The 81,897-nt window shown below is 64.4% G+C and carries 64 protein-coding genes, 4 pseudogenes and 1 riboswitch (1 of these 69 cut by a window edge); of the genes and pseudogenes, 33 read left to right on the top strand and 35 right to left on the bottom strand.

Annotation, left to right across the window (positions count from 1 at the left end; all coding sequences use genetic code 11):
- Positions 1–34: 34 nt before the first annotated feature.
- The 15 genes and pseudogenes from L6D64_RS28585 to L6D64_RS18670 all read left to right on the top strand — a co-directional run.
- Positions 35–5,314 (top strand): annotated as a pseudogene (locus L6D64_RS28585) (Ig-like domain-containing protein); the annotation flags it as partial.
- A 187-nt stretch (positions 5,315–5,501) separates the two neighbouring features.
- Complete coding sequence (locus L6D64_RS28580) at positions 5,502–11,066, top strand: BapA/Bap/LapF family large adhesin (RefSeq protein WP_373874249.1); 5,565 nt, start codon at positions 5,502–5,504, stop codon at positions 11,064–11,066.
- A gap of 63 nt (positions 11,067–11,129) precedes the next feature.
- Positions 11,130–12,563: a TolC family outer membrane protein gene (locus L6D64_RS18730; RefSeq protein WP_176509543.1), complete on the top strand. Its 1,434-nt coding sequence runs from the start codon at positions 11,130–11,132 to the stop codon at positions 12,561–12,563.
- Positions 12,560–14,728 carry a type I secretion system permease/ATPase gene (locus tag L6D64_RS18725; protein ID WP_176509542.1) on the top strand — a complete coding sequence of 723 codons (2,169 nt, stop codon included), beginning with the start codon at positions 12,560–12,562 and terminating at the stop codon, positions 14,726–14,728. The genes L6D64_RS18730 and L6D64_RS18725 overlap by 4 nt, the downstream gene beginning before the upstream one ends.
- On the top strand, positions 14,725–15,909 hold the full coding sequence (locus L6D64_RS18720) for an HlyD family type I secretion periplasmic adaptor subunit (protein ID WP_176509541.1): 1,185 nt from the start codon (positions 14,725–14,727) through the stop codon (positions 15,907–15,909). The genes L6D64_RS18725 and L6D64_RS18720 overlap by 4 nt, the downstream gene beginning before the upstream one ends.
- A 164-nt stretch (positions 15,910–16,073) precedes the next feature.
- Positions 16,074–16,973 (top strand): chemotaxis protein, encoded by a 900-nt coding sequence (locus L6D64_RS18715; RefSeq protein ID WP_176509540.1) that lies wholly within the window; start codon positions 16,074–16,076, stop codon positions 16,971–16,973.
- Between the two features lie 99 nt (positions 16,974–17,072).
- Positions 17,073–17,384 carry a hypothetical protein gene (locus tag L6D64_RS18710; RefSeq protein WP_176509539.1) on the top strand — a complete coding sequence of 104 codons (312 nt, stop codon included), beginning with the start codon at positions 17,073–17,075 and terminating at the stop codon, positions 17,382–17,384.
- Positions 17,381–18,115 (top strand): YkgJ family cysteine cluster protein, encoded by a 735-nt coding sequence (locus L6D64_RS18705; RefSeq protein WP_176509538.1) that lies wholly within the window; start codon positions 17,381–17,383, stop codon positions 18,113–18,115. The genes L6D64_RS18710 and L6D64_RS18705 overlap by 4 nt, the downstream gene beginning before the upstream one ends.
- Positions 18,116–18,631: 516 nt before the next feature.
- Positions 18,632–19,795, top strand: a complete 1,164-nt coding sequence (locus L6D64_RS18700; protein ID WP_176506820.1) for an efflux RND transporter periplasmic adaptor subunit — start codon at positions 18,632–18,634, stop codon at positions 19,793–19,795.
- On the top strand, positions 19,792–22,884 hold the full coding sequence (locus L6D64_RS18695; RefSeq protein ID WP_176506821.1) for a multidrug efflux RND transporter permease subunit: 3,093 nt from the start codon (positions 19,792–19,794) through the stop codon (positions 22,882–22,884). Before L6D64_RS18700 ends, L6D64_RS18695 begins: the two co-directional genes overlap by 4 nt.
- A 9-nt stretch (positions 22,885–22,893) precedes the next feature.
- Complete coding sequence (locus tag L6D64_RS18690) at positions 22,894–23,568, top strand: heavy metal response regulator transcription factor (RefSeq protein ID WP_099814267.1); 675 nt, start codon at positions 22,894–22,896, stop codon at positions 23,566–23,568.
- A complete protein-coding gene (locus tag L6D64_RS18685; protein WP_176506822.1) occupies positions 23,543–24,955 on the top strand; it encodes a heavy metal sensor histidine kinase in 1,413 nt (470 codons plus the stop codon). The genes L6D64_RS18690 and L6D64_RS18685 overlap by 26 nt, the downstream gene beginning before the upstream one ends.
- Positions 24,956–25,087: 132 nt before the next feature.
- Positions 25,088–25,309 carry a hypothetical protein gene (locus L6D64_RS18680; protein WP_176506823.1) on the top strand — a complete coding sequence of 74 codons (222 nt, stop codon included), beginning with the start codon at positions 25,088–25,090 and terminating at the stop codon, positions 25,307–25,309.
- Between the two features lie 204 nt (positions 25,310–25,513).
- Positions 25,514–26,848, top strand: coding sequence for an OprD family porin (locus L6D64_RS18675; protein ID WP_176506824.1), 1,335 nt, complete (start codon positions 25,514–25,516; stop codon positions 26,846–26,848).
- 211 nt (positions 26,849–27,059) lie between these two features.
- The gene (locus L6D64_RS18670; RefSeq protein ID WP_176506825.1) at positions 27,060–28,556 is read left to right on the top strand and encodes a GGDEF domain-containing protein; all 1,497 of its coding nucleotides are present in this window, start codon (positions 27,060–27,062) and stop codon (positions 28,554–28,556) included.
- Here the strand turns inward: L6D64_RS18670 and L6D64_RS18665 are convergent.
- A complete protein-coding gene (locus tag L6D64_RS18665) occupies positions 28,553–29,029 on the bottom strand; it encodes a ferritin-like domain-containing protein (protein ID WP_176506826.1) in 477 nt (158 codons plus the stop codon). The two genes, L6D64_RS18670 and L6D64_RS18665, sit on opposite strands and share 4 nt — an antisense overlap.
- A 201-nt stretch (positions 29,030–29,230) precedes the next feature.
- Between L6D64_RS18665 and L6D64_RS18660 the strand changes: the two genes are divergently transcribed.
- Positions 29,231–29,452: a DUF3820 family protein gene (locus tag L6D64_RS18660; RefSeq protein ID WP_176506945.1), complete on the top strand. Its 222-nt coding sequence runs from the start codon at positions 29,231–29,233 to the stop codon at positions 29,450–29,452.
- Between the two features lie 122 nt (positions 29,453–29,574).
- Here the strand turns inward: L6D64_RS18660 and L6D64_RS18655 are convergent, their stop codons facing one another.
- Genes L6D64_RS18655 through ptsP form a run of 3 tightly spaced genes read right to left on the bottom strand, consistent with a single transcriptional unit; the run spans position 29,575 to position 35,101 of the window.
- Entirely contained in the window at positions 29,575–31,302 is a 1,728-nt protein-coding gene (locus L6D64_RS18655) for a PTS fructose-like transporter subunit IIB (protein WP_176506827.1), read from the bottom strand.
- Entirely contained in the window at positions 31,299–32,246 is a 948-nt protein-coding gene (pfkB, locus tag L6D64_RS18650) for a 1-phosphofructokinase (RefSeq protein ID WP_176506828.1), read from the bottom strand. Before pfkB ends, L6D64_RS18655 begins: the two co-directional genes overlap by 4 nt.
- A complete protein-coding gene (gene ptsP, locus L6D64_RS18645; RefSeq protein WP_176506829.1) occupies positions 32,246–35,101 on the bottom strand; it encodes a phosphoenolpyruvate--protein phosphotransferase in 2,856 nt (951 codons plus the stop codon). The genes pfkB and ptsP overlap by 1 nt, the downstream gene beginning before the upstream one ends.
- Before the next feature lie 297 nt (positions 35,102–35,398).
- Here ptsP and cra point away from each other — a divergent pair, with 297 nt between their 5' ends.
- Positions 35,399–36,394, top strand: coding sequence for a catabolite repressor/activator (gene cra, locus L6D64_RS18640; RefSeq protein ID WP_176506830.1), 996 nt, complete (start codon positions 35,399–35,401; stop codon positions 36,392–36,394).
- Between the two features lie 2 nt (positions 36,395–36,396).
- Complete coding sequence (locus L6D64_RS18635; RefSeq protein ID WP_176506831.1) at positions 36,397–37,173, top strand: TatD family hydrolase; 777 nt, start codon at positions 36,397–36,399, stop codon at positions 37,171–37,173.
- A 60-nt stretch (positions 37,174–37,233) separates the two neighbouring features.
- Here the strand turns inward: L6D64_RS18635 and L6D64_RS28575 are convergent, their stop codons facing one another.
- The 5 genes and pseudogenes from L6D64_RS28575 to L6D64_RS18615 form a co-directional block, all read right to left on the bottom strand.
- Positions 37,234–37,938: a methyl-accepting chemotaxis protein gene (locus L6D64_RS28575; RefSeq protein WP_373874250.1), complete on the bottom strand. Its 705-nt coding sequence runs from the start codon at positions 37,936–37,938 to the stop codon at positions 37,234–37,236.
- Between the two features lie 153 nt (positions 37,939–38,091).
- A pseudogene (locus L6D64_RS28570) lies at positions 38,092–38,295 on the bottom strand (HAMP domain-containing protein); the annotation flags it as partial.
- Between the two features lie 1,063 nt (positions 38,296–39,358).
- Positions 39,359–40,201, bottom strand: a complete 843-nt coding sequence (gene ampE, locus L6D64_RS18625) for a regulatory signaling modulator protein AmpE (protein ID WP_176506833.1) — start codon at positions 40,199–40,201, stop codon at positions 39,359–39,361.
- The gene (gene ampD / locus L6D64_RS18620; RefSeq protein WP_176506834.1) at positions 40,198–40,770 is read right to left on the bottom strand and encodes a 1,6-anhydro-N-acetylmuramyl-L-alanine amidase AmpD; all 573 of its coding nucleotides are present in this window, start codon (positions 40,768–40,770) and stop codon (positions 40,198–40,200) included. Before ampD ends, ampE begins: the two co-directional genes overlap by 4 nt.
- Before the next feature lie 89 nt (positions 40,771–40,859).
- Positions 40,860–43,004: a DUF1631 domain-containing protein gene (locus tag L6D64_RS18615; protein ID WP_176506835.1), complete on the bottom strand. Its 2,145-nt coding sequence runs from the start codon at positions 43,002–43,004 to the stop codon at positions 40,860–40,862.
- 244 nt (positions 43,005–43,248) lie between these two features.
- On the opposite strand from L6D64_RS18615, the gene nadC reads away from it, so the two are divergent.
- Positions 43,249–44,097 (top strand): carboxylating nicotinate-nucleotide diphosphorylase, encoded by an 849-nt coding sequence (gene nadC / locus L6D64_RS18610; RefSeq protein ID WP_054887508.1) that lies wholly within the window; start codon positions 43,249–43,251, stop codon positions 44,095–44,097.
- A gap of 54 nt (positions 44,098–44,151) precedes the next feature.
- On the opposite strand, the gene trxB is transcribed toward nadC, so the two are convergent.
- Positions 44,152–45,114: a thioredoxin-disulfide reductase gene (gene trxB / locus L6D64_RS18605; protein ID WP_176506836.1), complete on the bottom strand. Its 963-nt coding sequence runs from the start codon at positions 45,112–45,114 to the stop codon at positions 44,152–44,154.
- A gap of 311 nt (positions 45,115–45,425) precedes the next feature.
- Between trxB and cysZ the strand changes: the two genes are divergently transcribed.
- Positions 45,426–46,154 (top strand): sulfate transporter CysZ, encoded by a 729-nt coding sequence (cysZ, locus tag L6D64_RS18600; RefSeq protein ID WP_176506837.1) that lies wholly within the window; start codon positions 45,426–45,428, stop codon positions 46,152–46,154.
- Positions 46,155–46,204: 50 nt separating this feature from the next.
- Here cysZ and L6D64_RS18595 read toward each other — a convergent pair whose 3' ends face one another.
- Together L6D64_RS18595 and L6D64_RS18590 are read right to left on the bottom strand one after the other, a co-directional pair.
- A complete protein-coding gene (locus L6D64_RS18595; RefSeq protein ID WP_176506838.1) occupies positions 46,205–46,822 on the bottom strand; it encodes a GAD-like domain-containing protein in 618 nt (205 codons plus the stop codon).
- A gap of 10 nt (positions 46,823–46,832) precedes the next feature.
- Positions 46,833–48,179, bottom strand: coding sequence for a DUF6861 domain-containing protein (locus L6D64_RS18590; protein WP_176506839.1), 1,347 nt, complete (start codon positions 48,177–48,179; stop codon positions 46,833–46,835).
- A 221-nt stretch (positions 48,180–48,400) separates the two neighbouring features.
- On the opposite strand from L6D64_RS18590, the gene L6D64_RS18585 reads away from it, so the two are divergent.
- Together L6D64_RS18585 and L6D64_RS18580 are read left to right on the top strand one after the other, a co-directional pair.
- Entirely contained in the window at positions 48,401–48,904 is a 504-nt protein-coding gene (locus L6D64_RS18585; RefSeq protein WP_176506840.1) for a hypothetical protein, read from the top strand.
- Positions 48,905–49,027: 123 nt separating this feature from the next.
- Positions 49,028–49,417 carry a hypothetical protein gene (locus tag L6D64_RS18580; protein WP_176506841.1) on the top strand — a complete coding sequence of 130 codons (390 nt, stop codon included), beginning with the start codon at positions 49,028–49,030 and terminating at the stop codon, positions 49,415–49,417.
- Between the two features lie 46 nt (positions 49,418–49,463).
- Here L6D64_RS18580 and L6D64_RS28565 read toward each other — a convergent pair.
- Positions 49,464–49,892 (bottom strand): annotated as a pseudogene (locus L6D64_RS28565) (methyl-accepting chemotaxis protein); the annotation flags it as partial.
- 165 nt (positions 49,893–50,057) lie between these two features.
- Positions 50,058–50,690: pseudogene (locus L6D64_RS28560) on the bottom strand (PAS domain-containing protein); the annotation flags it as partial.
- A 269-nt stretch (positions 50,691–50,959) separates the two neighbouring features.
- On the opposite strand from L6D64_RS28560, the gene L6D64_RS18570 reads away from it, so the two are divergent.
- Entirely contained in the window at positions 50,960–52,174 is a 1,215-nt protein-coding gene (locus L6D64_RS18570) for a glycosyltransferase family 4 protein (protein WP_176506843.1), read from the top strand.
- Here L6D64_RS18570 and L6D64_RS18565 read toward each other — a convergent pair.
- From L6D64_RS18565 to L6D64_RS18555, 3 genes are all read right to left on the bottom strand, one after another.
- The gene (locus L6D64_RS18565) at positions 52,143–53,246 is read right to left on the bottom strand and encodes an NADH:flavin oxidoreductase (RefSeq protein ID WP_176506844.1); all 1,104 of its coding nucleotides are present in this window, start codon (positions 53,244–53,246) and stop codon (positions 52,143–52,145) included. The two genes, L6D64_RS18570 and L6D64_RS18565, sit on opposite strands and share 32 nt — an antisense overlap.
- Before the next feature lie 126 nt (positions 53,247–53,372).
- Positions 53,373–53,855, bottom strand: coding sequence for a glutathione peroxidase (locus tag L6D64_RS18560; RefSeq protein ID WP_176506845.1), 483 nt, complete (start codon positions 53,853–53,855; stop codon positions 53,373–53,375).
- Positions 53,856–53,998: 143 nt separating this feature from the next.
- Positions 53,999–54,484, bottom strand: coding sequence for an FKBP-type peptidyl-prolyl cis-trans isomerase (locus L6D64_RS18555; RefSeq protein WP_054887500.1), 486 nt, complete (start codon positions 54,482–54,484; stop codon positions 53,999–54,001).
- On the opposite strand from L6D64_RS18555, the gene L6D64_RS18550 reads away from it, so the two are divergent.
- On the top strand, positions 54,483–54,785 hold the full coding sequence (locus L6D64_RS18550) for a DUF3565 domain-containing protein (RefSeq protein ID WP_176506846.1): 303 nt from the start codon (positions 54,483–54,485) through the stop codon (positions 54,783–54,785). The genes L6D64_RS18555 and L6D64_RS18550 overlap by 2 nt on opposite strands.
- A gap of 31 nt (positions 54,786–54,816) precedes the next feature.
- Positions 54,817–56,904 (top strand): phosphate acetyltransferase, encoded by a 2,088-nt coding sequence (gene pta / locus L6D64_RS18545; protein ID WP_176506847.1) that lies wholly within the window; start codon positions 54,817–54,819, stop codon positions 56,902–56,904.
- A gap of 59 nt (positions 56,905–56,963) precedes the next feature.
- Here the strand turns inward: pta and L6D64_RS18540 are convergent, their stop codons facing one another.
- The 8 genes from L6D64_RS18540 to L6D64_RS18505 all read right to left on the bottom strand — a co-directional run bounded on the left by L6D64_RS18540 (position 56,964) and on the right by L6D64_RS18505 (position 69,517).
- Positions 56,964–57,689, bottom strand: a complete 726-nt coding sequence (locus L6D64_RS18540; protein ID WP_027918343.1) for a YiaD family glycine zipper/OmpA-like lipoprotein — start codon at positions 57,687–57,689, stop codon at positions 56,964–56,966.
- A 109-nt stretch (positions 57,690–57,798) separates the two neighbouring features.
- Positions 57,799–58,443 (bottom strand): MBL fold metallo-hydrolase, encoded by a 645-nt coding sequence (locus L6D64_RS18535; protein ID WP_176506848.1) that lies wholly within the window; start codon positions 58,441–58,443, stop codon positions 57,799–57,801.
- Between the two features lie 329 nt (positions 58,444–58,772).
- A complete protein-coding gene (locus tag L6D64_RS18530; protein WP_054887496.1) occupies positions 58,773–59,465 on the bottom strand; it encodes a sensor histidine kinase in 693 nt (230 codons plus the stop codon).
- Entirely contained in the window at positions 59,462–61,069 is a 1,608-nt protein-coding gene (locus tag L6D64_RS18525) for a tetratricopeptide repeat-containing response regulator (RefSeq protein ID WP_054887495.1), read from the bottom strand. The genes L6D64_RS18530 and L6D64_RS18525 overlap by 4 nt, the downstream gene beginning before the upstream one ends.
- Positions 61,070–61,233: 164 nt before the next feature.
- Positions 61,234–63,951, bottom strand: coding sequence for a winged helix-turn-helix domain-containing protein (locus L6D64_RS18520; protein WP_176506849.1), 2,718 nt, complete (start codon positions 63,949–63,951; stop codon positions 61,234–61,236).
- Positions 63,952–64,195: 244 nt separating this feature from the next.
- Positions 64,196–65,560, bottom strand: coding sequence for a DUF1329 domain-containing protein (locus L6D64_RS18515; protein WP_176506850.1), 1,365 nt, complete (start codon positions 65,558–65,560; stop codon positions 64,196–64,198).
- Between the two features lie 25 nt (positions 65,561–65,585).
- Positions 65,586–67,505, bottom strand: coding sequence for a DUF1302 domain-containing protein (locus L6D64_RS18510; protein ID WP_176506851.1), 1,920 nt, complete (start codon positions 67,503–67,505; stop codon positions 65,586–65,588).
- A 329-nt stretch (positions 67,506–67,834) separates the two neighbouring features.
- Positions 67,835–69,517 (bottom strand): fatty acid--CoA ligase, encoded by a 1,683-nt coding sequence (locus L6D64_RS18505; protein ID WP_176506852.1) that lies wholly within the window; start codon positions 69,515–69,517, stop codon positions 67,835–67,837.
- Positions 69,518–69,679: 162 nt separating this feature from the next.
- On the opposite strand from L6D64_RS18505, the gene L6D64_RS18500 reads away from it, so the two are divergent.
- From L6D64_RS18500 to L6D64_RS18490, 3 genes are all read left to right on the top strand, one after another.
- Positions 69,680–70,645: a 2-hydroxyacid dehydrogenase gene (locus L6D64_RS18500; RefSeq protein WP_054887490.1), complete on the top strand. Its 966-nt coding sequence runs from the start codon at positions 69,680–69,682 to the stop codon at positions 70,643–70,645.
- A gap of 63 nt (positions 70,646–70,708) precedes the next feature.
- Positions 70,709–71,707, top strand: a complete 999-nt coding sequence (locus L6D64_RS18495) for a class I SAM-dependent methyltransferase (protein ID WP_176506853.1) — start codon at positions 70,709–70,711, stop codon at positions 71,705–71,707.
- A gap of 39 nt (positions 71,708–71,746) precedes the next feature.
- Positions 71,747–71,936, top strand: a riboswitch (yybP-ykoY riboswitch).
- Between the two features lie 22 nt (positions 71,937–71,958).
- Positions 71,959–72,540: a TMEM165/GDT1 family protein gene (locus L6D64_RS18490; protein ID WP_176506946.1), complete on the top strand. Its 582-nt coding sequence runs from the start codon at positions 71,959–71,961 to the stop codon at positions 72,538–72,540.
- A gap of 38 nt (positions 72,541–72,578) precedes the next feature.
- Here L6D64_RS18490 and L6D64_RS18485 read toward each other — a convergent pair whose 3' ends face one another.
- From L6D64_RS18485 to L6D64_RS18470, 4 genes are all read right to left on the bottom strand, one after another.
- The gene (locus L6D64_RS18485) at positions 72,579–73,394 is read right to left on the bottom strand and encodes a M48 family metallopeptidase (protein WP_054887487.1); all 816 of its coding nucleotides are present in this window, start codon (positions 73,392–73,394) and stop codon (positions 72,579–72,581) included.
- A gap of 78 nt (positions 73,395–73,472) precedes the next feature.
- Positions 73,473–74,093 (bottom strand): SOS response-associated peptidase, encoded by a 621-nt coding sequence (locus tag L6D64_RS18480; protein WP_176506854.1) that lies wholly within the window; start codon positions 74,091–74,093, stop codon positions 73,473–73,475.
- A gap of 15 nt (positions 74,094–74,108) precedes the next feature.
- Positions 74,109–74,369, bottom strand: coding sequence for a putative signal transducing protein (locus L6D64_RS18475; RefSeq protein WP_054887485.1), 261 nt, complete (start codon positions 74,367–74,369; stop codon positions 74,109–74,111).
- Positions 74,369–74,551, bottom strand: coding sequence for a CPXCG motif-containing cysteine-rich protein (locus tag L6D64_RS18470; protein ID WP_008096588.1), 183 nt, complete (start codon positions 74,549–74,551; stop codon positions 74,369–74,371). Before L6D64_RS18470 ends, L6D64_RS18475 begins: the two co-directional genes overlap by 1 nt.
- 124 nt (positions 74,552–74,675) lie before the next feature.
- Between L6D64_RS18470 and L6D64_RS18465 the strand changes: the two genes are divergently transcribed.
- Positions 74,676–75,845, top strand: a complete 1,170-nt coding sequence (locus tag L6D64_RS18465) for a 1-acyl-sn-glycerol-3-phosphate acyltransferase (protein ID WP_082433693.1) — start codon at positions 74,676–74,678, stop codon at positions 75,843–75,845.
- A gap of 33 nt (positions 75,846–75,878) precedes the next feature.
- Here the strand turns inward: L6D64_RS18465 and L6D64_RS18460 are convergent, their stop codons facing one another.
- Positions 75,879–76,139 carry a hypothetical protein gene (locus tag L6D64_RS18460; RefSeq protein ID WP_099814241.1) on the bottom strand — a complete coding sequence of 87 codons (261 nt, stop codon included), beginning with the start codon at positions 76,137–76,139 and terminating at the stop codon, positions 75,879–75,881.
- Between the two features lie 161 nt (positions 76,140–76,300).
- Between L6D64_RS18460 and L6D64_RS18455 the strand changes: the two genes are divergently transcribed.
- Positions 76,301–76,507, top strand: a complete 207-nt coding sequence (locus L6D64_RS18455) for a hypothetical protein (RefSeq protein ID WP_176506855.1) — start codon at positions 76,301–76,303, stop codon at positions 76,505–76,507.
- A 70-nt stretch (positions 76,508–76,577) separates the two neighbouring features.
- Here the strand turns inward: L6D64_RS18455 and L6D64_RS18450 are convergent, their stop codons facing one another.
- Complete coding sequence (locus L6D64_RS18450) at positions 76,578–77,162, bottom strand: YajG family lipoprotein (protein WP_176506856.1); 585 nt, start codon at positions 77,160–77,162, stop codon at positions 76,578–76,580.
- Between the two features lie 145 nt (positions 77,163–77,307).
- Here L6D64_RS18450 and L6D64_RS18445 point away from each other — a divergent pair, with 145 nt between their 5' ends.
- Together L6D64_RS18445 and mqo are read left to right on the top strand one after the other, a co-directional pair.
- Positions 77,308–77,541: a hypothetical protein gene (locus L6D64_RS18445; protein WP_176506857.1), complete on the top strand. Its 234-nt coding sequence runs from the start codon at positions 77,308–77,310 to the stop codon at positions 77,539–77,541.
- Positions 77,542–78,146: 605 nt separating this feature from the next.
- Entirely contained in the window at positions 78,147–79,652 is a 1,506-nt protein-coding gene (mqo, locus tag L6D64_RS18440; protein ID WP_176506858.1) for a malate dehydrogenase (quinone), read from the top strand.
- 55 nt (positions 79,653–79,707) lie between these two features.
- Here mqo and L6D64_RS18435 read toward each other — a convergent pair whose 3' ends face one another.
- The 4 genes from L6D64_RS18435 to L6D64_RS18420 form a co-directional block, all read right to left on the bottom strand.
- Positions 79,708–79,998, bottom strand: coding sequence for a PA4642 family protein (locus L6D64_RS18435; protein ID WP_176506859.1), 291 nt, complete (start codon positions 79,996–79,998; stop codon positions 79,708–79,710).
- 67 nt (positions 79,999–80,065) lie between these two features.
- Positions 80,066–80,536 (bottom strand): hypothetical protein, encoded by a 471-nt coding sequence (locus L6D64_RS18430; protein ID WP_176506860.1) that lies wholly within the window; start codon positions 80,534–80,536, stop codon positions 80,066–80,068.
- A 52-nt stretch (positions 80,537–80,588) separates the two neighbouring features.
- Positions 80,589–81,062 carry a WbuC family cupin fold metalloprotein gene (locus L6D64_RS18425; protein ID WP_054887477.1) on the bottom strand — a complete coding sequence of 158 codons (474 nt, stop codon included), beginning with the start codon at positions 81,060–81,062 and terminating at the stop codon, positions 80,589–80,591.
- A gap of 2 nt (positions 81,063–81,064) precedes the next feature.
- On the bottom strand, positions 81,065–81,622 hold the full coding sequence (locus tag L6D64_RS18420) for a hypoxanthine-guanine phosphoribosyltransferase (RefSeq protein WP_176506861.1): 558 nt from the start codon (positions 81,620–81,622) through the stop codon (positions 81,065–81,067).
- A 160-nt stretch (positions 81,623–81,782) separates the two neighbouring features.
- On the opposite strand from L6D64_RS18420, the gene upp reads away from it, so the two are divergent.
- Positions 81,783–81,897 carry the start of a uracil phosphoribosyltransferase gene (gene upp / locus L6D64_RS18415; protein ID WP_176506862.1) on the top strand. The gene runs 524 nt beyond the window's last position, so 115 of the gene's 639 nt are visible here — the first part of the coding sequence; it begins with the start codon at positions 81,783–81,785; the stop codon falls past the right edge of the window.

The following is an 81,897-nucleotide window of genomic DNA, read 5'->3' as shown; positions in this document are numbered from 1 at the left end:
CACGCCGGGCGACACCACGGCACCGGCAACCCCCATCGACCTGCTGGTTTCGCCCGATGGCCTGCGCCTGAGCGGGCGTGGTGAAGCGGGCGCCACGGTGAATGTATTCGATGCTGCCGGCAATCTGATTGGCAGCGGCACGGTGAATGCCGATGGCAGCTTCGATATCGCCCTGAACACCCCGCAGGCCAACGGCGAAAACCTGGCTGTCTCGCAGACCGATGCCGCAGGCAACACCTCGCAGGCGGGTACGGTGACAGCCCCGGACATCACCCCGCCTACCGCACCGGCGCAACTGGCGATAGACCCGCAAGGCAATACCGTCACCGGCCGCGCCGAGCCAGGTTCGACCGTTCAGGTGCGCGGTGCCGACGGCACCGTGCTGGGAACTGCCGTGGCCGGCGCCGACGGGCAATTCAGCGTCACCCTGCAACCGCCGCAGACCGATGGTCAGCCTTTGCAAGTCACGGTCACCGACCCTGCCGGCAATGTCTCCAGCGCCACCGCAATCACCGCACCGAACGACGGCGTTGGCAGCGGCGGCGACACCACACCACCCGCGCCGGCCAGCAATGTGATCATCAGCGCCGACGGGCGCACCGTGTCGGGCCGTGGCGAAGTCGGTGCGACCGTCAACGTGCTGAACGACCAAGGTCAACTGATCGGCACCGGTACCGTGCAACCCGATGGCAGCTTCACCCTGCAACTGACCTCGCCCGTGGTCGATGGCTCATCGCTGCAGGTCACCCTTACCGATGCCGCCGGCAACGTTTCGACGCCAAGCCCCCTGACTGCCCCGGACCTGGTGGCGCCAACGCAACCCAGCGGGCTCAGCCTGGCCAACGGCGTAACCCTGACCGGCAGCGCCGAAGCGGGCGCACGGGTAGAGGTTCGCGATGCCAATGGCAACCTGATCGGCAGCGCCATCGTCCAGCCAGACGGCAGCTTCAGCCTCACCCTCGACCCTGCCCAGGCCAATGGCGAACACCTGGCCATCACCGTCACCGATGCCGCGGGCAACAGCTCGACGCCGCTTGATTACACCGCACCTGATATCACCCCACCGGCAATCATCAGCAACGTCATAGTCGGTGCTGGCAGCCTGGTCATCAGTGGCCGCGGCGAGCCGGGTGCAACGGTGCAAGTGCGTGATGCCAACGGCGCGGTGATCGGCACCGGTGTCGTCGCGGCCAACGGCACCTTCCTGGTCGACCTCAACGCCCCGGTCAGTGCCGCTGACCGCATCGTGCTGGTGCAGACCGACGCCGCCGGCAACGCTTCGCTCGAGCTCACCGTGATCGTCCCTGCCACTGCAGTGCCAGAGAGCCCTGCCGGGCTGGTACTGGCCGCCGACGGCACGTCCATCAGCGGCACCGCCCCGGTGGGCAGCCTGGTGGAAGTACGCGATGCCAATGGCGCGGTGATCGGCAGCGTACAGGTGGGTAACGATGGCACCTTCACCATCACCCTCACACCGGCCCAGGCCAATGGCGAACTGCTCGACGTGGTGGCCATCGACGCCGACGGCAACAGTTCGTTGCCGAGCCAGATCAACGCCCCGGACATCACCCCGCCAAACCAGGCCAGTGACCTGAACCTGGCGGCCGACGGCATTACCCTCACCGGCCGCGGCGAGGTCGGCGCCACCGTGCAGGTCACCAATGCGCAGGGTACGGTGCTGGGCACCGCTACAGTCGGAGCCAACGGTTACTTCGCCGTCACCCTGTCGCCCGCCCAGGTCAACGGCCAGGAGCTTGACGTGGTGCTGCGCGACGCCGCTGGCAACAGCTCCACCGCCACCCTCACCGCGCCCGACCTGGATGGCCCGCTGCAACCTTCGGCGCTGGCCGTCGACGCCACCGGCCTGCATCTCACCGGTGCCGGCCAAGCGGGCTCGATCGTCACCGTGCGCGCCGCCGACGGTAGCGTTCTGGGCACGGCCATCGTAGCCGCCAACGGGCAATTCGACGTCACCCTCAACGTGCCCCAGCGCAACGGTGAACAACTGAGCGTCGAAGCCACCGACACGCTGGGCAATAGCGCCGGCCCGGTCAGCTTCACCGCCCCCGACACCACGCCGCCGCAAGCTGTGAGCAACCCCAGCATCGACGGCACCGGCAGCAGCGTCTCCGGCACTGGCGAGCCCGGCGCCACCGTTACCGTACGCGGCCCGAACGGCACTGTATTGGGCACTGCCCTGGTCAACGGCGACGGCAGTTTCCAGGTTACCCTGAGCCCCACCCAGACCAATGGCCAGGCCCTGACCGTCGAGCAACGCGACCCGACCGGCAACGTCTCGGCCGCCGTCGACCTGACGGCGCCGGACAGCCAGGCGCCGGCGATCACCACAGGCCTTGCGCTGTCGACCGACGGCACGGTGCTCACCGGCAGCGGCGAACCCGGCGCTCAGGTACGGGTGACCGGCGCTGGTGGCGCAGTGCTGGGCACCGCTACGGTCGAAGCCGACGGCAGCTTCCGTGTGACCATCGACCCACCCCAACTCAATGGCCAGGTGCTGACGGTGGTCCAGACCGATGGCGCCGGCAACCCCTCCCCTGCCGAGACCTTGACCGCCAGTGACCGCGAAGCGCCTCTCCCCGCCCAAGGCCTCGGCCTCAGCGCCGATGGCATCACCCTCACGGGTCAGGGCGAAGCGGGCGCCACCGTGGAAGTCCGCGGTGCCGGCGGGCAGCTGCTCGGTAGCGGCGTGGTCGACAACGACGGTACCTTCAGCGTTACCCTGACACCTGCGCAAACCAGCGGTGAAACCGTCTCGGTGGTGCTCATCGACGCCGCTGGCAACGCCTCGCCGTCGGCGCCGTTCACCGCCGACGACAGCAGCGCCCCCGCAGCCCCGGGCGGGCTGCTGGTCAGCGCCGACGGCAGCCTTGTTCAAGGCACCGGTGAGCCCGGTGCCACCGTTGAAGTGCGCAACAGCGCCGGGCAGCTATTGGGCAGCGTGGTGGTCCCCGCCAGTGGCAGCTTCAGTGTCGCACTGAGCCCGTTGCAGCTGGACGGCCAGACCCTCAACGTTACCCAGACCGACCCACAAGGCCATACCTCCGGCGCCGCACAAGCGACCGCGCCAGACCTCACCCCGCCCGCACAACCCACGGACCTGGCGATCAGCGCGGATGGCCTGGCCCTGACCGGCAATGCGCCCGGCGCGGCTTCGGTCACCGTGATCAGCCCGACAGGCGTCGAAACCACAGTCCTGGTCAACGCCGACGGCAGCTTCAGCGTGCCGCTGTCCCCTGCCCTGATCAACGGCGAGACGGTGACCGTGGTGGTCGCCGATGTCGCCGGCAACAGCACCGAGCCGACCAGCGTCACGGCCGCCGACACCTCACCACCGGCTCCAGCCACCGACATCGCGGTCAGCCCGGATGGCAGCCTCATCAGCGGTACTGCCGAACCCGGTACCACGGTCATCGTGCGCGACGGCAGCACCGAACTGGGCACCGCCACGGTCAACCCGGATGGCACCTTCCAGGTTCAGGTCAATCCACCGCTGGTTGCCGGCGACAGCGTGCAACTCGTGGTCCACGACACCGGCAACAACGAAACCGCGGTCACCGTCAACGGACCGGACGGCAGCGAAGTCGCAGCGCCCACCAACCTGGCCATCAGCGCCGATGGCTTCCTGCTCACCGGCCAAGGCACGGTCGGCTCGCTGATCACCGTCACCTCCGCCGGCACCACCCTGGGCACCGGCACGGTGGGCAGCGACGGCATCTTCCGCATCTTCTTCGCCAATGCCCAGCTCAACGCCCAGACCCTGCACGTCAGCGCCCGCGCATCGGCCAGCGGCGCCCCTTCGCTGCCGGCGACCATCGTCGCAGCCGACACCACCCCGCCCGATGCGCCGACCCAGGTTGCCATCAACCGCAGCGGCACCACCTTGACCGGCCATGGTGAAGTCGGCGCGAGCGTGAGCGTGACCGACGCCAACGGCACCGTGGTCGGCACCGGCACCGTCGGCAGCAACGGCCTGTTCTATATCAACCTGGTGCCGGCGCAGGTGAATGCGCAATACCTCACCATCACCCAGGCCGACGCTGCGGGCAACGTGTCGCTCGCTGCCACACAGCAGGCACCTGACCTGCAAGCCCCGAATGTCGCCACCGGCCTCAGCCTGAACAGCGCCGCCACCGTGGTCAGCGGCCAGGGCGAAGCCGGTGCACTGGTGACCGTGCGCGACGCCAGCGGCGCCGTGCTGGCCACCGGTACGGTGAACCAGAGCGGGCAGTTCCAGATCACCCTGCCCAGCGCACAGACCACCGGCGGCGCACTGCAGGTCACCCTCAGCGATGCCGCTGGCAACGTGTCCGGCCCGGCCAGCCTGGCGACCCCAGACCGCACGCCACCGGCGGCCGTTACCAACGCAACGCTCAGCAACGATGGCCGGCAGCTGTCCGGCAGCGGTGAAGTAGGCGCCACGGTGCAGGTCCGCGATGCCAGCGGAGCCGTGCTGGGCACTACCACCGTGGGCGCCGACGGGCGCTTCACCGTCACCTTCGCCACCTCGCAAGCCACTGGCCAGGCCCTCGGCGTGACCCAGCTGGATGCTGCGGGCAACACTTCGCCAGCGGTCACTGTCGTCACTAACGACCTGAGTGCCCCGGCGGCGTTGACCAACGTGGTGCTCAACAACAACGGCCTGACCCTCACTGGCCTGGGTGAAGCCGGCGCCTCGGTGACTGTGCGTGGCCCGGACGGCACCATCATCGGCACCGGTGTGGTGGCCGCCAACGGCAGCTTCACCCTCACCCTCACCAGCGCGCAGCTCAATGCCGAGCGCCTGAGCGTGACCCAGACCGACGCTGGCAACAACACCTCTGCCGCCGTGACGGTGACGGCCCCCGACCATACTCCGCCTGCGGCGCCCACCGCCCTGGCCTTGGCTGGCAGCGGCCTGCAACTGAGCGGCAGTGCCGAATCCGGCAGCACGGTCACCGTGCGCGATGCGGCGGGCAATGTGCTGGGCACCACGGTGGCTGCCGCCAACGGTACCTTCCAGGTCACCCTGAGCAGCCCGCAGACCAACGGCCAGGCCTTGCAGGTGACCGCCACCGATGCCGCCGGCAACGTCTCGCCCGTGGCCGCCTACACCGCAGCCGACACAACGCCTCCAGCCGCTGTCGCCCATTTGGCCGTCTCGGCCGATGGTGCCACCCTGACTGGCACCGGCGAGGCTGGCGCCACGGTCACCGTGCGCGCACCGGACGGCACCGCGCTGGGCACGGCCCTGGTCGGCAGCGACGGCCGCTTCTCGGTCACCCTCGCCCCGGCTGCAACGGTGGGTGAGAACCTCGCGGTGGTGCAGGTTGACGCCGCCAACAACACCTCGCCGGTACAAAACGTCACCGCGCCGGGCAATACCGCACCCGATGTTCCCGGCAGCCTGGTGCTCTCCGCGGACGGCCTGGTGGTCACCGGTATCGCCACACCGGGCAGCACGGTCAGCGTGGTGGGCCCCAACGGGCAGCACGGTCAGCGTGGTGGGCCCCAACGGGGTGCTGCTGGGCAGCGCCCCGGTCAACAACGACGGCACCTTCAGCGTCACCCTCGGCAGCGCCCAGGCCAACGGCGAGATCCTCCAGGTCAGTGCCACCGGCACGGCCGGCAGCACGTCGCTGCCGGCCGAGCTGCAGGCGCCGGACACCACTGCGCCGCAACCGCTGAGCAACCTGGCGCTGTCCAACGACGGCCTGGTGCTCACTGGCCACGGTGAGCCAGGGGCCACCGTGACCGTGCTCGGTATCGGCGGGGTCGCCCTGGGCACTGCCGTAGTGGGCGCCGACGGCAACTTCAGCGTCAACCTCTCCGCCGCCCAGCTCAACGGCGAACAACTCAGCGCCGCGCAGACTGACGTCGCCGGCAACGAGTCCAACAGCGTCAGCCTCACCGCACCGGACATCACTGCGCCGGCTGCGCCGGCCAATCTGGCATTCGCCGGTGGCGGCAGCCTGCTCAACGGTACCGGTGAAGCCAATACCGCGGTGAAAGTCATCGCCGCCGACGGCACCGTGCTGGGCACCGCCACGGTGATGAGCAACGGCAGCTTCCAGGTCACCCTCAACCCACCACAGGCCAACGGCCAGGCCGTGCAGGTGGTGCTGACCGATGCCGCCGGCAACCAGTCCAGCGCCAGCCCGATCACCGCACCCGATACCACACCGCCGACTGCGCCCAGCGAACTGGCCATCTCCAGCGATGGTGTGACCATCACCGGGCGTGGCGAAGCCGGGGCCACGGTGATCGTGACCAACCCGGCCGGCCAGCAGATCGGCACGGCGCTGGTCGACGCCAGCGGCCACTTCACCCTGACCCTCAACCCGGCCCTGGGCAACGCCGAGGTGCTGAGCTTCACCCAGACCGACGGCGCCGGTAACCTGTCGCCGGTCGCTACCCTGCAGACCCCGGACTTCACGCCGCCAGACGTGCTGACCAACGTAGTCATCAATGCCGACGGCAGTGTGGTCATTGGCCGCGGTGAGCCTGGCGCGACGGTCACCGTGAACAACGCAGCCGGCGTGCTGCTGGGCACTACCACGGTGCTCGCCGACGGCAGCTTCCGGGTCGAACTCAGCCCTGCACAGATCAACCAGCAGGTGCTGTCGGTGCAGCAGGCCGACCCACCCGGCAACATCAGCGAGCCAGTCACGATCAACGCCCCGGACCTGACGCCGCCAGCCGCGGCGCTCGACCTGCGGCTCAACGCCGCTGGCGACCAGCTCGGCGGTACCGGTGAAGCGGGCAGCACCGTGCGTGTCTATGCCGGGACCACCGAAATCGGCACTGCCACGGTCGGGCCCAACGGTACCTTCGTGGTCAACCTCAGCGCGCCCCAGCTCAACGGCCAGACCCTGCAGGTCACCCTCGCAGACGCCAGCGGCAACGTCTCACCGATCAGCACCGTGATTGCGCTCGATAGCACGCCGCCGGCCACCGTGGTGGCGAGCCTCAACGGCAGCGGCACCCAGCTGGTCGGTACCGGTGAAGCCGGGGCACGGGTCAGCGTGATGGACAGCCAGGGCAATTTGCTCGGTCAGGGTACCATCGACCCCGATGGCACCTTCGTGCTCAACCTGACCTCAGCGCAAATCAACGGCCAGGTGCTCAGCGTGATTGCCCAGGATGCCACCGGCAATCCTTCTGCAGCGCTGCAACTGACCGCACCTGACCTGACCCCACCTGCTCAGCCGGCCAACCTCACCCTGACCGGCAACGGTACCTTGCTCAGCGGCACCGGTGAGGTGGGCAGCGTCATCAGCGTGCGTGATCCGTCCGGCACGGTGGTCGGTACCGTCACCGTGCCAGTGGGCGGCAACTTCACCGTGACCCTGAGTTCGGCGCAGAACAACGGCCAGTTGCTGACGGTGATCGCCACCGACAGCGCCGGCAACACGTCGACCCCCGCCCAGTACCAGACCGCCGACACCTCACCGCCTGCGGTCGTGACCAACCTCGCCATCAGCAACAACTACGACATCCTCACCGGGCGTGGCGAAGCCGGCGCCCGCGTCAGCGTCAGCTTTGGTGGCGTGGTCATTGGTACCGGCCTGGTCGACGCCGGCGGCAACTTCTCGATCAACCTGCAACCGGCCCCGGGTTCAGTAGCTTCCCTGGCCGTCACCCAGACCGACGCAGCCAACAACACCTCCGCCGTGGCGACCTTTGTGACACCGCTGGTGCCGCCACCGGAGCCACCCGTCAGCGCGACACTGGCCGCCGACGGCCTGACTCTCACGGGGACGGCCGCCACCGGCACCTCCATCCGTGTCTACGACGCCGCCGGCAACCTGATCGGCAGCGGTCTGGCCAACATCGGCAACGGTGGCTTCTCCATCACCCTGAGCGCCGCCCAGCTCAACGGGCAGCATTTGTCGGTGACGTCGGTATCGCTGCTGGGGGGTGAGTCGCAACCGGTGTTCGTCACCGCAGCCGACATCACCGCGCCGGCCAACCCGGTGGTCAGCGCGCTGTCGGCCAACGGCCTGGTGCTGACCGGTACCGGTGAAGCCGGCGCCACGGTGACGGTGCGCGATGCTGCCGGCAACGTGCTCGGCAGTGGCCTGGTCAACGGCGCGGGAGCGTTCAGCATCAACCTCAGCAGCGCCCAGCTCAACGGCCAGGTACTGAGCCTGACCCAGGCTGACGCCGCGCTGAACGTCTCCGGCGCTACCAGCTACACCGCGCCGGATACACAGGCGCCGCTGGCACCCACCAACCTGGCGATCAATGGCGCAGGCACCGTGCTCACCGGTAACGGCGAGCCGGGCGCGACCGTCACCGTGCAAGGCCCCAGTGGCACGGTCGGTACCGCCATCGTGCAGGGCGATGGCACCTTCAGCGTCACCCTGACCAGCACCCAGAACAACGGCCAGGCCCTGGTCGTGCGCCAGACGGACGCCGGCAACAACGTATCCGGCAGCGCCGCCATCACCGCGCCCGACACCACTGCGCCGACCGCTCCAGTGGCGGCCATCAACGCCAACGGCACCTCGGTCAGCGGCTCCGGCGAAATCGGCAGCACAGTGACGGTTCGCAACAGCGCCGGTACCGTGCTCGGCACCGCCACGGTGGGCAGCAACGGCCTGTACGTGGTCAGCCTGAACACGGCGCAGGTCAACTTCCAGGCGCTCACCGTCACCCTCACCGATGCCGCGGGCAACACCTCGACCGCCACAGCGCTGACCGCCCCGGACCTGACCCCACCGGCCAACGCCAGCAATCTGGTGATCAGCGCCGATGGCACCACCCTCACCGGTACCGGCGAGGTCGGCGCCACGGTGACCGTGCGCAGCGCCAGCGGGACCGTGCTGCAAACCGCCGTGGTGCAGGCCAACGGCACCTTCACCGTGACCCTGAGCCCAGCCCAGGACAACGGCCAGGTGCTGTCGGTGACCTTGACCGACCCCCGCAGCAACGTCTCCGGCAACGTCAACATCACCGCACCGGACGTCGATGCCAACGCCCCGGTCATCGCCAGCAACAACCTGGCCACCGCCACCGTCAACCTGGCGCCGGTCACCGCCACCACCACCTACACCGACAGCTTCACTACCTTGCTGTCGGGCTTCAGCAAGACCTACACCTGGACAGTGGCGGCTGGCACCACGGCCGATCCGACCCTGACGCTGACCACCAACAGCGTGCTGGCGCTGCTCAACAACTCCACCTTCACCCTGCAGGTGAAGAACGCCAGCGGCGCCTGGGTGACCATCGCCACCGGCAACACCCAGGGGCTGCTCGACCTGATCGTGCTGCCGCTGGGGCTGCAGGTGGACATCGGCAAGCTGCAGGCCGGCGACTACCGCCTGACCGTGGCCAGCGGCGGCATCGGCCTGGTGACCCAGGTCACCACCAGCCTGGACATCGACGCCACCAGCCTGACCCAGTTCACCGGCACCGGCACCGCCGCCTCGGGCAACGTCATCACCGACCCGGGCACCAATGGCGCGGTCGACTCGCTCGGCCCGGACAGCGGCGCCGTGCTGAAGATCCTGGTCAACGGCAGCTACGTGAACGCCGCCAGTGGCGCGGGCACCACGGTGCAGGGCCAGTACGGCACCCTGGTGATCCACGCCGACGGCAGCTACACCTACACCCCCAACGGCAGCCCGGCGAGCGTCGGCAAGGTGGACGTGTTCAGCTACGAGCTGGTGCACCCGAACGGGCTGACCTCCGCGGCCAACCTCTACGTGCGCATCGACAGCCCGCAGGCCACGGAAACCTGGAACGACAGCAACCTCAGCGCGCCGGCCACGGTGGTGGATGCGGTCAATGACGTCGACAGCAGCAGCATCACGCTGGCCAACCGGGTTGACAGCAGCAGCGCCACCCTTGGCTCGCTGACCCTGCCGCTGGTCGGCTCGCGCTCGGCCACCTACACCACCACGGTGGCCGCCGACACCACGGCCAACCTGCAAGTGGTGGTCAACTCCGCCAACCTGTTGAGCCTGCTCAACGGCACCACCATCCAACTGCTCAAGCTCAACACCACCACCGGCCAGTATGTGGTGGTGCAGACGGTCGGCGGCAGTTCGCTGGTCAGCCTGCTTGGCGGGGGCGCAGGTTATACCTTCCAGAACCAGGGCGCCGGTACCTACCATATCGTGGTCAGTGCCGGTGGCATCGGCCTGGCCAGTTCGATCACCACCAGCCTCAATACCACCACCACGCACCTCACCGAGTTCGTGGTCAGCAGCGCCACGGTGGCCAGCGGCAACCTGATCACCGACCCGACCGGTACCGACAACCTGGGTTCGGCATTGACCGTGCTGAGTGTACTGACGGCCGCCGGCACCTATGCCATCCCCGGCTACAACGGGGTCAGCGTGGCCGGTACCTACGGCACGCTGCTGGTGCATGCAGACGGCAGCTACACCTACACCCTCAACAGCGGGCTGACCTCGGCAGTGATCGGCCAGCACGACACCTTCACCTATGAACTGACCCACCCTAACGGCACCACCGATACCGCCACGCTGACCGTCAACCTGGACAACGCCGCCAGCGTCACCACCTTCTCGGCACTGGTGGCCGACACCAGCGACGGCAGCGGCGCGGTGGCCAGCGTTGCGGCCGCTGCATCCAGTGAAGTGCTCGCCGGCACCGATGGCAACGACCACCTGGTCGGCAGCCAGGGCGGGCACATCAGCCTGGAAGGCGGCGCAGGCAACGACACCCTCGAAGTGGTCGACCAGAACTTCGCCAGCGTCGATGGCGGCAGCGGTACCGACACGCTGCTGTGGGGCGGCGGCGATGCCAGCATCGACCTCGGCAACCTGGCCAGCCGTATCCACAACATCGAGGTGATCGACCTCAACGACACCAGTGCAGTGGCGCTGACCCTCAACCTGGCGGACGTGGTGGCAATCACCGAAGCCGGTAACGACACGCTGATCATCAAGGGGGATGACAAGGATTCGGTGCACCTGACGGACAACTGGACCCTGGTCGGGAACCAGACCGCCGACGGCATCGACTATAACCAATACACGGCCCAGGAAGATCCGAGCCATCACCTGTGGGTGCAGAACGGCATCCATGTCGTTTGAGGCCGCTGCAATCCGCCGGGCACATCGCCCGGCGGCAAGGATGAACAGCAGTAAGGGAATTTCGTGAAGCGACGCAGTCCGCTGTCACCGCTGTGGCTGGGGGCCTTCGGGCTCCTGGCGTTGAACCTGAACCCGGTTGCCCTGGCAGCCGACGACATAGACCCCAGACTGCGCACCATCGGGCCGTCATTGATGCGCGACGCGCCCGATGCCATCCCCGCTCGCCCGCCTTCCGGCCAGGCCGCCAGCAATGGCGACCGCCTCGGGCTGGCCGAGGCCGTGCTGACTGCGGCGCAGTGGCACCCGAGCATCGCCGAAGCGGTCGGTAACCTCTACAAGCAGGGCGAAGGCATCAACGTCGCCCGTGCCGGTTACTACCCGCAAATCTCCGGTGGTCTGCGCACCGGCTATGACACCGGCTACGGCGGCGACCGCAACAGCCAGGCATTGAACCTGTCGTTGAAGCAGATGCTTTACGACTTCGGCAAGGTCGACAATGCCGTCAGCGCCGCCCAGGCCGCCGCCACGCGGGCCCAGGCCAATATCCTGCTGGTGGTCGACGACCTCGCCCGCGACACCGCCTACGCCTGGATCGAAACCCGCCGCTACGAACAATTGATGGCCATCGCCCGTGACCAGATCCGCGGCGTCGGCGACATCGCCGGCATGGCCCGCCAGCGCAGCGACATGGGCGCCAGCACCCGCTCCGATGTGGTCCAGGCCGAGTCGCGGGTCGAGGGCGCCCGCGCCACCCTCGAGGAATACCAGTCGCAGTACGAACGCTGGCGTTCGACCCTGGCCGAACTGCTCGGCCGCGTAGCACCACCGGCCTTGGCCGAGCAAACGCCACCGGAGCTGAATCAGGCGTGCAAGCGTTCTTCAGGCAGTAGTGACCGGCTGCCAGCCGTACTGATGGCCCTGGCCTTGCGCGCCCAGTCCCAGGCCGAACTGGCCCAGGCCAAGGCCGAAGCCTACCCCACGCTATCGTTGCAACCGCAGGTCAACCACTACCTGGACAATGACTACAACCGCGACAACCGAAGCCTCGACCGCACCCAGGCGGGCATCTACCTGAACGTCGAGGTACCCATCTACCAGGGGGGCGCGATCAGCGCCCGCAGCCGCGCCGCCGGCCATGCCCTGAGCGCCGCCGACTCCGCCGAAGACGCGGCGCGCCTGCAGGCCCGCCGCGGCCTGGCCGAGGCCATGGCGCAGACCTCCGGCCTGAGCCGGCGCCTGACTTCGCTGGAGGCGCGCCAGGCCAGCATCCAGGAAGCTCGCGAACTGTATGGCAGGCAGTACCTGGACCTGGGCACCCGCCCCTTGCTCGACCTGCTCAACGCCGAGCAGGAGATCTACCAGTCACGCTTCGAACTCGCCGGCACCCGCTCCGACCTGCTGCGCCTGGATGTCGACTGCCTGTACAACTCCGGCGCCCTGCGTACCGCCTTCGGGCTGGAAGGGCGCAACCTGCAAGGGGTGGAAATCGAGCCATGAACGACACCGTCAAGCTGACCCAGGCCGGTCAGGCGCAGAATCCGCAACCGGCTGCGCCGCATCGCCCTGATCTCGGCCCCTGGCTGGAAGTGATGCTGCAGGTGGCTCATCACTATCGCCTGGACGTCTCGCCCCAGCGCATCCGCCTGGCGGCGGCCGAGGATGCGCGCCCGCTGGATGAAATCCTCCGGCACATGGCGCGCCAGGCCGGGCTGACCTTGCGCTTCGTGCGCTACGACGCCAAGGCCCTGCGCCAGTGGCGCACGCCGCTGGTGCTGGAGCTGGACGATGGCCAGCTGGCCACGGTCGAGGCAGTGACCGAGGAAAACGAGCTGGCGGTGGTGTTCGCCGGCGACCAGCGCCTGACTTCGCGCCTGCCCCGCGAAGCGCTCGACGGGCGCATCAACCGCGTGGCCTTGATGCGCCCGGCACGGCCGCTGCGCGATGTGCGCACCGACGACTACACCGCACCCTACGATCGCCACTGGTTCACCCGCATCGTGCTGCGCGACCTGCGCCCGTACGGCCAGGTGATGGTCGCCTCGTTGGTGGCCAACGTGCTGGCCCTGGCCGGCGTGCTGTTTTCGATGCAAGTGTACGACCGGGTGATCCCCGCCGAGTCCCTGCCAACCCTGTACGTGCTGTTCGGCGGCGTGGTGCTGGCGCTGGTGTTCGACTTCAGCATGCGCCTGCTGCGGCTGAAGGTCACCGACCTGCTGGGCAAGCGTGCCGACCTGCGGGTGTCAGACCTGGTCTACGGCCATGCGCTGCGCCTGCGCAATTCGGCACGGCCGAAATCCACCGGCTCGTTCATCTCGCAGCTGCGCGAGCTGGAGTCGATCCGTGACCTGATCACTTCGAGCACCGCCACCGCGTTGGCCGACCTGCCGTTCTTCCTGCTGTTCCTGCTGGTGTTCTGGCTGATCGGCGGGGTACTGGTCTTCATCCCGCTGGTGGCACTGCTGGCCATGGTCATCCCGGGCCTGCTGGCGCAGCGGCGTCTGGCCGCCCTGGCCAATGCCTCGATGCGCGAGTCGTCGCTGCGCAACGCGATGCTGGTGGAAAGCATCCAGGGCCTGGACGAAATCAAGGCGCTACAGGCCGAGGCGCGCTTCGAGCGCCAGTGGAACCAGTACAACGCCGCCTGCGCGCACACCAGCCTGCACCTGCGCACCCTGACCAACGGCCTGGTCACCTGGACCCAGAACGTCCAGGGCGCGGTGTTTGCCGTGGTCATCGTGATCGGTGCGCCGATGGTGATCGCCGGCGACCTCACCACCGGTAGCCTGGTGGCCGCCTCGATGCTGTCGTCACGGATGATGGCGCCGCTGGCGCAGCTGACCCATGTGCTGACCCGCTGGCAACAGGCCAAGGTGGCCCTGCAGGGCCTGGACAAGCTGATGCAGTCGCCGGTCGACCATCCGGAAGGCGAGGCCCGCGTACACCTGCCAGCGATCCGTGGCGAATATGTGCTGCGCCAGGCCACCTTCCGCTACAGCCCGGAAGCACCACCGGTGCTGAGCATCGGCCAGCTCGACATCCAGCCTGGCGAACGCATCGCCGTGCTCGGGCGCAACGGCGCCGGCAAATCGACCCTGTTGCAGGCGCTGGGCGGCGCCATGGACCTGAGCCAGGGCGAAGTCAGCCTCGATGGCATCGCCATGGCGCACCTCGACCCGGCCGACCTGCGCCGTGACGTCGGCCTGCTGGCCCAGTATGCCCGGCTGTTCCACGGCACCCTGCGGGAAAACCTCACCCTCGGCGCCGGCCAGGCCAGCGACCAGGAACTGGTCGCCGCGCTGGCGGCCACCGGTGCGCTGGAGTTCGTCCGCCACCTGCCCAAGGGCCTCGACCACCTGATCCTCGAAGGCGGCCAAGGCCTGTCCGGAGGGCAGCGCCAAGCCCTGGTGCTGGCGCGCTTGCTGGTTCGCCAACCGCAGGTACTGCTGCTCGACGAACCCACCGCTTCGCTCGACGACGTCACCGAACGCAAGTTGCTGGATAACCTCGACCGCTTCTGCCAGGGGCGCACCCTGGTGATCGCCACCCATCGCCTCAGCGTGCTGCAGCGTGTGGAGCGCATCATCGTGCTCGACGCCGGGCGCATCGTCATCGACGACAAACGCGACGCCGCCCTGGCCAAGCTACAAGGAGCGCAGGCATGAGCAACCACCCACTCCCCGCCTCGTACCTGGACGGCCAGGACGACCAGGCGGTGCTGCGCGCCGGGCGCATCATCACAATTTGCGCACTTATGCTCGCTGCGTTCCTGGCCTGGGCGGCCTGGTTCGAGGTGACCGAAGTGTCCACCGGCACCGGCAAGGTGATCCCCAGTTCACGCGAACAGGTGATCCAGTCGTTCGAAGGCGGCATCGTCGCCGAGATGAACGTGGCCGAAGGCGACCTGGTGGAACGCGGCCAGGTGCTCGCCCAGCTCGACCCGACCAAGACCGCCTCCAGTGTTGGCGAGAGCGAAGCCAAGTACCGTGCCGCCAAGGCCAGCGTGGCGCGCTTGCGTGCCGAGGTCACCGGCAAGCCACTGAGCTTCCCGGAAAGCCTGCGCGATTCGCCCGAGCTGATCGACGCCGAGACGGCGCTGTACGAAACCCGCCGCCGTGGCCTGGAGCAGACCCTGGCCGGCATCGAGGATTCGCTGCGGCTGGTGCGCGCGGAGCTGAAGATCACCGAGAACCTGGCCAAGATGGGCGCCTCCAGCCGGGTCGAGGTGATCCGCCTGAACCGCCAGCGCTCGGAACTGGAGCTCAAGGCCAACGAGGCCCGCTCCGAGTACCTGGTGCGCGCGCGCGAGGAGCTGGCAAAGGCCAGTGCCGAGGCCGACAGCCTGTCGGAAGTGATCCGCGGGCGCAGCGATTCGCTGACGCGCCTGACCTTGCGTTCGCCGGTGCGCGGCATCGTCAAGGATATCGAGGTCAACACCTTGGGCGGCGTGGTGCAACCTGGCGGGCAGGTGATGAAGATCGTGCCGATGGATGAGCGACTGCTGATCGAAACCCGCATCGCCCCACGGGACATCGCCTTCATCCACCCCGACCAGGCGGCCAAGGTCAAGATCAGTGCCTACGACTACTCGGTGTATGGCGGGCTGGACGGCAAGGTCGTGGGGATATCGCCGGATACCCTGCAGGACGAGGTGAAACCGGAAATCTATTACTACCGGGTATTCATCCGCACCGAACAGGACAGCCTGACCAACAAGGCCGGCAAGCACTTCGCGATCGTGCCGGGGATGATCGCCACGGTGGATATCCGCACTGGCGAGAAAACCATCCTCGATTACCTGATCAAACCGCTGAACCGCGCCCGCGAAGCCCTGCGCGAACGCTGACCGGAGCCTTCACGCGCCTCCCTGTGGGAGCGGGTTCGACGCCTCGATGAACCCGCTCCCACTGGGGCTGCATCGACCTGCTGATCGGTGCACTGACCAAAGGGCTAAAGAGCCGCCAAATCAGGCCGATAACCCGGCATTCCCCGTTTCCCACGAAGGTCACCATGGCCACGCAAAATGCCCGCGCGGACTCGCTGTCGCTGCTGCTGTTCACCCTGCGCAGCGGCAAGCTGATGGCAATCAACCTGCTCAAGGTCAGCGAGATCATTCCCTGCCCGCCACTGACCAAACTGCCCGAGTCGCACCCGCACGTGAAGGGCGTGGCGACCCTGCGCGGCAACCCGTTGTCGGTGATCGACCTGTCCCGGGCCATCGGCGAACGCCCGCTGGCCGACCCGGACGGCGGCTGCCTGATCGTCACCGAGATCAGCCGCTCGCGCCAAGGGCTGCACGTGCAAGCGGTAAGCCGCATCGTCCATTGCCTGAGCACCGACATCAAGCCCCCACCGTTTGGCTCGGGCAACCGGTCATTCATCACTGGCGTGACCCGGGTCGACAACACCCTGGTGCAGGTGCTGGACATCGAGAAGGTCATCCACGGCATCGCCCCGCCCGAGCCGGAGCCACAGCCGGGCGAGCTGAGCGAGGAAGACGCCAGCCTGTTGGCCGCCGCCAACATCCTGGTGGTCGACGACAGCCAGGTGGCGCTGCAACAGTCGCTGCACACCTTGCGCAACCTCGGCATCGACTGCCACACCGCGCGCAGTGCCAAGGATGCGATGAACGTGCTGCTGGAGCTGCAGGGCACTGCGCAAGAGATCAACATCATCGTCTCGGACATCGAAATGTCCGAGATGGACGGCTACGCCTTCACCCGTACCCTTCGCGAGACCCCGGACTTCCAGCACCTCTACATCCTGCTGCACACCTCGCTGGACAGCGCCATGAGCAGCGAGAAAGCCAAGCTGGCCGGGGCCAATGCCATCCTCACCAAGTTCTCCTCGCCCGACCTGACCGACTGCCTGGTGACGGCGGCGCGGACCGTGGTGTTTGCCGAGCGCTGAAGCCCGTGCTGTCATATTCAGCGACAAACTCCCTGGCTTGCCGCCAGGGATGACTCGGGCATAATTCGCCCCCATCGGACCCATTGCCGGAACCGCGTAATGAAGTTTTTCTACTCTCTTCTGATCGCCTGCGCCCTGTTCAGCGGTGTCGCCCAGGCCTCCAGCAGCCAGGCCTGGAACGAGCAGCGCCAGCAGATGCTCAAGGCCTGCCTCAAGGCCAGCCAGTTCAAGGATCCCCACGCCCGCGGCAAACCGGCCGAGTTCGATGACCAGGTCGGTTTCAGCGCCCTGCTGATCGAAGGGGTTTATCCACAGAAGCACATGCAGCAACGCACCGGCACCGAGCTGTGCCTGTACGACCGCAAGCAGCAGCAGGCCTTCATCAGCGAATGGAACCCGGACGCCAAGTGAACCACAGCCTGCGTTTTGCCTGTACCGGTTGTGGCAAGTGCTGCACTGGCCACCATGTGCCATTGACCTTGGCCGAAGCCCGCCAGTGGGCTGCAGCGGGTGGCCAGGTGATCGTCTTGATCGAGGGCTTCGTCACCGATGGGCCGGGTATGCCGGCGGACCAGCGCGAGCATGTGCTGCGTCGCTCGTATCCGGTGCCTTGCGGCCGCAGCGAAGTGCGCGTTTCGGTAACTTTTGCTGCATTCAACCCGGGGCGCTGTCGCAACCTCGACGACAACGACCTGTGCACCATCTATGAAAGCCGACCGCTGGTCTGCCGCATCTACCCGGTGGAGATCAATCCGCATATTCCGCTGCGCCCAGAGAACAAGGACTGCCCGCCCGAAGCCTGGGAACAAGGGCCTGAGCTGATTCATGGTTCGCTGCCGGTGGACCCGGCGCTGCTGGCGCTGGTGCAGGCTTCGCGGCAGGCGGATCGGGATGATATTGCGTCCAAGGTGGCCATTTGTGAGGCGCTGGGGATGACCACGAGCGCGCTCAAGGGCAATGGGTTTACCGCTTATTTGCCTGAGATGACGGCGTTTGCCGGGGCGCTGGCTCAGGCGTCATCCGTGACCGGAGCTGAGTGGATGCTGCATGTGGAGCAGCCTGAGCTGGTGAATGAGTTGCGGGCTCGGGGGTTGCGGACCACTGCTGAAGCGCCGGTCTACTATGCCTTAATTGGATTCTAGGCCACGAGGTGCTTGCCATAACACATCTTCAGCGCCTATGAGATCAAGCGCCGCCCGCGCGGCGCATCGCGGGCAAGCCCGCTCCCACATCTGTTTCGGGCCAATCTCTCCTGTGAAGCCAACAGGGACCGCCTTGGTGCATGACTGGAGACAGGTGGAGCAGCATCTATGCCCGCCGAGATGCATCGCCGGACCCTGTCGGCTTCCACCGAGATGCATCGCCATACAAACAAGGCGGTCCCTGTTGGCGGCACAGGAATAACTGGCCCGAAACAGATGTGGCAGCGGGCTTGCCCGCGATGCGCCGCGCGGGCGGCGCTCGATTTCAGCGTCACCATAAAACTCAACGCAGGCACCCCAAAGCCCATAACAACCTCCAGCCAGGCGCCAGAACCCTCACCTAAACCCAACCTGTCACCGCTGTCAGCCAGCGGTCACGCTGCCGACCCGGTCACAGCGCTATAAGCTTCAATACACACCTCCCTTTCCCACCCCTTGGCCAAGGTGCCCGCGCCGATGCGACGTCCTTCCCGTTCCATCCTTCTCGCCGCGTTGGCACTGCTCGCCGTGGTGGCCGTGGGTACCTGGTATGGCCAGCGCCAGCAAAGCACCACCCCCCATGCGCCAGCGGCGATCCCGGTGCGCGTGGTCAGCGTCGCCCAGCAAGACGTGCCGCGCTACGCCAGCGCCATCGGCTCGGTGCTGTCGCTGCACAGCGTCGAAGTACGACCACAGGTCGAAGGCGTGCTGACCCAGGTACTGGTCAAGGAAGGTCAATGGGTGAAGGAAGGCGACCTGCTCGCCACCCTCGATGACCGGGCAATCCGCGCCAGCCTCGACCAGGCCCGCGCCCAGCTCGGGCAGAGCCAGGCGCAGCTCCAGGTGGCCGGCGTCGACCTCAAGCGCTACCGCCTGCTCAGCACCGACGACGGCGTGTCCAAGCAGACCCTCGACCAGCAACAGGCCCTGGTCAACCAACTGCAGGCCACGGTCAAGGGCAACCAGGCGGCCATCGCCAATGCCGAGGTGCAGCTTTCGTACACGCAGATCCGCTCGCCCGTGACCGGACGAGTCGGCATCCGCAATGTCGACCCCGGCAACCTGGTGCGCAGCACGGATACCCAGGGCCTGTTCAGCGTCACTCAGATCGACCCGATCGCCGTCGAATTTGCCTTGCCACAACAGATGCTGCCAACCCTGCAGGCTTTGCTCAAGGCGCCAAGCCCGGCGCTGGTGCAGGCCTACATGGACGCCGATGGCGAACGCAACCTGCTGGGCGAAGGCCACCTGGCGTTGATCGACAACCAGATCTCGGCCAACACCGGCACGGTGCGGGTCAAGGCTGAGTTCGACAACAAGGACGGCCACCTGTGGCCAGGGCAACTGGTCACCATCCGCCTGCGCACCGCGGTCGATGAAAACGCCCTGGTGGTGCCGCCGCCAGTGGTGCAGCGCGGCGTCGACGGGCACTTCGTCTACCGCCTGGACGGTGACAAGGTCACCAGCGTGCCGGTCAAGGTGCTGTATCAGGACAGCAGCCTGACGATCATCGCCGGGGTCAACCAGGGCGAGCGGCTGGTGCTCGACGGCCAGTCCCGGCTCAAGCCCGGTTCGCGGGTCGAGGTTACTCCGGACGCCCCGCCACCGGTGGAAATGGCTGAGCGCGGGAGCCAGCCGTGAATACCCGCAACGGTCTATCCGCCTGGTGCATCGACCACCCGATCGCCACCCTGCTGCTGACCTTCGCCCTGGTGCTGCTGGGCGCCATCGCCTTCCCGAGGCTGCCGGTGGCACCGCTGCCCGAAGCGGATTTCCCGACCATTCAGGTCACCACCCAGCTGCCCGGAGCCAGCCCGGAAACCATGGCATCGTCGGTGGCCACGCCACTGGAGGTGCAGTTCAGTGCCATCCCCGGCATGACCCAGATGACCAGCAGCAGTGCGCTGGGCTCGACCACGCTGATCCTGCAATTCACCCTCGACAAGAACATCGACACCGCCGCCCAGGAAGTCCAGGCGGCGATCAACACCGCCACCGCACGCCTGCCCCGGGACCTGCCCAACCCGCCGACCTGGCGCAAGGTCAACCCAGCCGATAGCCCGGTCCTGGTGCTCACCGTCAGCTCCGCGCAGATGCCCGGCAATGAGCTCAGCGACTACGCCGAAACCCTGCTGGCGCGCCAGCTCAGCCAGATCGAAGGGGTAGGCCTGATCAACATCACCGGCCAGCTGCGCCCGGCCATCCGCGTGCAAGCCCAGCCGGAAAAACTCGCCGCCATCGGCCTGACCCTGGCCGATGTGCGCCTGGCCATCCAGCAAACCAGCCTGAACCTGGCCAAGGGCGCGTTGTACGGCGAGCACAGCGTCTCGACCCTCGCCGCCAACGACCAGCTGTTCCAACCCGAGGACTACGCGCAACTCATCGTTTCGTACCGCGACGGCGCACCGGTGCACCTCAAGGACGTGGCCAAGGTCATCAAAGGCGCCGAGAACGCTTACGTCAAAGCCTGGTCCGGTGACCAGCCGGGGCTCAACCTGGTGGTGTTCCGCCAGCCCGGGGCGAATATCGTCGACACCGTCGACCGGGTGCTGGCGGCGCTGCCCAAGCTGCAGGAAATGCTCCCGGCCTCCATCGAAGTGTCGGTGCTGCAGGACCGCACCCAGACCATCCGCGCCTCGTTGCACGAGGTGGAGCTGACCCTGATGATCGCCGTGGCCCTGGTGATCGGGGTGATGGCGCTGTTCCTGCGCCAGTGGTCGGCGACCCTGGTGGTGTCCAGCGTGCTCGGCGTGTCGCTGATCGCCAGTTGCGCACTGATGTATGTGCTGGGCTTCAGCCTCAACAACCTCACCTTGGTAGCCATCGTCATCTCGGTGGGCTTCGTGGTGGACGACGCCATCGTCGTGGTGGAGAACATCCACCGCCACCTGGAGGCCGGTGACGACAGCCGCACGGCGGCGCTCAAGGGCGCGGGGGAAATCGGCTTCACCGTGGTGTCGATCAGCTTCTCACTGATCGCCGCGTTCATCCCGCTGCTGTTCATGGGCGGCGTGGTCGGCCGGCTGTTCAAGGAGTTCGCCCTGACCGCCACCTCGACCATCCTGATCTCGGTGATGGTGTCGCTGACCCTGGCGCCCACCTTGTGCGCGCTGTTCATGCGCCGCCCGCCCGGCGAGCACCACGGTGGCTTCGGCGAGCGCCTGGTGAAGTGGTACGAAAAAGGCCTGGACCGTGCCCTTGCCCACCAGCGCCTGACCCTTGCCGTGTTCGGCGTGACCCTGGCCCTGGCGGTAGTCGGTTACGTCGGCATCCCCAAGGGCTTCTTCCCGCTGCAGGACACCGGTTTCATCCTTGGCACCACCGAGGCGGCGGCGGATGTGTCGTACCCGTCGATGGTCGAGAAGCACCTGGCGCTGGCGAAGATCATCGGTGACGACCCGGCAGTGCAGGCGTACTCGCATTCGGTGGGGGTCACCGGCAGCAACCAGACCATCGCCAATGGCCGTTTCTGGATCGCTCTCAAGCCACGCGGTGAGCGCGACGTGTCGGCCAGCGAGCTGATCGACCGCCTGCGGCCGAAACTGGCGCAGGTACCGGGCATCGTCCTGTACATGCGTGCCGGCCAGGACATCAACCTCAGTTCCGGCCCGTCGCGCACCCAATACCAGTACGTGCTCAAGAGCAACGACGGCGTGGCCCTGAATCTGTGGACCCAGCGCCTGACCGACCGCCTGCGGGAAAACCCGGTGTTCCGCGACCTGTCCAATGACTTGCAACTGGGCGCCAGCGTCACCCGCATCGACATCGACCGCCAGGCTGCGGCGCGTTTCGGCCTGACCACCACGGATGTCGACCAGGCGCTGTACGATGCCTTCGGTCAGCGGCAGATCAGCGAATTCCAGACCGAGACCAACCAGTACAAGGTGATCCTCGAGCTGGACGCCAGGCAGCGCGGCAAGGCCGAGAGCCTGAACTTCTTCTACCTGCGCTCGCCGCTGACCAACCAGATGGTGCCGCTTTCTGCCCTGGCGCATGTCGCGTCACCCAGTACCGGCCCGCTGTCGATCAGCCACGACGGCCTGTTCCCGGCCGCCAACCTGTCGTTCAACCTGGCCCCCGGCGTGGCCTTGGGCGATGCGGTGACGATCCTCGAACGCACCCAGCGCGAACTGGGCATGCCCGACTCGATCAGTGGCAATTTCCAGGGCGCGGCCCAGGCCTTCCAGAGTTCCCTGGCAAGCCAACCCTGGCTGATTCTCGCCGCGCTGGTGGCGGTGTACATCATCCTCGGCGTGCTCTACGAGAGCTTCGTCCATCCCCTGACCATCATCTCCACCCTGCCCTCGGCCGGGCTCGGGGCGTTGATACTGCTCTGGGGCATGGGCCAGGACTTCAGCATCATGGGCCTGATCGGCGTGGTGCTGCTGATCGGTATCGTCAAGAAGAACGGCATCCTGCTCATCGACTTCGCCCTCGAAGCCCAGCGCCACCAGGGCATGACACCCGAACAGGCGATACACCAGGCGTGCCTGACGCGCTTCCGGCCGATCATCATGACCACCCTCGCCGCCTTGCTCGGCGCGGTGCCGCTGATGCTCGGCTTTGGCGCCGGCGCCGAGCTGCGCCAACCACTGGGCATCGCCGTGGTCGGCGGTTTGCTGGTGAGCCAGGCGCTGACACTGTTTACCACCCCGGTCATATACTTGGCCCTGGAGCGCCTGTTCCATCGCCGCCAGGCCGCCCGTGCGGCGGCGCCAAGTGCCAGCTAGGACAAGACCATGCGTGTGCTGATCATCGAAGACGAAGAAAAAACCGCCGACTACTTGCACCGCGGCCTGACCGAGCAGGGCTTTACCGTCGACCTTGCGCGCGATGGCATCGATGGCTTGCACCTGGCTCTTGAAGGCGACTACGCAGTGATCGTGCTCGACGTGATGCTGCCGGGCCTGGACGGCTACGGCGTACTGCGCGCACTACGGGCGCGCAAGCAGACGCCGGTGATCATGCTCACCGCCCGCGAGCGCGTCGAAGACCGCATCCATGGCCTGCGCGAAGGCGCCGACGATTACCTGGGCAAGCCGTTCTCCTTCCTTGAACTGGTTGCCCGGCTGCAGGCCCTGACGCGCCGCAGCAGCACCCACGAACCGTTGCAGATCCAGGTCGGCGACCTGTGGATCGACCTGATGGCGCGCAAGGCCAGCCGCGCCGGCCAGCGCCTGGAACTCACCGCCAAGGAATTCTCGCTGCTCAGCGTGCTGGCCCGGCGCCAGGGCGAAATCCTTTCCAAGACCGCTATTGCCGAGCTGGTCTGGGACATCAACTTCGACAGCGACGCCAATGTCGTCGAGGTGGCGATCAAGCGCCTGCGCGCCAAGCTCGACGGGCCGTTCGACAACAAACTGCTGCACACCATCCGAGGCATGGGTTATGTCCTGGAAAACCGCGCCGCTTAACTCCATCGCCCTGCGCCTGTCGGCGCTGTTCATCCTGGTGGCGCTGGGGGTGTTCGTGCTGATCGGCTCGGCGCTGTACCGCCAGGTCGACCGCAGCCTCGACCTGCTGCCGGCGGCCGAACTGGATGCGCGTTTCAGCGTGCTGGAGTCCACCCTCAACCGCTTCGGCACGCCCGAGCACTGGGCCAAGATCAACAACAAGCTCAACCTGCTCAGCGAGGAAGACAAGCGCATCCGCTTCTGGGTGGTCAGCAGCAACCCGGCCTACGAGTACGGCCAGCCCAGCGAGTTGGTCCGCGCCTTTGCCGAAGGCCCGCAGGGCATGCGCGACCTGCACCTGCCCGACCACCTCTACCCGTACAAGGTGCTGGTCAGCGAACTGCCGGCCCTGGGCGAGCGCCCGCCGCTGCGCTTTCTGATCGGCATCGACACCGAGACCTTCTGGCAGGCCCAGCACAGCCTGCTGGTGGCCATTGTCGGCCTGGCCGTGCTCGGTGTGCTGCTGGCTTCGGCGCTGGGTTACTGGGTGGCGCGCATCGGCCTGCGGCCGCTGCTGGCGCTGTCCAATGAAGCCCAGGCACTGGCACCGCCGCGCCTGGATGGCCGCTTGCAGACGCACAACTTGGCACCGGAGCTGGCGCAGTTTGCCGGTGCCTTCAATGCCGCCCTGGACCGGGTCAGCCAGGCCTATTCGCGGCTGGAAGCCTTCAACGCCGACGTTGCCCACGAACTGCGCTCGCCGCTGACCAACCTGATCGGCCAGACCCAGGTCGCCCTCACCCGCGGGCGCAGCGCCGAGCATTACTTCGAAGTGCTGCAATCGAACCTGGAAGAGCTGGAGCGCCTGCGCAGCATCATCAACGACATGCTGTTCCTCGCCAGCGCCGACCAGGGCAGCAAGGCCACCGCCCTGACCCAGGCCTCGCTGGCCGAGGAAGTGGCCACCACCCTCGATTACCTCGACTACATCCTCGAAGATGCTCAGGTCAGCGTCACCGTCAGCGGCGACGCCTATGCGCCCATCGAAAAGGCCCAGCTGCGCCGGGCGTTGATCAACCTGTTGAACAACGCCGTGCAGCACACGGCGCCGCACCAGGCCATTCATGTTCATATCGAGGCAGGCCCTGAACAGGTCAGCATCGCCGTGAGCAACCCCGGGCCGGCCATTGATGACGCGCACCTGCCGCTGCTGTTCGAGCGGTTCTATCGGGTGGATGCGGCGCGCAGCAACAGTGGCGGCGGCAACCACGGGTTGGGGTTGGCAATCGTCAAGGCGATCGCGTTGATGCATGGCGGGGAGGTTTTCGTGCGTAGCGCTGCCGGTGCCAACACCTTTGGCATTCGCTTGCCAAGTGCTCAAGGACGCGGGTTTCCGGCCAAAGTCTAATTGCTTTTCGCAGCGATCATTACTTTTTGCGCAACAGTGCTTATCGCCAAACACGCTGTTTCCTGGGCATTAAACGGACTAACTTTATCCCCGTCCTCATAGCACTTGCCCCGCAAGAAGGTAGTTTTAAACATGTCCAACAGTATGGGTATTGCCAGCGTTTTCGTTCTGTCGTCCCTGTTGTTGTCGCCCCTGGCCATGGCCGAAGAATCCCCGGCTTTCGTTGCTCGCACTGCAGAACTTGCCGCTGTTCATCAAGACGCCCGCGAAGCCGTGGCACACAAGGCTGACGCCGGCAAAGACGCAGAACAGACCGCTTCGAAAGTTTCCAGCGACGCCAATGTCGACAGCTGATCGCGCGTCGCAATCGCTCCCGTTTTCCCTTGGCTACGCCATGGGCACCGTTGGTGCCGATATGTTAGCCTTTTAAAGCCGCTGCCGATCAGCGGCTTTTTTTATGTGCGCTAACTCTCAGCCCCGCTGTAACGTACCCCTATAAAAAGATGCACATTCAAAAATAACAATCGCCCCACCGCCAGACCAAAGGAGCTAGTACCGGTGCCTTCCGCGTTTCGTTTGACCCCGCTGTTCATTGCGTTGACTGCAACTATCCCCTTCGCCGCCCAGGCAGATGAAGACAAGGCTGATGGCTTCATCGAAGGTTCGTCCTTCAACCTGCATTTCCGTAATGCCTACTTCAACCGCGACAACCACAACGCCGGCGTGCGCGACACCCGCGAGTGGGGCCAGGGCGCGGTAGCGCGTTTCGAATCCGGCTACACCCCGGGCGTGGTCGGCTTCGGCCTCGACGCCCATGCCATGCTGGGCCTGAAGCTCGACGGCGGTGGCGGCCATGCCGGCACCAGCATCCTGCCCGAGCACATCAAGGACGACGGTGAACTGGGCGCTGCCCCGCACTCGTTCTCCACCGCCGGTGCAGCGGTCAAGCTCAAGGCGTTCGACACCGAGTTGAAAGCCGGTGACCTGTTCATCACCAACCCGGTGATCGCGGGCGGTGAAACCCGCATGCTGCCGCAGACCTTCCGCGGCGTGAGCCTGACCAACCACAGCATCGATGGCCTGCTGCTCGAAGGCGGCCAGGTCAGCTTCACCCACCCCTACAACCAGAGCGGCCACCGTCGCATCGACACCTATTACGGCTCCCTGGACGAACACGACAAGAGCAAGCACCTGAACTGGGCGGGCGCGTCGTGGAGCGGTACCGAGAACATCACCACCAACCTGTACGCGGCCGAGTTGAAGGACATCTGGAACCAGTACTACGCCGACTTCGACTACACCTACGTGGTCAACGATCTGGTCAGCCTCAACCCAGGCGTGCACTTCTATCACACCCAGGACACCGGCCAGGCGCTGCTGGGCAAGATCGACAACAACACCTACAGCCTGCACTTCACGGTCAACGCCGGTTACCACAGCGTCACTGCCGCCTACCAGCGGGTCAACGGCAACACGCCGTTCGACTACATCAACCTGGGCGACAGCGTGTACCTGGACAACTCGCGCATGTATTCGGACTTCAACGCCCCCAACGAGCGGTCGTGGAAGCTGCAGTACGACTACAACTTCGCCGGTATCGGCATCCCGGGCCTGAGCACCTCGCTGTCGTACTCGCGCGGTGAGGCAGACCTGACCAAGGCCACCCAGGACACCAGCCACTACGACTACTACCGCGCCGATGGCAAGAACGCCATGCACTGGGAGCGCGACCTGGATGTGAAGTATGTATTCCAGCAAGGCGACCTGAAGGACCTGGCGGTGCAGCTGCGCTACGCAACCCACCGTGGTAGCCAGGGCTATGCATCGATCGACAGCAACAGCGACAACGACGAACTGCGAGTGATCGTCGATTACCCGCTGAACATCTTCTGATCTGAAATCGCAGTCCTCTGTGGGAGCGGGCTTGCCCCGCGAAGCAGGCAACGCGTTGCATGGCACCGGCTCTGCCGGTGTTCGCGGGGCAAGCCCGCTCCCACAGTACAACTCACCGCCACACGATTCCGTCGGACAAATCTTGTTCGACAATCCGCGCTTGCCTAGAATGTCGACCGCCGCAAATGGCCCTGCCCCAGCAGTAGCGCGCATGCCCACTCGATCTTCGCGTTTCGCACTCTACAGGTCGCACCCCGAGCTGATCCTCAACCTGGGCAGTTGCCTTGCCGTGCTCGCCATCGTGACGATCGTCAGTTACTTGCTGGCCCGCGAACGCGATAGCGTCGAGCAGTCGGCGATTCGCTCGTCGAACAACATCGTGCAGTTGATCGAAAGCGACATCCTGCGCAATGTCGAACTCTACGACCAGTCGTTGAAGGGCCTGATCTGGGCCGTCAACCGCAAGGAACTGCAGGAGATACCCGGGCCCCTGCGCCAGCGTCTGCTGTTCAATGAAGCCTTGGTCGATCGCAAGCGCGGCGATGTATTGTGGCTGGACAAGCAAGGCAATGTGGTCGGTGATTCCATCAACGCCGTGCCACGCAAGGCCAACCTGGCCGGCACTCGGGTGTTCCAGGCGCACCTGCAGGATCCCAACCTTGGCTTGCTGGTAGGGCCGCCTTTCAAGGACCATTTGGGCGCTATGGGCTGGTGTATCAGCTTCAGCCGCCGTATCAATGGGCCTCAGGGCGAATTTGCCGGTCTCGCCATCGGTGCCCTGCGCCTTTCCTATTTCAGCGAGCTGTTCCGCCGCCTGGATATCGGCGAAGAAAGCAGCATCAACCTGTTCAATGTCGACGGTCTCCTGCTCGCCCGCGAACCTTCGCGGCCGCTCGATCCGGACATTAATGCGAACTACCGGGAACGGCCGAATTTCCAGCGCATTCTCAGCGAGCACAGTGGCAGCTTCACCGCCCGTTCCGGCAGCACCCGTTCCGCCCGCATCTACACCTTCGCCAGGGTCGCCGACCTGCCGCTGATCGTGCTGGTGGTGCATTCCGCCGACGAGGTATTCCAGTCCTGGCGGCGGACCGCGATTCTGGTCAGCGTCGCGACCGGTGGGCTGTGTATCGGCATTCTCTGGCTGACCTTGCTGCTGGGACGCGAATTGCGCCGTCGGCACGAGGCCGAACTAGGCCTGGCGACCCTTGCCGCCACGGACAGCCTGACCGGGCTGGCCAACCGTCGCCGGCTGGATCAGGTGCTGCGGCAGGAATGGTCACGTGCCCTGCGCAACCGCAAACCGTTGGCAGTGCTGATGGTGGATATCGATCATTTCAAGGCATTCAACCAGCGTCACGGCCACGCCGGAGGCGACCACGCGTTGCGCGAGGTGGCCCATACGCTGCAACAGTGCATCCGCCGCCCTGCTGACCTGGCGGCACGTTACGGCGGAGAGGAATTCCAGGTGGTCTTGCCTGAAACCGGATTGAGCGGCGCATTGCTGCTGGCTGAAAGCATCCGCGCGCGCGTGGAAGGCTTGGCGCCATTCGGCGACGATGCGCGCTCGGTTACCGTCAGCATTGGGGTCAGTGTCTTCACCCCCGGCACCCAGCAGGACCTGGCGCAGGTGCTGGGTGCTGCGGATGAAGCCCTCTACCGGGCCAAGGCCAATGGCCGTAACCGGGTAGAGGGGCCTCTCGATTAGGAGCGTGCGCGGGCCGCGTTACGCAGCGCCTTCACCTGGTCATGGTTGCGCTGTACGCCCTGCAGTTGCTTTTCCACCAGCGCGTAGCTCTGATCGCTGGCCTGGCGGCCCAGCTTGACCAGTTTCTCACGGGCTTCCTTGTAGGCCTTGAGGGCATGGTCTTCGCCGCGCTCGACTTCATTGAGCACCGCTTCCTCATCCTTGCCGGTGACCAACGACTTGAGATTGACCCAGCCGCGGTGCAGATCACCGCTGATGCTGGTGGAGGTTTCCGGGTCACCGCCCAGGCGGCGCACTTCACTCTGCAGCTCGGCTGCGGCATTGGCGCACTCACCGGCACGCTGGACGAAGAACGCCTTGAGTTCGGGGTTCTTCACATCATCGGCCGAGGCCTTGAAGCCCTTTTCGCCATCCTTGCTGTACTCGACCAGGTCGTTGAGCACGTCGATCACGTCTTTGTTGGGGTTGCTCATGGCACAAACTCCTTGGCAGGTGATAGTCACCATTACCAGAGCAGCCTTCATGCCAAGCCAAGCAATGAAATTAAATCCTTTAAAATCAGTAGGTTAGTAATTAGTCAGAGGAGGAGCGAAACGGCGTTATGCATGATTGCCGCTTGGGTGGTCGTGCAGATTGCAGTATGGTCGCCGCACATTCACAGCCAGGCTTCGTCGATGAAACCGCAAATGCTTGAACTGCTGGTTACCCGCAGCATGCCTTTTGGCAAATACCAGGGACGGATCATTGCCGACCTGCCAGGGGATTACCTGGCGTGGTTCGCACGCAAAGGGTTTCCGCCGGGGGAGCTGGGGGGGTTGCTGGCGTTGATGCATGAGATCGACCATAACGGCCTGGGCGATCTGCTGGTGCCGTTGCGGCAGAAGCATCGGCGCTGACCTGTACCGGCCTCTTCGCGGCTAAAGCCGCTCCCACAGGGTTTTGTGTAATTCCTGACTCAACACAATACCTGTGGGAGCGGCTTTAGCCGCGAAAGGGCCGACACTGCCAACAGAAGGCTCTAGCCTTTCACCGGCGCCACAGCCAACTCTACCTGCTCGCTCTTCTTGATCACTGCATACACCACGGCAGTCACCAGGCTCCCCGCCACAATCGCCAGCAGATACAACAATGCATGGTTGATCGCGTTAGGGATCAGCAACACGAAAAGCCCGCCATGCGGTGCCATCAGCTTGCAGCCGAAGTACATCGACAGCGCGCCGGTCAATGCACCACCGGCAATGCTCGCCGGGATCACCCGCAACGGGTCCTTGGCAGCGAACGGTATCGCCCCTTCGGAGATGAAGCACAGCCCCAGCGCCAACGCCGCTTTGCCCGCCTCGCGCTCACTCTGGGCGAACTTGCGCCGGGCGAGGAAGGTGGCGATGCCCAGGCCGATCGGCGGGACCATGCCGGCGGCCATGGTCGCCGCCATCGGCGCATAGCTTGAAGAGGCCAGCAGCCCCACCGAGAAGGCATAGGCGGCCTTGTTGATCGGCCCGCCGAGGTCCACGCACATCATGCCACCCAGCAGCAACCCGAGCAGGATGGCGTTGGTGGTGCCCATGCTGTCGAGGAACTGCGTCAGCCCTTCGAGCATCGCCGCCACCGGCTGACCGACCACATAGATCATCACCAGGCCAGTGAACAGGCTGGCCAGCAGCGGGATGATCAGGATCGGCTTGAGTGCCTCCAGGCTGCTCGGCAGGCGCGCCCAGCGGGCGATGGCCTTGGCGCTGTAGCCGGCGAGAAAGCCGGCAACGATGCCGCCAATGAAACCGGCACCCAAGGTGCTGGCCAGCAGCCCGCCGATCATGCCCGGCGCCAGGCCCGGGCGGTCGGCGATGGACCAGGCGATGTATCCGGCAAGCAGCGGCACCATCAACTTGAATGCTGCCTCGCCTCCGATCTGCATCAGCGCGGCCGGCAGGGTGCCCGGCTGCTTGTAGGCCTCGATGCCGAACACGAATGACAGGGCAATCAGCAAGCCACCCGCCACCACCATCGGCAGCATGAACGAGACACCGGTGAGCAGGTGCTTGTAGACGCCGCTTTTCTCAGCCTGGGCCGGTGCCGCTGCTGCATCCCCAACACTTTCAACCTTGGCTTCTACCAAGGCCTTTTCCAGGGTCGCACGCGCCTGCTTGAGGGCGATACCGGTGCCGCAACGGTAGATGCGCTTGCCCGCAAAGCGTGCCGTCGGCACCTCGATGTCCGCCGCCAGCAGCACCACATCGGCCTGCGCGATGGCCTGGGCCGACAGCGGGTTGCGCGCACCGACCGAGCCTTGGGTCTCGACAGTAAGCTGGTAACCGCATTGTTGCGCCGCCTGTTGCAAGGCTTCGGCAGCCATGAAGGTATGTGCCACGCCGGTCGGGCAGGCGGTCACCGCGACAATCCGTACAGCCGCTGAAGGGGCGACGCCAACCGGTTGCGCGGCCAGCACCGTGGCCTTGCCTGCCGCCTCCTCGAGAAAGCCCTCGCGGTCGGCCAGCGCCTGGGCCGGGGTACTCTGGTACACGCGCTTGCCGGTGAAACGCGCAAGGTCGACCGGGCCGGTGCTGACCACCAGCACCCAATCGGCCTCGGCGATCTGCGCAGGCGTCAGTTGGCGTTCAGGATGTTCGGCATCCTGCACTTCGACACTGGTGCTCCAGCCGCGGCGCTGGGCGGCAGCCGCCAGCAGGCGGGCACTGAGCACGCTGGACACCTGCCCATTGGGGCAGGCGGTGACGATGGCGATGTTCATCGGCAACCCTCTTGTTGTTCTGTCAGTTGCACGGCGGCTTCAAGGCGCACCAGCTGCTCGTGGTCGCAGATGCCGAAGCCGACCTGGGTCACCGCCTGTGCGGCGATGGCGGTGGCGCGGCGCAAGATCTGCTGCGGGCTTTCCGCTGCCAGCAGGCCATGGACCATGCCCGCGACCAGCGAATCTCCCGCGCCCACGGTACTGGCTACCCGCACCTGCGGCGGCTGCGCCTGCAGCGCGTGGCCAGCGGCGAACCAGCTCACGCCCTGCTCGCCCGCCGACACCACCACATGCTCGACACCGCTGGCCAGCAGTTGCTGGGCCGCGGCACGTTGCTCGGCGGTGGTTTGCACGGCCAGACCGAGCACTTCGCCCAACTCTTCGGTATTGGGTTTGACCAGCCAGGGGGCACTCTGCAGGCCAGCACGCAATGCCTCGCCACTGCTGTCGAGCGCCACCTTGAGCCCTTGCTGCCGCAGCTGTTCAAGCAGCTGGCGGAACCACTCGGGGCTGACCCCGCGCGGCAGGCTGCCGGCGACCACCACCGCGTCGTGCCCGGGCGCGACCTGCTGCAAGCGGCGCAACAACTCGCCGCGGTCGGCATCGACGACCTCCGGCCCCTGGCCGTTGATGTCGGTGACCCGGCCATCGGCCTCGACCAGCTTGAGGTTGCTGCGGGTTTCGCCGGCCACCCGCACGAAGCAGTCGGCAAACCCGCGCCGGGCGATCAGCGCTTCGAACGGTTGCAGGTTGTCGCGGCCCAGAAAGCCCCCGACGGTAACGCTGTGGCCCAGATCAGCCAGCACCTGGGCCACGTTCAGGCCTTTGCCTGCAGCGTGGCTTTGCTGGGCCTGGGCACGGTTGACGTGGCCTGGGCGCAAGGCGTCGAGGCTGACGGTAATGTCCAGCGCCGGGTTCAGGGTCAGGGTGAGAATCTTGGCCATCAATAACGCTCCACCAGCGCGCGAACCGCCGCAGCGCTGTCCTGTTGCAAGGCCTCGCGCGCCAGGGCGCGGGCTGTCTGGTGATCCACCTGGCGCACCAGGGCTTTGACTTCGGCAATGCTGCGGGCGGCCACGCTCAGCTCGTCGACATCCAGGCCCAGCAGCACGGCAACCGCTTGCGGGTCGGCAGCCAGTTCGCCGCAGACGCCCACCCACTTGCCTTCGGCGTGGGCGGCGCGCACGGTCATGTCGATCAGGCTCAGCACCGCCGGGTGCAGGCCGTCGGCCTGGGCAGAAAGGCTCGGATGGCCACGGTCGATAGCCAGGGTGTACTGGGTCAGGTCGTTGGTACCGATACTGAAAAAGTCCACTTCACGGGCCAGTTGCGGCGCCAGCAAGGCGGCGGACGGCACCTCGACCATGATCCCGACCTGCAGGTCGGCAACCGGGTTTTCCAGGCGCAGGCGCTCGACCATCGCGCGTGCTTCGCGCCATTCGTGGATCTGCCCGACCATGGGGAACATGATGCGCAAGGGACGCTGATCGGCGGCGCGCAGCAAAGCGCGCAGCTGGTCTTCCATGATCTGCGGGCGTTGCAGGGTCAGGCGCACGCCGCGCACGCCGAGGAACGGGTTTTCCTCGGCATCGATCGGCCAGTACGGCAATGGCTTGTCGCCGCCCACATCGAGCGTGCGCACGACCAGTGGCCGGCCGCCGAGGCCATCGAGCACGCGGCGGTATTCCGCTTCCTGGGTAGCCACGTCGGGTGCCTGCGAATGGGCCATGAAGATCAGCTCGGTACGCAGCAGGCCAACGCCTTCGGCACCTTGGTCCACCACCTTGTCGATGCCACTGCTCTCGCCGATATTGGCGAACACTTCGACGGCATGGCCATCGCGGGTTACCGCCGGCTCATGGCGCTGGGCCCAGGCAGCTTGCAGGCGTTGTTCGCGCAGGTCACGCTCGGCCAGGGCGCGCTGCAGCTGGTCGGCGGGCGGCGCGATGCTGACCGTGCCACGCTGGCCGTCGAGCAACAGCGGGGTGCCGGACGCGAGCAGCAGGATCGCCGGGCCCGCGCCGACTACCGCCGGGATACCCAGGGCACGGGCCACGATCGCGCTGTGCGCGGTGGCGCCGCCGTAGGCGGTAACGATGCCAGCGACACGGGCCGGGTCCAGGCGGGCGACATCGGATGGGCCTACCTCGCCCATCACCAGCACATAGGGTTGCTCCGGCTCGGCCTGGGCCGGCACGCCACACAGCTGGGCCAGTACCCGGCGGCCAATGTCGCGCAGGTCGGCAGCACGCTCGGCCAGCAGGGCATCGTGCAGCGCTTCCTGCTGGCGCGCTGCCGCTTCGATCACCGCCATCCAGGCGGCCGCCGCACTCTCGCCCTGTGCCAGGCGAGCGTCGACATCGTCGCTCAGGGCCGGGTCGGCGAGCATTTCCTGATGGGTGACGAAGATCTCGCCAATCGACGGGTCGCTGCGCTGCACCAGCGCCTGCAACTCGCCGTTCACGGCCTCCAGTGCATCGCGCAGTTTCAAGCGCTCCTGAGCGGGCGACTCGCCACGCAGTGGGTAGTCGATTTCGCGTTCGACGCAGACATGCGCCGGCCCGCTGGCAATCCCGGGGGATGCACTGACCCCCTGGACGCGGCTGCCGGCAGCAGGCGCCTGAAGCGGTGCGGCCGCACTGGCGACCACTGCACCAGGGGTGGTTGGCAGCAGCGGCTCAACCGCTTCGCCCAGGCCCTGCTCGATCGCGGCCAGCAGCACTGGCAAGGCATCGGCGGCGATCGACGGTTCAGCGATCAACTCAAGTTCCTGACCGCGGCGGGCGCCGAGGCTGAGCAGTTTGCTCAGGCTCTTGATCGACACCGCCGGCTGCGCGCTGTCGAGCACACGCACACGGATATCGCCCTCGAAGCCCTTGGCCAGTTGCGCCAACACCTTCGCCGGGCGAGCGTGCAGCCCATGCGGGTTGGCCAGCACGATCCGCACACTGGGCCAGTCAGCCGGAGCCTCGCCGCCCAGCACCTCCAGCACGGCGCGGCTGCTGGTGGCCTGGTAGAGGGTTTGCCCACGGCCTTCGATCAGCACTTCGCACAGGCGCTCAAGCAGCGCCTGATGGGCCGCACCGAGGCTGGCCAGGCAGAACAGACCATTGAGCGGCTGGTCGCGATAACGCAGGGGCTGCTGCGGGGTGATGAAGGCAAGGCCCGGTTGACGCACCTGGCGCTCGCTGTGCAGCCACCACAAACCCTCACCCAGTGGCAGGGGGTCGGCCTGTTGCAGCACGGCAGCGAAGCCGCTGTCGACACAACCGGCGCGCTGCAGCAGACGCGCACCGCGCCAGACCAGCTCGTCGAAATCTTCGGCCGGCAGGTTCAGGCCGACCAGCTGCGCATCCAGCGCCAGCTCCTGCGGCGCACCTTGCAACAGTTTGAGCAACGCTTCGGCAGAGCTGGCCCGGCGCAACGCCTCGGCCAGGTCGGTTTCACCGAGGGCACGGGTCAGCAGCTGCAGCAGGCGCAGATGTTCGTCGGAACGGGCAGCAATGCCGATTGCAAGGTAGACGATCTGGCCATCCCCCCAGTCCACACCTTCAGGGAACTGCAGCAGGCGCACGCCGGTGGCGAACACCAGCTCGCGCGTTTGCGGGGTGCCATGCGGGATAGCGATGCCCTGGCCAAGAAACGTCGAGCCTTGCGCTTCACGCGCCTGCAGGCCGTCGAGATAACCGTCGGCAACCAGGCCGTCGGCAACCAGCTGCTCCGCCAGCAGGCGCAGCGCCGCTGACTTGTCGGCGGCCTTCTGGCCCATGGCTATCTGCTCTCTGGCGAGCTCGAGCATGACCTTCTCCTTTTGCAGCCCCGGCTTGGTTTTGGTGCCGGGTACTGAGGTATTGTTGTGATATTCACGGAATCAGCCAGTTCGACAGCCTTGCAAGGCCGACAGTCGAGGCAGAAAAATTAATAGCTGAAACGTTTAATCTGACCAAGCGGCCACGTTACTCGATAATCTTCCGAGGCAAAAGCCCCATCCTGTCGGACAATTGCGACAATGGTCGTCTGCGCGTGGCGGCCAACCCGGGTCAAACTACCCGGTCCTGGTTCCGTAGCCAGTCCCGGTAATAACAAGGAAAATTCGGTGAAACTCAGCGATATCGCCCGTCTGGCCGGTGTGTCAGTGACCACTGCCAGTTATGTCATCAATGGCAAGGCCGAACAGCAGCGCATCAGCAACAGCACTGTCGAGCGGGTGCGTGCGGTGGTCGAGGCCCATGGCTTCACGCCCAACCCGCAAGCCGCCGGCCTGCGCAGCCGCCACACCCGTACCCTGGGCTTCATTCTCCCGGATCTGGAGAACCCCAGCTATGCCCGCATCGCCAAACAGTTGGAACAAGGCGCCCGCGCCCGTGGCTACCAGCTGCTGATCGCCAGCAGCGACGACCAGCCCGACAGTGAGCGCCAGCTGCAGCAGCTGTTCCGCGCCCGGCGTTGCGATGCCCTGTTCGTCGCCAGCTGCCTGCCGCCAGAGGACGACAGCTACCGCGAGCTGCAGGACAAAGGCCTGCCAGTGATCGCCATCGACCGGCGCCTGAACCCAGCGCACTTCTGCTCGGTGATCAGCGACGACCGCGATGCCAGCCGCCAACTGGCCGACAGCCTGCTGGCCACCGCGCCGAAAAGCATTGCACTGATCGGTGCCCGCCCGGAACTGTCGGTCAGCCAGGCCCGCGCCGGTGGTTTCGACGAAGCGATGCAAGGTTTTGCCGGCGTGATCCGCCGCTACCAGGGCGAGGCCTTCAGCCGTGAATGCGGCCAACGCCTGATGCAGCAGCTGATCGACGAGCATGGCGGCCTTCCGGACGCCCTGGTGACGACCTCCTATGTGCTGCTGCAAGGGGTGTTCGACACCTTGCAGACGCGCCCGGCCGATTCGCGCCAGTTGCACCTGGGCACGTTCGGCGACAACCAGTTGCTCGACTTCCTGCCGCTGCCGGTCAACGCCATGGCCCAGCAGCACGGCCTGATCGCCGCCACCGCACTGGAGCTGGCCCTGGCCGCCATCGAGGAAAAGCGCTACGAGCCAGGCGTGCACGCCATTGGCCGAACTTTCAAGCAACGCATCAGCGCGGCCTGACCATGCGCCTGATCGACACCCACACCCACCTGGACTTCCCCGACTTCGATGCCGACCGCCCGCGCCTGCTGGCCAACGCGGCGGCGCGCGGGGTGGAGCGCATGGTGGTGTTGGGGGTGTACCAGGCGAACTTCCAGCGGGTGTGGGACCTGGCCTGCGCCGAAGACGGTGTGCATGCGGCGCTGGGGTTGCACCCGGTCTACCTGGAGCAGCACCGGCCGGAGCACCTGACGCAACTGCGCGAGTGGCTGCAGCGCCTGCATGGCGACCCACGGCTGTGTGCGGTTGGCGAGTTCGGCCTGGACTACTACCTCGAAACGTTGGACAAGCAACGCCAACAGGCGCTGTTCGAAGCCCAGTTGCAGATGGCCTGCGACTTCGCTCTGCCTGCCCTGCTGCATGTGCGCCGCAGCCATGCCCAGGTGATCGCCACGCTCAAGCGCTACAAGCCGGCGCGTGCAGGGGTGATCCATGCCTTTGCCGGCAGTTACGAAGAGGCGCGCGAGTACATCAAGCTGGGCTTCCGGCTTGGCCTGGGCGGTGCAGCGACCTGGCCGCAGGCGTTGCGCCTGCACAGGACCCTGCCGCGCCTGCCGCTGGACAGCATCGTGCTGGAGACCGATTCGCCCGACATGGCCCCGGCGATGTTTGCCGGCCAGCGCAACAGCCCGGAGCATCTGCCCGAGATTGCCGAAGCGCTGGCCGAGCTCATGGGCATCGAGGCCGAGGCACTGGCTGAGGCCAGCAGCCGCAATGCCTGTGAGCTTTTTGGCTGGTAGCACTGGCCTCTTCACGGGTAAACCCGCGAAGAGAGCGGCACCGATTACACAAGGCCGGCATCAGACTCTGAATGCCCCGATCAGGCGTTTCAACTCCACCACCTGCGACGAAAGCACCCGGCTGGCATCCTCGGCCTGGCAAGCGCCTTGGGTCGTATCCTGCGACGCCCGGTTGATCGCGACGATGTTGCGGTCGATGTCATGGGCGACCGCCGTCTGCTGCTCCACCGCTGCGGCAATCTGTTGGTTCTGCTCGACAATGCCTGCCACTGCCCCCAGGATGTTGCCCAGCGCCTGCTGCACCTGGCGTGCTTCATCCACAGTACCCGCAGCCATCTCATGGCTGCTGTGCATCGCTCGCACCGCCTGCTCCACGCCATCGCGCAGACGCTGAATCATCTGCGCGATCTGCGCGGTGGAGTCCTGGGTACGCCGGGCCAAGGTACGTACTTCATCGGCCACCACGGCAAATCCCCGCCCCTGCTCACCGGCCCGCGCCGCTTCGATGGCGGCGTTCAACGCCAGCAGGTTGGTCTGCTCGGCAATGCTGCGGATCACCTCGAGCACCTGGCCAATGGCCTGGCTGTCATCGGCCAGCCGATTGATTGCCAGCACGGTCTGGTCGATTTCCTCGGCGAGGCGACCGATGCTCTGTTGCTGGCTGGCCACCAAGGTACCGCCGCTGACGCTTTCCAGGTTGACCTGCTGCGCGCCGGTGGCCGCCAGCGCGGCACTGCGCGCCACCTCCTGCGCGGTGGCGCTCATCTGGTTCATCGCCGTGGCCACCTGCTCGATCTGTTCACGCTGGCCACTGACCGCCTGATTGCTCCGCACCGACACCGCCAGCACCTGCCCGGCCTGCTCTTCGACGGCCACCACGGTGCGCCCGACCTGGTCGATCAGGCTGCGGATACGCCGCACGGTTTCGCTGAAACCCTGGCCCAGTTCACCCAGTTCATCACGGCTGTGCGCCTGGAAGCTGACCGTCATGTCGCCCGCCGCCACTTTGTCCATGGCACCTCCCAGGCGGCGCAGGGTTGCCCGGGTCGAGACATAAAAACCGCCGTACAAATACAGGATCAACACGAAGACACCGGCCAGGACCGTGCCCAGGGCAAGCATGCGCAAGCGTTGCTCGGCCAAGCGTTGCTGAAGCTGCACCTGCAGATGCCCGAGCACGGCATCGTTCAGGCGATACGTCTGTGTCATCAGCTCGCTGACCTGCTGATAGAACCCCGGCCATGGGGCATCGAGGGTCTGCGCCACCACCACTTGCTCTTCGAACAACGCCGCGGCCTGTTTGAGTGTCGCCTGGCTGGCTTGCGCTGCGTCCTTTAAAGCCGCTGTAGCGCCGGGGTCCGTGGCCAGGGCGTCGTCCAGGCGCAGGGCATAATCTGCCGCAAGACGTTCAAGGCGTTGCAGCACATCTTCGAAACGGGCGCTGCCCGAGGAATCGATGAACCCCCTTCCCAGCGCAATGGCGCCGAGGGCCCTGCCCTCTCCGAGCGTCTGGGTAACCTGCGCCGTGACGACTCCGAGCAGTTCGCTCAACTGGCGTACCGAAGCCTGGCGGTCCTGGCTCAAGCCAGCCTGGCTGGCCACCTGCTTGCCCAGCAGCTGGCCCTGGGCCTGCAGCTTGTCGAACATGGCCGCCTTGCTCTGCAACGAAGATTCCGACCGGGCGGCGACAAATGCGGCAGCCAACTCCTCTAGCTTGTCTGGCGGCACCGCCTCATCGCCTTGCAACCTGTGCAGCTGGGCCTGGAGCTGGTCCTGCAACGCTGTGATTTGCGTTTCTACATCCCCGGCCTGGCCCGACTGGCCGAGCCCGGCATTGATCTGCAACAGGTTGCCCAGCGCTTCCAGGTCGGCGCGCAGGGACAGGCTGTCCGCCAGCGGGGCAATGCCCTGCAACTCGATGCGGGTGGCATGGAACTGATGGTAGGCATCGCGCACCAGATAAAAGCTGGTGGCCAGCATGGGCAGGAAGAACAGGACGCTGATGAGGCTGAACTTCTGGCCGAAGCTCAGCCGATTCATCAATGCGATGGCCGGGTAGAGCAGACGCTTCACGGGCACCTCCATGGATTCTTGTTGTTCTGCAGAGATAGCACTCGGCCACCTGTATAACGCAGATCGAATCGGAGGTTTGTAACTTAAGGTTAATCGCTGCCTGCAGAGCCACTCATACCAGGACTGTCCACAGGGCGAACCCTGCATACCACAACACCGCGCAGCGCAGCAGCAACTCCCACAGGCTGTCCAGCCGCCCCAGGCCGCGTTGTGGGTCTTGTTCCTTGGGGTTGTCATCGGCAACGTCATCGGCGATGCGCCCGACCCTGGCCACCAGGTGCCCGGCGCTGATGTGCCAGTTGAGCAACTCGTGCAGCATCACCCGCATCACCGCAACGAAGTTGCCGACCAGCGCGAAGCTCAGGGTCAGCACGCGCACCGGCAGCCAGTCCATGATGTGCCGTAACTGTTCGGCGCGGGCCTTGAGCGCAGGCTGGCGGCTATGCTCGCCCGTCAACGCCAGCAGCCGGTAGGCCAGGGCCGCGCCTGGGCCAAGCACGAAGTACCAGAAGATCACCGCGAAAAAGCTCTGGTAGGCCTGCCACAACAGGTAACCCTGCACTCGGACCAGCAAGCTGTGCGGCTCGTCGGCCGCCAGGCCCAGGTCACGTTCGGCCACATGCAACGCGGCCTGGTCGTCGCCACGCCGCCAGGCATCGCGAAACGGCCCCAGGGAACCCTTGGCATCGCCACGCCCCAGGCTATAGATCAGCACCAGCAGGTGCACCGGCAAGGCCAGCAAGCCGTAGGCCACCGGGTCCAGTACGTGCAGCAACAGCACCAGCAGCACCACCGGTGCCAGCACCAGGATCGCCAGCGTCCACCCGGGATGTACCTTGCCGCTGCGCTCCAGGCGCACCAGCTCGCCCAGGAAGAACCCGTCCCGTTGCACCTGATGGCGCAGGGCAGAAAACTTCTCTATCCACAGCGCCAGTAACAGCACCAGAAAGCTCATGCGTCGTCCTCTTTGTCCTTCACGGCCTTGCGGTAACGCGCCCAGTCGAACGCCGGGCCGGGGTCGGTCTTGCGCACCGGAGCGATATCGCAGTGGCCCTGGATACGGTCAAGGTCGATCACCGGCCAGGCGGCCTGGATCTGCCGGGTCAGTTGCTTCAGCACCGCGTATTGGGCATCTGTATAGGGCAGGTCGTCGGTACCTTCCAGCTCGATACCGATGGAAAAGTCGTTGCAGCCCTCGCGCCCGTCGAAACTCGATACACCGGCATGCCAGGCGCGGTCGAGCAGCGACACGAACTGAGTCACCGCACCGTCGCGTTCGACGAACAGGTGCGCCGACACCATCAGGTGGCTGATGCTGGCAAAGTAAGGGTGTTCATCAGGGTCCAGGCGGTTCTGGAAGAATTGCTGCACCTTGCCGCTACCGAAGCAGGCTGGCGGCAGGCTGATGTTGTGGATCACCAGCAGGGAAATCGCTTCACCCTCAGGGCGGGCGTTGAAGTTCGGTGAAGGGCAGTGAGTGATTCCGTTTCCGTGGAACCAGCCAGTGGCACGGTCCAATTGCATGGGGCAGATCCTGAAAAGCGCCGGTACAGAGCTGCAGTATGCCCTGCGCACGGGCCGCAGTGCATGTGAATGATTGTAATGCCGTCGGCTCAATTCACCTGTTGCTGACGCAGGCCTTCGAGCACGGTTTCCAGGGCCCGCTCGAACAGCAGGCCATCATCCAGCAACCGCGCCTCGCCTCGGCGCAGGGCTTGCGCCAGGCCGACCGTGTTCCATTCGCGTACCTTCATCCCGGTGCGGTTGGCGAAGACCAGCCGGTCGCTGCTGTCGATGCGCGCCACCAGCTTGCAGCGCAGCGGCTCGTCGTCATCGAGCATTTCCACCCAGGTACCGATCCGCAGGCGCTGCACCAGGCGCAGCTCTGGCGCTTGCTCATCGCGTTGAATCAGCGGTGCGCAGACGGACTCCTCGGCGATGGCCAGCACGATGTCCTCGGCCACCAGCACTTCAGCCAGTTCAGCACTGCCGGCTGGCTGGTCGCCCCCCGCGCAGGCACGCAAGTGCAGTTGCTCCAGTTGCAGGAAGAACTCGCGGGTGGCAGCCGAGTCCAGCGCAACGCTGGCCAGGCCGTCACGCAGGGCCTTGAGCAGGCCAGGCACTTGCTGCAACAACACCTGCGGCTGCTGATGCGGGGCAATGCTGGCGAGCAAGTTATCCATGGTTTCCAGCCCCTGGTTCCAGGCTGGTGACGCTTCGCCCTGCTTGAGCCAGGCCATCAACAGTACCTGGCTCCAGGCGTGCACCAGCATGTGCACCACCCCCTGCGGCAGGGTCCGCCCGCGCAGACGCTGGTTGAGCGCTTGCTGCACTTGCTGACGTGCCTGCAAGGCACGGGCGCGTCCTTCTTCAGCGTCGCGTGTGCGCTGCTCGAGCAGCTCGTTGCGCCGGCGCTCGTCCTGGCTGAAGGCGAGGAAATCATCGAGCAGCTCGGCGAACAGCGTGGTGTCTTCGGTGAAATCGTTGAGCAAGCGCTGGACGATGCGCTCTACGCGCAGATGCAAGCTGTCGCGCATGCCTTCGCTGCCGGTTTCCCAGCCGATCGCAGCAGCGGCGATTTCGTTCATCAGGCGCCGCGCCGGGTGGCTCGCGCGGCTGAACAGGCTTTTGTCCAGCAGCGCTACCTTGAGCAGCGGAATATGCAAGCGAACGATCAGTGCGCGCAGGCTCTGCGGCAGGTTGTCGTCGGCAGCGATGCAGGCGAACAGCAGGCCGACCAGGTTGATCGTGTCCTCGTCGGCGCCGGCGATGCGCCGGCGGGTGCCACTGCGCACGCTGACCCGCAGCAGCAACTGTTCAAGCTGCTGGTCCAGGTCGAAGTCGTCATCGTCGGTCGTTGCCGGCACGTAGTGCTGCAGGTGCGATAGCAGGCGCAGCAGGTCGGCAGTACTGATCGGCTGGGCGGCGGCAGCGGCTTGCAGGCGCGGAGCGACACGGCCTCTGCAGGGTGCCAGCAGGCCTTCCAGCGACCGCATGAAAGCCTGCCCGGCACTGTCAGCGCCCATCGCATCGGCCTCGAGGTTGGCCGACACCCGTCGTGTACCCACGCGGCGGTCCTCGGCGCGCCGCCGCGGTGCCGCCTGCAACTCGGGCATCACGCCCGCAGCGGCCAGCAACTGGTTGGCTTCTGCATAAAGCACGTCGACGTCACGCAGCACATAACGCTCGAACAGCTTCAGCAGAATCAGCTTGACCCGCAGGCCGACGCCCAGGTTGCGCCCGGCATCGAGGAAGTAACTACACAGTGCAGCAGGCCCGAACGGGTTCTGCTGTTCGTCGAAGCTGCGCGAGAGCAGGCATTGCAAACGCTGGCCCAATTGCTCGAGGGCGATGCCATCGCGCGACAGCACGCGGGCAACCATGCCATCGACGGCAGCGGTACGCTCCTTTTGCGCTTTGTTTTTCGCCGCCATCTGGCCCAGCGGGTCGAACTGGCCGATCCGGGCGAAGGTGTCGTAGAAGATGTCGAGAAAGCCGCGTTCGATGTGCTTGCGCTTCAGGCGCAGGTCGCGCATGGCCTCGAAGTAGAGGTTCTGGTCGAACCGGTCCACCGCCCGATCGGCCATTTCGAACAGCGTATCGTCGGCATTGTCGAACAGCGCCTGCAGGCCCTGACGCAATTGCAGCGCGGCCTTGTCGCGCACCTGCAGGAGCAACACCGGGAGGCAAGGCAAAGGCGTGCGAGCGCCCCGATCGATGGCGGCCGAGAGGGGCACCACCTTGCCTTCATTTTGCATCCCGGACTCCTTGCTGGGTGACGTAATCGATACGGCGAGAGATCGTCAAAGCTATGACGCCAAATGTTGGGCGCCATTATCGATAAAAATGCCGATAGCTGCCAGCACTCTTCACTGGCCGATTAATGACCGCGGTTTCAGGCAAATGCTCACACGGCCTGACCAAAGGTCGCCTGCACGGCAGCTGTACACGGCGCCGCCCCCCTGCCCTATAATCGCCGGCACCTAGCTTGTGGAGCCGACCATGCCGAACCTACGCCTTGCCGACCTGACCGCCGAGATCGAAGCCAATGTGCGCCGCGCACTGCTGGAAGACATCGGCAGTGGCGACATTACCGCGCAGCTGATCCCGGCCGAGCGCCTGGCCAAGGCCACCATCATCACCCGCGAAGACTGCGTGATCGCCGGCACCGCCTGGGTCGATGCCGTGTTCCGTCAGCTCGACCCGCGCGTGGCGGTGCACTGGCAGGTTGCCGATGGCGAGCGCGCCACCGCCAACCAACCGCTGTTCCACCTCGAGGGCCCGGCACGTTCGCTGCTCAGCGGCGAGCGCAGCGCGCTGAACTTCCTGCAGCTGCTGTCGGGTGTGGCCACTCGCGCGCGCTTGCTCGCCGACCTGGTCGAAGGCACCCAGGTGCAGCTGCTCGACACCCGCAAGACCGTGCCGGGCCTGCGCCTGGCGCAGAAGTACGCGGTCACCTGCGGTGGTTGCCACAACCATCGCATCGGCCTGTACGACGCCTTCCTGATCAAGGAAAACCACATTGCCGCCAGCGGTGGCGTGGCCGAAGCCGTGGCCGCAGCGCACCGCATCGCCCCCGGCAAGCCGGTGGAAATCGAAGTGGAAAGCCTGGATGAACTGCGCCAGGCGCTGAATGCGGGCGCGGACATCATCATGCTCGACGAGCTGACCCTGGACGAGATGCGCGAAGCTGTGCGTATCACTGCGGGCAAGGCCAAGCTGGAAGCCAGTGGCGGGGTCAACGAAACCACCCTGCGCGTGATTGCCGAGACCGGCGTCGACTACATCTCGATTGGCGCCATGACCAAGGATGTGAAGGCCGTGGACTTGTCGATGCGCCTGAGCCTGTAAGCGAATCGCGGGCACAAAAAAACCGGCCAATCGGCCGGTTTTTCTTTGCCTGAATCAGAACGAGGCGTTGGCCAGGCCGTCCAGGTAACGCTCGACGTCCAGTGCCGCCATGCAGCCAGCGCCAGCCGAGGTGATGGCCTGACGGTAAACGTGGTCGGCCACGTCGCCCGCAGCGAACACACCTTCGACGTTGGTGGCGGTGGCGTTGCCTTCACGGCCGCCGTTGACCACCAGGTAGCCATCCTTGAGGGCCAGCTGGCCTTCGAACAGCGAGGTGTTCGGGGTGTGGCCAATGGCGATGAACACGCCGTCGACCTTGATTTCGTCGCTGCTGCCATCGTTGTTCTTCAGGCGCGAGCCGGTCACGCCCATGTTGTCACCCAGCACTTCGTCCAGGGTGGCGTTCAGCTTGAGTTCGATCTTGCCTTCGGCGACACGGGCGTTGAGCTTGTCGACCAGGATCTTCTCGGCGCGGAAGGTTTCGCGGCGGTGCACCAGGGTCACCTTGCTGGCGATGTTGGCCAGGTACAGCGCTTCTTCCACGGCAGTGTTGCCGCCGCCGACCACGGCGACCGGCTTGTTGCGGTAGAAGAAACCGTCGCAGGTGGCGCAGGCCGAAACGCCCTTGCCCATGAACGCTTCTTCGGACGGCAGGCCCAGGTAACGGGCGCTGGCGCCAGTGGCGATGATCAGCGCGTCGCAGGTGTACTGGCCGCTGTCACCGACCAGGGTGAACGGTTTTTTGGCCAGGTCGACGGCATTGATGTGGTCGAAGACGATCTCGGTCTCGAAACGCTCGGCATGTTCCTGCATGCGCTGCATCAGGGCCGGGCCGGTCAGGCCATGGGGGTCGCCCGGCCAGTTGTCGACTTCGGTGGTGGTGGTCAGCTGGCCACCCGCCTGCATGCCGGTGATCAGCAGTGGCTTGAGGTTGGCGCGGGCGGCGTAGACCGCAGCGCTGTAACCGGCAGGGCCGGAACCGAGGATGATGACGCGCGAATGACGTACTTCAGACATGTCGAACTCCTGTCGAGCGGGCCACAAGGGCCGCCAGCTGGAAATTAAAAAGGACCCACGCAGCACTTGGGGAAGGCTACAACGCGCAGGCCCAGAAAGCGGAAAGTTGAGCGCACTGTAGCGAGGTGGCAGAGAGTAAGGAAATATCCTTCGACAATCCACCTCATAGGCATCCTCTATCTGGCAAATTCAGCTCGGCCAACGGCACTGGCCCATTTGTTACAGCCGGTTTCTTCATGTGCGCCTGCCTTTCGTCGGCGCGGCAAACTCGGTAAGGTCAGCGCGTTTTCCCTTCTCTGCGGAGTGTTCCGATGCAAGCCCCTGTCCTCTCCGGCCCCCAGTACCTGCGCGAAGGCCTGAAACTGGTGCTCAGCCCCAACCTGCGGATGTTCGTGCTGTTGCCGCTGGCAATCAACCTGCTGCTGTTCGGTGGCCTGATCTACTTCGCTGGCCATGAATTCAGCCTGTGGCTCGACGCGCTGATGCCAACCCTGCCCAGCTGGCTGAGCTTTCTTTCCTACATTCTCTGGCCACTGTTCGTCGCATTGCTGGTGCTGATGGTGTTCTTCACCTTCACCCTGGTGGCCAACATCATCGCCGCCCCGTTCAACGGCTTTCTTGCGGAAAAGGTCGAAGTGGTGCTGCGCGGCCAAGACCCGTTCCCGGCGTTCAGCTGGGGCGAGCTGGTGGCCATGGTGCCACGCACCTTCGGCCGCGAGATGCGCAAGCTGGGTTACTTCCTGCCGCGGGCCATCGGCCTGTTCATCCTGTCGCTGATCCCGGTGGTCAACGTGATCGCCGCGCCGCTGTGGCTGATCTTCGGGGTGTGGATGATGGCCATCCAGTACATCGACTACCCGGCGGACAACAACAAGATGAGCTGGCAGGACATGCTCGCCTGGCTGCGCCAGAAGCGCTGGCAGTCGCTGGGGTTTGGCGCAATTACCTACCTGGCGCTGATGGTGCCGCTGGTGAACGTGCTGATGATGCCGGCGGCGGTGGCGGGGGCAACGCTGTTCTGGGTGCGCGAGGGGGACTGAATTGAGCGAGGGGCTGCCGGGCAGCCCCATTCGTAGCGAGCATAGGTTGTTTAAAGATCAGAAAAGTCGAATGGCTTAAGCTCGGCGATTTGTGAGAGAAAGATCAAGTGCTCCACAATCTTCACCTTCTCCAGATGTTTAAGATCATCGGGTCCTCCAAGCATGAAAGCAGGGATGAAGCCGTACATTTCATCAGGACCGAGCCGCCCAAGTTTTTTTAGCGCGGGCTTGAATAACCCCCCATAATCGTTGGTATCCATTCGCTTTGATACCATAAACGCCTGAACCCCCTTGCCCATCTTATCTCCAACATACTTGGACTTGTGCACGCTATAGCGCGAAAGAATGCTAGTTATCTTGAGCGATGCACCTGTCGCTTCTCCCCAGAGATACAGATCCCCAAAAGCACTTCTAGCGATTACGTGGTAATTATCAGTCGTTTCAAACTCACTACCGCAGAGCCAAGAATCCAATACCCCATCATACTCCTGTGGATTTACCATCCAGAAAATCCCGTCGCCATAACCGCACCAGCCGTGCTCGCGCCAATACTCCAATAACTGATCAGGCAGCACCCCGCGATAACGCTGTATACTCGAATCAGGCACCTTCCTACGCTCCATTGGACTACCAAATTCTTCTAAAAAAATCGCAAATGCCTCATCCACTCCTAACCTCCTAACACTTATGAAGTTTGACATTCATCAAGGTTTTACTCCGCGATGACTCTGAGACGGCTTCTGCAGCGCTCTTCATGTTGCCTATCTTAGTACTCCATTGCGGACCAATGCTTGAGTTGACCTGACGATCTCCAAAATCTGAAATGACGTCCTTCCCTCCTGCAATGAGGTCCGGGTTGTGCAAGGCTGCAAGGCTCGCCATGGTTTCCTTTGCCCTTCTCGAGGCCTCTATTTTTGCGGCCCGCAAACCCATTGACTCCTGCAACTCCTCTTCAATTCGCTGGGTCAATCCTTCTTCAAGTTGTTTACGCGCCCGTTTGGCCGCACTGGGGCTTCGCTTTATCGGGTTGGCGACATTTTCAAGAAACTCTTCAACCGTAAGACGGTTCAGTCCGTCCTGCTGTCCCTTCAACTGCCGTTCAAACTCGCCATGCTTCGACGCCGGCAACTTGTCCGCCTTGAAACATGCCACCGTATGCAACGGCATGCTACCGGGCTTGCCCTTGGATGGCTCCTTGTCTTTCCCCGCCCGCCGGTCAGGCTGCGCAGGTTGGGGCTCCCCCGCCGCGCCCTTGCGTCGCTCCGGCACTTGCAGGTCAGGCCGTTTCTTCAAAGCCTCTTCGTGCTTGAGCATCCACTGCCCAATCCGCGCGCCTTTCTTGCTGGCGGCCATTTCCTGGGCCAGCACACCCGCATTGCCACCGCCACGGGTGAGGTAGGACACCATGGCGCCCAACAGCAGCATCACCACTTCCACATGCCCTGTGGCAATGAAATGCGCCGCTTGATCGATGGCATACGGGTTGTCCTGGCTGAACGCGTTCAGCCCTTCTTCACCGCGTGTGCCTTCCCAGGCGATGCCGATGCCTTGCAGGTAGTACTCGCCAATGCGCGGCAAGCCGTCGACGAAGAATTCGGCGAGCGAGGCGATGCCCAGCACGCCGAGGATCCAGCCGCTGACCTTGAAGCCGATCGCGGTGCCGGCCACGCCGCCGGGAATGGCACCGGCACCGCCGGCGAAGGCGCCGATGCCGGCGCCGAGCAGGCCGCCGGTGAGGGCAGTGCCCGCGACGATCATCGCCATTTGCTCGGCGACGCCGAGCAGGTCATTGAGGATGCTTCTGATGTCCAGGTCGGTGAAGCGCTGGCGCAGCAGCTGGCCGGCTTTCGATTCGGCCTCGTAGAAAGCGCGCCGCACGCTGTCCACGCGGCGCAGGTTGAGGGCCAGTGACGGCACTGCTTCGTTGAGGTAAGTACGGAAATGGGCACCTCCTTGATAGCCCATTTCATCGGTGATGCGTGTCTCGATATCGCGCCAGGTGGGCACGATGTGCCAGAGCAGCATGAGGCGTCTCCCTGCCAGTGTTGTGCAGGGGCAATCACATCACGGAGTGAATGTAGGAGGTTCCTGAGACAATTGTAGGAAAAGTCTAATTCGTAGTTACAGCATTTGTGAGCAAGACCCCATAAGCAGACATGGGGTAGATAGTTAGAGCAAACGCGCTATCAATTCATCGTTGAATCATACCCGCCAACGACTGGCGTTCATTTCAAGAGGACCACCAGATGATTGACGATGAAAAGTTCGAGGAACTACTACCGGGCGAGACTACCGGTGAGGGCGAGCCTGTAAAAAATGAGGTTGACGACCCAGAAGTATCTCCCGAGCCGGAAACTGAAGAGCCGGAAGTTCCGGTAGGCCCGATTGACCCACAGGGCCCGTTGGCGCGTCTTTTTAAAGAAGGCAAGGAAGGGCGCGATCTTAATGACGAAGAGTTCGCGGCTTTTGAACAGGTAAAGATGCACGTGCACACTACGTTCATTACCGCCCTGGCAGAACAGGACCTGGACGGTTATGAAAATGCCGCCTGTTATGTATATGACGCAAAGGGCGACAAGTCATCCCTGAGAACCTACCTGATCTGGGCCCTCATAGCGGGAACACTGGAGAAGGCGGACATCGACAAGTTCGAATTTGACGGAACGCTCTTCGCTGACGATGAGGGGAAACTCTGGACCGCCGTGGAAGAAACATTCCGACGCATGATGAAAATGGCGCCCATCGTCTGACAATCACAGCTTGGCCCAGCAGGCCAGCCCGTTTGTTCAATCAATAGCGACAGCTTGCACAGCGCCTGCTCGGCTGCAAACCGACTCGACGCAGCCTCGAGTCATTATCACCGGAGATCAAAGATGGAATTCATCGACGTCAAATCGCGAGACTTCGTGGAGCTGGCCGGCAGGCCTGAACATGAACACGGGGCGATCATCGCCGAGCACCGCGTCATCTGGCGACTGCGCGACGCCTTGGCAGCCAACGACATCCATGAGCCGATCGAGCATTTGCACTACACCACTTGGGATGCGAGCACTGGAGCAGTCAACTACAGCAAACCGCTGGTGGAGTTGCTGGTCGACGCCGTGCTGAACAGCGAAGCGCCCACCATAGGGCCTGACGGCGGCATCTTCAGTGAGCGTGGCGTGAACGGCGAGGAGTACCATGTCAAGGTCGACCTGGCGGCCGTGCATGATGCCGCCTCGGCCGTCTACCGGCATATCAAGCAAACCGAACAGGCCGGTTGACCAGCCACGGCGGGAAGGGCCAGCCTGCGCCCCTCCCGCCAAGCCGTCAGTGGCTCAGCTGGCTGGAAAACTGCCCCACCGCATCCACCACCTTCTTCGCCCCCTCCTGGATCTCGACGATCACCCCACCGGTATCCGCCGCCAGCGCCAGCCCCTGCTCGGCCTGGCGCTTGCTGGTGTCGATGATGTCTACCGCCGCCTGGGCGAGCTGTTCGTTCTGCTGCACCACCTTGGCGATCTCTTCGGTCGCGCTGCTGGTACGCGACGCCAGCTGACGCACTTCGTCGGCGACCACAGCGAAGCCACGGCCCTGCTCGCCGGCGCGGGCGGCTTCGATGGCGGCGTTGAGCGCCAGCAGGTTGGTCTGCCCGGCGATATCGCTGATGGTCTTGATGATGGCGCCAATCACCTTCGACTGCCTGTCCAGCGCCTGGATGCCGTCGGCAGCATCCTGCATGGAGCCTTCCAGCCCACGCATCACGTCGACGGTCTGAGTCACCACATCGGTGGCTTTGCGGGCGCTGCTGTCAGTTTCCAGGGAGGTGTTGTAGGCAATGTCGGCAGCCTGGGCTACCGCCAGCTCCTGATTGACCTGCTCGGTGATCACGGTGGCGAACTTGACCACCTTGTACAGCACGTCGTGGGCATCGAAGATCGGGTTGTAGGAAGCCTCCAGCCAGATGGTGCGCCCATGGGCGTCGATCCGCTTGAAGCGATCGGCCACGTACTCGCCCCGGCGTAGCCTGTCCCAGAAGGCCTGGTAGGCCGTCGAATTGACTTCAGCCGGTTCACAGAACATGCGGTGATGCTTGCCACGCACCTGCTCGAGGCTGTAGCCCACCGTCTGCAGGAAGCGGTCGTTGGCGGTCAACACCTCGCCGTCGAGGTTGAATTCGATCACCGCGGTAGAGCGCATCAAAGCCTTGATCAGGCTCTCGTGCTCACGCGAGGTCTCGATGGTGCGGGTCAGGTCGCTGGAGTGCATGGAAAAATGCCTGATCCGCCCGTCGACCGTCTTCACCGGCTGCAGGATGGAGCGCAGCCAGGCTTCTTCACCATTGCCGCGCAGCAGGCGGAATGCGCCATTGAGGTGCTCGCCCCGGGTAATGGCGTTTTTCATGCGCTGATAGAAGTCGAGCTTCTTCACGTGCGTCGGCACGATCTCTTCGATGTTGCGCCCAATCAATTGCTCGGCACGGTAGAGCATCTCGCTCTCGAAATTGCCGTTGACCTGCTCGATGCGCCCCTGAGGGTCGAGCTGCAGCACCAGCATCTCGCTGTCGAGGCTGCTTTTGACCTGCTCGACGGCCATCAGCTCTTCGCGCAGTTGCTGGATTTCTTTCTTGAGCTTGCTGTTGAACATCACCGCACTCCCGGAGCGCATCAGACCTATTCGGATGCATCTTCATCGGCTGCGCCGCGAGCGGCTTGAGCGCCCCGCAAAGAAATATTCACACACCACGAACAGCCGAAAATCGGGCGTCACCTGCACGTCACAAGGCTGTCATGTGAGCGCAACGCAGCAGGTGGACACTTTTTGTCATGAATACACCTGCCCTACGCGTTTGCCTTGTCAGCGAGACCTTCCCACCCGAGATCAACGGTGTGGCCAATACCCTTGGCCGCCTCAGCGAAGGTTTGCGACAGCGTGGCCACCAGGTCGAGATCGTCCGCCCACGGCAAGCCAACGAGGCCCAGGCGGATGATGACCAGGGGCTATTGCTCTGCCGAGGCTGGGCACTGCCCGGCTACCCCGGCCTGCAGTGGGGCGAAGTGTCGATGCACAAGCTGCTGCGCCGCTGGCGCCGGCAGCGCCCGGACGTGCTGTACATCGCTACCGAAGGGCCATTGGGCCTCAGCGCCCTGCGCGCCGCGCGGCGCCTGGGCGTTGCCGTGGTCAGCGGCTTTCACACCAATTTCCCACAGTACTCCGGGCAATACGGCCTCGGCCTGCTGGCACGCCTGCTGACCCACTACCTGCGCTGGTTCCATCGGCGCACCGCCGCCACCCTGGTGCCCAGTGTGAGCCAGCGCCTGGAGCTGGAACGCCGTGGGTTCGAGCGCCTGGCCTTGATGGCCCGGGGCGTCGATGCCGGCCTGTTCAACCCGGCCAAGCGCAGCCAGGCGCTACGGGAAAACTGGGGGCTCGACGCGGACGACATCGCCGTGCTGCACGTCGGGCGCCTGGCAGCGGAAAAGAACCTGACACTGTTACAGCCCTGCCTGCAAGCCTTGCAGAGCACTCACCCACAGCGGCGCCTGCGCCTTGTGGTGGTGGGTGATGGCCCGCAGCGGGCGGCCCTCGAGCAGCAGATGCCCGATGCGGTGTTCTGCGGCGCCCAGCGCGGCGAAGCGTTGGCCGAACATTACGCCAGCGGCGACCTGTTCCTGTTCCCGAGCCTGACCGAAACCTTTGGCAACGTGGTGCTCGAAGCCATGGCCTCGGGCCTGGCCGTGGTCGCCTACGATGAGGCTGCCGCAGCCCAGCACATCCGCCATGGCCACAGCGGCGCGCTGGCCATGCCTGGCGACCAGTGCGCATTCATCGATGCCGCCTGCTGGCTGCTGGAAGAAAACGAAACCCTGCGCCGAGTGCGCCTGAACGCACGTCAGCACGCCAGCCGCCAAGGCTGGCCGGCGATCGTCGAGCAGTTCGAATCGCACTTGTTCAATGCCTGCCACACGGCACCTGCCGGCAGCCAGCCGGCAGGCGTCGCGCTGGCGATCAAGCCAGGGTCGTCAACGCCTCGCGGCTGAACGGCAGCACATCCGCTTCACGCCCTTCGCGTACCTTCTGCGCCCATTCGGCATCCACCAGCAGGGCACGGCCAACCGCCACAAGGTCGAACTCTTCATCGCCCAGACGGCGCAGCAAGCCTTCCAGGCTGGCCGGTTTGGCCACCTTGTCGGTAGCGACCATGAACTGTAGGAACTCACCATCGAGCCCCACGCTGCCGACAGTGATGGTCGGCTTGCCCGTGAGCGTGCGGGTCCAGCCGGCCAGGTTCAGCTCGGAGCCTTCGAATTCTGGCTCCCAGAAGCGCCGGGTCGAGCAATGGAAGATGTCCACACCGGCCGCCGACAGCGGCTCAAGGAACGCCGCCAGTGCTTGCGGGGTTTCCACCAGGCGTGCGCTATAGTCCTGCTGCTTCCACTGCGAGAAACGGAAGATGATCGGGAAATCCGGCCCCACGGCAGCGCGCACGGCCTGGATCAGCTCGATGGCGAAGCGCGAACGGCCAGCCAGGTCACCGCCATATTCGTCGCTGCGACGGTTGCTGGCGTCCCAGAAGAACTGGTCGATGAGGTAGCCGTGGGCGCCATGGATCTCCACGCCATCCATGCCGATGGCCTTGGCGTCGCGGGCCGCCTGGGCGAACGCAGCGATCACCTCGCGAATATCGTCATGGCTCATGCCATGCACCAGCACCTGGCCGTCCTTGACCTTCTCGCTCGGCCCGTACCCTGGCACGCTGGCGTCCGGCTCGGTGCCCAGGCGGCGTACCATGCCCACATGCCACAGCTGCGGCACGATACGGCCCCCTTCGGCATGCACGGCGTCGACCACCTGCTTCCAGCCTGCCAGGGCATCCTCACCGTGGAAGCGCGGCACATTGGGGTAACCGTTGGCTGCCCTGTGCCCGACCGTGGTGCCCTCGGTGATGATCAGCCCCACGCCTGCGGCGGCACGGCGTCGGTAGTACTCGACCACGCCTGCGTGCGGCACGCCGCCGGGGCAGAAGGTGCGGGTCATGGGCGCCATGACGACACGGCTCGGCAACTCGAGCGCGCCGAGGGTGAAGGGTTGGAACAACGGGTTGCTGGGCATGGGGCGCTTCCGTCTGCGGGGGGAGATGCGCCTGAGGTTAGGGGCAGCACGGAGCTTGGCCCAGCATTATTGATCTCGGTGATTCCGGGCTATCGCCGGGGGTGCATTACACTCCCGGCCAACAGGTCACTTCAATGCATTCTCGATGGCCTGCACCACCGTTGGATCATCCGGTGTGGTACGCGGCGCAAAGCGCGCCAGCACCCGTCCATCCTTGCCCACCAGGAACTTCTCGAAGTTCCAGGTGATGTCGCCCGGGAATTCCGCGCCCTCGCCCGCCAGCAAACGGTACAGCTGATGGCGGTCATGGCCGTTGACCTCAAGCTTGGCACCCAGCGGGAAACTCACGCCGTAATTCAGCCTGCAGAACTCCTGGATTTCCTTTTCGCTGCCCGGCTCCTGGCCAGCGAACTGGTTGCAAGGAAGGCCCAGGACGTTGAAGCCCCTGCCCTTGAACTGCTGCTGCAGCCTCTCAAGCGAGGCGTATTGCGGCGTCAGGCCGCACTTGGAAGCGACATTGACCACCAGCACTACCTGGCCCTTGAACGGCGCCAGGGGCAGGTCCTCGCCGTTCAGCGCCTTCAACGTCAGGTCGTGAAATGCACTCATGATGATCCCCTTCAGGTTGCGGTTGCCGCAGGAGGCGAACAGCGCGCACTAAAAAGGCGCTCTTGCAAGCCGCGCGCCTCCCGTGGGAGAGGCATGCCGGCTTGTCCGAGCGCCTGGCGACTTTCTGAGCTTAGCGCAGAAAATCAGTGGTGATGGCCACCTTCACCGTGGATGTGACGGTGAGCGATTTCTTCTTCGCTGGCGTCACGCACGTCGACAACCTTGACCTTGAAGTTCAGGCGTTGGCCAGCCAGTGGGTGGTTGCCGTCGACGGTGATGTCGTCGCCGTCGATGTCGCGGATGGTGACGATCTGCATCTGGCCGTCCGGCGCCGAAGCGTGGAACTGCATGCCGACTTCCAGTTGGTCGACACCTTCGAACAGGCTGCGGTTCAGGGTGCTCACCAGCTCGGCCAGGTATTCGCCATAGGCGTCTTCCGGCTCGATGGCAACGTCCAGCTCGTCACCGGCTTGCTTGCCTTCCAGGGCTTTTTCCAGGCCTGGAATGATGTTGGCGGCACCGTGCAGGTAAACCAGCGGCGCACCGCCGGCGGAGCTGTCGATGGTCTCCCCGGCGTCGTTGGTCAGGGTATAGTCGATGGAGACAGCCTTGTTGGCGGCGATCAGCATGGGGCAAGACCTTTTGCAAAAGTATGTAGAGCGGACAAGTGTAACCAAGGCATCGCCCGATTGCGACCGCAGCGCGGACGAGGGGCGACCCATCAGTCGGATCACCGGCTTCCACCAGGACGAGGAAGGCCACTGGGTGGTCGAGCTGTCTTGCGGCCATACCCAGCACCTGCGCCACCAGCCACCGTGGCAGGCACGCCCCTGGGTGCTCGACGCCGCGCAGCGTGCCGAGCGCATCGGCCAGCCATTCACTTGCGGCTGGTGCGCACAGGGGGTCGATAGCGCTACCCTTGGCCGTTGATTCCTTGCACCGCTTATTTCGAGAAGCACGCATGCAGACATTTTTCATTGCGCCGACCGACTTTGGTGTCGGCCTGACTTCCATCAGCCTGGGCCTGGTCCGCACCCTGGAGCGCGCCGGGCTCAAGGTCGGCTTCTTCAAGCCGATCGCCCAGCCTCACCCCGGCGACACGGGCCCCGAGCGCTCCACCGAACTGGTCGCCCGCACCCACGGCATCAGGCCTCCGGTACCACTGAGCCTGGCCCATGTCGAGCGCATGCTCGGCGAGGGCCAGCTGGACGAGTTGCTCGAAGAAATCATCCGCCTGTACCAGCAGGCCTGCATTGGCAACGACGTGGTGGTGGTCGAGGGCATGGTGCCAACCCGCCATGCCAGCTATGCGGCGCGGGTCAACCTGCACCTGGCCAAGAGCCTCGATGCCGAAGTGATCCTGGTCTCGGCACCGGAAAACGAAGTGCTCAGCGAATTGTCCGGACGGGTCGAACTGCAGGCCCAACTGTTCGGCGGCCCACGCGACCCGAAAGTACTGGGAGTGATCCTCAACAAGGTGCGCACCGACGAGAGCATGACCGACTTCGCCACCCGCCTGCGCGAGCACTCGCCGCTGCTGCGTGGCAACGACTTCCGCCTGCTCGGCTGCATTCCCTACCAGCCCGAACTGAACGCTCCGCGTACCCGCGACGTGGCCGAACTGCTGGGTGCCCAGGTGCTCAATGCCGGCGACTATGAGCAGCGGCGGATGAACAAGATCATCATCTGCGCCCGCACCGTGGCCAATACCGTGCCGCTGCTGACACCGGGCACCCTGGTGGTGACCCCGGGCGATCGCGACGACATCATCCTGGCGGTGAGCCTGGCCGCGATCAATGGCGTACCCCTGGCCGGCCTGCTGCTGACCAGCGACAGCAAGCCCGATGCGCGCATCCTCGGCCTGTGCCGTGGCGCCCTGCAGGCCGGCCTGCCAATTCTGTCGGTCAGCACCGGCTCCTACGACACGGCCAACCTGCTCAACTCGCTGAACCGCGAAATCCCGGTGGACGACCGTGACCGGGCCGAATTCATCACTGACTTCGTTGCCAGCCACCTGGACGCCGCCTGGCTGCACCAGCGCTGCGGCACCCCACGGGAAATGCGCCTGTCGCCCGCGGTATTCCGCTACCAGCTGATCCAGCGGGCGCAACAGGCCAACAAGCGCATCGTCCTGCCGGAGGGCGCCGAGCCGCTGCTGGTGCAGGCGGCGGCGATCTGCCAGGCGCGCGGCATCGCCCGTTGCGTGCTGCTGGCCAAGCCAGAGGCAGTCGAAGCCGTGGCCCGTGCCCAGGGCATCACCCTGCCGGCGGACCTGGAGATACTCGACCCCGAGCTGATTCGCGGGCGCTATGTCGAGCCGATGGTCAACCTGCGCAAGAGCAGGAACCTCAATGCGCCCATGGCTGAACAGCAGCTGGAAGACCCGGTGGTGGTCGGCACCATGATGCTGGCCCTGGATGAGGTCGATGGCCTGGTCTCGGGGCTGGTGCACTCCACCGCCAACACCATTCGCCCTGCCTTGCAGCTGATCAAGACCGCACCCGGCGCCAGCCTGGTGTCGTCGGTGTTCTTCATGCTGTTCCCCGAGCAGGTGCTGGTGTACGGCGACTGCGTGATGAACCCGCACCCCAGCGCCAGCGAACTGGCCGAGATCGCCCGGCAGAGCGCCGAATCGGCACAGGCCTTCGGTATCGCACCGCGGGTAGCGATGATCAGCTACTCCAGTGATTCGGCCAGTGACGAGGAAGTGGAGAAAGTGCGCGAAGCCACGCGCCTGGCACAGGCGGCGGAGCAAGGGCTGCTGATCGACGGGCCGCTGCAGTACGACGCCGCCGCCAATCCGCAAGTCGCTCGCCAGCTGGCCCCTCACAGCCAGGTGGCTGGGCGGGCGACGGTGTTCGTGTTCCCTGACCTGAACACCGGCAATACCACCCACAAGGCGGTGCAGCGCAGCACTGACGGGGTCAGCCTGGGGCCGATGCTGCAGGGGTTGCGCAAGCCGGTGAACGACTTGCCACGCGGGGCGCAGGTGGACGATATCGTGCATACCATCGCCCTGACGGCGATTCAGGCCAGCAGCATCCGCTGAAACGCAAAAGGGCAGACCGTCACCGGCCTGCCCTTTTTTATTGCGCCGTACCGAACGGCTTATGGGTACTGCTGAACCTGGCCCTGCTGCTGGTCATACTGCTGACCCGGAATAGGCTTCAGGTTGACCTCCACACGGCGGTTCTGTGCACGGCCATTGGCGTCGGCGTTGCTGGCAATCGGCTGGTCCGGGCCCATGCCACGTACCGTTACGCGCGACGCATCCACGCCTTGCGAGGTCAGGTAGGTGCTGACTGCCTGGGCGCGGCGCTGCGACAGGTCCATGTTGTGCTGGCGGCTGCCGGTGCTGTCGGTGAAGCCCACCACTTCGATGGTGTTCTGATTGAACGACTTGAACGAGTTGGCCAGGTTGTTCAGCGGGTTGTAGAAGCTCGGCGAAATGTTGGCCGAGTCGGTAGCGAAGGTGATGTTGCCCGGCATGATCAGCTTGATCTGGTCACCCTGGCGCTGAACCTCAACGCCCGTGTTGGCCATCTTCGCGCGCAGTTCGGCTTCCTGTTTGTCGGCGTAGTAGCCGTAACCGGCAGCGGCGGCACCGACTGCGGCGGCGCCGATCAGCGCACCCTTGCCGCGGTTGTTGTGGTCGATGGCGGCACCGGCAATGGCACCGGCCAGCGCGCCCAGGCCGCCATACTTGGCGGTCTTGCTCATCCCCGTGGACTCGCCCTGAGCCTGGCCTTGGCTGTCATAAGGATTCTGCCCGGCGCAGCCGGTCATCAGGGCTGCAGCGGTTGCGACGATAATCAGACGACGCATGGTGAACATGGACAAGCTCCTACAAAAATTCGTGTGTGCGGCGGATCGCAGAGGGATCTGTGCCAGGCTTGGATCGCCAGCATACGGAAAAATTCCATGAAAGGCTTTTCATCCAGGCTCAAGCCCGTACGAACGGGTTCTCGCGCATCTCGTCGCCCAGGCGGGTGTCCGGCCCGTGGCCTGTGACCACAATGGCATCTTCATCCAGGCGATACAGCCGTTCCTGGATCGAACGCACGATGGCGCGCTGGTCGCCGCCCCACAGGTCGGTTCTGCCGATGCCACGGCGGAACAGGGTGTCACCGGCGATCAGCAGCTTGGCGTCGGCGAACCAGAAACTCATCGAACCTGGGGTGTGGCCAGGCGTATGCAGGGCCACACCGCAACCGCAGGCGAGTTCTTCATCATCATCGAGCCAACGGTCTGGCGACGGCACCGGGGTGTAGGGCACGCCAAACATCTGGCATTGCATTTCCAGGTTGTCCCACAGCGGCTGGTCCTGCTTGTGCAGGTGCAAGGTGGCGCCGGTGAGTTCCTTGAGCTTGCCCGAAGCGAGGAAATGGTCGAAGTGCGCGTGGGTGTGGATGATGCTCACCAGGGTCAGGCCATGGGCCTGCAGGCGGGCGAGGATCTTGTCCGGGTCCCCCCCCGGGTCGACGACGATCGCCTTCTTGCTGACCGGGTCGCCGATCAGGGTGCAGTTGCACTGCAAGGGGCCTACAGGAAAGGTTTCGCGGATCAGCGTGGTGGGGGCAGTGTTCATGGGGGCTCCTGACTACTGTCGGGATGGTAGCGTGGTCTGGGGTGCATGTCTTGGAAGTTGCAGCGCCTGTGAGACCGAGCGCCGCCCGCGCGGCGCATCGCGGATAAATCCGCTCCTACAGTTTGTTGCAACGTGGCCATGCCTGTGAGGCCATGATTGTCAGCTGGATGCACGGCTCAAGTCATGCGCCAAGGCTGGCAACCATGGCGTAACAGGTTCGGCACATTGCAACAACTGTAGGAGCGGATTTATCCGCGATGCGCCGCGCGGGCGGCGCTCGATCTCACAGGCGCTGAAGATGTTGTGCCGAACACATGGCGCCCCTGACGCTACGGCAAATACAACCTGAACAACCCGCCCCCAAGCACCCCGCCATTGGCAATGTCGATCCGCCCGCGCACGCCGTTACGCTCATGCAGCGCCGCAATCCGCGCCGCGAAATACAGCCCCAGCCCGGTGCTGCCGCTCTGCGAGTCGATCCCCTGCACATAATCCTGCTGACGCTCGAGCATTCGCGCCGGGTAGCCCGGGCCGTCGTCGTTGACGCTGATGACCAGTTGCTCGCTTTCCTCGCCAATGCTGATCAACAGTGTATGGCCGGCATAGCGGGTGGCGTTGGTGATCACGTTGGCGATCACCGAAGCCACCAGTTCGCGGTCGAAGAAACCCAGCGGGTTGTCGGTTTCGACACGCCAGGTGGCGAGGATGTCGTTGTGCTGCAGCACTTCCTGGTGGGCGGCCAGCTGGGCCTCGATGAAATCATCCAGCTCATGGTAATCCGGGCATACCGGCAGCTGGTTCACCCCCAGTTTGTAAAGCCCCAGCAACTGCACCAGCATGCCGTTGAGGTGACGGAACTCATGCTCGATCACGCCCTGCTCGGTACCGCTGCGCCATTCTTCAGGCAACCGCGCCATCCACTGGTCATGGGACTGGATCAGCGCCGACAGCGAGTTTTTCAGGTCATGCACGGTGGAGGCGATCACCGTGGAGAAATCCAGCCCCTGGTTATCCTGGCTCATGCACCGAAGACCTTGATGTGCAGTTTGCGGTAGCGGTCGTAGCGACTGTCACTGGTCGGGATGCCGGCCACCCGGGTCAGGCAATCGCGGCATTCCTGCTGGATCGCCGGCGGTGTCACCTCGCCACCGATGCGCAGCAGGGCCTGCGCAGTGTTGAGCGCAATACTGATGTTCTTCGGCTGCAGCGAAAGCGCTTTGCGGAACATCTGCAAGGCTTCGTTGAGTTGCCCGGCCTGGTAGCTGCGCACGCCCTGGCGGTTGAGGTCGACCGCTTCGGTGACCGCACCCAGTACGGCCGGGTCGTCGGTCAGCTTGGCCACGCTTTGCATGACCTTGGGATCGTCGCCGTAGGTTTCCACGCAGCCTTTGAGGATGCTGCCGCCGGCTGCTTCCTGGCCGAGTGCCTGCAGTTGCCGGGCCACGGTCAAGGCCGCCTCGACCGAGAAGAACTGGTCCATCTTCTCCAGCCGCTGCATGGCTTGTTCGGTGAGCTTGGCCGCTGTCTCAGGGTCGCCCGCCTGCTGCAGGCTGGCGGCCTTCATCAGCCGGGCACGCACTTGCAAGCCCTGGTCTTCGAGGTTGTCCTTGGCCACTTCACTGAGCACAGTGTTGATCTCGACCCGGGCACGCGCATCCAGGCCAAAGCCGGCGTTCTTGCTCATCAGCGCCTGGACCAGCCCAAGGTTGCTTTCGGCATCCTTGTAGCGCGAACTCTGGCCCTGATTCACCGCATGACGGAACGCCTTGGAGGCGCTTTCGAAATCTTCGTTATCCAACGCCAACTTGCCCAGTGCAGCCTGCCGGCGCACCGCCAGGGGCGACAGGCGGACAGCTTCCTCGAGCATGCTCTGGGCGCGCTTGGTTTCGCCTTGGGCGACCAGCACTTCGGCCATGCCATCGTACAGCCCGGGCATGATCGGGAAGGCCTTGAGCGCCTGTTCGTAGACGCCCTGGGCCTGGGCATTTTGCCCACGCTTGTGCATCAGGCTGCCGAGTGCCGCATACACCCACGGTTGCGGGCGGCTGGCGAGGATGCTCTTGAGAAACTTCTCCAGCTCATCGAAGCGGTTGAGGTCACGCAACGCGTCAGCGCGATAGCGCAGGCACAACGGGGCAAAACGCGGGTCCTTCTTGCACAGCTCGGCACACGCCGCCAGCACTTCGGCCGGGCGACCACGGTCGAGGGCTTGCAGAATCGGCTTGAGCAGCGTCTTGCGCTGGGTCAGCTTGTCCAGGCGCTGGGCCAGGCCTACACGGTTGAACGGCTTGGTCAGGTAGGCATCAGGCTCGTGCTCCAGGGCACTGAGCACGATGGCCTGGCTGCTCTCGGCCGTGACCATGATGAACACGCATTCATGGCTGATCAGCTTGTCGAGGATCAGGTCCTCGAGGACCTGCTGGCCGTTCTTCTTGCCGTCACCGAGGTGGAAGTCCTGGAGGATATAGTCGTAGCGCTTCTGCCCGCACATGCGCAGCGCCTGCTCGCCGCTGTCAGCGGTATCCACATCGCGCACGCCCAGTTCGCGCAGCATGGAACGGGTCGACGTGCGAAAGTCAGTGAAGTCGTCGACGATCAGAAAGCTCTTTTGCCCGTACTGCAGCATCAACACGACCTGTATTGGGAAGATGGGTGAATGGCGCGAAGCGATGCATACCGCCGAAACCTGTATCGGCAGCCAGCCAGGAAAGATGAGGGTGGAGAACGCAGCGGACGCACGCCATCGCCAGATAATGGCCTAGCGCCAGCATTTTACCGTTGCGGCCAGCTTCAGGCCAGCAAGCCCAACGCTTTGGCCCGCGCCACGGCTTGGGTACGACGCTCGACACCCAGCTTGCTGTTGATATGACTGGCGTGGGTCTTGACGGTATGCAGGGAAATGAACAGCCGCTCACTGATCTGCTGGTTGGAACAACCTTGGGCGATCAGTTCGAGCACCGCCAGCTCGCGACCACTCAAGGCCTCTGCGGCGTTGGCTGTAAGCACCGCAGGTTCGGGCAGGCGCCCCAGCAATTCGGCCTGGGCCTGGCAGGCTGGCTGTGCAAGGAGTTGCTCGCGCAGCCAGCCAGGATGCAATTCGAGCAGCCGCTGGAAGGGCTGCACCACCCCACCCCGAGCGGCGCTCAACGCCATGGGCAGCAGCCGCGCTGCCTGTGCTTCACGCCCCTCGCTCAGCAACAGGTCGATCCACTGGCAAAGGGCATGCAGGGTGAGCATCATCCCGCCACTGGCCTGACCGCGTTCGGCAAGGGCGCACAGCCGCGCCACCGCATCTTCGCTGCGCTGCTGCACTCGCTCGAGCAAAGCCTGCTGCAGTTCGATATGCAGCGGCAGCAAGGGGTGGAACTCAGGCGCTGCCGCAGGGTGCTCGCCGCCATAGGTCTGCCCCAGGCGTAGCAACCACGACTCGGCCAAATCGATACGCCCCTGCGCGAGCCACAGTTCGCACTTCACCAGGGTGATCATCGCCAGGTAGAAAATCGGCGGCACATCCCAGATGTGCATCAGCCGCTCCGCCTCGGCCAGTTCGGCGAAGGCCTCGGCATACTGGCCCTCACGGCCATCCAGCGAGGCGATCACGCAATGGCCGATCAGCACGCTGATGTCACGGCAGGCACGCGCCTCGCCAAGCCCTGCACGCAAGCGCGCGCGCCCTTGCGTGGGATGCAGGCGCGCCACCAGCAGATAACCCTCGTACAAGGTCAGCCGCGCCCGCACTGCGTACAACCGCTGTGCCGACAGCCCCTGCAGGCGCTGCAAACCCTGGCGCACCTCATCGAGCGCGCGCAACACCTCGCCGCGGGCATGCAGCACCCGGGCCCGATCGTAATGCGCCAGCGCCTCGAACAACGGGTTACCCACCCGCTGCGCCAGCTCCAGCGCTTCGCGGTTCCAGCCGCGCGCACGCCAGAAGTCGCCATCGGCAATGGCCAGGTTGGACAGCGTCGACAGGCATACCAGGCGTTGCCCATAGCGCTTGCACGGCAGGCTCTGCAGCGCCTCGCCGCAATAGGCCAAGGTCCCATCGCGGTCACCCCGACCACGGGCGATGACTCCGCTCAGCGCCAGCCACTGCGCCAGCATCGACTTCTGTGCAGTGGCCGAAGGCGCGGGCAGGAAGCGGCTGAGGTAACTTGCCAGCTCTTGCGCGGCATCGAGCTGGCAGGCCAGGCCAAGCGCCCAACTGTACAGCACGATCAACCGCGGCGTGCTGATCAGCAGGCTGTCGGGGAGGTCCATCTTCCAGCGCAACAGCATGCCCACATTCTGCTCGGCCAGCAGTTGCTCTTCGGACAGGCTCTGCACCAGGTCAGCCGCAACGTCGAGGTGGCCGGCGCGTAACGCCTGTTCCACCGCCTCGTCGAGCAACCCCTGGGCCTGGAACCAGCGGCAGGCGCGCAGGTGCAGGCGCGCCTGCGGTTCGCTGGACTGACGACTGCGCAGCAAGTCAGAGAATAGGTGATGGTACCGATACCAATGGCCATGCTCGTCCAGCGGCACCAGGAATACCTGGTGCGCCTGCAGATAACGCAGTATCGCGTCGCTGTCGTGGCGCTCACGCAGCGCATCGCACAGCGCCGCGCAGAAGCGCTCCTGGCAGGCCGTGTCGAACAGGAACGCCTGCACGTCCGCCGGCAGCATCTCGATGACTTCTTCCAGCAGGTAGTCACGAATCAACCCTTCACCACCATGCAAGGCCTGGGGCAAGGCATGCTCGTCACCCGCCTCGCTGGCTGCCAACTGCCAGAAGCGCAGCCCCGCCACCCAGCCATCGCTGCGCTGAATCAGGTTATCCAGCGCCTGACCGCGCAGCCCGGTGGGTTGGCGGCCAATCACCGCCAGTGATTCATCCGGCGTCAGGCGCAGATCCTGCTCGCCAAGCTCGACCAGTTGCCGTGACAGGCGCAGCCGCGCCAGGTGCCAGTCCGGGCGCTGGCGGCTGGTCACCAGCAGTACCAGGCCAGCAGGCAAGTGATTGAGGAAGAACTGCAGGCAGCGATCGAGAACCGGCCCCTGGGCCAGGTGGTAGTCGTCCAGCACCAGCAGCAAAGGCGTATCGGCCTGGAGGTAGAGCGCCAACTCGTCCAGCAGGCTGTCGATCCACTCTTCGAAGGCAAAGGGTTGGTGGCGCTGACGCATCTTCAGCAGGCCCATGGCCTGCCCGCCCAGTGCCGGACAGTACTGCTGCAAGCCTTCAAGCAGGCGCTCGAGGAAACGGCCGGGGTCGGCATCCCGTTGGCTGAGGCCGAGCCAGAGGCTGCGCCAATGGCTGGGCAGCGACTCGCAGAATTCGATGGCCAGGGAGCTTTTGCCAAAGCCTGCGGGGGCGTTGACCAGTAACAAGCGCCCACCAAGGCCGCCCTGCAAGCGCTGGCACAGACGTGCACGCGGCACGTGGCCGTCCGGCTGCGGCGGCCGGAAGAAACGCCCGTCCAGCAGGCCCAGGGCCTGACTGGCGAATCCATGCGTACGGGACAGATCTGTCATGGCCGGCTCGTTCTGGTGGGAAAACTACGGCGGTACGGATGTTTGCGAGACTAGCGGGTAATACAACGCATTTGAAGATGATGGGCGCCATTTACCTGAAAAGACTGCGACAAAAAGCAACATGGCTGACAGACAGCGGCTGGGACGGGGCTTTGGCGGGGTATTCACTGGTTTTATCGGCCACACAGAAACGCCCCGGCAAGCCGGGGCGTTCTGGGGGATCACACGGCGTTGCGGTTTCAGCTCAACGAATACCCGACTGGCGCAGGGCCGCTGGCTGGAAATCGGCTTTGCTGGCGGTGAAGCCGAAGTCGTAGGCTTTCTTCTCTTCGTTTTTCATGCCCAGCGCCAGATAGCGGCCCGATTGCAGGTCGTAGATGGCTTCCAGGGTGTACCACGGTACCTGGTTGTTGTAGTACGGCTGGGCATGCGCCTCGGAGATGCGCCACAACTGACCGCGACCGTCGTATTGGTCGATCACCGCTGCTTGCCAGGTATCCTCGTCGATATAGAAGTCACGCTTGGCGTAGATGTGCCGCTGGCCAGGCTTGAGCGTCGCGACCACATGCCAGACCCGGCGCAGCTCGTAGCGGGTCAGGTCCTGGTTGATGTGCCCGGCCTTGAGGATATCGGCGTACTTGAGCTTGGGGTCATCCAGCTTGAAGGCGTTGGAGGCGATGTACATCTCCTTCTTGCCTTCGAGCTTCCAGTCGTAGCGGTCCGGCGCGCCGTTGTACATGTCCAGGTTGTCCGAGGTACGCAGGCCGTCTGCTGCGGTACCCGGGCCGTCGTAAGACACCTGCGGCGCCTGGCGCACCCGGCGCTGGCCGGCGTTGTAGATCCAGGCCTTGCGCGGCTCCTTGACTTGGTCGAGGGTCTCGTGCACCAGCAGCACGGTGCCGGCCAGGCGCGCCGGAGCCGTTACCTCCTGCTTGAAGTAGAACAGGATGTTGCCTGGGTTGTTCGGGTCGTAGTCCTTCATCTTGTCGCGGAAGACGAACTGATCGGCGAAATACACCAGGCTGTAGGAACCGTTCTGCTGCGGGGTTGCCTGGGTCACCAGGCGGCTGACGCTGCCGCCGCGGTAGCGGGTGATATGGTTCCAGATCACTTCCAGGCCGCTTTTCGGGATCGGGAAGGGCACGGCGGTCTGGAAGTTGTTCAGGCCGTTGCCGCCTTCGACCAGCGTGGTCGCGGTGGCGTTCTTCTTGATGGCGGCGAAGACATCGTCAGGTACCGTGGCGCCACGGTGGGTCTTGAACACCGGAATCTTGAAGGTATCCGGGTAGCGCTTGAGCATCGCCAACTGGCCCGGCGAAAGCTTGTCCTTGTACTGCTCGGCATTCTGCGCGGTGATGGTGAACAGCGGTTTGTCGCTGCCGTACGGGTCAGACAGGAAACCCTTGCCATCGACGCTGCCTGCGGTCTTCGACAGCGGTTCCCATGGGCCGATCGAACCATCGGCGTTACCGGCTTTTTCCGCGCCCATCGGGGTCAGGGTGCTACCCAGCTTTGCCGCTTCATCGGCGGATACCGCAGCCATGACGCTGGTCGCCAGCAGGGACAGGCCCAATACACCGGCTTGCAACAGACTTCTGGTCTTGTTCATCTCGTGTCGTCCTGGATCAGTATTCTTAGAAGTTCACGCCGAGGCTGAGGGCGACGAAGTCGCGATCATCCACGGTGCTGTACTTGCCGTCGAAGAAGGAGGTGTACGACAGGCTGGCGGTATAGGTCTGCTGATACTCCGCGTCCAGGCCCAGGCTGATCGCCTTGCGCCCTTCCTCGAAGTTGCCGCCAGGGCCTGGCGAATAACCATCGACGTCATGCGACCAGGCCACGCTCGGGCGCAGGTTCACCCCGGCAAACACGTTGTTGTAGTCCCAGATCGCACGTACGCGGTAACCCCAGGAATCGGCGGTGGTGTAGCCGTCGTTTTCGCAATAGCGCGATACGTTGTTGGCATTGGAAGTGCCCAGGGTGCTTGTATTGAGCGCCTCACACTGGCCACTGGGCAGCGGGCCCGGGCCAAAGACCGGGTCACGCCCGTAACGCGCCTTGGAAGTGCTTTCCAGCCCACCGACGTGGGTCCAGCCGACTTCGCCGACCATGGTCAGCCGCTCCGCCCCCATCACCTGGTCGAAGAAGTGGGTGAACGTGGTCTGCAGCTGGGTGATTTCCTTGCGGCGGTAGCCCGGCTGATCGGCACCTGGAGTGCCTTTGAGCACGGATACGTTGGGGTTGAGCGGGGTCAGGCCCGAGTAGAGGATATCGGTGGTATTGAGCTGCACCGGCGCATTTGGCCGATAGCTGATTTCCCCGCTCCAGGCGGTGCCGGTGGGCAACGTGGTCGAGAAGCTCAGGCCATACAGGCGGATATCTTCCGGATATTCCACGTAGTAGCTGGAATTGCCTGCAACCTGCAGCGGCATCAGGCTCGGCAGCAGGTTGGCCAAGGCACCGGCCGGCACCCCCGCCCTGACCAACGCGCCGGCCAGGCCGGTGGTGCTGTAGAACTGAGCATCTGCACCGCGGCCACTGAAGATGGGCGCACGGCTGTGATAGTTCATGAAGTAGCCACCGAACTCGGTGTTGAGCGGCTCGAACATGTAGCGCATGGCCAAACCGAATTGCCCGCTGTCGCGCGCATCGCGATCCGCGCCGCGACGCACGATCACCCCTTCGTCAGGGTTGCCGTAGGTCACGCCCCGGGCAGCCAGGGTGTTGGTTACCGGGGTTGCCAGCGGCCCGAGGCGGCTGGCCAGCGAGTTCTTCGTGGCGAGCACCGCCAGGTTGTTGTTGCAACCATCGGCGATCACGTCCGGCTGGGAGAAGAATGTGCCGCAGTTGTCGACAACTGTCTGGTCCCACTCGATCTGGTAAAAGCCTTCGGCCGACAGGTTGTCGGTGAGGCTTTGCGACACGTAGAACATGTTGACCGGAATCAGGCCTTCCTTGATCTCGGCCCCCGGGCGACGAAACGCTGAAACGTCGATCGGGTTGATCGCGTTGATGCCACCGCCGATGAAGGTACTCTCACCCCAGCTCACCACCTGCTTGCCTAAACGTACCGAGCCTGGCTGATCGCCGATCGAGTAGTTGTGGTAGACGAAGGCATCGAGCAGCTCCGAACCTGCCGACTTGGCGCCTTCCTTGCGGTTCGAGTCACTGATGTCCTTGAATTCGCGGTTTTCGTCTTTCAGCTCGAAGTCGTACCAGTACTTGCCGCGCACGAACACGCCAGTGTCGCCGTACTTGAGTTCGAGGTCATGGATGCCTTTGAAGATCTTCGAGAAGGTTTCGCCCTTCTTGAAGTTCAGGTGGCCGTCGTCAGAGGTCTGCGACAGGCCCTTGCCACCGTTGTTGACCCCGATCAGGTTCTTGTTGGGGTTGGCGGTGGACCAGCTGGCGCCGACGGAGAGCGACGAGTCGAACTGGCCTTCGATTTCACCAATGTTGAAACTGACAGCGAAAGCAGGACTTGCGAGCGTGGAAGCAAGGCTGACGGCCAAGGGCAACCTGGCCCGGCGCCAGAACGGATTTGCAGATTTCATCGACGCTACTCCATGTACTTTATTGTTATGGCAGTGAGTCCTTTCAGAAACGGCCCGAGCGACCGGTAAGCAGGTTTGCCCTGCAGCGGCACGTCTTGCGCGTGCCGCCCTCCCCCATTCCTGAAAATCCCCTGGCCCCGACTATAGCCAGCAGCCTCAGGTGCTTGATCCCTCTAAAGTGTGATTTGCGCACCTGCTGCCAAATCGCCCCGGCGTTTCCCGGGCAGCGCATCGGCCGAGCTGAAGCATGGCCGAAATTTTACGTTTGGCAAGGGCTCAGCCTCTCTAGCATGCGGGTCGCGCACCGTGATACGCGACCCGGAGCGGGCTTACAAGGTAGACAGGAACGCACTGTTACTGGCCTGCCACTGGACGATGTCCTGGCGGATACGCTTCTTGTCGAGCTTGCCGACACTGGTCTTGGGAATTTCAGTAACAACAGCGATCTGGCTGGGAATCGCCCACTTGTTGATGTGGCCTTCCTCGACGAAAGGCTTCAGATGTTCCTTCAGGGTTTTGGCGTCGATCGCCTTGTCCTCACGCACCACCAGCAGGGCAAACGGGCGTTCGCCCCATTGCGGGTCGGCTACCCCTACCACCGCCACTTCACGCACGGCCGGATGACGGCTGATCAAGTCCTCCAGGTCGAGCGAAGAGATCCATTCGCCGCCGGTCTTGATCACATCCTTGATGCGGTCGCGGATGTCGATGTAGCCCATGCCGTCGAGGGTGGCGACGTCACCGGTGTGCAGCCAGCCGCCCTGCCACAGCTCCTCGCTCTTTTCCGGTTCCTTGAAATAGCCCATGGTCAGCCACGGCGCACGCAGCACCAGTTCGCCCTGGGTCTCACCATCGGCCGGCAGGAAATTGCCTTCGCCATCGACAATCGCCGCTTCCACCAACGGCACCGGTACACCGGCCTTGACGCGGTAGGTAACGCGTTCATCCTCGCTGCCGGCCTGCAACTCGTCATTCAGGTGCGCGGCAGAAATCAGCGGGCAGGTTTCGGACATGCCGTAGGCGGCAGTCAGCTGGATGCCACGGGCCAGCGCGGCCTTGTACAGCGAACTGTTCAGTGCGCTGCCGCCGATGATGATCTTCCAGCCGCCGAAATCCTGGTCCTGAGCGTTCGGGCAGTTGAGCAGCATCTGCAGGATGGTCGGCACACAGTGCGAGAAGGTGACCTTTTCTTCGCGCCACAGCTTGACCAGCATGTCCGGCTCATAACGGCCCGGGTAGACCTGCTTCATGCCGAGCATGGTGGCCGCGTAGGGGATGCCCCAGGCATGCACGTGGAACATCGGCGTGATGGGCATGTACACGTCATTGCTGCCAAGCAGGCGCACGCTGTCGATACTGCCGGTCACCGCCGCTTCGGCCAGGGTATGCAGCACCAGCTGGCGGTGCGTGAAGTAGACGCCCTTGGGGTTGCCCGTGGTGCCGGTGGTGTAGAAGGTGGTGGCCACCGAGTTCTCGTCGAAATCCGGGAAGTCGTAACGCGGGCTGGCGGCCGCGAGCAGTTGCTCGTATTCACCGACGAGGTTCGGCAAGTCGGCGGTCTTGTCCGGGCCATCGGTGATCAGCACGGTCTTGTCGACCGTGGCCAGTTGCCCGGCGATGGCCTGATAAAGGCCGACGAAGTCGCTGTTGACCAGCACGAAACGGTCTTCAGCGTGGTTCATGGTGTAGAGGATCTGCTCGGGCGAAAGGCGCACGTTGATGGTGTGCACCACTGCGCCGATCATCGGGATGGCGAACATGCATTCCAGGTAACGGTGGCTGTCCCAGTCCATCACCGCCACGGTGTCACCGGCCTTGACCCCGGCGTCGGTCAGCACATTGGCGAGGCGGGCGATGCGTTCGTTGAGCTGCGGATAAGTCAGGCGCAGCTGGTCGCGATAGACGATCTCGCGGGTCTTCTCGTAGCGGCTGCCGGACATCAGCAGGCGCTTGATCAACAGAGGGAAGCTATAGGCGCCCTCGGCGGGCTTGATGATGCGGGTCTGCAACATGGTGATCCCTTTTCTGAAAAGCATGCCGAACAAGTCTGGATCTACTGTAGTTGCTCAATGTGACGGTCAAATCAGCCGAAGGAATGATTTGGCGGCGCCAGGTATGAGTGGCATTGTGCGCAGTGACGGACCAACCCCTGCCCTGCCACCGGAGCTCCTGTGATGCCCAGCTTGCGCCGCGCCGTGTTTCTCGATCACCAATCCCTGGACCTTGGCGACCTCGACCTGTCGCCGTTGCAGCAACAGTTCGACGAATTCGAACTGTTCGCCGCCACCCGCCCGGAGCAGGTCGTCGAACGCCTGCAGGGCGCTGTCGCGGTGGTCAGCAACAAGGTCATGCTCGATGCCGCCACGCTGGCCGCCAACCCGCAGCTGAAGCTGATCCTGGTAGCCGCGACCGGCACCAACAATGTCGACCTCGCAGCTGCCCGCGCCCAGGGCATCACCGTCTGCAACTGCCAGGGCTATGGCACCCCCTCGGTAGCCCAGCACACCATCGCCCTGCTGCTGGCCCTGGCCACACGCCTGTGCGACTACAACCAGGCGGTGGCCGACGGCGAGTGGGCCAAGGCCAGCCAGTTCTGCCTGCTGGATTTCCCGATCATCGAACTGGAAGGCAAGACCCTCGGCCTGCTAGGCCATGGCGAACTGGGCGGCGCGGTGGCACGACTCGCCGAAGCCTTCGGCATGCGCGTGCTGAGCGGGCACATCCCTGGCCGCCCGGCCCGTGACGATCGCCTGGCGCTGGATGAACTGCTGCCACAGGTCGACGCGCTGACCCTGCACTGCCCGCTGAACGAGCACACCCGGCACATGATCGGTGCCCACGAACTGGCGCTGCTGAAAAAGGGCGCTCTGGTGGTCAACACCGCCCGCGGTGGCCTGATCGACGAGCAGGCCTTGGCCGACGCATTGCGCAGCGGCCACCTCGGCGGCGCGGCCACCGATGTGCTGAGCGTCGAGCCGCCGGTCAATGGCAACCCGCTGCTGGAGAAGGGCATCCCACGCTTGCTGATCACTCCGCACAGCGCCTGGGGCGCGGTGGAGTCGCGCCAGCGCATCGTCGGCCAGCTCAGCGAAAACGCCAGGGCCTATTTCGAAGGCCAGCCACGCCGCGTGGTCAGCTGAGCTCCAGCTCAGTCCCGCGCCCGGCTCTGTTACACTGCGCCACTTTTTCAGGAGGCGTCGTCCATGGACCCGCGCAGTGAAGTATTGCTCCGCCAGGCAGAGCTGTTCCAGGGCCCGCTGCTGCTCGCCGGCGCCCCCGCCGACGGCCTGCTCGGGCAGCTGCCCCAAGCCCTTGGCTGGACCTGGCATGCCGGCGACCAGGCCATGCTCGACAGCCGCTTCGCGGGGCGCAGCCACTACGGCGTCGATGTGCCGTCGGCAGCCTTCGAGACGGCGGTACTGTTCCTGCCCAAGTCCCGCGAGCTGGCGGCCTACCTGCTCAATGCCCTGGCTGCGCGCCTGGCAGGCGGTGAGCTGTACCTGGTAGGTGAAAAACGCGGTGGCATCGAAGGCGCGGCCAAACAACTGCAGGCGTTCGGCAAGCCGCGCAAGCTGGACAGCGCGCGGCATTGCCAACTGTGGCAGGTGACCGTGGAACACGCGCCGCGTGCCAAACCGCTGGAGAGCCTGGCCGAGCGCTTCACCCTCGATCTCGAAGACGGCCCACTGCAGGTGGTGAGCCTGCCGGGGGTATTCAGCCACGGCCGCCTGGACCGCGGCACTGCCCTGCTACTCAAATATCTGGACAATCTTCCTGTCGGCCATGTGCTCGATTTTGGCTGCGGCGCTGGCGTGCTGGGTGCCACGGTCAAACGGCGTTATCCACAAAGCCGGGTCACACTGCTGGATGTGGATGCCTTCGCCGTGGCAGCCAGCCGCCTGACCCTGGCGGCCAACGGCCTCGAGGGCGAAGTCATCAGCGGCGATGGCATCGATGCCGCACCTGCCGACCTGAGCCTGATCCTGAGCAACCCACCGTTCCATACCGGGGTGCACACGAACTACCAGGCATCGGAAAATTTGCTGAAAAAATCTGGCGAACATCTGAGAAAAGGTGGCGAAATGCGCCTCGTAGCAAATAGCTTCCTGCGCTATCAGCCGCTCATCGAAGGTGCCTTGGGCAATTGCCAGACCTGCGCCGAAGCCGATGGCTTCCGCATCTATCGGGCAACACGCGGTTAAAAACAGGGCTTGCCGAAACGGTTTCGGCTAGGCAGAATCCGCACCGTCCTAGGGGAGTAGTCTCCCGCGAGCGCCCTGCTCGCCCGGTACGCGTCAACATACTTGGCCCACAGGCCATGGCGCGTGCGACCCAGCGGCCTGCACAGACAGGTCCTCGGTTTGACAAGACCTATGACACGCACACCTTACCCGGGGCGGGGAGGCTGTACGTGTCATAGCCGTGTCGACCCGCCCCCGTAGGAAACCTGATGCTGGAATCTCTGCTGGTCCCCACCGCAATCGTTGCCTTGGCCGAAATTGGCGACAAGACGCAACTGCTCGCGCTCATCCTCGCCGCCCGCTTCCGCAAGCCTTGGCCGATCATCGCCGGCATCATCGCGGCTACCTTGGCCAACCATGCCGCGGCCGGCGCCGTGGGCGCCTGGGTCGGTAGCTTCTTCAGCGAGTCGGTACTGCACTGGGTGCTTGCCGCGAGCTTCACCGCCACGGCGCTGTGGACCCTGGTGCCGGACAAGATGGACGATGACGAGAATCCGGCCCGCCGCTTCGGCCCGTTCCTGACCACACTGATCGCGTTCTTCCTGGCCGAAATCGGTGACAAGACCCAAGTGGCCACGGTGATGCTGGCTGCGCAGTATCCGCACCTGATCCTGGTCATCGTCGGGACGACCTTGGGCATGCTGATCGCCAACGTGCCGGTGGTGCTGGCGGGTAATTTCGCTGCGGAGAAACTGCCGCTGACGCTGATTCGTCGCCTGGCGGCTACCGCGTTCTTCGTGCTGGCCATCGTTGCCGTGTACTCGGCGATGAAGACCAGTGGCTGGGTGGGCTGAGCTGAAAAACAGGGGCCGCTGTGCGGCCCCTGGTGGTTTTACTTCTTCGCGGCCTCGTACAACGGCATCACTTTTGGAATCGCCGCCTGCAACGAGGCGATCCGGCTGCTCGAAGCCGGGTGCGTACTCATGAACTCAGGCGGCGCCCCTTCCGAGGCCTTGCTCATCTTGTTCCACAAGGTGATCGCGGCATTCGGGTCGTAACCGGCACGCGCCGACAACTCCAGGCCGATCAGGTCGGCCTCGTTCTCGTTGGCGCGGCTGTTCGGCAGGGTCATGGAATAGTTCACCACGGCGTCGGCCAACGCCATGCTGTCCTGGCCAAGGCCAAGCAAGGCGCCCGCACCCTGGCGCGCCATCTGCACGCCGTAGGCCTTGGACATCGCTTCGCGGCTATGCTCGCGCAAGGCATGGGCGATTTCGTGGCCGACCACTGCGGCGATTTCCGCATCGGTGAGCTTGAGCTGATCGATCAGCCCGGTGTAGACGATGATCTTGCCGCCCGGCCCGCAGTTGGCATTGAGCTCGTCACTCTTGATCACGTTGACTTCCCAGTTCCATTGCGCCGCATCCGGGCGGAACTTGGGCGCCTGGGCAATCAGTCGGCTGGCGATGGCCTGCACACGCTTGGCATCGTTGCTGGACTTGTCCAGCACGCCCTTGCTCGACGCCTCGCCGAGGGTCTGCTGGTACGATTGCGCGTACATCTGGTTGACCTCATCGGTCGAAAGCATGCTGAACATGTACTGCTGGCGGTCGACGCCGACAGCACCGCCACTGGTGGTATTCACCGCCTGGCAGCCGGCCAGCAGGATGCCAGCACTCAATAGGCTGACGACAAAAGACTTACGCATGAAAACACTCCCTTTTTACATGCGCCGTATCCTAGGCTGAGTCGCTTGCACCCGCCATAGCCGCAGGGAAGATTTTACCTAAGCGGGTGTCAGGCACTCAGGCGCGTCCAGTTTCGGGTCGTTGACGAAGTTCGCCAGGGCCCGCTCGCGCAGCATTGCCGGTGGGCTGGCGAGCAGCTCGTGCAAGCGTGGCAACGGGGTGTCCGGGTCCAGCCAGGCAGCCTGGCCGGCCTGGTCGAGAATCAGCGGCCGGCGCTGGTTCATTGCGGCCTGGGTCACTACCGCGCAACTCAACCACACCTGGTCCTGTACCGGGTAGGCCTCCCAGACGGCAGCGAAATACAGCGATGCGCCCTCCCCCGGCGTCAGCCAGTAAGGCCGTTTGCGCACCGTACCGCGCCACTCATAGAAACCGTTGGCGGGCATCAGGCAACGGCGCTGGCGAAATGCTTCGCGGAACATCGGCTGCTCGGCCAAGGTCTCGGCCCGGGCGTGAGCGGGGGTGCGCGAGAGGTCGGTGAGCCACGCAGGGGTCAGCCCCCAGCGGGCCTTTGCCAACTGCTGCTGGCCGTCGAGCAGGCGCTGGATCAGCACCGAAGCGCCAGGCGCGATATTCCATTGGGCCGGCTGGCCGGCAGGGAAACCCGGCAGGCTGGCCAGCGCCTGGGGCCAGCGAAACAGGGCGTAACGTCCACACATGGGCGATTTCAGAACCTAGCAGATCAAGGTACCGGGATGACTCTCCGGCTCGTCGCCGGCAAGCGGCTCGGCACCATTGTACGCATCGATCAGTTGCCGTGCGTATTCGGCCTGTTCGTCGGGCACCGCAAGCCCGAGCAGCCCCTGCAATGGCAACTCACCCGCGCCGCCCATCAGGTCGCGACCGGCGAGGTGCGCTTCGATGCCTTCGCTGGCCAGCATGCACACCAGCATTTCAGCTTCCATCAGGTTTTCCGGTTCGTAGATCCGCCGCATCAGTCGTTCTCACCGTAGACGTCCAGCATCCATTCCTCGCCATGAACCTGCAGCACGAAGCGGATAGGCTTGCAGCACACCTGGCAGTCCTCGATGTACTCCTGGTCGCCCCCGGACAGGTCCACTGTCGTTTCGACTTCTTCACCACAATAAGGACAATCGTAGAACGCTTGTTCGAGCATCGCGGCCTCCGGGGTGACTTGTGCGTATAATTGTCGGTCTGTTTACAGGGCTTGAGTGTGCCCGAGCCGTTTTTTCGGGCCCCACCCCTTACCTTATTACCCTAGCCGTTTCCAACAAGAGAGCATGATGGGCGAATTCGATGCCATCCGACCGTACGACGATGCTGAGGTCCCTGCCGTTCTGGCACGCCTGCTCAGCGACCCGGCATTCCTCGATATCCTCACCCACTTCAAATTCCCGCGCGCAGCCGGCGCCCTCGGCTGGCTGCTCAAGCCGCTGATCGCCCGCCGCCTGCGCAAGGAGTTCGCCGGCGTCACCTGCGTGTCGACCCTGCAGGACAAAGTCGAGTACTACGTCGACCAGACCATCGAACGCGCCACCGACGGCGTCACCTACTCCGGCGTCGAACAGCTCAAGTCGGGCACGGCCTATCTGTTCCTGGCCAACCACCGCGACATCGTCATGGACCCGGCCTTCGTCAACTACGCGGTCTACCATGCCGGCCTGCCGACGCCGCGCATCGCCATCGGCGACAACCTGCTGCAAAAGCCGTTCGTCAGCGACATGATGCGCCTGAACAAGAGCTTCATCGTGCACCGCTCGATCAGTGGCCGCCGGGAAAAGCTTGCGGCCTACCAGTTGCTCTCGGCCTATATCAACCATTCGATTCGCAATGACGGCACGTCGATCTGGATCGCCCAGGCCGAAGGCCGCGCCAAGGACGGTGACGACCGGACCGATTCGGCAATCCTCAAGATGTTCCACATGAGTCGCAAGGACGAGCCGTTCGGTGCGGTGATCCAGAGCCTGAACCTGATCCCGGTGTCGATCAGCTACGAATACGACCCCTGCGACCAGGCCAAGGCCCGCGAGCTGTACATCCGCGCCACCACCGGCACGTACAAGAAGGCCCCCGGCGAAGACGACAACAGCATCGCCAAGGGCATCACCGGCTACAAAGGCCGGGTGCACATCAACTTTGCCCCGCCAGTGACCGAGTACTACGAGGACACCAAGCAGCTGGCACAGGAAACCGACCGGCAGATCCTTGGCGGCTACCGCCTGTTCCCGGTGCACTACCTGGCCTATGCGATGTGGAGCGAGAAGGACGAGGCACTGCAGGTGCCGAGCGCCGAGAAGGTGTTCCCGGCAGAAGAGCTGGCCAAGGCCAGGGAAGAATGGCAACGGCGGCTGGACGCCTGCCCCGAGGAGCAGCGGCCTTACCTGGTGTTGCAATATGCGACGCCAGTGCGCAACCAGTATCAGGTCAAGCAGCAGGCGCCTGTGGCCTGACCTGAGCGGGGCCGCCTGGCGGCCCCGGTACGTTCAGATCCAGGTGCTGAACCAGGACAGCAGCAGCGCCATGGCCAGGCAGGAAAAACCCAGGATGTAGTAGTAGCGTGGCACGCGCTGGGCGAACACATCCGCCGGCCCCTCCTCCACCGCCAGACGCTCGCGGGTGATCGCCTCACGCCGCCGTGCACTCTGCAGCAGCAACCCGCCTGGGCAGGTCAGCAAAAGCGCCAGCAGATTGATCAGCTTGGTAGGGTGGGCGGAAAGAAAGCCCCAGAGCACTTGCAACGACATCACGCAACCTCGGTCATAGCCACAGCGAAGCCCGGCATTCTACCGAAGTCCGCCCCGGCCGCCCGTGCTTGGCGACAAAGTGTCACTTGATTTCATCCTGTCACATGCTCGTCATCAGGACAGGCCACGCTATTGGCCTTTTCCCGTACCGGAGCTTGTTGATGCTGCACGCCGAAAACCAGGACCGTCTCTATCTCGTGGCCCAGAGCGATGAGCAGCAGGCATTGATCGATGGTTTTGCCATCAATGTCCAGGACCGCCAGTGGCTGGTCTACTGCGCGCTCGGTGGGCACATGCACGAAAACCTGCCCGAGGTGGATGCAAGTACCGGCGTCAGCTTGCTGGATTTCCACATCGCAGCCGCCTAGGTCTGTCCAGGCAATAAAAAACCCGCTACCTGGCACGCAGGTAGCGGGTTTTTCGTTTGCAGCCTGAGGCTTATTCGCCCAGCACCTGACCGATGGTCGGGTCCTTGAACAGGCGGGTCAGCGCATCGCTCAGCACATCGCCCACCAGCTGGGTGTTGGTGTCCTGGTTCGGCGCCATGCCGAAGCGCTGGTCCAGCGAAGCACCGTAACGGCCGCTGTAGCGGCGGCTGGCATTCTGCACATCGGCACGGAAGGTGGCACCAATGGTGGCTTCGGTCACGTACAGGTTGTCTTTAGGGGACTGATACTTCAGTTCGGCCAGGGTCACGGTCAGCTGTGGTGCGTTATAGGCATTCGGCGTCGGGGTGAAGCCGAGCAGGCGCACGGCGGCTTCGGCCTGGGCCTGCAGCTTGGGCACGACATCATTGCCACTAACGCTGATGGTGCTGGTTTCGGGGTACATGCCGCCCCGGGTGCCCAGGGACTGCGAAGCACGCCCATCGACCACCTTGACCACCACCGGCTGGCCGTGGCCGACCGGTGTGAGCTGAGCCTTGAGCGTGGGTTGCGGGCTGAGTTGTTGCGGGCTGTGGGCACAACCGACCAGGCTGAGGCTGGCTACGGCAATCAAACCGAACAACAGACGTTGCAACATGCGCGTTTCTCCAGAAAATACGGCGAAGGCCCACAGTATACCCAGCCAGGCACAGACCAGTCATCGGTCCGACCCGCTTGTCACAATCGTTTCATCGCCGCGCCCTTATCCTTGCGCCAAGCCCAAACGAACAGGACGTACCGCCATGGCCTCGCTCTGGACACTGCTCTGCCAACGCCCGCGTCACAATGCCTATGCTCGCCTGGACGGCGAAGGCAGATGCCTGGCCTTCAAGCAGTGCAGCCAGGCACCGAGCGGTAGCGGATGGGTACAGATCAGCGAAATCCAGCTCGCCTGGCTGGGCCGCGAATTGCCCGCCGAAGCCCGGGCTTGCGCCCGCGCAAGCCGCCGTTGGCACCAGCGCATCCTCGCAGCCTGACAAACGCTGCAATAAAAACCACGAATTACGACCTTTCTGCCCGCGACATCGTTATAATCTCCCCCCGATTATAAGGACGTCTCCTGATCGGGCCCCGCATCTGTCGATTGACCTCGGCACCTACACCCGCTTCGCCCACAGAGAGCCTTCCACTCAGGTCTTGCATCGGCTGTCGTGCCTGCTTTTCCGGCCCTTCGCACTGCATGAACCTGTGGGTTGCCATCGCGCAGTCCCCTTTTGAGGTTCACGTCTCCAAAAGAGCGTGAAAAAACGGTTTTTCACAACTTCACGAGAGTGTGGCGAGCAAATGAACAGTCTGGCATGTGCAAAAGCGGCAGATGAGTCCCGAACAGCCCTGAACAGGCGGCAGAAGCGCTCATTGCAGATGAGTGTCTGAAGTCGTTCCATAGCGCACGCACGACACCTTGACCATAAGTCGAATTGCCGCACCCGTGGCAGACAGCGTTCAATAACTGAACCCGAAGACTGGTTGGCGGTGTCCGCGGAAGTTGCAAGAACTGCGAAGAGTCGGACATGGCGATCCTGGCAACCCCAGTGGTCCTATGCTGTCAATTAGGTAGCTGTAGATTGTGGAGACGCGTTAAATGGCGCAGAACGAATCGGTTGATGTGGTATTGGTAGGCGCGGGCATCATGAGTGCCACCCTGGCCGTACTGCTCAAGGAGCTTGACCCGACCCTGAAGCTTGAGGTCGTCGAGGCAATGGACTCCGGAGCCGCGGAAAGCTCCAACCCCTGGAACAACGCAGGCACCGGCCACGCCGGCCTGTGCGAGCTGAACTACACGCCTCAGGCTGCCGACGGCAGCATCGACATCAAGAAGGCCGTGCACATCAACGCCCAGTTCGAGGTCTCGCGCCAGTTCTGGGCCTACCTGAGCAAGAAGAGCACCTTCGGCTCGGCACGTGCATTCATCAACCCGGTCCCGCACCTGAGCTACGTCGAAGGTGACAAGGGTGTGTCCTTCCTGAAGAAGCGCTTCGAGCTGCTCAAGCAGCACCACGCCTTCGCCGAGATGCAATACACCGAAGACAAGGGTGTGATGAAGGAGTGGATGCCGCTGATGATGCCAGGCCGCCCAGCCGACCAGCACATCGCCGCAACCCGCGTCGCCAAAGGCACCGACGTCAACTTCGGGGCACTGACCAACAAGCTGCTGAAGATTCTGGGCGACAGCGCCGATGCGCAGGTCAAGTACAGCAAGAAAGTCGTCGGCCTGCGCCGTAACGGCAGCGGCTGGACCGTCAGCATCAAGGACGTCAACAGCGGCGGCGCCCGCGAAGTCGACGCCCGCTTCGTGTTCCTCGGCGCTGGCGGCGCGGCCCTGCCGCTGCTGCAAATGTCCGGCATCCCGGAAAGCAAAGGCTTCGGCGGCTTCCCGGTCAGCGGCCAGTGGCTGCGTTGCGACAACCCGGAAATCGTCAAGCAGCACCAGGCCAAGGTGTACAGCCAGGCTGCGGTCGGCGCACCGCCAATGTCGGTGCCACACCTGGACACCCGCGTGGTGGACGGCAAGACTTCGCTGCTGTTCGGCCCTTACGCCGGCTTCACCACCAAGTTCCTCAAGCACGGCTCGCTCATGGACCTGCCACTGTCGGTGCGCATGGGCAACATCGGCCCGATGCTGGCCGTAGCCCGTGACAACATGGACCTGACCAAGTACCTGGTCAGCGAAGTGATGCAGTCGATGGAACAGCGCCTGGAATCCCTGCGCCGCTTCTACCCGGAGGCCAAGGCCGAAGACTGGCGCCTGGAAGTGGCCGGCCAGCGCGTGCAGATCATCAAGAAGGACCCGAAGAAAGGCGGCATCCTGCAGTTCGGTACCGAGCTGGTCTCGGCACAGGACGGCAGCCTGGCTGCCCTGCTCGGCGCCTCGCCAGGTGCTTCGGTAACCGTGTCGATCATGCTCGAGCTGATCGAGCGCTGCTTCCCCGAGCAGGCCAAAGGTGCCTGGGCTGCCAAGCTCAAGGAAATCTTCCCGGCTCGCGAGAAGGCCCTGGCCACCGATGCCGCGCTGTACCGCAAGATCAGTGCCGACAACGACGTCGCGCTGGAACTGGTGGAAGACAGCCCGGCCAAGCACTATGCCTGAGCCGGCCTGAAACGAAAAAACGCCCCTCGGGGCGTTTTTTTGTGCCTGGGCGTTATCAGCCGCGGGCCTTGGCGATGATCTCGATGTACTCCGGCGCATTGCGCTGGTCGGCGATCACCTCGACGAAGGTCTTGCCGTGCTCGTCCTTGCCATCCAGGTCCAGGCCCGCCTCGACGAAGAAGCCCACGAAGCGCTCGAAGTCATCGACACGCAGGCCGCGGTAGCCTTTGATCAGCTTGTGGTGCGAAGGCGAGGTTACGCCATCGGCCGGCTCAAACTGTAGGAACGACTTGATGTAGTCGTCGCTGATTTCGTCACCAATCACCTGCTTCTTGTCTTTGCGCATTGCCGGCTCCAACTGACCATCAAGGAATTTCGAAGGCCGGCAGTTTACCCCCCACTGCCAGCACGCCTCAACGCGAACGTACGGTACCGGTGTGCAGGTCGGCCCAGATGTGGCCGTTGGCGTAGGTCAGGAACTGCACATAGACGGTCTCGTTACGCAGCAGGTCCATGATCACCCGGTAATCGCTAACCGGGTAATTCAGGCTCAAGGTTCGCGACTTTTCGTCGAACACTGGCTTCTTCAGGCTTTTGCCCGCCTCGCCATCGAAGTTGAGCAACACCTGGCTGATGGTCGCGCCCTTGCTCAGCGGTTTGCCCTTCAGGCGCATCTGCAGCGAAGCCGTGATCGGGATCGGCTGCTGGTCGGACTGGCGCTGTGCTCCCACCACCACCGAGTAGTCGGTTACTTGCAGCAACTGTTGGCCGGTCGGCGCTTCCTGGCGCAGGGACTGGTCATCGGGCGGGAGGAACTGGCTGTGCAGCGGCGCGGCGGCGAGAGGCAGGCTCACCGCCAGCAGCAGGGGAAGAATCGCACGCATGTGAGGCTCCTTGGCATGAAGGCGCACTCTAGCACGCGGGCAACAGCAGAACTCAATCGAACTGCGCGAGCATCCAGGCTTGGTATTCAGCCGCGCCGGGTTCACCTTCACGTGGCGCCCAGGCGGCATGCTCACCCTCGACCAACTGGCGGTAAGGGCCGGCCTTGCATTCGAACATGATGGTGTTGGGGTCGAGCGCCACCAGACCATGGTAGACGCCCGGCGGCAGGTCTACCCCCATGCACTCGCCACCCGCTTCGAGGATGCGGGTGCCGGTCAGCGCGCCCTGTTCATCGAACAGCAACAGACCGAGCCGGCCCTTGAGCACCAGCATGGTTTCAGCCTTGTCGTCGCTCAGGTGCCGGTGCGGCGCGATGTAGGTCGAGGGTTGCAAGCCGATCGCCAGGCGGTGGCAAGGGTCTGCCATCTCATGGAAGTTGTGATGGTGCCGCAGGCGCGGCGCATCGGCGGCTTTTTGCGCCAGCCCGGTAAGCAACGTTTGGTCGATGAATGCAGGCTGGCTCATGGTTACAGTCCCTTGACCGCGAAAATGCCGTTAGCGTTACGCCAGTAGCCTTTATAGTCCATTCCGTAACCAAAGATATAGCGATCAATGCACGGCAGGCCGGCATAACTGGCTTTCAGGCCTGGGCTGGCCTTGCGGTCGTGGTCCTTGTCGATCAGCACCGCAGTGTGCACCGCGCGCGCGCCGGCATGCTTGCAGAATTCAATGATGGCGCTGAGGGTGTGGCCTTCATCGAGGATGTCGTCGACGATCAGCACGTCACGGTCGATGAACGACACTTCCGGCTTGGCCTTCCAGAACAACTCGCCACCACTGGTCTGGTTACGGTAACGGGTGGCATGGATGTACGAGACCTCCAGCGGGAACTGCAGGTGAGTCAGCAGTTTGCCAGCAAAGATCAGGCCGCCGTTCATCACGCAGAACACCACTGGGTTGGTGTCGTGCAGGTCCTTGCAGATCTGCTCGCCGACTTTGGCGATGGCCGCTTCGACTTCAGCTTCGTGGTAAAGGCAGTCTGCCTCGCGCATGACTTGACGGATGTGCTCGAGATCGGCGGACATGGCGCGCTCCAGGGGTGCATTTTGGAAAAGCGGGCAAAGGTACGCATCCGCTCGTCACAGATCAAGCATTTATGGACTAACGTGCAAAAGGACTACACGACAGCAAAGGCTGAATAGATTAATCTAGCGCGGTTTTTTTGCCCGCCTTTCGGAGCCCCCTATGCCTACTCGTGAGATCCGCCATCCGCTGATCCGCCACAAGCTCGGCCTGATGCGCCGTGCCGACATCAGCACCAAGAATTTTCGCGAACTCGCCCAGGAAGTCGGCGCCCTCC

The sequence above is a fragment of the Pseudomonas urethralis genome, from assembly GCF_021602465.1.
GTDB lineage: Bacteria > Pseudomonadota > Gammaproteobacteria > Pseudomonadales > Pseudomonadaceae > Aquipseudomonas > Aquipseudomonas vlassakiae.
This window is presented reverse-complemented; position numbering and strand designations above follow the sequence as displayed.

Bases quoted from the DNA above. Each gene is read 5' to 3' on its own strand.
- L6D64_RS18725 (WP_176509542.1), top strand. From the start codon at position 12,560: ATGAACGACACCGTCAAGCTGACCCAGGCCGGTCAGGCGCAGAATCCG.
- L6D64_RS18720 (WP_176509541.1), top strand. From the start codon at position 14,725: ATGAGCAACCACCCACTCCCCGCCTCGTACCTGGACGGCCAGGACGAC.
- L6D64_RS18715 (WP_176509540.1), top strand. From the start codon at position 16,074: ATGGCCACGCAAAATGCCCGCGCGGACTCGCTGTCGCTGCTGCTGTTC.
- L6D64_RS18710 (WP_176509539.1), top strand. From the start codon at position 17,073: ATGAAGTTTTTCTACTCTCTTCTGATCGCCTGCGCCCTGTTCAGCGGT.
- L6D64_RS18700 (WP_176506820.1), top strand. From the start codon at position 18,632: ATGCGACGTCCTTCCCGTTCCATCCTTCTCGCCGCGTTGGCACTGCTC.
- L6D64_RS18690 (WP_099814267.1), top strand. From the start codon at position 22,894: ATGCGTGTGCTGATCATCGAAGACGAAGAAAAAACCGCCGACTACTTG.
- L6D64_RS18685 (WP_176506822.1), top strand. From the start codon at position 23,543: ATGTCCTGGAAAACCGCGCCGCTTAACTCCATCGCCCTGCGCCTGTCG.
- L6D64_RS18680 (WP_176506823.1), top strand. From the start codon at position 25,088: ATGTCCAACAGTATGGGTATTGCCAGCGTTTTCGTTCTGTCGTCCCTG.
- L6D64_RS18670 (WP_176506825.1), top strand. From the start codon at position 27,060: ATGCCCACTCGATCTTCGCGTTTCGCACTCTACAGGTCGCACCCCGAG.
- L6D64_RS18665 (WP_176506826.1), bottom strand. From the start codon at position 29,029: ATGAGCAACCCCAACAAAGACGTGATCGACGTGCTCAACGACCTGGTC.
- L6D64_RS18660 (WP_176506945.1), top strand. From the start codon at position 29,231: ATGAAACCGCAAATGCTTGAACTGCTGGTTACCCGCAGCATGCCTTTT.
- L6D64_RS18655 (WP_176506827.1), bottom strand. From the start codon at position 31,302: ATGAACATCGCCATCGTCACCGCCTGCCCCAATGGGCAGGTGTCCAGC.
- pfkB (WP_176506828.1), bottom strand. From the start codon at position 32,246: ATGGCCAAGATTCTCACCCTGACCCTGAACCCGGCGCTGGACATTACC.
- ptsP (WP_176506829.1), bottom strand. From the start codon at position 35,101: ATGCTCGAGCTCGCCAGAGAGCAGATAGCCATGGGCCAGAAGGCCGCC.
- L6D64_RS18635 (WP_176506831.1), top strand. From the start codon at position 36,397: ATGCGCCTGATCGACACCCACACCCACCTGGACTTCCCCGACTTCGAT.
- L6D64_RS28575 (WP_373874250.1), bottom strand. From the start codon at position 37,938: ATGAGCGCCACCGCGCAGGAGGTGGCGCGCAGTGCCGCGCTGGCGGCC.
- ampE (WP_176506833.1), bottom strand. From the start codon at position 40,201: ATGAGCTTTCTGGTGCTGTTACTGGCGCTGTGGATAGAGAAGTTTTCT.
- ampD (WP_176506834.1), bottom strand. From the start codon at position 40,770: ATGCAATTGGACCGTGCCACTGGCTGGTTCCACGGAAACGGAATCACT.
- L6D64_RS18615 (WP_176506835.1), bottom strand. From the start codon at position 43,004: ATGCAAAATGAAGGCAAGGTGGTGCCCCTCTCGGCCGCCATCGATCGG.
- nadC (WP_054887508.1), top strand. From the start codon at position 43,249: ATGCCGAACCTACGCCTTGCCGACCTGACCGCCGAGATCGAAGCCAAT.
- trxB (WP_176506836.1), bottom strand. From the start codon at position 45,114: ATGTCTGAAGTACGTCATTCGCGCGTCATCATCCTCGGTTCCGGCCCT.
- cysZ (WP_176506837.1), top strand. From the start codon at position 45,426: ATGCAAGCCCCTGTCCTCTCCGGCCCCCAGTACCTGCGCGAAGGCCTG.
- L6D64_RS18590 (WP_176506839.1), bottom strand. From the start codon at position 48,179: ATGCTGCTCTGGCACATCGTGCCCACCTGGCGCGATATCGAGACACGC.
- L6D64_RS18585 (WP_176506840.1), top strand. From the start codon at position 48,401: ATGATTGACGATGAAAAGTTCGAGGAACTACTACCGGGCGAGACTACC.
- L6D64_RS18580 (WP_176506841.1), top strand. From the start codon at position 49,028: ATGGAATTCATCGACGTCAAATCGCGAGACTTCGTGGAGCTGGCCGGC.
- L6D64_RS18570 (WP_176506843.1), top strand. From the start codon at position 50,960: ATGAATACACCTGCCCTACGCGTTTGCCTTGTCAGCGAGACCTTCCCA.
- L6D64_RS18565 (WP_176506844.1), bottom strand. From the start codon at position 53,246: ATGCCCAGCAACCCGTTGTTCCAACCCTTCACCCTCGGCGCGCTCGAG.
- L6D64_RS18560 (WP_176506845.1), bottom strand. From the start codon at position 53,855: ATGAGTGCATTTCACGACCTGACGTTGAAGGCGCTGAACGGCGAGGAC.
- L6D64_RS18550 (WP_176506846.1), top strand. From the start codon at position 54,483: ATGGGGCAAGACCTTTTGCAAAAGTATGTAGAGCGGACAAGTGTAACC.
- L6D64_RS18555 (WP_054887500.1), bottom strand. From the start codon at position 54,484: ATGCTGATCGCCGCCAACAAGGCTGTCTCCATCGACTATACCCTGACC.
- pta (WP_176506847.1), top strand. From the start codon at position 54,817: ATGCAGACATTTTTCATTGCGCCGACCGACTTTGGTGTCGGCCTGACT.
- L6D64_RS18540 (WP_027918343.1), bottom strand. From the start codon at position 57,689: ATGTTCACCATGCGTCGTCTGATTATCGTCGCAACCGCTGCAGCCCTG.
- L6D64_RS18535 (WP_176506848.1), bottom strand. From the start codon at position 58,443: ATGAACACTGCCCCCACCACGCTGATCCGCGAAACCTTTCCTGTAGGC.
- L6D64_RS18530 (WP_054887496.1), bottom strand. From the start codon at position 59,465: ATGAGCCAGGATAACCAGGGGCTGGATTTCTCCACGGTGATCGCCTCC.
- L6D64_RS18525 (WP_054887495.1), bottom strand. From the start codon at position 61,069: ATGCTGCAGTACGGGCAAAAGAGCTTTCTGATCGTCGACGACTTCACT.
- L6D64_RS18520 (WP_176506849.1), bottom strand. From the start codon at position 63,951: ATGACAGATCTGTCCCGTACGCATGGATTCGCCAGTCAGGCCCTGGGC.
- L6D64_RS18515 (WP_176506850.1), bottom strand. From the start codon at position 65,560: ATGAACAAGACCAGAAGTCTGTTGCAAGCCGGTGTATTGGGCCTGTCC.
- L6D64_RS18510 (WP_176506851.1), bottom strand. From the start codon at position 67,505: ATGAAATCTGCAAATCCGTTCTGGCGCCGGGCCAGGTTGCCCTTGGCC.
- L6D64_RS18505 (WP_176506852.1), bottom strand. From the start codon at position 69,517: ATGTTGCAGACCCGCATCATCAAGCCCGCCGAGGGCGCCTATAGCTTC.
- L6D64_RS18500 (WP_054887490.1), top strand. From the start codon at position 69,680: ATGCCCAGCTTGCGCCGCGCCGTGTTTCTCGATCACCAATCCCTGGAC.
- L6D64_RS18495 (WP_176506853.1), top strand. From the start codon at position 70,709: ATGGACCCGCGCAGTGAAGTATTGCTCCGCCAGGCAGAGCTGTTCCAG.
- L6D64_RS18485 (WP_054887487.1), bottom strand. From the start codon at position 73,394: ATGCGTAAGTCTTTTGTCGTCAGCCTATTGAGTGCTGGCATCCTGCTG.
- L6D64_RS18480 (WP_176506854.1), bottom strand. From the start codon at position 74,093: ATGTGTGGACGTTACGCCCTGTTTCGCTGGCCCCAGGCGCTGGCCAGC.
- L6D64_RS18475 (WP_054887485.1), bottom strand. From the start codon at position 74,369: ATGCGGCGGATCTACGAACCGGAAAACCTGATGGAAGCTGAAATGCTG.
- L6D64_RS18470 (WP_008096588.1), bottom strand. From the start codon at position 74,551: ATGCTCGAACAAGCGTTCTACGATTGTCCTTATTGTGGTGAAGAAGTC.
- L6D64_RS18465 (WP_082433693.1), top strand. From the start codon at position 74,676: ATGATGGGCGAATTCGATGCCATCCGACCGTACGACGATGCTGAGGTC.
- L6D64_RS18460 (WP_099814241.1), bottom strand. From the start codon at position 76,139: ATGTCGTTGCAAGTGCTCTGGGGCTTTCTTTCCGCCCACCCTACCAAG.
- L6D64_RS18455 (WP_176506855.1), top strand. From the start codon at position 76,301: ATGCTGCACGCCGAAAACCAGGACCGTCTCTATCTCGTGGCCCAGAGC.
- L6D64_RS18450 (WP_176506856.1), bottom strand. From the start codon at position 77,162: ATGTTGCAACGTCTGTTGTTCGGTTTGATTGCCGTAGCCAGCCTCAGC.
- L6D64_RS18445 (WP_176506857.1), top strand. From the start codon at position 77,308: ATGGCCTCGCTCTGGACACTGCTCTGCCAACGCCCGCGTCACAATGCC.
- mqo (WP_176506858.1), top strand. From the start codon at position 78,147: ATGGCGCAGAACGAATCGGTTGATGTGGTATTGGTAGGCGCGGGCATC.
- L6D64_RS18435 (WP_176506859.1), bottom strand. From the start codon at position 79,998: ATGCGCAAAGACAAGAAGCAGGTGATTGGTGACGAAATCAGCGACGAC.
- L6D64_RS18430 (WP_176506860.1), bottom strand. From the start codon at position 80,536: ATGCGTGCGATTCTTCCCCTGCTGCTGGCGGTGAGCCTGCCTCTCGCC.
- L6D64_RS18425 (WP_054887477.1), bottom strand. From the start codon at position 81,062: ATGAGCCAGCCTGCATTCATCGACCAAACGTTGCTTACCGGGCTGGCG.
- L6D64_RS18420 (WP_176506861.1), bottom strand. From the start codon at position 81,622: ATGTCCGCCGATCTCGAGCACATCCGTCAAGTCATGCGCGAGGCAGAC.